Source organism: Ardenticatenales bacterium, assembly GCA_020634515.1.
Lineage (GTDB): Bacteria > Chloroflexota > Anaerolineae > Promineifilales > Promineifilaceae > JAGVTM01.
Genome location: JACKBL010000005.1, coordinates 115,343 through 230,685, shown reverse-complemented (window position 1 = coordinate 230,685; position 115,343 = coordinate 115,343). Strand labels below are relative to the sequence as shown.

Below are 115,343 nucleotides of genomic sequence, written 5' to 3'. Positions count from 1 at the left end.
GCCTCGTAGATGGCTCCCGCCTCAGCGAGTTCAAAGCCCGCTACGGCCCCACCATCGTCTGCGGCTTCTCCCACATCATGGGCATTCCCGTGGGCATCGTCGCCAACAATGGCCTCCTCTTCAGCGAATCCGCGCTCAAAGCCACCCACTTCATCCAACTTTGCGGGCAGCGCGGCACGCCGCTTCTCTTCCTGCAAAACATCGCCGGCTTCATGGTGGGCAAGCAGTATGAAAATGGGGGCATCGCCAAGGATGGCGCCAAGATGGTGATGGCCGTGAGCAATGTGAATGTGCCGCGCATTACGCTGCTGCACGGCGTCAGCCACGGCGCGGGCAACTACGGCATGAGTGGGCGCGCCTACGATCCCCGCTTCCTCTTTAGCTGGCCCAACAGCCGCATCAGCGTCATGAGCGGCGAGGCGGCGGCGGGCACGCTGTGGACGGTGGGGCAGCGCAGTGTCCTGCGCCAGTTGGAAAATCCCACCCCAGAGGCGATTGCCGCCGCCGAAGCCTCTTTTAAGCAGCCCGTGCTGACCCAATATGATCGGGAGAGCAGTCCCTATTTCGCCACGGCTCGCCTCTGGGACGATGGCATCCTCGACCCCGCGCAGACGCGGATGGCCCTGGCGCTGGCCTTTGCCACCACGGCCAATGCGCCGCTGCCCGATGATCGCTACGGCACATTCCGCATGTAGCCAGCCGTCAGACCACGAATCAGGCGGTCGGTCAGGCATTTTTTGACAACTGCCAACGCCTAAATTACAATCCCCACCTTATGATGTCGTCCTGTTTCCAGCAGTAAGTTTTTTCCTGTCATTTTGCCTAAAAAAGCATACTTATTCTGTATCCCGTTTCAAGAGTCTCGCTGCTCCGCTACCTTTTAGACGGACCTGCCGCGAGTCTATTTTGCGGTAAGTGCGCATAGATTCGAAAGGTGGGCGGGTTGAACTGATCAGAGAAGCAGGTGGGTATGAAGATGGCGAAATGCCGGCACACAGGAGGAAGCTATCCACGCACAAACCCTATCCCCCCTCTTCATTCGTGGCCGAACTGGTGGGCAATCTTGCCCCGCCAGAAATCAGGCAAACGCTGACGCTGTTACGTCGCATTTCACAGGCGTTTGCTTATTTTGTTTTCTTTTCCCGAAAACCTAGGAGAAAAAGAGTGAAACACATCAAAACCTTTACCATTTTTGTCCTTATCCTGGTAGCCGTGGCTCTGGTTGGGTGCGGCGGCGGCGACAGCGCCAAAGGCACCATCAAGATTGCCACGCAAAGCCCTCTCTCTGGCGGTCAATCCGTGTTAGGCGTGGACATTAAGAATGGCGCGGAACTGGCCATGGAACAACTGGGCGGTTCCCTGCGCGACATGGGCTACAGCCTGGAGCTGGTGGCCTTCGATGACCAGGCCAATCCGGACACCGGTGTCGCCAATGCCAAGAACATCGTTGCCGATCCGGAAATCCTCTGCGGCGTCGGCCACCTCAACTCCGGCGTCATGATCCCGTCGTCGGAAGATTACCACAACGCGGGCCTCGTCTTCGTCTCCCCGGCGAACACGAACCCGGTGGTCACCGACCGCGGCTACCTGGAAGTGGACCGCATCGTCGGTCGTGATGACGTGCAGGGCGTCGTGGCCGCCACCTACGCCAAGAACCTGGGCATCACCTCCGTCTACATTCTCCACGACAAAACCGCCTACGGCCAGGGCGTAGCCGAATTCTTCCGCCAACAAGCGGAAAAAGATGGCATCCAGGTGCTGGGCTTTGAAGGCTCGGAAGAAAAAGCCAACTTCGACCCCATCATCACCCCCATCCTCGCCGCCAACCCAGAACTCGTCTACTTCGGCGGCATCTATGATCAAGCCGGCGTCTTCTTCAAGCAGGCGCGTGACAAAGGCTTCCAGGGCATCTTCATGGGTCCCGACGGCATGGACAGCAGCACGCTGGCCGAATTGGCGGGCGATGCACTGATCACGGGCGGCGGTATGGTGTACTCCACCGTTGCCGGCCCCGCGAATGTCTATCCGGGTACGGCCAAGTTCATTGAGGACTTCGCGGCCAAATATGGCGCGCCCCCGCAGCCGTTCTCCGCGCAGGCGTATGACTCGATGGGTATCTGCCTCCAGGGTATTGAGAAAGCCATCAACGATAACGGTGGCGAATTGCCCACCCGCGAGCAGGTGGCTCTGGCCGTGCGCGCGACGAAGGATTATGCCGGCATCACCGGCAGCCTCTCCTTCAACGGCATCGGCGACCTGGAAAGCGCCAAGTACTTCGTCATCAAAGTACTCTCCTCCGACCCGACCAAATGGGGCGACAACGCCATCGAACAAACCCTGGACATTGCTCCCCCCAGCCCATAAGCGTATAACGTAACATAGAAGATTGGCCCAATCTGACCAGATTGGGCCAATCTCTCTACCACGTTGGCCTTACCCCCATCTCGTCGGAGTGAACGCCTATGGAGCGCATCATTCGCTCAAACAGCTTGCGCCAACTCATTCTGCCCCTGCTTCAACTCGGCGCATTTATCCTCAGCAGCGGCGTCGTCCTCTCCCTTTTCGTCATCTTGCTGGCCTGGATTCTGCAGCCTTTCCGCACGGAAACAGATCTGCTCGGCCAGACCCTCAGCATCCTCCCCTCCGTCCTCATCGACGCCGTCACCCTCGGTTTCGTCTACGCCAGCATCGCCCTCGGCTACACCATGGTTTACGGGGTGCTGGAGTTCATCAACTTTGCCCACAGTGAGATCTTCATGGTGGGCGCGTTCATGGGCACGGAACTCGTCATCCTGGTTGTTGGTCGCTTTAGTGCCGGCATCAACTCCGTCTTAGGCAGCTATGCACTCCTCTTTGTCGCCATCATATTCGGCAGCCTCATCGCCGGCCTGCTGGCCATGGGCATCGAACGAGTCGCCTACCGCCCGCTACGCGGCGCGCCCCGGCTGGTCCCCCTCATCTCCGCCATCGGCGTCTCCTTCTTGCTGCAAGACGTCGTGCGCCTGCTGGAGAGCTTCTACAGCGGGCAATTCTTCCGCATCTGGCCCACCTTTGGTGACTTTGACCGCATCCTGGTGCTGGGCAACCTCACCACCACCGGCGGCGACCTCATTGAGTTTGGCATTTCCATCAAATCCCTGATCGTGATCATTGTGGCCGTATTCATGCTCGTTGGCCTCAACTACCTGGTCAACGTCACCAAACTGGGCACGGCCATTCGCGCCACGGCGCAAGACCGCAACACGGCCAGCCTGATGGGCATCAACGTCAACTACGTCATCGGCATGACCTTCCTCATCGGCGGCGCGTTGGGCGGCGCGGCAGGCGTTCTCTTCGCCTTCAAATTCCTGCGTCTGGACCCCTTCGTCGGCTTCCTGCCTGGCCTAAAGGCCTTCACCGCCGCCGTCTTGGGTGGCATTGGCAACCTGACAGGCGCGCTGTTGGGGGGCATCATCCTGGGCATGTTGGAATCGTTCGCCGCCTCCTATCTCTCGTTTTTCACCCAGGGAGCATTTGGTGCGGAGTACAAAGACATTCTCGCCTTTGCGATTCTCATCATCATCCTTATCTTCCGCCCCTCGGGCTTGTTGGGCCAAACAGTGGGCCAGAAGGCGTAGCAAATTATGAATCTGGGACAACGACTGCAACAGCTCTTCAAATGGATGGACCAGGGACGGCGCAGCTATTTGATCATCAGCGGCCTGCTGCTGCTCAGCAGCGTTCTCGTCTATTTGAACCCCCGCTCATTGCCGGCATTCCTGCTGCTCCTCTCCGTACCTCTCCTCCTCTACTTCCTGCATACAACCGGCCGCTTCAAAGCCCTCATCGCCATCCTGCTCCTGTTGGGCATTATGCCCGTCGTCGGCATCCGCAACATCTTCTATCTGGAAGTCGCCTTCCAGATAGCCGTCTTCTCCGCGCTGGCCCTGGGGTTGAACATCGTCGTCGGCTTTGCCGGCCTGCTTGACCTCGGTTATATCGCCTTCTACGCCGTGGGCGCGTATGTCTGGGCCATCTTTGGCTCCAAACAACTCCTCATTTTGAACGCCGTCCCCGGAACCGCCCCCGCTTCCAACCAATTCCCCCTGGACCCGAACCTGTTCTGGCTCTTCCTCTTCCTCGCCGTCGGCCTCACCGCCCTCACCGGCGTGCTCTTGGGCACGCCCGTGCTGCGGCTGCGCGGCGACTACCTGGCCATCGTCACGTTGGGGTTCGGCGAAGTAATCCGCGTGCTGGCGAACAACCTGGACAAACCCATCAACCTCACCAACGGTCCGCAAGGCATCACGCCCATCCAGCGCCCGCCGCTGCCCCCCGATTTCATCACGGAGCCGCTGCGAAGTTTGTTACAGGCGCTCGTGGGGCACAACGTCAGCGACGCGCAGTTATACAACCTGTTCTTCTACTTGATGGCCCTGGCGGTGGTCGGCGTCGCTGTGACGCTGGCAACACGGCTGGACAACTCCCGCCTGGGGCGTGCCTGGGTGGCCATCCGCGAAGACGAAACCGCGGCCATTGCCATGGGCATCCCCCTCGTGCGCACAAAACTGATGGCCTTTGCGATTGGGGCCTCATTTTCTGGGGCGATGGGCGTGCTGTTCGCCGCGAACCGCACCTTTGTCAGCCCGGAGAGTTTTAGTCTGCTGGCCTCGATCAACATCCTGGTGATGATCATTCTGGGCGGCATCGGCAGCATTCCGGGCGTCATTTTGGGCGCGGCGCTGGTGACTATCCTGAATATCCAGGTGCTGCAAGAGCTTTCTCTGTTTTTCAGCCAACTGCGGCAGCAGGGAGGCATCTGGTCGCAGGTGTTGTCCACGCAGTTGGACCCGGCCAAGTATCAGCGACTGATTTTTGGCGTGATTCTGGTGGTAATGATGATCAAGCGTCCGGGTGGGATTTTGCCGGCACGACGCCGCCAACTCGAACTAGCCGAAAGCCAGGAAGAAACCCAGGCCACCGATTGACCACCCATCCTCCTGTTCGTCACGCCCGCCCACGCGGGCAGCCGCAAGGGAACCGTTTATGACCATATTGCTGGAAACCAGGCAAGTGACAAAACGATTTGGCGGATTAACTGCCGTCAACACCGTTGACTTCACCATTGAACAAGGCTCCATCAGCAGCCTGATCGGTCCCAATGGGGCCGGCAAGACCACCCTGTTCAACGTCATCACGGGCATCTACAAGCCGGAAGAAGGACAGGTCCTCTTCGACAATCACCAACTCGTAGGCTTGCGTTCCGACCAGATCGCCACCCTGGGTATCTCCCGCACCTTCCAGAACATCCGCCTCTTTAGCGAAATGACCGTGCGCGAGAACATCCTCGTCGGGATGCATCCCCGCCTGAAGCAATCGGCGCTGGGCGCCGCCCTGAAAACGCGCGGTTTCCTGGCGGAAGAAGAGGCCGCCGTGCAGCGCGCGCGGCAGTTGCAGGAATTTGTGGGACTCAGCGGCATGGGCGACCAGATCGCCCGCAATCTTCCCTATGGCGCGCAACGCCGCCTGGAAATCGCCCGCGCGTTGGGCAACAATCCCAAGCTCATTTTGCTGGACGAGCCAACAGCAGGCATGAACCCAAACGAAACGGAAGCCGCCATAACCCTCTTCCGGCGGCTGCGAGATGAACTTGGCATCACCGTGCTACTCATCGAGCACGACATGCGCGTGGTCATGGGCATTTCGGAGAAAGTAACCGTGCTGGACTACGGGCAGAAGATCGCCGAAGGCACACCCGCGCACGTACGCAGCAATCAACACGTTGTAGAAGCGTACCTGGGGCGCGGGGCCACAATGGTCAAGAGCCAGGGTGAGTAAAACTGATGAAACTGCTGGAATTGACGGATATTCACACGTATTACGGCCACATTCACGCCCTCAAAGGGATTTCTCTGCACGTCGAGAAAGGGGAAATCGTAACCCTGATTGGCGCCAATGGCGCGGGCAAAACCACGGCTTTGCGCACTATTTCCGGTATGTTGAAGCCCAAGCAGGGAGCGATCACGTTAAGCGGCGAGAGTTTGGTGGGGCAGCCGGCACACAAAATCGTGGAAAAAGGCATCGGTCATGTCCCCGAAGGGCGCGGCATCTTCCCCAAGTTGACGGTGCAGGAAAACCTCACCGTAGGCGCTTTCATCCATACAGACAAGACCTTCATCAATCAGCGGCTGGAATTCGTGTTTTCGCTCTTTCCGCGCCTGCGTGAACGCTTGCACCAGTACGGCGGCACGCTCTCCGGTGGAGAGCAGCAGATGTTGGCGATGGGGCGGGGACTGATGATGAATCCCAGCATCCTGCTGTTGGACGAACCCTCGATGGGGCTGGCTCCGGTGCTGGTGGAATCGATTTTCGACATCATCGAACGGCTGCATGAAGCGGGCACAACCATTTTGCTCGTGGAACAAAACGCCCTGATGGCTTTGCAAGTCGCCAACCGCGGCTACGTGCTGCAAAGCGGCCAGATCGTCCTCGAAGATACGGCTGAGAAATTACGGGCCAACGAGATGGTACGCAAGGTGTACCTGGGCGAGAACTAGGCGCACGAATAATCCACGACAACACCGCGCCGCGCACTTTTGCAGCCGCCTGCCAGGGCAAGACCTGAGCAAGCGGCTGTTTGTTTTGTGCGCTGTTTCGCCGGCAATTGGTCTACCATCGGGGCACTGCTATACTTCATGACATCATGGCGGCCGTCGTGTTAACACAGAGACAACCTCCCTGGCTGCCACGGTTTCGCTGGCACCCGCTCATTTCTTCCCAAGTTGCCGGCGCCCCCGCCGGGTAACATCGCACAGTTTGGAAAAAACGCCGTAACTCCTAACGCTCTCGGAAAATTGGTCCCATCTAGCTTAGCAGTTGCAAAACGCCAAAGGATAGATTTATGAAACGCCATTTGTGGTTCCCTCTTTTGTCAATCTTCTTTCTTGCACTGGCTTCCAGCCAGGCCGCGGCGGCCAGTGCCGATGCGCCCGCGGCTACCATTTCCGTCACCACGCTCTCCCCGGGTATCAGCGCGGATGGCGCTTGCTCGCTGATGGAGGCTATCGTTAACGCGAACAATGATGCCGGCACTTACGCCGATTGCGCCGCCGGCAGTGGCAGCGACGTGATCGAACTGCTGCCCGGAACCTACACCCTGGCCACGCCGCACAACAATACGGATGACGGCACGGGGCTGCCCGTCATCACCAGTGTCATGGTCATTAACGGCCATAACAGCGTGATTGAACGCAGCGCCGCGCCGGGGACGCCGCCGTTCCGCCTGGTCTACGTGAACACGGCGGGCAATCTGACGCTGAACGACTTGACGCTGCAAAATGGGTCGGCGAATACGGATGGAACGGGTGTCGGCGGGGGAGGGGTGTTTAATGCCGGCATTCTCACCCTCAACAACACCGCCCTCCTCAACAACAACAGCGGCACCAGCGGCGGCGGCCTCAGCAATTGGAGCAGCGCCACCACCGCCCTCAACGGCGGCAGCGTCAGCAGCAACACCACCACCAACGCCGGCGGCGGCATCTACAACCGCAGCGGCAGCGTCACCCTCACCGGCACCGCCGTCACCTACAACGTCAGCACCGTGGACGCCGACCCTGGCGCGGGCGGGGGCATCGCCAACCACGCCATCGAAGGCAACGCCACCCTGACGTTGACCAGCGCCGACGTCAGCCACAACACCATTGACGGCCTCGGCGGCGGCGGCATTGACAACACCGCCAACACAGGCCGCACCGCCACAGCGACGATTTCCGCCAGCACCATCACCTACAACACCGCCAACGGCCTCGACCACACCGAAGGATTGGGCGGCGGCATCCAAAACAGCTTCTTCCGCGGCACGTCCAACGCCCAGGCCAACCTGACGATTGACCGCAGCACTATCAGCCACAACAGCGCCGTGGACGGCGGCGGCATCAGCAGCGGCATTGACCTGCCCACCAATCTCATCGCCACCCTCAGCCTGACCAACAGCACCGTCAGCTATAACACCACGCACCCCCTCACCGGCTTCGTCCTCGGCGATGGCGGCGGCGTTTATCTGGTCAACGGCACGGCCACCATCGCCAACACGACCATCAGCCACAACGAGGCCAACGGCAGCGGCGGTCCCACCGATTTCAGCGGCTTTGGCGGCGGCGTGATGGCCGTGGGACTGAATGCGGCCAGTTCCCTCACCCTGATTAACACGACCATTGCCAACAATACGGCCAGCAGCAGCGGTGGCGGTCTGGCGAATCTGAAGTTTAACGTCAGCGCCAACGTGAATTCTCGTAACACATTGGTTGGCGATAACAGCTCTCCCGGTAATGCAAGCTGCTACAACTTCCAGGGCACGCTCACGTCGCAAGGCAATAACCTGGAGGACCACAACACCTGCCAGTTTACGCAGGGCAGTGATAAGGTAAATACGAATCCGCTGCTGGGGCAGTTGAAGGACAATGGCGGTCCCACGGAGACTCATGCGTTGTTGCCTGGGAGCGGGGCGATCAATGCCGGCAGCAACGCCGCCTGCGCCGTTCCTCCGATCAACAATCTGGACCAGCGCGGGGTGGCGCGCCCGCAAGGAGCCGCATGCGACATTGGTGCCTATGAAGCCACCTGGGCGCAGACGGTCCTCACCTTCAGCACGCAATACACGCTAAACAACGGGACCAGTGGCACGGGACGCTACGCGCTGCTCGCGGGCGGTGTCTATGTGGATGAAAACGGGGATACGGGGACGTGGAGTTTTCAGCAGTCGCCACCCGCCTTTAACTTCCAGGCGGATCCGGGAACGGCCTGCGACGTACACGCCTTTGGCCGCTTCGTCAGCGCCACGCAACTGCGCGGCTGGCGCATGTGCCAGGATGGCTCCGGGGTAGCGGGTTACTGGGTGGGGAACAAAGTTCCGTAGTAAGTTTCACCACCACCTTCCCGGAAGCTAAATCGAGCTTCCGGGAAGGTTTTATTCTGCAACAGCCTCCTGCACGCGCGCCCAAAACGCCGCGAAATCAGCTGCGTCAAACAGTGCCATCAGCAATTGCCGCAAGGCAGTGGAAGGTTCTATACGCACCAAAATCTCCTCAACGGCGCGATACTCGGATGCCGGCGGGTTGAACCGCTGAATAATGCCGCCTAAAATCGCCTCGCGCAGTGCCTCCTCACGACCCTCCTCACGACCCTCCTCACGACCCGCTTCCCGTCCTTCCTGCAAGCCCTTCTCCCACCCTATGCGCCGCATCTTGCGCAAATAGGGTGTATTCAACAATTCGTCATTCTGTTCCAGGAACTGTTCAACCATTTTCGATATCTCCTCGTTTGGCAACAAGCTCATCAATGCCGCCAATAGCCACTCCTTGTGCTGCGCCTCATCCATTCCTTGAATAGCTGCCACAGCTTGCGATAAAACTCGTTCTGGCTGAGGCATTCTCGTCTGTCCTATCAACGCAAGCAAAGCGGGACTGCCCAGTGCCAACAGATTCTCGGCATCCATCTCCCACAAGCGCAGGGTCTGGTATTGCCAGCGCAAGCTGATGTCCCCGTCCAGCCCCAAAACCTCATAGTGCCCCGTATCACCTCGGCCGGCCCCTTCGCCAACGTAGATGACGACCCCTTGCAGCCGTGGGGCTTGCGCATCTTGAGGAATACCAATGTCTCGACGAATGATGCGTGTCAGATAATCCAACATTCGCAGTGGCATCGGTTCCGATGAACGTGGCCCCTGGAGTTCAATGTGCAAATAAATGAGGTTTCCCAAGGTATCTACCACTTCGAACAATAGGTCACTGCGCGCTCCCTGCGCGGGGAACTCGACATTCAGCGGGCGCACAAAGCTAACGCCTCGACCGAGCAACCAGGCGGCAAATGCTTCTCGATATTCCGTGATCAGCAGCTTCAAGGGGTTGTCTGTTTCGCTCATGACCCCTAGTGTAGCATAAAGGGAGGGTGAATTGAAATCCGGTTTGTAGGTGGTTTTGCGCTGTATCCGGTTGCCGGCATTTTCCCCTTGTGATAACATTCACACAAACTTTCAGAATGTATTGAAAGTTATAAACCTTGTCGCGGCGTATCCTCACCGGGAACGTATGCTATAATTCCGCGCGGCGATGGATCAACAACGCGCCGTCACGATACGGCGCAACCAGACGACGGACATCATGGCCTACAAAGACCTTTCTCACTTCATCGACACCCTGGAAAAAGCGGGCGAACTGCGCCGGATTACGGTCCCCGTGAACCGCGACCTGGAGATTACGGAGATTACGGACCGGGTGAGTAAAATGCCGGCATCCGGCAACAAAGCCCTCCTCTTCGAAAACGTCGCCGGCTATGACATACCCGTGCTGATCAACGCCTTTGGCAGCGAAAAACGCATGTCCCTCGCCCTCGGCGTGGACAACCTGGAACAACTCAACCACAACCTCGCCACCCTCATTGACATGAAACTGCCGCAGGGATTGGGCGCAACCATCGGGCGGGCCACCGACCTCTTTGGCGCCCTGCGTGCCGTTGGCCTGAAGCCACACAAAGTACGCCAGGGCGCGTGCCAGGAAGTCGTGCACACCGACGACGCCTCGCTGCACAGCCTGCCCATCCTCCACTGCTGGCCCGACGACGGCGGGCGCTACATCACCTTGATGCAGGTGATCACGCGCGATCCGGTCACGAACCAGCGCAACGTGGGCATGTACCGCGTGCAGGTGTACGACGAAAAGACGGCGGCCATGCACTGGCAGCGGCACAAGAGCGGCGCGGAGCATGAACACCTGGCCCGCGAACTGAACAAACCGGCCATTCCCGCCGCCATCGTTCTCGGCGGCGACCCGGCACAGATGTGGTGCGCCAGCGCGCCGCTGCCGCCGGGGATTGATGAATATCTGCTGGCGGGCTGGCTGCGAGGCAAGCCGGTGCCGTTTGTGGATTGTGTATCGCAGCCGTTGGAAGTGCCGGCAAACGCGGAAATCGTCATCGAAGGTTACGTGGACCCCAACGACCAGCGGACGGAAGGCCCCTTCGGCGACCACACCGGCTTCTACACCCCCGCCGACACCTTCCCCACCTTCCACGTCACGGCCATCACCCACCGCCGCCAGCCCATTTATCCGACGACGATTGTGGGCAAGCCGCCGATGGAAGATTACTGGATGGGCAAGGCCACGGAGCGGCTCTTTTTGCCGCTGATGAAAATTTTTCAGGGGGAGATTGTGGACGTGAATATGCCGGCAGAAGGCGTCTTCCACAACCTCATCATCGTCAGCATCAAAAAACGGTACCCCGGCCACCCCTTCAAAGTCATCTACGGCCTTTGGGGGTTGGGCCTGATGATGCTCACCAAAGCCATCGTCATCGTAGACCACGACGTCGACGTCCACAACCTATCCGCAGTCGCCTGGCGCGTCCTCGGCAACGTCGATTGGCGGCGCGACACCGTCATCGTCGATGGTCCCGTGGACCAGTTGGACCATTCCGCCGTGCGCGACTCCTTTGGCGGCAAAATGGGCATCGACGCCACCACAAAAGGCCCCCAAGACGGCCACGAACGCGGCTGGCCGGCGGAAATCGACATGAGCGCGGAAATCAAGGCCCTGGTAGACCGCAAATGGGACAGCTACGGCATTTGAAAAGGCAAAAGGCAGGAAGATGAAGGCCAAAATCTTAGTCCGCCCACTGCGACAAGAAGACGCGGAAGCATTGTACCGCCTGATAACGCTGCCCGAAGTCGCCCGCAACTTGCTGCAACTGCCCAGCATGGAATACGCGGAGACACTGGCCCACATCGAGAACCACAAGCCGGAACAACACCGCCTCGTTGCGGAAATAGACGGCGAGGCCGTCGGGAACATCAGCCTCACCGTAGAAAGCAGTCCGCGTCGCCGCCACGCCGCCCGGCTCGGCCTGTACGTCGGTCCGGCGTACTGGAACCAGGGCGTAGGCAGCCACCTGATGGCCGCCGCTCTAGACCTCGCCGACAACTGGCTCAACTTAAAACGGGTGCAGTTGGAAGTGATGACGGACAACGACGCAGCCATTCACCTCTATCAGAAATTCGGCTTTGAGATTGAGGGCTGCCGCCGCTATGCCACCTATGGCGGCGGGCGCTGGGCGGATGAGTACGTGATGGCCCGCCTCAGCCCGGATTTCGCCGCGCAGCCGCCGCCCACCACGCCCCCACTCCTGTCTTCGACTACCCCATCAGCGCCGCCGCTGCCCATCACCATTCGCCCACCACGCCAGGAAGACCTGGAAGGATGGTACGAACTCTTGCGGCAACGCGCCATTTGCCGCGGCACTGCCAGGATCCCCAGCATAGAACTGCCGGCGGCGGCGGAGCGCCTCAACATGCGGCAGCCCGGTCTTTACCGCTTCGTTGCCCTGGATGGGCACAAACTGGTAGGGCAAATTCACTTGTGGCAGCCGCCCAATCCCCGCCTGTCCCACTGCGGCGAGCTAGGATTGTCGGTGCATGAAGATTATTGGAACCGGCGCATTGGCTCCCGTCTCATGGACCACATCCTTGACCTGGCCGACAACTGGCTCAATCTAAAACGGGTCGAACTGGACGTCTTCACCGACAATCCCGCGGCCATCCATCTCTACGAAAAGAAGGGCTTTGTCCACGAAGGAACCAGACGCTTCTTTTCTTTTGGTGATGGCCGCTGGGCGCACACCCACTTCATGGCCCGCATCCGCCCGCGCGAATGAGCGCGTAATTTTCGGCCAGCCGGCGCTGGCCACTGTTCATTATTTCTGGAGAACCACCATGACGCCAAACGGCATTCGTGACATTTACGAAAAGGTGATTGAGGGAGAGCGCGTCACCTACGAAGAAGGCATCCGCCTTTACGAAAGCAACGACTTGATCGCGCTGGGTGAGATGGCTTCCACCGTGCGCCAGCGCAAGCATGGGGATTATGTCTACTTCAACAAGAATCGACACATCAACCCCACCAACGTCTGCGCCTTCCACTGCAACTTTTGCTCCTTTGCCCGCACCAGCGACAACATGCCCGGCGCATACACCTTCATGCCGGACGAAGTTGTCGCCAAAATCAAGCCCACCGTGGACGAAGGCATCACCGAGTTCCACATCGTTGGCGGGCTGCATCCGCAGCTAGGCTTTCAGTATTACGTGGACCTGCTGCGCGCGCTCAAGCAGGCGTATCCGTGGGTGCATCTCAAAGCGTTCACCGCCGTGGAGATTGATTTCTTTTGCCAGTTGGAGCAAAAAGATGACCACGCCATCCTCAGTGAACTGGTTGCCGCCGGTCTGGACTCGATGCCTGGCGGCGGCGCGGAAATCTTCCATTGGGACGTGCGCCGCAAAATCTGCCCGGAAAAGGCCAACATGGAACGCTGGCTGGAGATTCATAGCGTGGCGCACGAGCTAGGGCTGATGACCAACGCGACCATGCTCTACGGGCACATCGAAACGTATGAGCATCGCGTGCATCACCTGGTGGCGCTGCGTGAACAGCAGGATAAGGACATTGCCGCCGGCACGCCGGGACGATTCCAGACCTTTATCCCCCTGGCGTTCCACCCCATGGAAAATGGCCTGGGGCGGCGGCTGAAGCGGCGTTGGACCAGCGGGATAGACGATATGAAGACGCTGGCCGTGAGCCGCATCATGCTCGATAATTTTCCGCACATCAAGGCATATTGGGTGATGTTGACGCCGGCTATGGCGCAGATCGGCCTGGATTTCGGCGCCAACGATATTGATGGCACTATCGTGGAAGAACACATCTACCATGACGCCGGCGCCCAAACGGAAGAGCATATGGGTCGGGGCGAGTTGATGCGCCTGATCCGGGCTGCGGGGCGTATTCCTGTGGAGCGGGATACGGTGTATAACGTGGTGAAGGTTCACGAGGGATTATGAATGTTGCCAATGGCGTCCGTTGCCAATGCCGGCATTTCCCAGATCGGTTCCTTCTCCAAAAATAGACCAATCTTGACTCTACTGAAAAAAGGCCAAAAACCGGGTTTTTACACATGAACCACTCTGGTAATTTTGGCCGGGCACTCGAAAAACCCGGTTTTTTCAGTGATGAAAACAGACACCGTTCAACACATAACGCCCCTGCTCATTTACGACGGCGACTGCGGATTTTGAGAGAAAAGCGCCCGTCTCGTGCAGACGTGGACGCGGGGCCGGGTAGCCGTTGCGCCGTGGCAGCGCATCCCCGAACGCATGGCCGAACTGGGGCTGACGGCGGCGGATGGCATGAGCAAAGTATGGTTCGTCAACCCGGCGGGCGCGCTTTGCGGCGGGGCAGCGGCCATCAACGCCGCCATGGGCTACGCCTGGTGGGCACGCCCGCTGACATGGCTCTACCGCCTGCCCGGCCCGCGGCAATTGGAAGATTGGGTTTATCAATGGATTGCGGACCATCGCATGATGATGCCGGGCAGTACGGCGGCGTGCGCCCTGCCGCCTCCACCCCCGGACTCTGAATAGACGCTGGATTATCACATGAGCTTCACAATTGGCTTAATCGATTACCTGAACACCCAGCCATTCCAGTACGATCTGGAAGCGCGGCTGGCCCCCAAGGGCGTGCGCTTCGTGCGCGGCGTCCCCACGGCGTTGAACCAGGCCTTGCTGGCCGGCGAGATCGATCTGGCCCCCATCTCCGCCTATTTCGCCGCCCAACACACCGACAAATTCGCCATCCTGCGCGGGCACAGCATCGCCTCCTTGGGCGCGGTGAAGACCGTCCTTCTGTTTAGTTGGAAGCCGGACATCTACGAACTGGCCGGAGAGACCATCGCCCTCACGGACCACTCCGCCACCAGCGTGGCCCTGCTGCGCGTCCTCTGCGCGCACCGCTACCAGATTGCGCCGGCGATGATCACGCGCCCGCAGCATCTGCCCTCGATGCTGCGCGAGGCGCAGGCGGCGCTGGTCATTGGCGATACGGCGCTGGTCGAAGGGTATTTGCATCGGGAACTGCCGCGCGACTTCAGCTTTGGCCGCCCCACGATTTTTGATCTGGGGGATGAATGGTTGAAGTTGACCGGCCTGCCGTTTGTCTTTGCGCTGTGGGCGGCGCGGCGGGAAGCCGTGGCCGCGCTGCACGAACGAGGAGTGCTGGCGGCGATCGAGGAAAGTAAACAAGCGGGACTGGCGCATCTGCCGCAAATTGCCGGCAATTACGCTCCCACCTTAGCCCTACCCACAGGCGTCTGCGTCCGCTACCTGCGCGACCTGCGCTACGACCTGACCGCGGATGATGTGCGCGGTCTGATGACGTTTTTGAGCCTGGCCCTGCCCGGATTCACGTCGGACCGACTGCGATTTCTGGACGAAACCGTCGTGGCCGACGAAATTTTTTAGTGTTGCAAGGAAAAGTCATGAAGAAACAACCAGAACTGTTCCCCCCGCATCGCTCATTTGCCAGCGACGACCAGGGGTATTACAAGGGAGACAGCCACGCCCTCGACAGCGCCGCCACGGTCGCCGAGATACTGGCAAAAGTGGAAAACGGCGAACGCATCAGCTACGATGAAGCGATGCGGCTGTATGTGGAAGCGGATTTGTTGCAGCTTGGCCGCGCCGCCAACGCCCGCCGCCAGCAACTTGTCCCCGGCGAGACGGTCTCGTACCTGATTGACCGCAACATCAACTACACCAACGTTTGTAACACCGACTGCTCTTTTTGCGCTTTCTATCGCCACGATCCCAATCACCCGGAGGCGTATGTCAATCCGCGCCACATTATCGGGCAAAAGATTGAGGAGACGTTGTACCTGGGCGGCACGCGCATTTTGATGCAGGGCGGACACAATGATCAGCTTCCCTGGTCGTTTTACGTGGACCTGGTGCGCTGGATTCACGAGACGTACCCGGATATGGAGATCAATGCGTTTTCGCCGAGCGAGATCGATCAGATGACGAAGGTGAGCGGGTTGAATCGGTTGGAGGTGCTGCGGGCACTGCAAGATGCCGGCATGTCCGGTCTCCCCGGCGGTGGTGGTGAAATCCTCGATGACGAAATCCGCAAGCGCGTCAGCCCCAAGAAACAGCGCACCAACGGCTGGCTCGACTGTATGCACTACGCCCACCAACTCGGCCTCACCACCACAGCCACCATGGTCATCGGCTTCCGCGAGGAACTGCGCCACCGCCTCAACCATTTGCAGCGCCTGCGCGACTTGCAGGACGCCAGCCTGCGCGACTTTGGCAACGGGTTCAACGCCTTCATCAGTTGGACGGTACAAATCGGCAACACGCCGCTGGAGCGCAGCCGTTTTGCCGGCGAGTATGGGGCCACGCCCCACGAGTACCTGCGGCACACGGCCATCGCCCGCATCTTTCTGGACAACATCCCCCACCATCAGGCTTCCTGGCCCACGCAGGGGGAGAAGGTGGCCGCGGTGGCGCTGCATTTTGGCTGCGACGATTTTGGCAGCACGATGATTGAGGAGAACGTGGTGAGCGCGGCGGGAGCGCGCACGGCGGTGAAGTGCAGCGTGGATGTGCCCGAAATTCATCGCCAGATTCGGGACGCGGGCTTTATGCCGGCACAACGCAACACCGGCTACCAGATCATCCGCCGCTACACCGCCAACGAAGCGGAGGATGCCGCCCAACTCCCGCCCGCCGAACTACAAGCCGCGCCTACCGGCAACCTGACCAACGCCCAAGCCCTGGCGCTTGATGTATTGAATTGAAGGTTGGTGGTTGGTAATTGGTAGCCAACCCAGTCAATTACCAACCATCAGCCGCCAACCGTCAACCACCAATTCTGGTGAAATTGGTCCAACCTGGCTTAGCCGTTGCCAATTATCAACTATCAACGCCCACCCCATGTCCCCACTCGTTAACTGTCACACACACCTCGAATTAGGCTGGATGTCCCACATTTGTCCCCCGCCAGACGGGGAGCCGTTCACGGATTGGATCGGCAAGCTGGTGCTGCTACGGCGGCAAGTCCGCGCTTCCGGGCGGGAGGAGGCATTGGTGCGACAGGCGGTGGCGAAGGGGATTGCGGACATGGAAAATGCCGGCATCACCCACATCGGCGACATCTCCCAAACCGGCCTGAGCATCGAACCCCTGCTCAACAGCCGCCTGGACGGCGTCGTCTACATCGAAATCATCGGCAACGACCGCGAATCCGCCCTGGCCACCTTCGAACGCGCCCGCGCCATCATCAACCAGTATCGCCCCCACCTCCGCCCCGGCCTGCGCATTGGCCTCACCCCCCACGCCCCCTACTCCACCCACCCCGACGCCTTCCGCGCCGCCACGGATTTCTGCCTTACAGAAAACGTGCCCATGTGCATCCACGCCGCCGAATCCCCCTACGAAAACGAAGCCCTGCTCCACGGGCGCGGCCCTTTCGTGGAAATGTCCCGCCACATCGGCGTGGAAGCCCCGCCGCCCCCAGGCAGCACCACCATCCACTACCTGAACCAGTTAGGCGTCCTCGCCGCCCGCCCCCTGCTCGTGCACATGATCCACGTCAGCGACGAGGAACTCGACCTCGTGGCCCAAACAGGCGCGAAAATCGCCCACTGCCCGCGCAGCAACCAACTGCTGCAATGCGGACGTATGCCCCTGGAAAAAATGTTGGCGCGCGGCATCCCCGTTGCCCTGGGCACGGACAGCCTCGGCTCGTCTCCCTCACTGGACATCCATGAGGAGGCCGCCGCCGCCACGCGCATACACAACGGCCGCGTAGCCGTAGAAACGATGTCCGCGCTGCTGACCAACGCGAACATCCTCGACTGAGCCATGCCGCCACGGGACCACCAGCCATGAACCTGCCGCCCCCGCCCGCCCCAGAACAGACACGCGACTGCCCCGCGCTCCTCTCCGACCGCTTCAAGACGCTGTACTACGACACCGCCTCACACGAAGTTGTGCTGCTGGATCGGCGCAAATACCCGTTCCAGGTCGTCTATGAACGGTACAACAGCGTGGAAGGCGTCGCCGTCGCCATTGAGGAGATGGTCGTGCAGGGCGGTCCGCCGCTGGCTTACGCGGCGGGGTTGGGCCTGGTGCTGGCAGCGCGCGAGGTAGATGAAACGGGCGACGCCGATTATCGTCCTCGACTAGAGGCGGCGGCGCAAAGGTTGCGACACACCCGCCCCACCGCCGACGATCTGCACCACCTCATTCCCCTGGCGCGGCAAACAGCCCTGGACGCGCCGCCCGGCAGCCGCGCCGCCGCCACGCTGGCAGCCGTCAACGGGGAAATCCAACGCGGTAACGATGTGTCGCGGCGCTGCGGCTGGTACGCGGCGCAGCTCCTAGGGGATGGCGACCGCGTCCTCACCCATTGCATCGCCGGCGCGGCGCTCTGTTGGATGTTGTGGTACGCGAAACTTGCCGGCAAACGCATCCATCTCTTCCCCAGCGAAACGCGCCCCTATTTCCAGGGAGCGCGGCTGACGGCGCAAAGCTGCGTAGAGATGGGGATTGACTGCACCCTGATCACGGATGGCATGTCCGCGCACCTGATGAGCCAGGGGCGGCTGGACAAATTTATCTGCGCCGCCGACCGCCTGACACTGGACGGACACATTACAAACAAGGTGGGTACGCTACAACACGCCATCGCCGCCCACTATTTCGGTCTGCCGTTTTACGTGTTGGGCTACGATGGCCCCGACCCGCACAGCCCCACGGCGGCGGACATCATCATTGAGGAACGGGACCCCCGGCGCATTTTTGAGGCGCGGGGGCGCGAGGGCGTGGTGCGCACGGCGGTGGAGGGCATCAACGGCGCTTATCCCGCCTTTGACATCACGCCCCCGCACCTGATCGCGGCGGTGGTCACGGATCGCGGCGTCTTTCCCCCCACGCTGCTGCGCTACTACTTTCAAGTCGAATAACTGAGAACACCGAAAAACCCGGGTTCCATGATAGGAGCAGAAACCAGAGTTTTAGCTGCGCGGGGCAAGCGCGCACGATCAACGACGAGCAGACGTAAGGGCGCATCCGTTAATAGAGGCTTCGCTCGGGAATTGACGGATGCGCTGGAAGGGTTCTTGCTTGTTGGATTATCCAAAGTTAATTTTGGGCAAACCCTAAGGGAACACAACTATGATTACCCCGGTCAAAACAAATGGCCGTCCGACGGCGACAGAAACCACATCGTCCCAGACGATTCCCGTGGCAGTTAGCCCGCAGGTGAGCGTAGGCGGGGAGGCCGTGGTCCTCATGGCCGGCCCGTGTTCGGTGGAAAGTTATGAGCAAACGTGGATGACGGCGCGGGCGGTGATGAATGCCGGCATTCCCATCCTCCGTGGTGGCGCCTTCAAACCCCGCACCTCCCCCTACAGCTTCCAGGGCCTGGGGCGCGAAGGCTTGCAAATCCTGCGCCGCGTCGCCGACGAATTCGGCCTCCTCGTCATCACCGAAGCCCTCGGCGTCGAACACGTAGACATCGTCAGCCAATACGCCGACATCATCCAGATCGGCAGCCGCAACATGCAGCACTACCCCCTGCTGTGGGCCGTGGGCGAAACAAACAAACCCATCCTGCTCAAACGCGGCTTTATGTCCACCGTCGCCGAATGGCTCATGGCCGCCGAACACGTCATCAGTCGCGGCAACGACCGCATCATCCTTTGCGAACGGGGCATCCGCACCTTCGAGACCGCCACCCGCAACACCCTGGACACCAACGCCATCGCCCTCGTCAAACAAACCACCCCGTTCCCCATCATCAGCGACCCCAGCCACGCCACCGGGCGCGCCGACCTCGTCATCCCCGCCGCGCGCGCGGCCATCGCCGCCGGCGCCGATGGCCTGTTGGTAGAATTTCATCCCCAACCCGCCGCCGCCCTTTCCGATGCGGAACAGGCATTGCCCCTGGAAGCGATGCCCGATCTGGTCCGTCAGGCAGGGCGCATGGCCGCCGCCCTGGGACGCACCATCTGGCAGCCGGGCGCGTGATGACCTCCTTCGTCCTTTCGCTGGGGTACGTCGGGCTTTTTCTCATCAGCTACCTGGCCGCCACCATCCTGCCCCTCGTCTCCGAAGTGGTGGTCGTCGCCATGCCGCCGCTGGGTTATGATGTGAAACTGGTCGTGCTGACGGCCACTGCCGGCAATTTCCTCGGCTCACTCACCAACTACTTCATCGGGCGCAAGGGCGCCGACTTCGTCCTCTACCGCGCCCTAAAAATCAAACCGAGCACACTGGCCCGCGCCCAGGACCTGTATCAGCGGTGGGGTCCCGTATCCGTCTTCTTCTCCTGGATTCCCGTGATTGGCGACCCGTTGACGATTGTTGCCGGCATTTTCCGCCTCCGCCTCTCCACCTTCACCTTCTGGGTCATCCTCGGCAAATTCCTACGCTACCTCATCCTCCTCGGCATCGCCAGTGAAATCGCCTCCCTCTTCCCCTGACCCCCCGCCCCCAACCCCCAACTTTCAACCGCCAACGCCCCCATCCTATTGCCTCCTGTCCATTTTCCGCTATCCTAGAAACTCATGAACCCATTCCACTATCTGTTCGACCAACTATTCCCCCTCATTCGCTTCGTCTACGAAAAAGTACGCGGCCACGACTGGTTTCATGAAATCACCCCCCAACTCTGGTTGGGCGGCGCGCCCCACTACCCACGTGACTACGACTTCCTGGTGCAAAACCACATCAACGCCGTCGTCAACATCCGCGCCGAGCGAGAAGACGACATCGCCTTCTACCGCGCCCACGACATCACCTACATCCAGCTCCCCGTGCTGGACATGACCGTCCCCCCCGCCGACATCCTCACCACCGGAGCCGCCTTCATCCACGACCAGGTCCAAAATGGGCGCACCGTTCTCGTCCACTGCGCCAAAGGGCGGGGCCGCTCCGCCACCCTCCTCGCCGCCTACCTCATGAAATACGCACACATGAGCTTCGACGAAGCCAACGACCTCATGAGCAGCAAACGCACCCTCACCAAACTGGAACCTCGCCACCGCCGCCAACTGGAAAACTGGCTCGCCGCCGCAAAGATGACCGCGTAACCCTATGTCTACAGTCACCCCATCGCGCCAACAATACCTGGATGTCAAACGGCAGCACACCGACGCCATCGTATTCTTCCGCCTGGGCGATTTCTACGAAACATTCGATGAAGACGCCAAAACCACAGCCCGGGAACTAGACCTCGTCCTCACCAGCCGCCCGGTGGGCAAAAACCAGCGTGTGCCCATGGCCGGCGTCCCCCATCACGCCGCCGAAGGGTACATCGCCCGCCTCATCGCCAAAGGATACAAAGTCGCCCTTTGCGAACAAATCGGCAGCGACACCGTCAACGGCCTCATGCCCCGCGAAGTCGTGCGCGTCTTCACCGCGGGAACCGTGATTGAGCCGGGCATGTTGGACGCCCGCCGCCCCAACTACCTGGCCGCCGTCATCTTTGATGGCGACCGCGCCGGCCTGGCCTACGCGGACATCAGCACCGGCGAATTCGCCACCACGCAGACGCCAGACCGCCGCCGGCTGCAAGAAGAACTGGCCCGCCTCTCCCCCGTTGAACTGCTGCTGCCGGACAACGAATTTAGCCTGCCGGACGCCGCCCCGGCCATCAGCCGTATGCCCCACTGGCGCTTCGAGGAAGGCAACGCGCGCCAGACCCTGCTGCGCCATTTCAACGTGCGCACATTGGATGGCTTTGGCTGCGAGGGCAAATCGCTGGCCGTGCGCGCCGCCGGCGCCATTCTCCACTATTTGCAGGAAACGCAGCGGGGCGCAATCAACCAGATTCAACGATTGGCGACCTACAGCCTGGATGGTTACATGGCGTTGGACAGCGCCACCCGGCGCAACCTGGAGCTGACGGAATCATTGGCCGGCGAAAAGAAAACCGCGCTCCTGGGCGTGTTGGACCAGACTGTGACGGCCATGGGAGCGCGGCTGCTGCGCGAACGTCTCACGCGCCCGCTGCTGGACGTGGTCGCCCTGAATACGCGCCTGGACCAGGTGGAGAGCCTGTTTCAGGATGGGCTGCTGCGGGCGGAAACGCGCCTGGCCTTGAAGCGCATTCCGGATCTGGAGCGGCTCACGAACCGCGTCGTCGGTGGGCGGGCCACGCCGCGCGACCTGGAGAACATCGGCGTGGCGCTGGACGCCATCCCCGATCTGCGCGAACGGCTGGCGAATGCGCCCGCGTTGTTGCCGTTGGTGGAAGCGCTGGACCCCTGCGCGGAGACGGTGGACCTGATTGATCAGGCTATTGCCGCCGAAGCGCCCACGAATCTGAACAAGCCGGGCGTGATCCGGCCCGGCTTCGCGGCGGAACTGGACAGCGTGATGCGCTCCTCGGCGCACGCGCGCGAGTGGGTGGCGGAACTGGAGCCGCGGGAGCGGGAGCGCACGGGCATTACCTCGTTGAAGGTGGGTTTCAATAAGGTTTTTGGCTACTACATCGAAGTGACAAAAGCGAATACGCGGCTTGTGCCGGATGATTACATCCGCAAGCAGACGTTGACGAACGCGGAACGGTACATTACGCCGGAGTTGAAGGAGTATGAAACGCTCATCCTGAATGCGGAGGAGCGGATTCTGGATATTGAGCGGCGCGTGTTTATGGAGGTGTGCCAGGAGGTGGGGCGGGCGGCGCGGCGGCTGCTGACGACGGCGCGGGCGGTGGCGCGTATTGACGTGGCGGCGGCGCTGGCGGAGGTGGCGGCAAATCAAGATTATGCGCGACCGGAGTTGGTGGCGGATGGGGCGTTGAGAATCGTGGGCGGGCGGCATCCGGTGATTGAGCAACAGCCGATGTTGACGCGCTTTGTGCCTAATGACACCTTTTTTGATGAGCGGGAGCGGGTGCAGATCATCACGGGGCCGAATATGTCGGGCAAGAGTACGTATTTGCGCCAGGTGGCTTTGGTTGTTCTGTTGGCGCAGATCGGGTCGTTTGTGCCGGCATCTTCCGCGCACATTGGCCTCACCGACCGCATCTTCACCCGCATTGGCGCCCACGACGAACTGCACGCGGGCCGCTCCACCTTCATGGTGGAAATGGTGGAAACCGCGCAAATCCTCAACCACGCCACCCATCGCTCCCTCCTCATTTTGGACGAGATCGGGCGGGGAACCAGCACCTACGATGGCCTGAGCATCGCCTGGGCCATCGTCGAATACCTGCACAACCACCCCCGCCTCAAGCCACGCACCCTTTTTGCCACCCATTACCACGAACTCACCGGCCTCTCCGACATCCTGCCGACGGTTGCCAATTACAACGTGGCCGTCGCCGAAGAGGGGGACGACGTGGTTTTTCTGCATCATATCGTTCCCGGCAGCGCCGACCGCAGCTATGGGATTCATGTGGCGCAATTGGCGGGGCTGCCCCGGGATGTGATCAACCGGGCGAATGAGATTCTGAGAGAACTGGAGGCACACGCGCCAAATGCCGGCATTGATCCCAGCCACCTCCGCCCCGCCCAACAAATCGCCCTTTTCCCCGAAGCCAGCCCCATGCTGCAAGAACTGACGCAACTGGACATCACCACGATGACGCCGCTGGAGGCGATTAACAAGTTGTATGAGTGGAAGAGAAAGTATGCAAATAGTTAACAGTCAACGGAAAACTGTTAATCGTTCCCATGTTTCTACGACGTTCACTCCAAATCACCCTCATCGGTCTGGCCCTGTTGGCCGTCCTCTCCGGCGTCCGCATCTTCACGCGCATAGCGGACGCGCAGGGGGGCGTTGATTTCCATTCGTACTGGTTCTTCGGCCATTTCGTGCGCCAGGGGGAGAATCCGTACAGCGCGTTTGCCCGTTACGCGGAGCCAGAGTTGCCCATCACCTATCTGGATGGTTCCGTAACCACGACGCCGCCCGTGGCGCGGGCGGGTCTGGCGCGCACGCCGGCAAATACGGCCCCGCTGCTGCTGTTGCTGTCGCTGTTCTCCTGGTTTTCCTGGTCGGTGGCGCAGGGGATTTGGCTGGCGATCAATGTGGGGCTGATGTTGTGGACGCCGTGGCTGGCGCTGCGGCTGCTGCCGGCATTTCCCTCCCGGCTGCTCAGTTGGTGGGTGGCGCTGGCGTTTTACGGTTTTGCCGGCACGCGCGTGGCCGTCTGGTCCGGGCAAACCACCCTCATCGTCTTCGTCCTCATGCTGCTGGCGCACAAGAACGTGGCGCGTCATCCCTGGCTGGCCGGCCTCAGCCTGGGATTCGCCCTCTCCAAATACGCCCTGACCCTCCCCCTCGTCCTCCTCTGGCTTTACCGCCGCCGCTGGCTCCCCCTGCTGCTGGCCCTGCTCACGCAAGTAGCCGGGCTGCTCATCGTCGCCAGTCTGGACCACGGCGGCCTCTGGCAGACGCTGCGCATCTATTGGCAGTTATTCCTGCGCCACACCAACCAGCCGGGCATTCACCTGGGTGGTCTGTGGCCGGAATCCGTTGTGTGGCAGATTATTGCCGGCATAATGATCATCCTGGTCGTCCTGGCGGCATTCTGGCGCTGGCGGCAGCGGTCCACGCCCATCACCCCGTACACGGAACTATTGCTGCTCACACTATTCTCCCTGGGAACCGTGCTGGCGACCTATCACCGCATCTACGACATCGTGCCCGTCGTTCTGTTCCTGGCGGCGGCGGCCTATGCCCTGGCGCACTTGCCGGACAAACAACGGCAAATGACGCTGGCGCTAACCACGGCGGGTGTTGTGGGGCTTCTCTGCTTGCCGGGGGAGGTGATGGAGCGGATTCTGCCGGCACCGCTGGCGGCAACGTACCTGGCGGCGGCGGATGGGTTGGTGACGTTGGGGCTGTTGCTGGCGTTGGGGGGGACGATCTGGCTACGCCAGGCGCATCCGTCAATTTCAAACTTATAAGCGGATCCGCTCTGAACTATCGTCGGCGGTCTTATCCGGCGCAACTTGCCATAACGTATCGTGCAATCGCTGCCAGGCGCTGCGGATGTGAAACGGCTGATACCGGTCTTTTTTTCGCGTATTCCAGTCATGCACGGCAGATACCGCAATCTCCACATCTTGCGCCGCCTCTTCATTTGCCTGCATTAATAATGTATCGCGGGGGCAATATGCTCCCGGTTTCCGTGATAAACATGTGACCCGGTCGTACTTCTCCCGCCTGACACGCGCGCGCATAGGCGGCAAAATTGTCGGGATAAGCTTGTTTGAATTGCAGTGCAATCCCTTTTCCCATGACGCCGACGCAATTGACCGTGTTGACCAGCGCCTCTACCCTGGCTTCCAGCAGGTTGCCGCTCGTATACTCAATCATCATCGCACTTGCTACCCTTTACAGTCATTCAAACACTGTCACCAGATGTGGGGAACCTTTCTACCCTGACTGCCTTCTTTCACCGCCCATTGTAGCCGTCCAAAAACAACTTCACGTTTTCATCAGATGGCTACTGACAAGCTGTCCGCACAAATTCGCTAACTTACTGGAGTTTGGCGAATTCCACATAGGGTGATCGGAGTCGAGGCTTTAGCCGGGTCAACCCCATTGGTGATCGGAGTCGAGGCTTTAGCCGGGTCAACCCCATTGGTGATCGGAGTCGAGGCTTTAGCCGGGTCAACCTTGGTGATCGGAGTCGAGGCTTTAGCCGGGTCAACCCCCATTGGTGATCGGAGTCGAGGCTTTAGCCGGGTCAACCCCCATTGGTGATCGGAGTCGAGGCTTTAGCCGGGTCAACCCCCATTGGTGATCGGAGTCGAGGCTTTAGCCGGGTCAACCCCCATTGGTGATCGGAGTCGAGGCTTTAGCCATTGGTGATCGGAGTCGAGGCTTTAGCCGGGTCAACCCCCATTGGTGATCGGAGTCGAGGCTTTAGCCGGGTCAACCCCCATATGCGGACCGGCTGAAGCCTCCACGCCAAAAACGCCAGAGTCCAGTAACTTAATTAAAGTACCATGCGCGAGGCGCATCACAAATGGATGAAAACAATCAAGATTGCGCGGATGTTTGTTTTATCCACGTATTTTCACAGGGGACGTTAGGAACCCACCCTCCCACATGTTTTCGAAGGTGATTTCTTCGCCGGAAATGCCGGCACTCACTAAAATACCACACCATCAAAATCAACATAATCCCCCGAAGCCCGACAGGAGAATCATGGAAGGTCTCGTCTCACTTCTGGATAAACAACACGAAGCCCGCGTCCGCGCCATCTGGCGGGTACTCAAAGAGCAGTTTGGCGTCACCGCCTTGCTGCAACTGGTCCCCATCCCGCATATCTCCTATTACGTCGCCGAACACATTGACGTCAACCAAATGCAAGCCCCCCTGCACGTGATCGCGCAACAAGCCTCCCCCTTTGCCGCGCGCGCTACGGGGCTGGGCCTGTTCACACACCCGCATCTGGTGCTGTACATTCCCGTGGTACGATCCGTCGCGCTCATGGCGCTGCATGGGGTGCTGCGCCCCAGCTTCGCCGCCGCCGCCATCAACCCTGTCCGCTACTACGAAGCCGACCGCTGGCTACCCCACATTACGTTGGCGCAAGGGGACCTGGACCATGAAAAGCTGGCTCCGGCGCTACGCTGGTTCCTACAGAAGCCAATCGATTGGGAGATTACGGTGGATAACGTGGCTCTCATGGGCGGTGAGCCAGGAGACATGCAACAGGTTCACCGCTTTCCTTTTCAACCCCCTATCAGTACGTGAGGAACGCCATTCCCTTGAGGAACGGCGTTCCTGGCATGAACTGCAATGAGAAGTGCCCGGTTCTGGCAGCTTGTCGGAAAAAGAAACTCGATTCTGGCGAAATACACATAGGGTGATTGGAGTCGAGGCTTTAGCCGGGTCAACTTGGGCCGGCTGAAGCCTCCACTCCAAAAACGCCAGGGTCCAGAAAGAAAGAGGGGACGCAGATCTTGCGGATTTTGCCACCGAAAGAGCCTGAATCCGCGTTTTCCCGTGCTAATCCGCGTCCTACAGAATAGCGGACGGACTTCTCGGCCAGCCTGTTAGCGATTGCGCCCGTATTGCTCGTGGCTGGAAACCCAGTCCGACGAGGAAATAGCCGCCGCCAGGGAAAGCTCGCCCGCCAGCACCGCGCCGGCAACGATCTCCGCCAGCTTGTTTACCTTCCCCTTGCCATAGCAACCCAGTAGTTCCAGGCATTCCCGCTGCGTCGCCAGGCTCGTGCCGCCGCCGTAGGTTGCGACAATCAGCGAGGGAATAGTGATGGAAATGTACAGGTCGCGCTCAGGGGTCAGTTCGGTATAAAGCACGCCCGCGGACGATTCGGACACATTGGCGACATCCTGCCCCGTGGCGATGAACATGGCGGTGATGGCGTTGGCCGAGTGCAGGCCGTTGTTGTTGGCCCCGGAGAGAATGGCCCCGATGTTGGCGACGCCATAATGGTAGGCCAGCCCTTCCGGCTCCACACGCATGTTCTGAATGAGAACGTCCCGCTTGACCACGGCTTCGGCGGTGACGCGCTTGCCGCGCGTGCGCATGATGTTGATCTGCGAGGCTTTCTTATCCGTGGCGAAGTTGGATTCCAGGTAGAAGTGCTTTACGCCAGGATAATTGTCCAGCACCCAACTACAGGCGGCGAAGGTGGCCCGCCCCACCATGTTTTGCCCGGCGGCATCGCCCGTGTAGTAGTTGAAGCGCAAATAAACGAACTTGTTCGCCAGGTAGGTGTCAATGTATTGGAGTTTGGCGACGCTAGACGTGGATTCCGCTTCGCGGCGGATGGTCTGGAGGTTTTCCTGGACCCACCGGGCGAACTCGCGTCCCTGGCGGGCATCTTCAAAGACAAAAACGGGCGCGCGCTGCATGGCGTCGCCGACGACGGTGCATCTGACGCCGCCGCTGAGGTTGAGGAGCTTGATGCCGCGATTGTAGGAGGCGACGAGTGTGCCTTCCGTAGTGGCCAGAGGAATGAGAAACTCCCCTTTAGCGTTTTCGCCGTCAATGTGCAGTGGTCCGGCGAATCCCAACGGAACCTGAGCCACGCCCGTGAGGTTTTCGATGTTGCCTTTGGTGGCTTGCGGGTCGAAGGTGAACTGCGCGACATGATTCAATCGGGCGCCGGTGAATTGCTGTACGAATTCCTGCCGCTTTTTGATGATGTCGGCGCCGTAGTCATCGGCGCGGTCGCGCGGAATGCGCAGCAGGTGTTCGTCATCGGCGGAGATGGCGTCCTCGACTTCCAGTTTGAGTTTGCCGAAGGGCGTGGTTTTGAAGCGTATCTCCAGTTTGTGTTTGCCGTTGGGCAGGTGATCGACGTTCGCCAGGATGTCCAGGGTTTCGCGCAAGGGGAAGCTGACGGGATTGCGGGCGGAGACGTCGGCGGGGTTGATGGTTTGATCGTGGTTGAGTCTGATGGCGATTGCCGGCATTGGCACTTCCACCCCATCAATCAAAACCTGGCCCACCTCGGTCAAATAAGCGTCGCTGAGACGGTTCTTAATCGAAAATTGCACGCCGCCTTCAACATTCTTGAGGCTGCCAAACGTGTAAAGCTGTTTCAGCAAGAGACTGGGAATCAAAGCCATGTGACATACTCCTGGGGTAGTGGATAGTGGTTAGGACTGACGATGAAATAAAGTACGGAATGGCATCGTCAGTTTGCAGGAACGGTAAGGAAACAACTTCGCTGTCTTATTTGATTTCCGTTCCTTAGTTGACAGTTGAGCGCTGGTCGTCGATAGTTAATTCGGCACAAACCCATCCCCTATTAACCATGCAACCATTCACCCATTGTGACTATACAGGTCATCTGCCCAGATTGGACCAATTTGCTCTGGTTGAATCTTATTGATGTCTACAAAATTGGTCCAATCTCTCGGAGACGTGAATAGTTACCACCCATTAATCATTATCTTCCTCTTCTTGCCCTAGCAGGCGGCGTTTGACCTGCTGCGCCTGGTTTTGCAGCGAATAGTTCACAAGGAACCACATCCCTTTCCAGGTGTCGATGTCCAGCAAGTCTTTGGGCGTCGCCCCCTCAAACATTTGCTGCAAATCGGCAAACGTAGCCGCGCCGGGCAGGCGCATGAGTTGCTGCCGCACCGATTCGCGCAAGGGTTCCGTCTGGTTTTGCACGGAGTAGTTGAGCAGGAACCACATTCCCTTCCACGTATCCAGGTCCAACAGGTCGCGGGGAGATGCGCCTTCGAAGCTCTGTTGCAGTTCGCGCACGATTTGCAGCCGCGCTTCGGGGGTAAAGCGGTGTAGATTTTCTTTGAGCAAGGCGAGCATGCCCTGAGGGGTGAAGGGGGGCGGGGTGTACCCTTCAACCAGGGCCTGCACTTCTGCCGCGACCTGGTTCAGTTCCTGCACCAGTTGACGGAAGGCTTCCTGTTCAGGGGTAGCGGGTTTGGGGTCGGCTGCCGCATCCAGGGTCTGGTGGATGTGGCAATAGCTGGAATGGGGACGGGCGTTGTTTTTGCATTGCGTGCCGGCACGAGTAATACCCTGGCACTGCTGTGATTCATCACTCATAGTCTCTCCTTCATACCTTGTAGGGCAAGTTTCTAACTCACCCTTGTCAAAAATGGGACGCAGATAAAACGACAATCCGCGCAACCCTGATGATTTTTATCCATCGCTACGCGGGTTGAGTATGGGTCTGGGCAAAAGCGGGAATGACGGCCCCGCGAATCAGGTCGGCGGCTTTTTCGGCAATCATGATGGTGGGGGCGTTGGTGTTGCCGTTGATGATCGTGGGCATAATGCCGGCATCCGCCACGCGCAAACGACGCACCCCACACACCCGAAGTTGGTCATCAACCACCGCCAGCGGATCATTCCCCATCTTGCACGTCCCCACAGGATGGTAAAGCGTTTGCATGGCGGTACGCACAAAAGCCCGCAGCCGTGCATCATCTTGCACCGCCGCGCCCGGCGTGATCTCCGCGCCGCGAAAAGGTGCAAACGGCGCGGTCCGCACGACGCGGCGCGCCAGCTTGATGCCATCTAGCAAAGTCCGCCAGTCCGCGTCGGTAGCGCAGTAGTTCGGCTGCAGCAGCGGCGCTTGCAGCGGATCGGCGCTACGCAAAGCCAGGTAGCCGCGACTTTGCGGACGCACCAGCGTCACGCCAATGGTGAAGCCGTGGCCGGCGGGGACAACAAAGCCATTGTCGATGAAATAAACGGGCGCGAAGTGAAACTGCAAATCAGGCCGCTCCTCACCGGCGCGGGTGGGGATAAAGGCACCCGCTTCGGCAACGTTGGAGGTGAGCTGCCCCTTACGCAGGAGAAAATAACGGGCCAGGTTGCCCGCGCTCTCCGCCGTGGAGAGGGACACGGGCTGCGTGCAGGCATAGGTAACGGCCAGGGCGGGGTGGTCCTGCAAGTTTTGCCCCACGCCGGGGAGATCGACCCGCACGGGAATGCCCAGGGCGCGCAGTTGGTCGGCGGGACCGATGCCGGAAAGTAGGAGAAGTTGGGGCGAGTTGATGGCGCCGCCGCAGAGGATGACTTCGGCGCTGGCGCGGGCTTCCTGTTTGCTGCCCTGATGCAGATATTCGACACCAACGGCGGCGTCTCCCTCGAAAAGGATGCGGGTCGCGTGGGCCTGGGTGAGGATGGTGAGGTTGGGGCGGTGGCGGATGGGCTGGAGGTAGGCGTCGGCGGCACTGTGGCGCGCGCCCCGTTTTTGCGTGACCTGGTAGTAGCCGACGCCTTCCTGGTGCGCGCCGTTGAAGTCGTTGTTGGCGGGGAGGCCGGATTCAATGCCGGCATAAACAAACGCCTGCGACAACGGATTCGGATCGCGCAAATCGGCCACATTCAATGGGCCGCCTGTTCCATGATACGCCGACGCTCCCCGCTCCTGATGCTGCGCCCGCTTGAAATAAGGCAGCACCTCCGCATAGCGCCACCCCCGATTCCCCGCCGCCGCCCAATCGTCGTAATCCTGCCGATGCCCGCGAATGTAAATCATCGCGTTCATGGAACTGCTGCCGCCCAACATCTTGCCCCGCGGCCAATACAGTTGCCGCCGATCCAGATGCGGTTGCGGCTCCGTCACATAATTCCAATCCAATTCCGTCTTGAATAACTTGGAAAAGGCCACCGGCACGCGCACTTCCGTCCTCTTGTCGGACTGCCCCGCCTCCAGCAGCAGCACCGTCCGCTCCTGATTGGCGGAAAGACGATTCGCCAGCACGCAGCCAGCCGAACCAGCCCCAACGATGATGTAGTCGTACATGCTTTTTACTCGTGATGGCGCAACAAACAGTCACGCGCTCAGGCAAACGTCAACAACTCTGGCGGCTACAATGATACCATTGTCTGACTGAGAGGCGAGTAGGGGCTAAGGGCGAGTGGCGGAGGCGGGTGCGACGCGTGGCCATCTGCGTCGCACCGGGGTTAGCGGCGTCTGTTGCTTCTGCTGCGCTTCGGACGCGGCGGCGGCCGATTTTCTTCGGCGGCCGGGGGCGTGGCCGCGGTGTGTACGGCGCTGTGGTAATAATCGTCCAGGAGCATCGCCATTAACTGCTGCATTTGCTCGTCTTGGGCTAATGCCGGCATCAACGGCACAAAACGCTGCATTCGTTCAGTCTGCAACTTATCCCGTTCCCGCAGCCGCGCTTCCAACAAAGCCGTCGCGCGCTGCGCCACGATCTGCTGCACATCCTCGTCCGTGGGCAAGGGGCGCTCCTGCAAATCAATCTGGTACGTCTTCGCAATTTGCCGCAGCTTCAGCTTCTCCACCACATCCACCAGCGTGATCGCCTCCCCACTGGCCCCGGCGCGCCCCGTGCGCCCCGCACGGTGGATATAACTCTCCGGGTCCTCCGGCGGCTCATACTGGATAACGTGAGACAAATCAGGGATGTCGATACCGCGCGCAGCCACATCCGTGGCCACCAGGAAGCGTAGCGTTCCCTGGCGCACGCGCTGCATCACCTGCTCTCGCTCGTGCTGGCTCAAGTCGGCGCTCAATTCGCCCGCATTGTAGCCAAATCGTTGCAATACAACGGCCACATAATGCACTTTCGCTTTAGTATTGCAAAAAATGATGGCCGATGTGGGATTTTCCGCCTCGATCAGGCGCACCAGGGAGCGATCCTTGTCCATCCCCGGCACGGTGTAAAAAACGTGTTCCGTTTCCGCGACATGGACCTGGTCCTGGCTGAGGCTGAGCATGAGCGGGTCGCGCAGGAACTCCTTAGACAGCCGGACGACGAATGGGGGAAACGTGGCGGAAAACATGTGGCTTTCCACGCGGTGGGCCGGCATGTGCCGCCTGATCTGCTTCATGTCCGGGTAAAAGCCCATGGACAACATGCGGTCCGCCTCGTCGAAAATGAGGAGGCGCAGCGACTCCAGAGAGAGGGAGCCGCGCAGCAGATGGTCCAACACGCGCCCCGCCGTGCCCACGACGAGGTGCGCGCCGGCGCGCAGGGCGTCAAGTTGCGGACCATAACGCACGCCGCCATAGACGGCGGCAATGCGGATACCACGGTCGGCCAGGAGCGTTTGCGCGTCGCGCGTGACTTGCAAAGCCAGTTCGCGGGTGGGCACGAGGATGAGTACCTGGCAGGCGTTCTGCAAGGGATTGATTTTTTCCAGCAGGGGCAGCACGAACGCGCCCGTTTTCCCGCTACCCGTGCGCGACTGCACCATGAGGTCTTGCCCGGCCATGATGTAGGGAATAGCGCGGGATTGTACGGGCATCAGTTCTTGCCAGCCCGCGTGGTGGATGGCGGCCAGCCAATGGCCAGGCAGGTCGCCGATTTTCACTTCTGGCAGAGAGAGGGCCGCTTGTTCAGCAGCGGCCAATGGCTCTACCGTTTCTGAGGTCGTTGTCATTAAATTCTCCATGCGGACAGCAGATGTTCAGAGCTTCCTGGAAGCTCGTTTTCCGGTAAGAAAGCCTTTCGTGATAGCTTCCGGGAAGGGGGGGTGAATAGTCGCTATTCTCGCTCGTAGGCCGCGCGCCGCCGCTCTTGCTTGATCTGGCCGCGGCGGCGCTTGGCGCGGAGGCGGCGTTCACGGGCGGCGGCGGTGGGCTTGGTTTTGCGTCGCTCTTTGGGTGGACGGCTGGCGGCGCGGATGAGGGCGATCAGGCGTTGGATGGCGTCGGCGCGGTTTTGCTCCTGGGTACGAAAGCGGCGGGCTTCGATGATCAGGATGCCGTCGTTGGTGAGGCGGCTGCCGGCATTTTCCAGGAGACGCGCGCGCACGGATGCCGGCAGCGATGGCGAATTCACCACATCAAAACGAAGCTGCACCGCCGTCGCCACCTTATTCACATTTTGCCCACCAGGCCCGGAAGCACGCACAAAATCCAGTTGGATTTCTCCGTCTTCCAGGCTGATGGTTTCCGTCACAACTATCATGAGAACTCCAGAAATCAGGCGCGCTCAATTGTCACGGATTGCTTATGCACGCGATAGCTGCCCGCCTTATCCAAAATCTGCGCCACGAACTCCTGGGGCACATCCACCAACGTATGCTGCTCCTTGATGGAGATTTTGCCAATAGCGCGTCCCGGAATATTGGCATGATACGCGATCATCCCTACCACATCGTTGGGACGCAGGCCATGCGCTTTGCCCCGGCCCAACGTGAGGCGCACCATGCCCGCTTCGTGCGAAACGCGCCCTTCCTGGCGAACCTTCGCGCCACGGCGTGGCCCGCTTTCGCGGCGATTGGTGACCTGGGTCAGATGCACCTCGCTGACCGGCGGGATGGGGCGCTGCTTTTCTTCCGCGCGCGCCACTTTCAAGGCGGCGGCGGCGATTTCTAGCGGATCGTACCCCTCGGCGCTCAATTCGGTGACGATTTCTCGCTCACGACGACAGCGGTCGCGCTGCAACCAAACACGCATCTGCCGCAGCAGTTGGGACTCACGATGTGCCTGAATTTCGGCCACGGTAGGCAGGGTAGTGAGGGTCATCTTTTGGCGTGTGTAGGATTCGATACGCTGCAGGCGGCGGCGTTCGTTTGGGGTGACGAGGGAGATGGCTGTGCCGGTTTTGCCGGCACGCCCCGTGCGCCCAATCCGGTGTACAAACAGCTCCGGGTCCAGCGGTAAATCATAATTGAACACATGAGAAACATCGTCGATGTCCAACCCACGCGCCGCCACGTCCGTAGCAACCAACACCGTCAACTGGTCCTGGCGGAAACGGTTCAGCACCTGCTCCCGCGCATCCTGGCTCAAGTCCCCGTTCAACGCTTCCGCGGAAAAGCCCCGGGAGACCAGCTCGTTTGCCAGCGTACCCGTGCCGGCACGTGTGCGCACAAAAACAATAGCCCGCGTGATCGTTTCCATTTCAAACAGGCGTGAGAGGGCGGCCAGCTTGTCATCCTCATTCACCAGGTAATAGCGCTGCTCTATGGCGGCCACGGTGCGCTGCTGTCGCTCAATGGTCACAGAGTGGGGATTTCGCATGTAACGATCGGCGAGGCGGCGGATTTCTGCCGGCATTGTCGCCGAAAACAGCGCCGTTTGCCGTAAGTCGGGCGTCTCATTCAGGATCGTCTCAATATCCTCAATGAAACCCATACTCAACATCTCATCCGCTTCGTCCAGCACCACCGTGCGCACCTGGCGCAAGTCCACCTCGTGTTGACGCATCAGGTCCAGCAACCGTCCCGGCGTACTCACCACCACATCCACGCCGCTACGCAAACGGCGCACCTGCCGACCATATGGCTGACCACCATACACGGCCAGCACGCGCACATTTCGTCCACGGCCATAGGCAAACATAGCATTGGCCACCTGCATCGCCAGTTCCCGCGTGGGAGCCAGCACCAGGCTTTGCACTTGCCCTAACCCGGCCGTTAGATTATGCAGAATCGGGAGCGCGAAGGCGGCGGTCTTGCCCGTGCCCGTCTGTGCCTGACCGATTACGTCCTGGCCGGCCAGCATGATGGGAATGACACCCGCCTGGATAGGGGTAGGGGATTCGTAGCCACGATCGGCTACCGCCTGCACCAGTTCCGGGTGCAGGCCAAAAGATGAAAATTCAGTTGTCACGGAAATACTCCTACGAATGGTGATGAATCAGCGGTCTGATCTGACCCTCGCGGGTCAGACCCCTCAAGTCTGCCAACAGGCGACCCATCCCAAAAGTAAGAGCCTCTCTGTTGCAAAAAAGTGCCCGACCAGAAATGGTCGGGCAACCACCTGACTTATTCAAAGCAAAATTGCGGGGTAGCTGCTAACCCGCTTGTGGGTTGAGCTTGTCGAAGCCCATATTGCCTGCGACAGGCTCAGGCAACGGACTAAAAGCTCAGGCAACGGGTAAGTAGTACATTGTGGGCCTAAATCCAGGCCACTAACATAGTATAGCACGCTTGCAACGGCTAAGCCAGATTGGACCAATTCTCTCTGGTGAAAATGGCCATGGCGCGCGTGAAATCGGTCCAATCTCCAAAAAGCGTGAGTAGTTACGCACGCTTTACCATACAGGTAAACCGGTCAACCCGCGCCGCTGGCCCCGCCGCCAGCGGCCCCTGCCGCTGCCGCGCCCCCCGCCGCGCCCGCGGCACTGCCGCCAGAAGCGGAACTGGCAGCAGCCATGGCAACGAAGGCGGCCATGCCATCATTCGGCACGGTGGTGAGGGCGTGGAACCAGGGGGGTAGTTTGGTCCACCCTTTTTTCTGGAAGTAGCGCGCCCAACTGGCGAGGATGCCAAAACTGGCGGCATAGGGTAAATAGTGATCGAAGATGTCGCCGCGAGTGGGGCCGGCCTTGTCGCGAACGACGCGCTTGAGGTAGTCGCCGAAGCCGCGCCACTGGGCGGCCAGCGCCAGACCCTGTCGGCTAAGCGGATAGATTGTGCCGACAATGATCAGCGCCACGAAACCCACGATGACGACGCTGCCGGCAAAAAGCAAAGGCCACAGACCGTAGTTGTCATAAAGCAGCAGAATGGCGGGGACGACCAGAACCAGACCAACCAGGATGAGGATAAATCCCGTCGCCAGCCAGCGCCGCCGCGCCTGCTGCCGCGACGCCTCCAGAAAGCCGGCGGCCTCCACCTCCCCATAAAGCGTGTCGCTGAATACCTCCCAACGCCGTGAGGAAACGCGCTGGCTCAAGTCAGACAACATCACGCTACGCTGTAGCCCTTTTCTGTCCATGAAGATCAGGGCCAACAACTGCTGCTCGTGCGGCAGCAGGTCGGTGGGTTCTTGTACCAGATTGATCACGAAATCGCGCGAACGGTACCATTTCCGTTGTGATTCCTCTTCGATTGTCAGCACGCCGCGCCGCGCCAGTTGGAAGATGGCGGCCAGGGCCGCATCCCAGGTCGGTTTCGCGCCCAAGTTGACGATGACGTTGACCAGGGCGGGTGGCAACGGCGAAGGGGGTTCGTAGAGCAGAGCGTCGGCGCGCGGCGTGGGTTGGCGATGATTGGCGCTGAGGGTGACGATGGCGGCAATGCCCACGAAAAGGAGGGTCAGGGATGCGGCGATCCAGTAGGGGGCGGTGGCTTGCCGTGCGGCTCGCTGCCCCTGCCAGGCGGGTGGGTTGCTGACCAGGCTGCCGCCGGGGAAGCGCAGGTCAATGACCAGGGGGGTGTTGGGGGCCAGGTTCTGTTGTGTGAAGGTGACGAGGCCGGGGGTGGCGTTGATGCCGGCATTTCCCATCATCAACCCTGGCTGTCCAATCAACGCGGCGCGCGACGGATAGTGGACGTGCACCGTGCTGGAGCCAATGCCATACTCATAACTATCCGGCAGCGGCTGCCAGATCACCGCGTCCTGCTCCCCCTCTTGCCGCACCAAACCCAGCATGGTGTACGTGAGGACAAACGTGCGGCTGGTATCACTCGTTGGCTCAAAATGCCACGTCACCCGTACCGGATTCCGCCCGCTGATTTCCACCTGACCTGGCTGGTCCCCCAGCGGCAACGGTCGCCCGTCCAGCGTGGCGGCCAGCCCCGTAATGCCATCCGTGTGGTCCGTGGGGAGTTCGCGGAAGACATAGGTGAAAGGATCGCCGTGGAAGTTAAACACGACCGTTTCCGTCACCAGCAGCGAGCCGTCCGACTGGACAACCGCGTCCACATCAAAACGGCTGGCGTCATACCATTTAGATGACTGCGCCGCGCCCAACGTGAAAAACACGCCTATGACAGTGACGACCAGCAGCCATTTGCGAGACATGAGGACCTCCTTTGGGAATAGTGGTCAGTGATTGGTGGTCAGTGGTTGGTGGTTGGTCGTGCCAGCCCATTCGCTTTCTCTTGGATGCTGATTGGGCAAGGCACACCCACAATTTCTATACGCTACCACCGGGGGCGGGTTGCGTTGGCGGCAGCAAAAAGGCCCGATGTTGTCATCGGGCCTCTTTTGGGGCTTGCGAAAAACCCGGTTTTTTCAAAAAACCGGGTTTTTAGGTCGTTTACTTCAGCATATTGCGCAGGACCGTGTGCAAAATGCCGCCGTTGCGGTAGTAGTCCACTTCCACGGGCGTATCAATGCGGCAGGTCGTCTGGAAAGTCACCACGGAGCCGTCCGCCTTTTCCGCGCGTACGGTCACGTCTTGCAGCGGTTGCAGGTCATCATTGAGATCGACGGTGGCGAAAACTTCCGAGCCATCCAACCCCAACGACTGCGGCGATTCTCCGGGCTTGAACTGCAAGGGCAGCACGCCCATGCCCACCAGATTACTGCGGTGGATGCGCTCATAGCTCTGGGCGATGACCATACGCGCGCCCAGGAGGAGCGTCCCTTTGGCGGCCCAGTCGCGGGAGCTGCCCATACCATAATCATTCCCCGCCAGCACCGCCAGCGGTGTCCCATCCGCCTGATACTTGACGGCGGCTTCGTAGATGCTCATTTGCTCGCCGGTGGGCAGGTAGGTGGTCCAGCCGCCTTCCGTGCCGGGAGCCATCTGGTTACGCAGGCGGATGTTGGCGAATGTGCCGCGCGTCATCACACGGTCATTGCCCCGGCGGGAGCCGTAGGAGTTGAACATGGCCGGTTCCACCTGATGATTTAGCAGGTATTCGCCGGCGGGACTGGTGCGGGAGATGGCTCCGGCGGGAGAGATGTGGTCCGTCGTCACGGAATCGCCCACCTTGACCAGCACACGCGCGCCCTCGATGTTGGCTATCGGGCGCGGATCAGGGCTGAGGCCGATGAAAAACGGTGGTTCCTGGATGTAGGTCGAGTTTGGGTCCCAGTTGTAGATGTCCCCGCCCGCCGTGGGGATGGTGTTCCAGGTTGCGTTGCCAGTGTAGATGTTGCCATACTCTTTGTTAAACATTTCGGCGGTGAGTGAGTGCGCCAGCGCCTCTTGAATTTCGGCGTTGCTGGGCCAGATGTCGCGCAGGTAGACGGGCGCGCCATCTTTGCCCACGCCGATGGGATCGTTGGTCAAATCAATGTCCACCGTGCCGGCAAGTGCGTAGGCGACCACCAGCGGCGGAGAGGCCAGATAGTTGGCGCGCACCTGGGCATGGATGCGGCCCGCGAAGTTACGGTTGCCGCTGAGAACGGCGGCAGCCACGATGTCGCCATCGCGCACGGCGGCGGAAACTTCCTCCGGCAGCGGGCCGGAGTTGCCGATGCAGGTGGTGCAGCCGTAGCCGACGATGTTGAACCCCAGGTCTTCCAGGTAGGGGATGAGGCCGGCCGCTTGCAGGTAGTCGTTGACGACTTTGGAGCCGGGCGCGAGGCTGGTTTTCACGTATGGTTTGACTTCCAGCCCTTTTTCCACGGCTTTGCGCGCCAAAATGCCGGCACCCAACATCACGCTGGGGTTAGACGTATTCGTGCAGCTTGTGATCGCGGCAATGACCACGGCCCCATGCCCGATTTTCGTCACATGCCCGTTGCGTACCACGCCGGTGCGGTCCATGTCCGCCTCGCCCAGCGCGTACCCACGCTCCTTCACAGGCGCGCGCAGCGCCTGCTGAAACGTCTGCTGCATATCCGCGAGGCGGATGCGGTCCTGCGGGCGCACGGGACCGGCCAGGCTGGGTTCAACCGTGCCCATGTCCAGGGTCAGCGTGTCGGTGTATTCCGCTTCGGGCGCGTCCCCTGTGTAGAAAAGCCCCTGCGCTTTGGTGTAGGCGGCCACGCGAGCGATCAACTCCTCCGAACGTCCGGTGCGGCGGAGATAGTTGAGTGCCTCTTCGTCCACGGGAAAGAAGCCCATGGTCGCGCCATATTCGGGGGCCATGTTGGCGATGGTGGCGCGGTCCGGCAGGCTCATGTTGCGGATGCCGGGACCATAAAACTCCACGAATTTGCCGACAACGCCTTTCTGGCGCAGCATTTGCGTCACCACCAGCACCAGGTCGGTGGCCGTGGCGCCTTCGGGCAGGCGGCCCGTGAGTTTGAAGCCGATCACCTCAGGCGTGAGCATGTAGATGGGCTGGCCCAGCATGGCGGCTTCCGCTTCGATGCCGCCCACGCCCCAACCGAGGACGCCGAGGCCGTTGACCATGGTCGTGTGCGAGTCGGTCCCGACGAGACTGTCGGGGTACAGCACCTCTTCGTCACCATCCGGGCTGGACATGACGACTTGCGCCAGGTATTCCAGGTTGACTTGATGCACGATGCCGCTGGCGGGGGGTACGACTTCGAAGTTGGCGAAGGCGTTTTGGCCCCATTTGAGGAATTCGTACCGCTCCCGGTTGCGCTCAAACTCTTTTTCGGCGTTGATGAAGAGGGCGGCGGCAGAGCCGAAGGTGTCCACTTGTACGGAGTGGTCAATGACCAGGTCTACGGGAACCTGGGGATTGATTTTCGCGGGATCGCCGCCCATGCGGGACATGGCGGAGCGGAGCGCGGCCAGGTCTACGACGGCGGGGACGCCGGTGAAGTCTTGCAGGATGACGCGGCCGGGTTTGAAGGGGATTTCATGCTGACCAACGGCTTTGGGGTTCCATTGGGCCAGTTGGCGCACATGGTCGGGGGTGACGATGTAGTCGTCGCAGTGGCGCAGGAGGGCTTCGAGCAGGACTTTGATGGCGTAGGGAAGGCGGTCAATGTGGCCGATGCCTTCTTCGCTCAATTTTGACAGGCGATAGTACACCTGGTTGTCGCTGCCGGGGAAGGGGGTGCGGGCATGAAAAATGTCAGTGTAGCTCATGGTATACCTCTGTTTGATTAATTTTCACGCGGTGGTGCGTGGTTGGTTTCGTTGTAACGAATGCCGGCATTCGCATTATAGCGCATTTTCAAAAGGTGTGTCAGGCGCGGCGGCTGAAGGGGACACGCTTTGCTAAAAATTGGGTACAATGGAGCGGTATTTTGTGACGCTGCCGGCATTTTGCCCCTCATCCACCACACGGTCAAAAACATGGACATCTCCCTCATCGGCTTTCTCGTCATGGTCATCGTCCTCTTTATCGTCGTAGGACGGTTTACCCGCGTCATCCAGCAGATGGCGCGGAACCCGGAACTACGCATCTTGCTGGTAGTTGTCCTGGCGACGCTGGCCTCGGGGATGTTTTTCTACCGCCGTTTTGAAGGGTGGTCACTGCTGGATTCGTTGTACTTCAGCGTGATTACGCTGACGACGGTGGGGTATGGAGATTTTGCGCCGCAGACAAATGCCGGCAAAATCTTCACCATCTTCTACATCATCGTCGGCCTCGGCATCCTCGCCGCCTTTATCACCACCGTCGCCAACATCGCCATCGAACAAGACAAAGCCCGCGCCGCCCGCCGCAACCAATCCGCCGACAAGACACAAGACCCGCCAACCACCGACTGACAATCGCCAACTCGGAGAATCTCATGCCCCAAACCATCCCCTTTTCCAACGTGGACGCCGCCTGGCTGCAAATGGAAGACCCCACCAACCTGATGATGATCACCGGCATCCTCCTGCTGGATCGCCCCGTGGACTTCGCCCGCCTGCGCCAGACCCTCGAATACCGCCTCCTCCCCCTCAGCCGCTTTCAGATGCGCGTCGCCAAAAGCCGCATCCCCTTTCAGTTACCCAAATGGGAGCGCGATCCCCACTTTAGCCTGGACTACCACCTCCAGCGCATTGCCCTACCCGCGCCCGGCAACCAGGCCACCTTGCAAGAGCTAATCGGTAACTTCATGAGCACCGGCCTCGACTTCTCCCGCCCCCTCTGGCAATTCCACCTGGTAGAAAACGTGGGCAATGGCTGCGCCCTCCTCGGTCGCATTCACCACACGATTGGCGATGGCACGGCCCTGGTAGCCGTCATGCTCTCCATGATGGACTTCCACCCAGACATGCCCTTGAAGCCCCCGCCGGACAAAGCGAAAGAGGAAAAACCGTGGAATCCCCTGGCCACCTTGTTGAATCCCACCCTGTCGGCCTGGAAAAACTCACAAAAAATGGTCAATTCTGTGTGGAGCGAAAGCGTGGAAGCGATGCTCAACCCCGATCACGCTCTGGAACTAACCGGCAAAGCAGTCAAAGGGGCGGCCACCCTGGGCAGACTGCTGCTCATGCCCCCCGATCCGCCCACGATGTTCAAAGGGGACCTGGGCGTGCAAAAACGCGCCGCCTGGTCCGCCACCGTTCCTCTCCGGGATGTAAAGGCCATTGGCAAAGTCATGGACGCCAAAGTCAACGACGTCCTGCTTACGGCCATGACGGGCGGACTACGCCGCTACATGATTCGGCGCGGCGACCCTGTCGACAGCGTTACTTTCCGCGCCGCCGTCCCCGTCAATTTGCGCCCAATGGAGCGGGCGCTGGAATTGGGAAATGAGTTTGCCCTGGTCTTCCTCCCCCTACCCGTGGGCATTGAAGACCCGCACGACCGCCTGCTGACGCTAAAAAAGCGCATGGACGCGATCAAGGATTCACCGGAAGCGGTGATCACGTTTGGCATTCTCAACCTGTTGGGCATGTCGCCGCAGCAAATTGCGGACCAGATTGTGGCTTTATTTGGGTCCAAAGCCACCGCCGTGATGACCAATGTGCCCGGTCCGCGTATGACGCTCTATCTGGCGGGAGCCGCCGTGGACAACATGATGTTCTGGGTTCCGCAATCGGGGCGGTTGGGATTGGGGGTGAGCATCATGAGCTACGATGGCAAGGTAACGTTGGGCGTCGCCACGGATGCGGGGTTGATCCCCGACCCGGACGCCATTATCACCGGTTTTCATGAGGAATTCGCGGCGCTGATGGAGATGGTGCAGCAGGCAGAAGCGGCCCCGGCGGCCCCGGTCGATGACAATCTGGCGCAAACGATGGCGGCTCTAAGCGAATTGGAGGAGCGGCTGGCTCAGCAGGAAGCAGCCGTACGGATGGAGATAGCGCCCATTACGCGCTGTCAGGGCATGACCAAAGCCGGGCAGCCCTGCCGCAATCGCCCCCTGACCGGTTCCGACTACTGCCGCCTGCACCAACCAAAGAATGCGGCGATAACAGACGGCGAAGCATAACAGGAATGGCGTTCCGTAGCCGAAGCCCTTCCTACGGCTGCAATTTGGGATTGTTCCGATGGCGGTCGTGGTCGCGCCGGGTTTTCTTTTCCAGGTTGCGCGCGAAGGCGGTGGTCAGGTCCACCCCGGTCTGATTCGCCAGGCAAATAAGGACGAAGAGGATGTCGGCCATTTCGTCCCCCAGGTCGCGGTTTTTGTCTGACTCCTTGAAGCTCTGTTCGCCAAAGGTGCGGGCAAAGAGGCGGGCCAGTTCGCCCACTTCTTCCATGAGGATAGCCAGATTGGTCATTTCCGCATAATAGCGGACGCCGATGGAGCGAATCCAGTCGTCGGTGATTTCCTGGCATTCACGCAGGGTCAGGTCAGGCATGGGCATGGTTCCGATAAGGGCGATTTACAAAGGACGAATCACGAAGGACGAAGGATGGGAGGGGCGATTCCGACCACTATTCACTATCCACTGACCACTATTTTCGTGAGAAACGCGCGCTACACAATGGTCAGCTCTCTTGCCAGCGTTTGTTTCGGATCATATCCGCGAAGAAGCCAATTTCCTCTTCGTCTTCTTCCAGCAAATCGTTGACCGTTTCCGCGGTCAGGCGCAGCATATCATCGTCGTAGGGTTGCAGCCCCATTTTTTGCATTTCCTGCCGCAACTGCCCGACGTTGATGGCAAGGGTGCGTACATTTCTGCGCTTCCGTTTGAGAACCTGAATGGCGATTTCTCCCAGGCGGATTGCCAGTTCCTGGAGCTGCTGATCATTCATCAGGCCGCGCGCCTGGGGGGCAAGGCTGGCATTATCATAAATCTCGTTTGACAGGACGTAGTGGAAAACTTTCTCGCGCGTGCGGTTTTCCATTCTTTTCCAGAAGCGGGTGGTAGGGATAGTGTACTCTTCCTCGTCGTCTTCCTCCCAATCCTCGTAGTCGGGCAGGTCCACGAAGGAGTTGGTATGCGGCCCGCCGAAAAAACGGACGACACTGAAGATAACGGCGAATGTAGCCAGCATGGTGAGCAAGGATGCCTCGAAGAGGGTGAGGGGCAAAAAGCGGCTCCAAATCCAGCCCCAGCCAAGCGACCAGCCAAATAAGATCGCCATGGCAAGGATGCCGGCAATGAGAACGACAAAGAAGCTGGCTATGGGGCCGGGAAGGTTGTTGGGATTTGAGGGCGTTTTCATAAACGATCCTTGTAGAGGGTTGTATCGCGGTAGGGGCAAATGCCGGCACGGATTATACCAACAAAACATGTAAAGCAGGTAACGACGCAGTCTATGCGCACATGTGCCCACAAACCTTCCCGGAAGCTCAATGTCCGGCCAAAAATGTTGCAAAATGCAACGCCCCTTACATTCTAACAGCTTCCGGGAAGATGAGGGTGCGTCGTAAACAAAGCAGAAAATCGTCAGGGTCTGGCGGGGGGGGATGGGGGACGGCGCAGATCGAAGGTGTCCGTGGTGCGTGTGTAGCTGTTGCCGGCAAGCCGACCAATCGGACGCAGCCGTTCCCGCGAAATGTAGCCATTCACGTAGAGGTCATCGCGGACGTGGATGCACTGCACCGTGCCGAAAATGGCCGCCCCGCCCCCCGGCTGATCGCTAACAACGACAATCCGTTGCAGTGTACACTCAAAGGAAACGGGCGCTTCGGCCACGCGCGGCACGGGGATGGTTTCACTGGCGGCAGGCGTGACGCCCGCCCAGGCGAATTCCGATTCGCCCGGCGGCAAAATCGCCGCCGATAGATTCATAGCCGCGGCGGTTTCCTCGTTCGTCAGGTTGATCACAAATGCCGGCACTTCCTCGATATTGCGCCAGGTATCCTTCTTGCGCCCGTCGGGATGCAAGCCAGGGCAAAACATCAGCGTCATCGGGTCCGGGCAGACCGCCGTAAAATAGGAAAAGGGAGCCAGATTAAGCCGCCCTGACGCATCCATGCTGCTCACCCAGGCAATAGGGCGGGGCAAAATCGTGCCAATCAGGAGTTTGTAGCGGTCGTGGCTGACGAGGTGGGCAGGATTGAGGATCACGTTCTGGGGAAAGAAGGCGCGACACGCGTTGGATGCGCGTCGCGCCAGGGAAGGGAAGGATATTCTCAGGCAGCAGCCTGGTGCATATACGGTAGCCAACTATAAACGTATTGCTCGTCTTCATAGCCACGCGCGTAGGTGGTCATGCGCAGGGGGTGAAACGTGTCAATCATGACGGCCAGCTCTTCCGTGCGTTCCTTGCCAATGGAGCCTTCATACGTGCCCGGATGCGGCCCGTGCGGAATGCCGTTGGGATGGACCGTGAAGGAGGCACGGTCAATACCCTTGCGGGACATGAAGTTGCCTTCGACGTAGTAGAGTACCTCGTCGGAATCGACGTTGGAGTGGTTGTAGGGGGCCGGAATGGCCTCCGGGTGGTAATCAAAGAGGCGGGGCACGAAGGAGCAGATGACGAAATTGGGACCGTCGAACGTCTGGTGGACGGGTGGTGGCTGGTGGACGCGCCCCGTGATCGGTTCGAAATCCTCAATGTTAAAGGCGAAGGGCCACAGATGTCCATCCCACCCGACCACGTCCAGCGGGTGGTGATCGTAAATGTAGCGGGTGATGCGGTCGCGCGCCTTCACATGCACGGCGAATTCGCCTCGCTCGTCGTAGGTGACGAGTTCATCCGGGGGGCGAATGTCCCGCTCGCAAAAGGGGGCGTGTTCCAGGAATTGGCCGTAGTTGTTGATGTATCGTTTCGGTGGTTCGATGTGGCCGAAAGCCTCGGCGACGAGGAATCGCTGCGCCACGTCTTCATCAGGAAGGATGCGCCATGTCACGCCCGTGGGCATGACCAGGTAGTCACCCGGACGGTAGCGCAGGCGGCCAAACTGACTTTCCAGTACGCCTGTGCCGTCGTGGACGAAAATCATCGTGTCACCATGGGCGAAGCGATACCAGTAGTCCATGGGTTCGGTGGGCCGGGCAATGGAGACAACCACATCGTTGTTGCCCATGAGGGGAACTTGCCCGGTGATGGCGTCGCCGCCGGGGGGGATGGGGGCGGTGCGGAAGTGGCGGTGGCGCAGGGGGCCGCCATCTTCGTAGGGGATCTCGATCTTGGTTTCCAATTCAACCTGGCGCACGGCGGTGGGGGGGTAGATGTGGTAGAGGATGGATTGAATGCCGGCAAATCCGTGAATCCCCATCACCTCCTCATGATACAAAGCGCCGTTCGGCTGCCGAAACTGCGTGTGTCGCTTATGCGTCACCTGGCCCAATTTGTAATAGTAAGTCATCTCATGTCTCCGTTCGCGGTTGCGACGCACTTTGGCGGCGCGTTACCCTATTATCCGTTCTTACAGATTGCCCCGCAGCGCCTGTTCCCGCTCCAGCGATTCAAACAGCGCCTTGAAATTGCCCTTGCCAAAGCCCCGCGAACCATGTCGCTCAATAATCTCGAAAAACAGCGTGGGGCGGTCCTGCACCGGCTTGCTGAAGATTTGCAGCAGATACCCCTCTTCATCCCGATCCACCAGGATACCCAGGTCCGCCAACTCATCCACCGGCTCGTCAATTTTGCCAACACGCGCTTCCAGGTCCGCATAATACGTCGTGGGCACGCGCAAAAACTCAACGCCATTGTCGCGCAACTGCTTCACCGTCGCTAAAATGTCGCCTGTGGAGCAGGCAATATGCTGCACGCCGGGACCATAATAGTAGTCGAGGTATTCCTGAATTTGCGATTTCTTTTTTCCTTCCGCCGGTTCGTTAATGGGAAACTTTACCTTACCCGTGCCGTCCTGCATCACTTTGGACATCAGGGCGGAGTATTCCGTGGAAATGTCCTGGTCGTCGAAGTGGATAAGCTGGCTAAAACCCATCGTCATGGCGAAAAATTCCACCCAGCGGTTCATGGCCCCCAGTTCCACATTGCCCACCATGTGGTCAATAACCGCCAGCCCCAACCCCTTGTGCCGCTGGCGTGGCGTGGTTCCGTTGCCGAAACCGTTGCGCGCCACGTAGCCGGGCGCAAAGGGGCCGTTGTATGCCGACCGGTCCACGAACTTGATCAAGGTGTCGCCATAGGTGCGGATGGCGGCGTAGGAAAAGATGCCGTGTTCATCCTCGACGCGGGTAGGGGGAATGGCTCCCGTCGCGCCCCGCTTCGTGGTCTCGCGGTAGGCGCTGGCGGCGTCGGGAACCTCTATGGCGATGACGGCGACGCCATCCCCATGCAGGTGGCAGTGGCGAGCAATGGGGCTGTCCGGGCTAAATGAGGTGGTCAGCACCAGGCGGATTTTGCCCTGCTCCATGACATAGGAGGCGTTGTCGCGGTTGCCTGTTTCCAGGCCGCTATAGGCGGTGTTGGCGAAACCAAAGCCGGTGCGGTAATAATGCGCCGATTGCTTGGCATTGCCGACGTAAAGCTCAACGTGGTCGATACTTTTTATAGGCAGGAAGTCTTCGGACATGGGGTTCTCCTTTAAGGGATGAAGGATGAGGTATGAGGTATGAAGATTGTTCAGGCAAGGATTCGGGCCAGGCGGCGGATACCGTCTTCGATCTGGTCTGGCGGGCAGTTGGAGAAGCTGAGGCGGAGGCAGTGGCCGGCATCGATGCCGGGGGCGGCGAAGGCGTGGCCGGGGATGTAGGCGACTTTTTCTTCGGTGACGGCGGTGTCCAACAGGCGAACGCAGTCGATGTCGCGCGGAAATTCTACCCAGATGAACATGCCGGCATTGGGCCGGGTCCAACGCGCCTCACCAGGGAAATACGCCTCCAGCGCCGCCAGCATCACATCCCGTCGCTCCTGGTATGCCTGCCGTAAATGGGCCACATGTGCCGGCAACCACCCCTCATCCAGATAACGCGACACCGCCCGTTGCGTCAGCGCCGATGTCTCCAGGTCGCCCGCCTCCTTTACCACCGTCAACTTCGGCGTCAACGCCGGCGGGGCCACCATCCACCCCAACCGCAGCGCCGGTGCCATGATCTTGGAAAACGAACCGACATAAAACACCCAATCCGGCTCCAGCGCCCGCAGCGGCGGCAGCACGCGCCGTTCGCCCCCCGGCTGGCCGTAAATGAGGAAGCCATAGGCATCATCTTCCACGATGGGAACCCGGTAGCGGCGCGCCAGGTCTACCAGTTGATGCCGCTTTTCCAGGCTCAGGCTCACGCCCAGCGGATTATGCGCCTCCGGGATGACGTAGATAAACGCAGGGCGCGCGCCTCGCGCCAGCAACGCGGCCACGGCGTCCACATCCATGCCCGTGCGCAGGTCGGTGGGCACGGTGAGGAGGTGTGGCTGCATGGGGGCCACCACCTGCTGAATGCCGGTGTAGACAATCTCTTCCAGCAACACCTGCCCGCCGCGATTGAGCAGCATTTGCGCCAGCACGTTCAGGCCTTGCTGCGCGCCGGTGGTGATGAAGATATCCTCGCTGTCGCAGGCAACGCCGCGCTGCGCCATAAGGGCGGCAATATGCGCTTTCAGGGGGGGATAGGGAGGGCCGTATTGCAGGGCGCGGGGGTCGTGGGTAAGGACGTGGGCGAGGGCCTGGGCATATTCGGCGTTGGGGAAAAGGTCGGATGCCGGCAATCCCCCCGCAAACGAAAGCACACCCGGCCGAGACACCACCGCAATCATCTGCCGCAGCACCGAACGCTTCATCGTCCGCGCCCAATCCGCCAGCGGCAAATCCGCCGTCTGAGCAGCAGCCGTCCTCGTCATGTCAATCATCATTCGCTTCTCGCTCCTCGGCGCACAGCGGCAGCATCGTCGTCGCCTTAATCTCGCTCAACACCACGCTGGTGCGAATCTTGTCCATGCTGGGCACGGGCGTCAGCGTCTCCATCAAAAACTGCTCCAGGTGCGCCGTATTACGTACCACCACTTTCAGCAAGTAATCATACTCTCCCGTCAGATGGTGGCACTCCAACACCTCCGGCATCCGCCGTACTTCTTCCTTAAAGCGCGCAGTCGCATCCAGTTCATGGCGGCGCAGCGTCACCTGCACAAAGCAGAGCATGTCAAACCCTACCGCCTCCCGGTTCACCAGCGTGGCATACTGCTGAATCACGCCCGCCTCTTCCAACTTGCGCAATCGCTTCTGTAGTCCCGGCGGCGACAACCCCAGGCGGCGCGCCAACTCCGCATTGCTGGTGCGCGCATCCGCCTGCAAATCGCGCAGCAAGGCGCGGTCGATCTCATCCATTTCCACGGCCATATAAACGAGATTCCTCACGGCAGTTTAGAATACAAACGAAATTATAGTCTCAAAGAGCAGAAAATCAACCATTTCGGGCAAAATGGTTTGGTTTCTAATTGATAGCAAAAAGGGAGGGCATTCCATTGAAATGCGGATAGCGCAGGTTCAGCAACCCATCGTCACTATCACGAACAGCCCCAGTCCCCCCTCAATTTGTGTCATTCGGGCAGTTCGCGTCAAAACAAATCCGCGTCCTCCCACTCAACCACGAGCAGCCCACAAAATGGCGCGAATAGGCGCGGCATTGAGGAAGGTCTGTCGCAGTTCCTTGTCTTCCAGAGGGTAGGCGATTTGTTCAATGACTTCGGCGGCAATGCGATAATGAACACGGGTCAGGTCTGGATTGCCGGCAATCTCCGCCATCGCCGCGTGCAACTGCCACAAGAGAAAACGACGCGCTGTCTCGTGCGCAATAAAAATAGCCCGCTGCCACAACTGCTCCGCCGCCGGCGTATCTCCCCGCGCCTGTTTGCACAACCCCAGCGCGTGCAAGCCATCCGCCAGATAGCCACGCATTTTGTTCGTCTCCGCCAGCCCAATCAACTGTTGCGCGCGCGCCTCCGCCTGCGCCAGTTCCCCGTTTTGTTGCTCCGCCAGCGCCAGCGAATACAACGTCTGCAGCCGCTCATCCTGCTGCCCCACTGTCTCACTCATCTCCAGCGCCCGATGGAGATACCCCAACCCCTCCGGCAGCCGCCCCAGGTACATCAAATCCACCCCCAAATTGCGGCACAGATCCGGGATGCCGCTGCGCAACCCCGCCCGCTCCGCCAACGCCAGCCCCTCCTGGTGACATTGCAGCGCCTGCTCCATGTCATACAACTCCTGGTAAGACTGGCCCAAATTCCCCAAAATGATGGCCGTCTCTCGCGGTCCTGTCCGGCGTGCCAGTGCCAGGCTGCGCCGGAAAGCGGATACCGCCTTATCCAACATCCCCAATCGTGCATACGTGATCCCCAGTTGATTCCCCACCCGCGCCTGCTCCATTTCGTCGCCCAACTGCGAAAAGAGCGCCAACGACCGCCCCAGGTTCGTCAACGCCTCCTCCAGCCGCCCCAAGACCACGAACGCGCCACCGATGCCGCTCAAAGCCGTCGCCCGCCCGGCGGTGTCATTTAGCGCCTCCGCCAGTTGTAGCGCTTCGTTGTGCGCCGCCAGCCCCTTCAACGGCTGCCCCATCTGCACGTGCTGCCGCCCAATCAGCACCAGCGCGTCCACGGCCCGTTGGCTGGAACCTGCCTCCAGATAGTACTGCTGGAAGCTGGACATGGCCGCGTCCTGCCGCCCCAAAATGTGCAGCACCAAACCCTGCTGCCGCAGCGCCCGCAGGCGCGTGGGCTGCTCCGCCGCCGTCGTTGATTCCGCCAGGACGCGACGGTAGCCCGCCAGCGCCTCTTGATACGCCTGCCGGCTCTGCGCCTGCTCGGCTTGCTGTAACAGTTGTTTTAATTCTTCAGTGTTCATAGAGAAGAAGGGTTGCCAGACGCGCCTATATTTTTGAGGAGAGCGTTACGTTAATTATGCTATCGTGGGAAAGTCCGGTAGGCAAGAATTCGGTCAACTCATGCCTGTGACCGGCAACTCGGGAATCAGAAGCACCTCGCTTGTTCAATTCCACTGCTCTTTGATACTTGGATATCTTCCCGGAAGCTCAATTTCAAACTTCCGGGAAGGTGGTCGTGAATAGCTGCAAAGAATGCCGTTTTGCGCGCAAAGTTCTCACGGCAGGCTATAATATAATAACCTAAGTTGCCACTATAATGAACTACGGTGAGAAAGTGTCATTTCGAGCCGTCTTCGGCAAGGAAACCCGCGCAATTGACAAGTTGAGCAGGACTCCTCGTTACACTCGGAATGCCAACGGGGTAGGTAGCAACTTGGGTTAATGATATTCTAGTTTGCCTCGCTCGCCAGTTTTGTTGTCTCAATAAAGTGGGGCGAAGTTGGTTGAGCCTGTCGAAACCAACGGCCTTCGACAAGCTCAGGCCGCGGTTCCCCCGAAATATTGAGAAGTTACTTGTAAAGTCAATCAGGAGGGTTTTCCATGTCAGCCATACTTCCTGCAATACCTGGGGATTCGCGGCCACGCACACCCAGGCGAAATTTGCTTCGTCTGGAACAAGAAGTTGATGCCCGCGGCGCTGCTTACGTTATCCTGGCGCTGGATATGAGTGCCTTTGTCCCGCCGGAAAGCCACCCCATCTTGCTCAATCTGCGAGGACGCAAAGAATTCCACGATTTTTTACGCCAATTGGAACTCAATGATCCCCGCTTTGTGCGCAGTTCCGCCTACATCGAAACCGAACAACGAGGATATGAGTTAGGTGTATTTAATCGCATACTGGCCGAAGAGAATTTTCCTCCTACATATCAGTTGAATAAGAAAGCCGTCAGCTTTCCGCCCGAACTGCTGAATAATGTGCAGTTCAAAGATCGCTTTCTACGCAATATCTGGAACAAATGGGATGCCTGGTTTCGACTTTCAGGTAATGGCATTGTCACAATTATCTTGAAACGAGATATTGCCAGACCCCGCACGTTAATATCCCTTTCGCGTGATGTAATGGGACTGCAAGGCTATTTCGATATGGAGAGCGCTCGCACCAAACGCCAGGAGCTTCTTTCCGACGCTGACGATCCCGCCAATCAGGAACGTATTGAGTCAATTGATCAATTTGTAAGTTGGGTGCGCGATCACGCCGTAGTGGAGATGGAGCGAGAGTTCCCTGCTGTTGCATGGCAGATGGCGGTCGAAGTTGTGGGACAATTCGTTGAGGCTTGTCGGGGCAAGCTGTGCAACACCAATGCCATCTTTCCATTTGAACTTCCGCTGAGCCGTGTACCAGATCGTTCTGGTGTGGGCAGTATTCGGGAGCAATATATGATCTTCAGTTTTAACGAGATGGGTCACTACAAATGGGATGAGAAAAAACGCGATATACTCACACCGTCCGCCATTCTTACAAATACACATTACGGACGGACCATTGCCGGCCTTCTCGAAGGTATCATTTTACAGGGTAAGAAGGATTACTTTTACCCGCCGCATAATACCCAATCGGTGCAGCAGATTGTTAAACGAAACGTGGTTTCCTGGGACAATGAGATGTGCATTATTACCGACCAAAGCACCATTATCTATCCCTATATGCCACGAACCGGACAACAAGTGGTTTTCTCCGCCCACCATATGGATTATGCATATTATTGGGAGTGTGTGCTGCGCGCATTGGAGTTTGGCGTGGAAATCAGATTACTGGCGCAGTTGGCGCAGCACATGACGTCCGCCTGTCTTGGCAAGGCGCTGCCTGTCTTGCGGGACAATGGTGTGTATCCTGATGCGCAACAACTCTTGGAGTTCGATACGGAGGCGGCAAACGTAACTCGACTGCTCTCTCATTTGCGGACTATCACGTCTCCCTGGGCTATTGCCCAGGCGAACTACGCGGTAAACAAGCTTGCGCATTTCATGGAGCAAACTGGCGTTCCTTCGATCTTGTCCAGCGCGGAGGCAAACCTGGCCGACCTCAGTAACCTGATTGAGCGCAGCAACGAAGGGCGTCTGCAATTAGAATCGCAAAAACTTAACGAACTTGCTTTATGGCTATCGGTCATATTTGGAGGTCTTACCTTCAGTCTGGCAGTTCTTACCTTACCTTCCTTTATTGCTGACCTCTCGACATCCAATCGCTGGTACTATGGGTTTCTGGATCCATTGGGAGAGATATTAGTGTTATTCCTGGTCATTCTCGGGATTGTCATGATGATTGTAGCAGGAGTGAAATTATTGCAGCGTTGAGTCTAGACAGATTCGAGAGATATTGCATCGCATAGAGTCCGCACTGTGCGTGGACAGGCGAGAAAGATGCGCCGTGCGTTTTTTTGTAGTCTTGATGTGGTGCGCCGGTCATCTGGTCCAATTGACCGGACGAGATAGCCCCCTGTCATACAACTCCGGCTGCCGCGGACGATAAAAATCTCGAAGAGTGACTGTACAGGTCATCTGCCCAGATTGGACCAATTTGCTCTGGTTAAATCCTGTTGATGTCTACAAAATTGGTCCAATCTCTCGGAGACGTGAATAGTTACCTCTCACGTACGGTTTTCGTCGGTTCAGGCCAGGTGGGCTTTGATGGCTTCGGCGACGGCGTAGGGGACGCCGGGAACGGAGGCGAGTTCTTCCACGGTGGCCTGGCGAATATCCTCCAGCGAGCCAAACTGCTCTAGCAGCAGTTTGCGCCGCTGTGGCCCCACGCCAGGGATGCTGTCCAGGATGGAAGCCACTCCTGCCTTTCCCCGCCGCTTGCGATGCCCCTCGTTGGCGAAACGGTGCGCTTCGTCTCGCACTCGCTGCACCAGGTAGAGCGCCTGCGAGCGGCGGGAAAGATAAACGCCTGTAGGCTGGCCGGGCAGGAAAAGTTCCTCTTCCTGCTTCGCCAGCCCGGCTACGGGTACTGCGTCTTGCAGCCCAAACGCTTGCAAGACTTCTACGGCCATGGCTAACTGCCCTTTTCCGCCGTCCACTATCAGCAAATCCGGCAGGATGGCCCAGGCGGTTTCCTGGCGCGGTTGTCCAATTTGGGCGGGGTCGTGTAGTTCGCCCGTGCCGGCATCCATGTAACGTTGAAAGCGGCGCGTCAGCACCTCCTTCATCGCCCCGTAATCATCATTGCCCACCGTCTGCACATTAAAACGGCGATAGTCGCTCTTGCGCGGTGCGCCCTGCACAAACACCACCATGGAGCCAACGGGAAACCGTCCCTGCGTGTGGCTGATGTCATAACATTCGATGCGCGCGGGGGGCGTGGGCAGATTGAGCGCCTCTTGCAGTTCACTGATAGCCTGCACATGTTTGGAGCGATCCGCCGCCCACTGTTGCCGCAGAGTCCCCAACGTATCCACCGCATTCTTCGCGGCCATTTGCACCAGTTCCCGCTTTTTGCCTCGCTGGGGCACCTGAATAGAGACTTTCGTGCCCCGCTTCTGGCGCAGCCACTGCTCAATTATGCGCGCCTCATCCACTTCGTTGGGCAGCAGCACCTCTTTGGGTACGTGCGCCGCCTCATCGTAGAATTGCGTGAGAAAGTCGTGCAGGATATCCCCATCCGCTTCGTCGTCCGTGCCTTCGAGCAAGAAGTATTCGCGCCCGATGAGCTTGCCGTGGCGAATGAAAAATATCTGCACGCAGGCGTCCCCCTGTTCGCGGGCAAAGGCGATCACGTCCTGGTCCGTGTTGGCGGCGGCGATGACTTTTTGTTTGGCGACCACCTGCTGAATCGCTTTTAGCTGATCCCGATAGAGCGCGGCCTTCTCGAAGTCCAGCGATTCGGCGGCGCGCGTCATTTTCCGTTCCACTTCCTTGGTGATGTGGTCGGAGCGGCCATTGAGGAAGTCCATTAACTGCTGGATCATGTGACGGTATTCCGCCTGGCTGGCCGCGCCAATGCAGGGGCCGCCGCACAACTTGATGTCGAAATAGAGGCAGGCGCGTTCATCCTGGCCGGTGATGGCGCGGTCGCAGGTGAGGTAGGGGAAGATGCGGCGCAGCATTTCTAGCGTCTGCTGCACGGCCCACACGGAGGTGTAGGGACCAAAGTAGCGCGCGCCATCGCGCAACATGCGCCGCGTGACGGTCACTTTGGGGTAGGGGTCTTGCCAGTGGACTTTGATGTAGGGATACCGCTTGTCGTCTTTGAGGATGGCGTTGTAACGGGGGCGGTGTTTTTTGATCAGCGTCATCTCCAGCAGCAGCGCTTCCAGTTCGCTGTCCGTGGTGATGATTTCGATGTCCGCTATCTCCTGACGCAGGCGTTGGGTCTTGGGGTTGTCAACGCTGTTTTGGAAGTAGGAGCGCACGCGCTGGCGCAGGTTGACGGATTTGCCCACGTAGATGATCTTGCCGTTTCGATCCTTGTGCAGGTAGACGCCGGCTACGGTGGGCAGGTTGTCGAGGATTTGTTGGATGTGTTCCGAGGGCGTGAAACTCATGGAGGGGATTATAGCGTGTTTCTATGGGTCGGTCGCTTTTTTCGAGAAGGGCGTCAATTGTGTTATTGTATGCCGGCATTCTTCCCGCCAAAATGATTCCGTCCCACCGCCTTCGCGCAAAGGAAAATCAGATGAATGAGCATCCCCCTTCTTCGCAACCAAACGTTTTAGGCGACACCAGTTTGCGCCTGGGCATTGCTTCCACGGCGCTGGTTTTTGCGACGGGCCTATGCGCCCTGTTAGGCGCGCGGCAAGGATGGCTGCAACTGCTGGCCGTGCCCCTGTTCGTTTGCGGCGCGACCAGTGCTTTTCTGGGGCTGCTAGGCTTTGGCCTGGGCGCGGCGGGGCTTTTCAACAAGGAGCGCGCCCGCGCCACGGCTGCCGTCGGTCTGGCTCTGGGCATGCTTGGCGTTTGCCTTTTCTTGTTGGTGTTGCGCGTCGTGGGCGGTTGACGCCGTGGCAAAACGCCCGCCGCTTCGCCGAACGTGTTGATGTCAAAGTTGGTTTGAGACTTATGTTGTCTATTTTCAGGATAGGGCCGTGAGTTGCTCGTCGATTGCCGGCATTGTCCGCACCACCCCCGCCGCATAAACCTCCGCCATCCGCTCCAGATTTAGGAGTTGCGTGATGGCGGATTGGGCGATTTGTGCCGGCAAAAGCGCATGAAAACGCCCCAATTGCAGATGGTTCACCAGGCGCGCGCTCACGTCCCGCGCCGCCTGCCGCGCCGCCGTCGCCGACCACGGCGGAAGCTGCGTCAGCGGTCGCCGCAGGAATAAGGCATACTCATTGACGTGTTCCGCCGACAAGCCCGCCTGCAGCAGGATGTCCGCCAGCAGCATCCCCCACACCGTACCCCAAAAGTGAAACAGCCAGGTCCCTTCCGCCGCCGCCAGCGTGACGAGAGTGCCGCGCGGAATGCCCAGCAGCGCGGCGACCGTCTGCGTAATGTTGAAGGGGACGGCGGCGTAAGATTTTTGGAAGCGCAGGATGTCGTCCGGTTGGCTGTGCGCGGGCGCGGGGGCGAGACCGAAGCGGCGACCCTCGTTCCAGACGACCTGCATCGCTTTGCCGCCGAGGAGGAGGACGCTGCCTTTTTCGTAGCTGCGTTCCGTCTGACCGATGGTTTTCCCGGAGAAGGCGTCAATGGCAAATGCCGGCATCACATCCGTCCCAATATTCCCATAAATCTCATGTCGGTCGATCAACTCCTGCAACTTCTCCCCAGGCCGCCACTCCCCCATGCGCCCCGTCTGCAAATAGCCCGCCCACGTCAACTGCGAGATAATTTCCCCCACCGCCTTGCTACTCACCTCCTTCGGCGCGATGCGGCGCACATCCGCCAGGCGCACGCTCCCCGTCGGGCTTTGCTTCAGCAGGCTAAAAACCTGCTGTGCCAGCACCGATGGACGGAAACCATAAGGCGTCACATCCGATGGCGGACGATCATCCACAAAATGCTGCCACGGACCGCCCGCCACCCGCCATTCGCCGCCCGCCAGTGTCAATAATGCCTCGAAACGCGCCCACTCGCCCGGCGAACGTGGCATACACAGCACTTGCGTCTCCGCCGCCCGCCGCCCGCCGCGCCCTATCCGCTGCAAGAAAGAGGTCAAATCCGGCGGCGCGCCCAACAGAACCACATCGTCTACGCTGCCAATGTCAATCCCCAACTCCAGCGTGCTGGTGGCCACGCACACCGCCACCGCCGCCGCCGCGAACCGGTCTTCGACTTCCTGCCTCATGCCGGCATCCAGGTTGCCATAATGAACAAAAACCTCGGCATGGTGTGGCAAATGCCGGCGTAAATAGGCCGCCGTCTCCTCCACCTCGTCTCGCGAGTTGCAAAATAGCAGGGATTTGAAGTTGGCCCGCCGACCCAACGCCTGCGCCAGTTCGTCCAGCCCATACAAAGGGCGAATTTCCGCCCGGATGGCGCGCCCGCCGGGGACGTTGATGATGACGCCCGATTGCAAATAACGGCCGGCGATGCCCTGGGGATCGGCAACGGTGGCGGAAAGGGCGATGCGTTGTAGTGGCGGCGCGTCTGGTTGGGCGTAGGCGCGAATGCGCTCAATGCGTGGCAGCAGGCAGCGCGTGTGGTCGCCGCGTGGGGTGTTGTCCAGCAGGTGAATTTCGTCGAGGACGATGGCTTGCAGGGTGATGAAGGCGCGTGGGTCGCGGGTGAGGAGGGCGTCGGTGGATTCGGGGGTGGTGAGGAGGATGCCGGCATTTTTGGCATCCACCGGACCTGTATCTCCCGTTTTCATGGTGAGGGAAATGCCGGCATCCGTCAGCGCCGGTCGCAGCCGTTCATACAAATCCCGCACCAACGCCCGCGTGGGGCAGATGTAGAGAATAGTCAGGCCAGGCTCGTGCAGCCGCGGCCAATACCGCTCCAACAGCGGCGCAATCACCGCCTCCGTCTTCCCCGACGCCGTCGCCGCCACCACCAACGCATCCCGCCCCCCCAGAATCGGCGGGATCGCCTGCTGCTGCACAGGCGTAAACTGCCCAAAGCGGGCAAAAAACAACGGCCATGCACGCGGGATTCGCTTCTTTACCTCCCGCGCCTCCAAAATATCAGCGCACACAAATCACACATTGAGCCTTTTGTTCGGATCACGCTTTGAATGATCAAGAGTACCCGCAAGATCTGCCTCCCCTAAATGATTGCGACCATTGCGATCGAAGACTTCAAAATGTGCTGCATTCCCCACATGTAAGTTATCGACATACCAAATGTATCCCGTACTTTTTTCTCGGTAAAGTATACGCCCCCCCTGACGGGGCAACTGTGTCCTATCAAAACGGTTGCTGTTTCTTAGAATTGTTTGAAAATCTAAAGGAGGTGTATTCGAGAGAACACTATATTCTCGCCGACTTATCCGAAACGTTTCTTCAAGCCACCTTTCTAGAGCCTCTTTATGATCGACACAATCAATGTTGGTAAGAGAGTCTCCATTTTTATCAATTGTGAGCGAGGTTTCACTAGCAAACCTCGATTCTGGAAGATTTATCAAAAGCCCATGTTGAGTCATTCCACAGAGAATACGTTCTCCTAACTCAGCTATGCTCGTGTCCGTAACAAGCTCTTGCATGCATAGGAATATATCTTCTGAAGAATGCACTCTTTCTTGGGTCCAGTCACGTACATTTAACTTGTTATTGAGAACGTTCCTTACGCTTATTCGCAGATCTTTCCTTTTAACACCGTTCAAACTCGCGATAAACGTTTTATTTCTTGTTGCTTGGTAAACATGCAACAGATCACTGCGTTGGTAAAATTGATGTTCTACTGTGCGAAGTCGATCAACAACCTGGAAGAAAATCCTCAACGCTATCTCAAAGTCATCTTGTGTTGCAAACTGTCTGTGTAAAGAACACTCATTTATGAAAACTTCCATATCTTATCCGAACAAACGAGAAAAATCTTTATCCAATTGATCAAAGAAATCATTTGGCCAATTCTCAATACTGCCATCATTACCAACAGGAATTTGTGTTACTGAAGGTGTTTCATGACCAGCAAAAAACAGTACATTCGTCATTTGAGATGTAAGAAACTTATCCAAAACTGATAATCTGACAGCATTCAAAATATGATCACTGTGCGTTTCAACAAAAACCTGAACACCTGTCCCACTTAAGCGAGTCAAAAATTGAATAATCTGCGATTGTGCAAAGGGATGTAAATGTGCCTCTGGGTTTTCCACTATAAGCATTTCTCCAGGTCGTGCTATTAGACCTGATACTATAATAGGTAATGCGTAGCTATAACCAAAACCCACGTTTGCTGGTTTGTACCCTTTTGTAGGTAATTCGTCGGCACGCAATGTAAGCAAAACCAGATTTGCTTCAGTTGGTATCAGACTAATCCTGGCTCCATCAAATATTTGACTTAGCCAAGCCTGGGTTTGGTCAAGTAATGTGGGAGTTGCACCTTTATCATGACAAATATCCTCATGTACTCGATTGTCTCTCATTTGGTATAGTAAGTAGGGAGCATATTCTCCCCGTCGTCCTACGTTTGGGAAATCGGCAAAACTTTGTTTAGGGTAGAAATCACGCGGACCAATACGATCAGCAGAAACATAGTGAATCCTGGCAAAATTGATTTGGTTATCCAAAGGGGTTAAAGAGGTTGATTGGGAATTGGTTCCTGTATGAATATTGCGAGGAATAAGGTCTTGCCACAGGAGTGGGTTATTGTGGGGTTGAAGAACATGTTCTCCAGCTTGCAGTCCTGTTTCAATGTAAATTCTGGGATCATCTGAGACTTCTGAAATTATCACCTTATGTATTTGCATACTCATTTCATCAGCTTCATTTTCATATAAATGATAGTGAAGCTGGACACCATCAAAACAAAACTTGATTTCTACAGCATTTCTCTGTGAGATATTGCTGTTACGAACATCGTTGAAGTTCCCCAGATCCACGCAACTACCATTAAAAATCAACCTGTCAATGGCTCGATTGTGTTCTATCGATTGGCGCATCAATAGCAAAGCCTGCAATGAAGTAGACTTACCACGCCCATTTATACCTGTAAGCAAGTTAAAATTGCTAAACGGAATCAATGTTTCCTTTTCGAAACATTTGAAATTTTGCAAGCTGATTTCCTTTAACATCAAACTGTCCCCAGTATTTTTTGCGTCAAATTGAACCTGCGAATAACTCGCCTTGTATCACCTGTCGAAATTCGAACGGCATCCACATAGTCAGGATTAGAAAGCAAAGCATCGAAATTTCGTTGTATCTTCTCTTTATTGGATTGTAAGAATGACTTAGATTTTTCAGCAAAGAAGCAGGCAACGGATTCCAAAATGGCAATATTTATTCTTCCTCTCGTAGTATCAGTTGGTAAACGGAAGTTCTTAAACCCAAAAAAATCATATGTAAGAGACATGGCCTCTTCAAATTCCTCTCGCAAATGATTTAGTTCCCCATCAGTCATTTTGTTCATTCGTTCCATAGCTGCACCTAAAAAGGCGTCCATATCATTGTTGTAATCGTTCTTATAGTCAAGAATCCGAAAAGCAAGGAATCGCAAAACAGCTTCGCGATCTTTCATTCTTGTAGAGGCAATACCATTGTCAATAGCTTTTCGGAACGTTTCATGCTCCGCGAGTTCCTTGAGAAGTCTAGTTGCGGGGCCAATATAGAAGCAGTTCCTGATTTCCTGGCGAGTCAATTGAGTACCACCAGTATTAATTCTATGGAAAATATCATAAACCATTTGCAAAGGCACTGATGGTTTTATTACATATATGAGAAGTTTTCTGTCCTCTATTTTAGTTTGATACTCAGCGTTTAGTTTGTTAAAAGTACAATTATTCAGGTCTTTCAGAACACGCAGTTCACTTAGAGCAAATTCATTATTCACGAATTCCTGTAGTGTCGAAGTCCGTTGCAAGCCATCAACAATAATATATTGGCCGCTCACGGATTGATTAACATATAAAGGAGGCAATGGGATGTTTAGTAGAACCGATTCAATAAACAACGACTTCTGCTTTGGTTTCCACACTAATTTGCGTTGAAATTCAGGATCAATAATTAAAAGCTCTCGTTTCAACTTCCTTAACCACTCAAAAACCGAATGTGGATCTTCCCGTATGTCTACTTCCTTTGGCATGTCATAAGGATAAATAGAACCGCTTTCAAAGGTTTCAGCCTCTTGTGTGTCTTCGTCATCTACAATTCGGGTTGAGGCTTGAATATAACCTGGAATAGAGCCTATTCCACTTGGTATATTGACTCTTTTACCAATTTGAAGAGCAGGGTTATGAGTATATTCTTCTTCTGTTTGGAATAGAATATAACCATTAGCATCAAAATATGCTCCTGGGAATTTCTGGAGTGGGTTATAGAAAGTGCCTAGTTCATGGTAAAGAGCGTGTTGCGCTTGGACTTCCCATTCTTGATTTAATAATTGCCCTGTAATCCGTTCCGTCTTGCCATCACTAAATTCAATTTCACCATTCGACATTACATTACTCATGATCTCGTACCTGATACGCGGTTGGATATTGTTATTGTATCTGAGTGTGCAGCTCCTCCAGCAGCGTGGCGACGTCGTAATCGGGGTAGAGGTACAGGAGGTCGAACAGTTCCACGGCCAGGCGCACCACGCTGCGCATGGAGAGGCGACCATGACGCAGACCCTGCGCCAGGTGTTCGGCGGCCCCGCGCCGCACCTGTCCCTGCCGCTCCCCAGGCTCGTAGCCGTATGCCTGCGCATGGTAGGTGAGGATGCGCTGCAAAAACTGCCCCATTTCCTGCGGCTCCGCGCCCGGCTCCAGATTAAAGATAGCCTCCTCCGGCAGCCAATCGGTCAGAGCCAGGCGATTGTCGCTGCGCGTGACGGTGAAGAGGAAAAAGAGCGACTGCCCCTCGTCGTAGGCCATGGGATAATTGCGCCAGCGATGTTGCGGGAACTCATCGGCGCTAATGCGAGCCTGCTGCTGGCGCAGGGCGGCGTAGATGATGGCGCGAAAGAATAAATCGGCTTTGGGTCGCTGGTAAGGGCGCAGCAGCGAATAACTCTCTGCCTCGTCCACGAGCAGGCAGACGCCGCTGTAGCCGGCAAGTCGCGCAAGGACGCTGACGCCCGTGAACAAGTAGGCGATCTGGCGCGCGTTGTGGCCGACCTTGTAGATGCTGGGGAATTTCACGCCGCGCGGCAGCCCTTTGTTCATCGTCTTGACGCGCCGCCCGCCCATGAGCCAGTACATCCACGCCTTGCGCTGGCGGGAAGACGTGGTGTTGGCAATCGCTTGCAGCCCAATGACCAGCGGATCAAGCCCGGCAGGAGATATTTCCGCCAGTTGCGTCACTACGCGCCCGGGATTGGTCGTTTTCGTGAGCAAGGGCGACAATCCGCGCTCGTCGGTGTCGGGATAGCGAATGTGCTGCATCGCTTCGCGGTAAATGTCGAAGGCGCGATGCGGCGGCAATTCCAGCAGGTCCAGGCTGACCGTGGCCACGAGGAAGTCCCGCGCCAACGCCTCCTGCGCGGTCAGTTCCACCAGGTGGCTTTTGCCGAAGCCATATTCGCCAATGACGGCGCGCACGGCTCCCCCTTGCTGGTGCGCCTGGTTCAGGCCGTGAATAACGCTGTCGCGTTCTTTTCTCAAGTCTACGGTGAGTTCGGCGACGTGTTGGGCGGGGGCGATGCCCATGCGCAGCGATTCGATGAGTTGGCGCGCCTGTAGGCGGTCGGGGGGCATGGGGTCTGGAGGCTGAAATAGCATTCCCAGGTCTGGTGTTTTCGCCTCGGCGGGGGAACCGTCAGATTCAAACTCATGACGGGGACGGCGAAAGCGAAAGCCACTTTCAAAACGCACCAGCCACTCCGTGCCGTTGCGGTATTCGGCCACGATCTGGCCCGATCCAAATTGAGGGTGTTCAACACGGTCGCCAATCATATAGTTCCGAACCAAAAGAAACCCGGTTTTTCTAAAAAACCGGGTTTCCGGGATGATTAGTAGGGGGGCGTCTCGCCGCCGGAGAGTTCCTCGGCCTGGCCGCGCAGCAGCGCCTGGGCTTCCGCTTCGGTGATGGTATGCTCCTGGCCGAAGTGTTGGCGGGAGAGTTCCACGACGAAGGATTTGACGAACAGGCGGCGATGACTGATGTCCAGAAAGACATCGCGGGAGACGTTCGCCAGGATAACGGCATTGGCGCGCTGGATCGTATGGTCGAGGGTGACGGCGTAGGCGGTTTCAAAAATGGGGACCAGCTTTTCGCCAATGGTCTGCATCAGGTCATCTTCACTGAGGTCGAGATGGTCCAGGCTGATGAGGGGGCTGAAGTGGTTGGCGCGGCTGAAGCGTCCTGGAGCGCGCACGCGCTGCTGCAAAGCGGGATATTTGGGGATGATGTCGTTGATGAACTGCGGCGGCACGGCGTAGACGAACATGGCTCCGGGCAAGTCGTCGCGGGTGCGGTCAATGACTTCGCGCAGGGTGTCCGTCGCCAGCTTTTCCGCCTTGCCGCCGACGCTGGCCATGCGGTCTACTTCGTCAAAGAGGAGGATGAGGCCGCTGAAGGAGAGGGCACGGATGATCTGGCAGAGGGAGCGCAACATGCGGAAGGCGTTGGGGCGGTTGATTTTGCCGGTGACGCCGACTTCGCGCAGCACTTTAGTGTCCGCGGGGGTGGTAGTTTCGCCCATGAGCCAGCGGCTGAGTGAGTCCAGGCGTTCTTCGTTGTCCCGAATGAGGCTGTCGAAGTAGCCGAGGACGGCGGCCTGATAGGCGGGGCTGTCTATGGACGTGGCTTCGAGGGTGTCCACCAGGCCGCGATAGAGGGGATTTTGCAGGGTTTCCAGGCTGAGGTTGCCGTCGATGACGCGCAGAAGCGTGCCTTCGAGGAAACGGGTGAGTCCTGTTTCGTCGCTGCTGATTTCGTCGGATTCGTGCCAGATGATGTTTTGGACGACGGCTTCGTAAACCTTTTTCTGGTCGTTGTAGGGGGTTTCGATGGGGCTAAGGTCTACTTTGACGACGGCGAAGTTGCGCGCCCAGGCGATGTCGCGCAGGCAGTAGAGGAAGTGGGATTTGCCGCTGCCGTAGTCGCCGACGACCATTTTGTAGGCGGCTCCGCCATCTTGCAGGTAGGAGGAGAGGTAGAATTCGTCCAGGGCGTCGAGGATGGATTGATTGCCGGCATTAAAATGCTGAATTCCCCGTGGCGGCGGCGTCCCATAACTGCCCAACGTTTCCACGATGTGGCGTGCAAGCGGCTGCGTAAGAGAAGTTTCATTCATGGAATTATCGTAACACCTACATGCTCTCAAAAATGATGTCGCTGTAATACTCGCCATCGAAGCCCACAGCGGGCAGCCACATGCTGCGGCTGGCCTGTTCCGCCTGGCTCTTGGTGGCCACGCCTAGCCGAATTTCCCACGTCTTGTCATCGACCGTCAGACTGGTGAGGCCAGACTGGCGCAGCAAGACCAGATCGCGCACAAATAGCTCGCGCTCGTAATCTTTGAACGTGCTGCGGGAGGGTGCGTTCCAGAAGCGGGCATTTTGCCGCCCCATGGTGAATTCGGCGTACAGCTCAATGATGTTGATGCGACCGCCGACAGGAGCGCGGGAGCGTTTGTTGGCGCGCGTTTGCCACGCTTTGAATAGCTCCTGGAGAAAGGCCTCGGCGTCCAGGTCGCGCTCGTTAATGCGCTTCATCTGGCGGTCGTAATGCTGCATGATGCCCTTGAGGGAGAGGGGGATCATGCCGGTGAGGGGTTCTCGACCGTAGAACCACTGCCCTTTGCGGGCGGCGATGTCGATTTTGAAGGTGAAGGGGCCGATGCCCAGAAGGGGGGGGCGGCCATCGACGGTTTCACCACGGGCGAGGAAGGCTTCGCGCAGGTCGCGGGCGAAGTCGTAGGCAAGGTTGTCGAGCGCCGTCTGCGTGGCGGCGGCGAAGGTGGCGACGGCGGTGTCCAGGGTGGGGTTGGAGATGCCGGCAGCCGCTGCCTCCAACTTCATCAACGCTTTGTGCATGGGAATGGCGTCCGCCTTTTCGTCATTGGCCAGGCGTGTCGCCGTTTTCAGGGCACTGATAATGCCGCGCAGTGTCTTAAACTGGGGGTCAAGTTCGCTTTGAGCCGCCTGCAAGGCTTGTTGTAATTGTTCCATTGTTTCCTCGTAGTCAGTGAAATGATGGATATATTTTATGAGCGAAGGCGGGCAATTGCAAGCCTCCTTGTGAGCGGAGAGGGCGGAAATCGAAGGCGGAGGCTTGCACCAGCGTTGGCCTCCGCGTCCGCCGTCCGGGTGTGGTGGTGCATGTGGGGAATGCCGGCATATGTTCCACCACCACGCCGGCAATTCCCAATTCGCCACCAGGAGGATATTCGTCATCGTCGCTCAACTTTGCTAAACTAAACGGAAGGCATACTAGGGTTCGCGTAAAATTAACCGTGGACTATTCGATAAGGACTGACGATGAAATAAAGTGCGGAATGGCCTCGTCAGTTTGCCGGAACGGTAAGGAAACAACTTCGTTGTCTTATTGAATCCCCGTTCCCAAGTAAGAACCCTTTCCGCGCATCCGCCATTTCTCGGCAAAGGCCTTGTAAACGGATGCGCTCTTATGCTGCCAAATCCACCTGTAACCAACACTTCCCAACGGGGTTCCTAGAGTAGGCAGACCGTCAGCACGCTGCCCGGCTGCACCATGCCCGTGCCTGGCGGCTCTGCTCAAGAGCGGAAACACAACAAAACGACCTACCGCTCCGCAAACTAACGAGGCCACTTCGCGCTTGCCCATCGTCAGTCTGCGACTCATCGGCAACCTCGCTGCTGCTCCCATTGTCAGGGCTGTAACAAAATGGCATCCGCAGCGTTAAAAGGAGATTTTCATGGATAAAGCGATTCAACTTGAGTGGTATCGCCAGATGGTCCTCATTCGTCGGTTTGAGCAGAAATGCGCCGAACTGTACCAACTGGGCAAAATTGGCGGTTTCCTGCACTTGTACATAGGCCAGGAAGCGGTGGCGGTCGGTTCGATTGCCGCGCGCCAGGATAACGATCACGTCATGACGGCGTACCGCGACCACGGGCACGCGCTGGCGGTCGGTTCCCCCACCAACCGGGTGATGGCGGAACTGCTGGGTAAGGCCACCGGCGTGAGCAAGGGCAAAGGCGGCTCCATGCACCTGGCGGATGTGCCCCGTCGTTATTGGGGCGGCTACGCTGTGGTCGGCGGCCATGTGCCTTTGGCGGTGGGGATCGCGCTGGCGGAGCAGTACAAGGGAACGGACGCGGCGGTGCTGGTGTACATGGGGGATGGTTCGACGAATATCGGTTATTTCCACGAATCGCTGAATCTGGCGGGGGTATGGGATTTGCCGGTTGTGTTCATTGTAGAGAACAATCAGTATGGCATGGGCACGGCGGTGGCGCGGGCCTCGGCGGCTCCGGATATGGTGACACGGGGGGCTGCTTATGGAATGCCGGCAGAACAAGTCAACGGCATGAACGTGTACGATGTGTATCAAGCCACGGCCAAAGCCCTCGCCAGCGTCCGCGGCGGCAACGGCCCCTACTTTTTGGAGATGACCACCTACCGCTTCGAGGGGCACAGCATGGGCGACCCACTACGGTATCGGACCAAAGACGAAGTAGAAAAGTGGCGCGAGGATGACCCCATTGGCGTCCTGGAGCGCCACATGCTCGCAGAAAAAGTCGCCGACCGCGCGGAACTGGAAGCCATTGACAAAGCCGTCGATGAGGAAATCGAAGAGAGCGTTCGTTTTTCCGAGGAATCACCATTCCCCGCACCGGAAGACCTCTTCACCGACATCTACGTAGACGCCTGACACAACAGACATAATAAGGAAGCGTACAATGGCTCGCATAACAATGAGACAGGCAATTACCGACGCCCTGCGTGAAGAAATGCAGCGGGACGACACCGTTTTCATCATGGGCGAAGAAGTGGGGGTTTGGGGCGGCACATACGCGGTCACACGCGGTTTCTACGACGAATTTGGGGCGCGGCGCGTGCGCGACACACCCATTTCGGAAATGGTCATTGGCGGCGCGGCAGCCGGCGCGGCCATGAACGGGCTGCGCCCCGTCGCCGAATTCATGACCATCAACTTCGCCTTCGTGGCCTTTGACGCCATCATCAATCACGCGGCCAAAGTGCACTACATGTTTGGCGGACAGATCAAATGCCCCGTCGTTTTTCGCGCTCCCGGCGGCGGCGGGCGTCAGCTTGGGGCCACGCACAGCCACACGCCCGACGTGATCTTCGCGCACTTTCCGGGCTTGAAAGTGGTCTCTCCGGCCACGGCCTACGATGCCAAAGGGCTGCTGAAAGCGTCCATCCGCAGCGATGATCCCGTCCTCTTCATTGAACACCACACCCTCTACCAGATTCGAGACGAAGTGCCCGATGGGGACTACGTTGTGCCCATTGGCGTCTCCGACGTGAAGCGGGAAGGCTCCGACGTGACCATTGTGGCTTACTCGCAGGGTTTGCAAGTGGCGCTGGAGGCGGCCAACAAACTGGCGCAAGAAGGAATCGAAGCGGAAGTGGTTGATTTGCGCACGCTGCGCCCGTTGGACATGGGGCCGGTGCTGAAATCCTTCCAGAAAACGTTCAAAGCGGTTGTGGTTGAAGAAGGGTACCGCTCCTATGGCATCGGCGCGGAAATCGCCGCGCGTATTCAGGAAGAAGGGTTTGACTACCTGGACGCGCCGGTGAAGCGCGTGGCGCAGTTGGAAGTGCCGCTGCCGTATTCGCGGGAACTGGAACAATCGGCCTTGATCAATGCCGACCGCGTGGTGGCCGCGGTGAAGGAGATTTTGTAATGGCGGAATTTATTGTCATGCCCAAGTTGGGCTTCGATATGCGCGAGGGTGTGCTGGTCGGGTGGTTGAAGGAAGTCGGTGACGCCGTCAATAAAGGGGACGTGGTCGCAGAGATTGAGTCCGACAAGGCCACATTGGAGCTGGAAGCGCAGGTGTCGGGCGTGCTGCTGCAAACGTTGGCGGCGGCGGGCGATGTTGTGCCCGTAGGGGCGAATCTGGCCGTGGTGGGCGCGGCGGGCGAGGATGTTTCCGGCCTGGTCGGCGCGCCGCCAGAGGCGCGGAAAACGCCCGCCGCGGCGGAAACGCCGGCGCCAGAAGCGGCTCCGGCGGCGGCGGTGGCGTCTGCTGCGCCGGTGAGCGCGGAATTCCCCGGCGGCGTGAAGGCCAGCCCGGTGGCGCGGCGCATTGCGCGGGAACATCAGGTGGATTTGCAGCAAGTCGGCGGTAGCGGTCCTGATGGTCGCATCCGTAAGCGGGATGTGGAGTCGTTTTTGCAGGCGGCAGCCGTCGCACCCCCCCCCACCACGCCTATCCCCACCGGCCCCGAAACAGAGGAAATCCCGCTGACACGCCTGCGCCAGGCCATTGCTCGCCGCATGGCGGAAAGCAAAACAAGCGTGCCCCATTTCTACGTGACTTCGGAAGTGGACATGCAAGCCGCGCTGGACTTGCGCGCCCAGATCAACGCCCTGCTGCCGGAAGATGGCAAGGTGACGGTTAATGACATGATTGTGAAGGCGGCGGCGCTGGCGCTGCGTGATTTCCCCAACTTGAATGCCAGCTTCAACGGGACGACGCTGGTACGCCATCAGCGGATCAACGTGGGCAGCGCGGTTGCCGTCGAAGGCGGGCTGTTGACGGTGGTGCAGCAGAATACGGACGTGACGCCGCTGGCACGGGTGGCGGCGGATAATAAGGGGATGATTGCGCGGGCACGTGCCGGCAAAATCTCTCCCGACGACGTCACAGGTGGCACATTCACTATCAGCAACCTGGGCGGCTTTGACGTGGACCACTTCGTGGCCATCATCAATCCGCCCGAAGCGGCCATCCTGGCAGTGGGCACGGCGCGGCAGGTTCCTGTGGTGGTTGATGGGCAGTTGACGGTAGGGCTACGCATGAAGGTGACGCTCTCCGCCGACCACCGGGTAACGGATGGCGTGGAGGCGGCGCGCTATTTGCAGCGTTTTAAGGGCCTGATGGAAACGCCGCTCCAGCTTTTGTTGTAGTTTTGCCGGCACACGATGTCGGGAGGATGGCCCGTATTTGCCGGCAAATACGGGCTTTTTTCTTTTCGCCCACGGATTTCTCATTTGAACGTGCCGGCATTTGCCAGAATCCAGGGCATTAAGGTACATTACGGATGTACCTCATCAGGCGTGCGTGTGGGAGGGAGGGATGAGGACCCACTTGACCACCCAACGGGGAAAGTCACATTACTGGAGATGGAAATAATGAGCAAAGCACTATCTAAACTATGGCCTATCCTGATGCTCCTCGGCTTCTTGAGCATCGGCATCATCAGCCTGGCAAACCGCCCCGCCACCCCCGCGTCGGCGGTGGACTTGCTCCCCGGCGCTTATCTGCCCTACGCGAGCAAAACAGGCTGCGTCGATCCCGGCTTCTTCGACACTTTCGACGACCCCGCCAGCGGCTGGCCCATCGTCGATGACAACTGGGTCAAAACCCAATATCTGACCGCCAACGGCAACGGCCTCTACCGCATTGCGCCCAAGGAAATCGACACCAACGCCCCCTACTACGTCTTCTTCGCGCCCACCAACAGCCGCACCGATTACGTGGTGGAAACCGACATCCGTTGGACGGGCGATCCTGGCGTCTCCGTCGGCGGCATCGTCTTTAGCACCAAACCGGATCAGTCAGAAGGGTATCTATTTGGCATCTACGCCAATCCTGACCCCGACTATGCCGACTATTATCAAAAATATGGCGTGCTGAAATACAACATCCAGAGCAGCGAGTTAACGTTCCTCGTCCTGCCCACCACCTCAACCGCCATCATTCCCGGCAATGAGTTCAATCACCTGAAGGTGACGTTGGAAGGGGACGTATTCACCCTGGAAATCAATGGCGTCGAACTCGATACCGTTTACGATCCAAACCTGAACAGCCCATCCATCGTGGGTGTCGCCATGACGCCGCCCGATGTCTTCGTGCCCAACCAGGCGGAACTGCGCGTCGACAACTTCCACGTCACCAGTTGCATTGACAATTAGTGGCTGTCCGCAATTAATTTAGCGGAAATGTGCGGACAGCTTGTCAGTAACCGTCCGATGAAAACGTGAAGTTGTTTTCGGACGGTTACTTAGGCGCGGAAGGCAACAGCAGAAAAAAAAGAGCGTGTCATCCTGACCCTGAAGAAGGATGACACGCTCTTGGTTGCTCTGAGCGGATCTGATTACCGATTGCCTTGTTCGTTATCGCCGGCTCAATCGCCGAAAGAAATGCCCAGGTCGCGGGCGGTGAGCATGGTGTCGCTGTCCAGCGGCACCTGCTTCATGCGCCGCGTACACTCCTCCAACGGCACGTACTTCACCGTGGGCGGGTCCAACGCCACCATCACGCCCCGCTGCCCTTCGGCAATGGCGCGCACCGCCGCCGCGCCGAAACGCAGCGACAGCAGGCGGTCGTAAGAGATGGGCGTGCCGCCGCGCAGCAAATGACCGAGGACGACGCTGCGCGTCTCTTTGCCCGTCAACGCCTCAATTTCCCTGGCTAATTTCTCCCCCAACCCGCCCAATCGCTCTTCCTGCCCCACGCCCTTGCCGATGGTGGAATAGGTTCCGCCACGGGGCATCGCGCCTTCCGCTACCACGACAATAGAAAAGGCGCGCCCCATTTCTTCCCGTTCCTGAACTTTCCGCACAACTTTGTGGATGTCGTACGGGATTTCGGGAATGAGAATGATGTCGGCGGAGCCGGCGACGCCGGCAAAAAGGGCGATCCAGCCGGCGTGCCGCCCCATCACTTCCACGACCATCACGCGCCGGTGCGCGGCGGCCGTGGAATGTAAACGATCCAGCGCTTCCGTGGCAAAGCTGACGGCGGTCTGGAAGCCGAACGTGACCACGGTTCCGTCCAGGTCGTTGTCAATGGTCTTGGGCACGCCGACGATGTTCAGCCCCTTTTGCGTCAGATCATAGGCAATCTTCATGGAACCATCACCGCCGACGGAGATGAGGGCGTCCAGTTCGTGCTGGGCGCAGGCGGCAACGATTTCGTCGGACCGATCCGTTTCCACGTAGCTGCCATCCGCTTGCCGCACGGGATAGTGGAACGGGTTGCCCTTATTCGTCGTTCCCAGGATGGTTCCGCCCAGGTGCGTGATGCCGCGCACCCGGTCTCGATCCAGGGTGACGAGGCCGCCATCGTCGGGATAGTTTTCGGGCATGAGCAGGCCGTTGTAGCCGTCACGAATGCCCAGGCATTCCCAGCCCCGCTGCAAGGCGGCCAGGGTGGCCGCGCGAATAACCGCATTTAGTCCGGGCGCGTCCCCGCCGCCCGTGCAAATGGCGATACGCTTCTTTTCCATCATCCGTTACCCCCTCATGAACGTATTTACCTTCCCGGAAGCTCGACAGTTTCCGGGAAGGTGACGGCCACACCTGATCTGCTTAGTAACCGCCTGAAAATAGCTTCACATTTTTTCGGACGGTTACTGACAAGCTGTCCGCCCATTTCCGCTCATTTAATTGCGGACAGCCACTCAGGCTTTTTCGGAATTTGCATGATCCTATTCCTTACCGAAAAAGCCTCGTGACTATACAGGTCATCTGCCCAGATTGGACCAATTTGCTCTGGTTGAATCTTATTGATGTCTACAAAATTGGTCCAATCTCTCGGAGACGTGAATAGTTACAAAGCCTCAAGCCAATCCAGAAGATCGCGCCTGTTCCGGATCGATGTTTTTCTGGATTGGCCTCACTCCGCCTCCGGCGTCTCCTGCAGGTCTGTGTGCGTGAGCGTGTCCGTGTGGGCGGTCTCCGCTGCCGGCATCACTGCACCGTGTTCCTCGTGCGCGAACTGAGCAGCGATAGCTTCCGGATGGTGGCTGCGAACGTGATAAGGCACATCAATGACCACCACATTCTCCGAACCACGCAGACGCGCGCGCAAGATATTGGCCGTCTGGTTGTGCAGCAACTGCGCCCAGAAGGAGTCAGGCACGAACTCAGGCACGACAACCGTGATCAGAGCCTCCGGGAACTCCTCATTCGTGACCTCATTGATATAGTCTACCAGCGGCGTGAGAATATCCCGATATTCGTAATCAATCGTTATCAGTTCCAGTCCCGTCGTGATCGAGGGGAAGCGCTCCCAGCGCCGACAAAGGCGATCTTTCATGGACACGCTGGTGGTAATGCAGACGGCGCGCACATTTTTGGAGATCTGACGCGCGTAGCGCAGCGCACGCAGCGTACCCCGATGAACGTCGCCCAATGGCACGATCACCACGTCGGCGATGGCGTGCATATCTTCCATTGAGAGGTCTTTGGTACTCAGATCGTGGGCAACCGTGACGTAATGCCCTTTGATGATGCGGAAGAGCCAGACAAACAGGGGAATGAGCAAAGCCACGACCCAGGAGCCTTCCACGAATTTGGTGATAACGAGAATAACAAAAACGACGCCGGTGACAATGGCGCCAACAGCGTTCATGATGCGTTTCCAACGCGCGCCGCTTTCGTAGTGGATGGTGGTGACTTTGGTGCGGATGTGTTCGCCGGGTTTGAGGTGGCCGATGCGGCCCATGAGGCGGAACATGCCGGCCTGCGAGAGGGAGAAGCTGAGCATGACGCCGAGAGCATAGAGGGGGAGCATGGCGATTTCGTCGGCGCGGAAGATGATGACAATGATGGAAGCGACGATTGCCAGGATGACGATGCCGGCATTATACACCAACCGATCCCCCCGATTCTGCATCCAGCGTGGCAAATAACCATCCTTCGCCAAAAACGAACTGAGACGCGGGAAATCCTGATACCCCGTATTCGCCGCCAACACCAGAATCATCATCGTAAAGAACTGCACCCAGTAGTACAAAATTTGTCCCGCGGGCAAGCCCGTCCACACCGTGCGCGCCAACTGCGAGAGAATGCTCTCCCCTTCCTCCAGATGCGGCACAAGGGCCAGGTGCGTCGCCAGGAAGGTGATACCTACGAACAGGGACATGGCGATCACGCCCATGGCGACCATCGTCTTGACGGCGTTGATTGGCTCCGGCGGCTTAAACGCCTGCACCCCGTTGCTGATCGCCTCAATCCCCGTCAGGGCGGTACAGCCCGCGGCAAACGAGCGCAGCAGCACCCAGATGAAAACAAGCTGGCTGGTGGATTGGACAACGGTGATCGCGGTGTCGTGGGTGGGCGGGGTCATGGCCGCCAGGCCAAAGAGGCCGGTGAGTCGGAGCAGTCCCACGCCTACGGTAAGCAGGACGCCGCCGACGAAGGCGTAGGTGGGCAGGGCGAAGATGGTGCCGCTCTCGCGCACGCCGCGCAGGTTGACCCAGGTGAGGAGGAGGATGGCGATGAGGGCCATGGGCACGGCGTGGTCATGTAGTCCGGGAACGGCGGAGGTGATAGCGCGAATGCCGGCAGAAACCGACACCGCCACCGTCAAAATATAGTCAATCAGCAGCGCCGAAGCGGCAAACAACGCCGTATTCGTCCCCAGGTTGTCTTTGGCAACCGTGTAGGCGCCGCCGCCATCCGGGTAATGCAAAATCGTCTGGATATAACTGAAAACGACAAGCAGCACCAGGAACATAACGCCTAATGCCAGTGGCAAGGTGAAACGCAGCGCGCCTGCGCCCAACCCCACCGCCAGAGCCGTCATAATTGCTTCCGTGGCATACGCATTACTGCTGATGGGGTCGGAGGCAAAGATCGCCAACGCGCGCACTTTATCTAGTCGCTCATGGACTTCGGCGCGCGTAGGAAAAGGTTCGCCGATTAAAGCACGTTTCAGCTTACCTAAAGAGAATGCCATCTTAAAAGAACTCCTTCGAGAATATCGTGTAGGACAGATTGATAGTTGAAAGTTAGTGACTATACAGGTCATCTGCCCAGATTGGACCAATTTGCTCTGGTTGAATCTTATTGATGTCTACAAAATTGGTCCAATCTCTCGGAGACGTGAATAGTTACGAAAGTTAATGATTGGCGGTTGTCGGAAGCGTCGCCACCATACTTCCGGTAACAGTAACTACTAACGCTCTCTGGAGATGGAGATTGGTCCAATCTGGCTTAGCAGTTACCTTCCCGAAGGAACGGAATTAAATAAGACAACGAAGTTGTTTCCTTACCGTTCCTTCAAACTGACGATGCAATTCCGTACTTTATTTCATCGCCAGTCCTGATAAGAAAAAGGGCGCGAAAAAACGCGGATAAGACCATCATCCGCCAGAAAGGAAAGACCGCGCCGGAGCGGATATGCTGCACGAATTGTCGCTTTACCACCAAACAAACGTCGCGCCGCCTCAAACAGGCGGCACGCCGACGAGTCGCAATAGAGGTTGCGGGACGATTTGGTTTGCACAAGTACGTGGGGCGGATTGTGGCTTCTTCGACCTGAAGTGTTGCAATTGGCCGGCGATCAAAGAAGGGCGAGGCGACTGGCGGCCTCAAAAGCGTCCTCAATAGCGACAACATGCTGTCGCCAATGGTACTTTGTTGCCTTGTTAACGGATTTGATTTTACAGACCTTGCGCTATCCTAGCAAGTCAGTGACGGTCTGGCGCGGGCGAATGAGGTGGAAAGTGCCGGCATCTACCAACACCTCCGCCGCCCGCAAACGTCCATTATAATTGGAACTCATGGCAAAACCATACGCCCCCGCTTGCTGCACGGCCAGCAAATCGCCGGCAGCCACGGGCGGCAGCGCGTAGTCGTGGGCGAAAGCGTCGCCCGTCTCGCACACGGGACCGACAATGTCCACCGGATGGGATTCCCCCGCGCGGCGGCGGATGGGCCAGATGGGATGACGCGCCGCGTAGAGGGTGGGACGGATGAAGTCGTTCATGCCGGCATCCACCACCACAAACCGCCGTCCGCCTTCCTCTTTGACATACTCGACTCGCGTCAGCAAAATGCCGGCATCCCCCACCACCGACCGCCCCGGCTCCAACACCAACTCATACCCGGCGGCCACAACCGGCGCGCCCACCGCCGCCACCCAATCGGCAGGACGCGGCGCCATCCGGGCCCCCTCATCCACCCCCAATCCGCCGCCCACGTCCAGGTAGCGCAAACGGCAGCCCGCCGCCGCCAGCCCCTCCGCTTCGCGCAGCAAAACGGCAACCGCCTGGCGAAACGGCTCCAGTTCCCGAATCTGGGAACCAATGTGGACGGCCAGCCCCACGGGGGCCAACCAGGGGTCAGCCTGCGCTTGCCACAGCAGACGACGCGCCGTGTCCGCGCTCACGCCAAATTTGTGCCACCGCCCTCCGGTGCTGATGGCCGGGTGCGTGTCGCCGGTGACGTCGGGGTTAAGGCGCACGGCAATGGGAGCCACGATCTGGCGTGCAGCGGCAATGCCGGCAATACGGGCCAGTTCGGGAACGGATTCGATGTGCAGGGCGCGAATGCCGGCATCCAGTGCCTGCTCAATGTCCGCGTGAGATTTGCCGACGCCGGAGAAAAGAATGTGGGTGGGAGAAATGCCGGCATGTCGCGCCAAAAACAACTCCCCCCCACTCGTCACATCCGCCCCCATCCCCTGCTCCCCCAACAACCGCAGCAGCGCCGGATTCCCATTCGCCTTCACCGCGAAGCACACCAGGTAGCCCTGCCCACCGCGCCCCGCGACCAACCGCGCCGCATCCACGAACGCCGCCGCCCGCCCCGTCAACACCGCCCGACTGTACACATACACCGGCGTCCCCACCGCCGCCGCCACCCGCGCCAGCGGCACATCTTCCCCCATCAACTCATCGTTGACATAACGAAAGGCCTTCTCATCCATCCGCATCGCACCTCAACCGTCAATTTCGCTTGCTGCCACGGACAATGGTAATCAGAATCGCGCCATCGGCAAATAATCACGGATGCGCCCTTTGCATCTGCGCCGCTTTGCGTTAAAACTCAGGCATGAATCCAACACCAAACCTGCCCGGACGGATTATGGCTCTCGACCTGGGCGAAAAACGCATCGGCGTCGCCCTCAGCGACGAAACCCGCACCCTGGCTCGCTCCTATACCGTGCTGCCGCGCAAATCGCGGCGCGAGGACTTCGCCCGCCTCGGCCACATCGCCGCCGCCGAAAAAGTCACCCTGCTCCTGGTTGGCTTGCCCGTTGGCCTGACACTGGCGGCGCAAGCCACAGAAGCGGAATCGCCCAAAGTCGCCTGGATGCGCGACTACGCCACCGCCCTCAGCGCCGCCTTAGGCCTACCCGTCGCCTTTTGCGACGAGAGCTACTCCACCGTGGACGCCGCCGCCAGCCTGCACGCCCGCGGCAAACGTGCGCGTCAGCAGCGCGAGTGGATTGACGCCGTGGCCGCCGCCATTTTCCTCCAGGCGTATCTCGACGCCCAGGCCCAAACACGCCCACAATGACCACCAATCACTCACCTACGCCCCAACACCGCGACCCATACGCCCCGCCCCCAGGCGGCCACGTCATCCACCGCCTGGCGCGCCTGCTCCTGTTTTTTGTGGGGCTGGCCGCCTGCCTCACCGCCAGCCTCGTCTTCTACGCCAGTTGGCGGCAAAGCCAGTACACGGGACAGGTGCGCGTTTCCCCCGGCAACAGCCAGCTCAATCCCGCCGAATACTTCTACCTGCAAACCTACCTCGGCCTGCACGCGGCGGAACTGGCGCAACCCGCCGGCGCGCGTCCGGCAGCAGGGGATTTCACCATTGCCCCCGGCGAAACCGCCAACGTCATCGCCGCCAATCTCGTAGCCCAGGGTTTTCTCACCAATGCCGACCTTTTCGTCAATTACGTGCGTTATTATGGCCTGGATGCCGGCCTGGAGGCAGGCCAGTACACCATCGCCCCCGGCGCAACCGTGCCCGAACTGGCGAACGCGCTGTCTGATTCCGTCGGTCAGGAAGTGACCGTGCGCTTCCTGGAGGGGTGGCGCAGCGAGGAGATGGCGAACTATCTGGCGCAAACGACGCCCGCCCGGGTGGACGCGGCCCAGTTTCAAGCCATCGTGCGGCGATTGGTCCCCTATGACCTCGCGCGCTATGATTTTCTGGACCCAACGGCGGGTTCGCTGGAAGGGTTCCTTTTCCCGGACACCTACCGTCTGCCCCTGGACGCGGACGCCGCTTACCTGGTGGACCTGATGCTGCAAAACTTTGGCCGCCGCGTCACGCCGGAGATGCGGCAGGCGTATCTGAGCAACGGTCTGTCGCCGCGGCAGGCCGTGACGCTGGCCGCCATTGTGGAGCGGGAAGCGGTAGTGGACGCGGAGCGCCCGCTGGTCGCCAGCGTTTTCTTCAATCGCCTGGCGCAGGGCATGAAACTGGACGCCGATCCCACGGTGCAGTACGCCGTGGGGCAAGCTGCTGACGGTTCATGGTGGAAATCGCCGCTGGGCGTCGCCGATCTGGCGCTGGATTCGCCCTACAACACCTATCTGTACACGGGGCTGCCGCCCGGCCCCATCGCCAACCCGGGTCTGGCCTCGCTGCAAGCCGTGGCGCAGCCGGCGCAAACGAATTATCTGTTTTTTGTCGCCGATTGTGATGCCAACGCAGCGGGTCTGCATCTGTTTAGCGCAACCTATGAGGAGCATCTGGCCAATGTGGCGACCTGTCGGTAGGCGCTGGGGCGCGTGGCTGGCGGCATTGGGTTTGTCGCTGCTGCTATTGGCCGGCTGCGGCGGCGTCGCGCCGGTGGTGAAGATTGGCCTGGTGGCTCCGTTTGAGGGCGCGCACCGCGCCGTGGGGTACGATGCGATTTACGCGGCGCGCCTGGCGGTCAGGGAGATCAATGCGGCGGGCGGCGTGGGCGGCTACCGCGTGGCGTTGGTGGCGCTGGATGATTCCGGGGATGTGAAACGGGCGCGGCAGGCGGCGGCTTCGCTGACGTTGGACCCCATGGTGGTGGCGGTGGTGGGGCATTGGCTAACGGAGACGACGGCGGTGGCCGCGCCGATTTATGCGGCGGCGGGTTTGCCGCTGCTGGCGGCGGGGCGCGCGCCGCTGGGGGAGACGCCGCCCGCGCAGTTGCCGCCGGCATTCCGCGCCGCGTATGCGGCGGTGACGCCATTTGATGAGACGACGGGGGTTTATGCCGGCACAACCTACGACGCCTTCCAACTCCTCTTCACGGCCCTGGACCACGCCGCCGCCGCCGGCCCCGTGGATCGCGCCGCCGTCACCGCCGCCCTTGTCAACCTGCAAATTGCCGGCATAACCGGTCCCATCTACCAGCCTCCACCCTGACGCGCCCATCTGCCCATGACCCCACAGAACCCCGCATACGCCCAACTGGTACGACAACTCTTCGCCCAGGCCGCCTTCGTCAATGACTTGGGCATTCAGTTGACCGACGTTGGCCCCGGCTGGTGTACGTCGGAACTGGTCGTCGCCCGCCGCCATTGGCAGCAGGATGATCTCATCCACGCCGGCGTGATCGCCACAATGGCCGACCATACAGCGGGCGCCGCCGCCGGCTCGCTCATCCGCGCCCACGAATACGTCCTCACCGTGGAGTTCAAAATCAACCTCCTCCGCGCCGCCCAGGGCGAACGCCTCACCTGCCGCGCCCAGGTATTAAAACCGGGCCGCACCATCACCGTGGCCGAGTCGGAAGTTTTCGTTCACGGACAAGGCGACGTAAAATTAGTCGCCAAAGCCACTGTAACGTTGATGACATTGAGCAAGACAAAGGATGAGGGATGAGGGATGAAAGATGAAGGCGCCTTGGGGTGTCTGCGCGAATGCAATCACAGATAATGCGGGCTTTTGTTCATCCGCGTCCTTGTGTTTTCGCAGGTGCTCCCTTTACGCAGATAGCCCAAATTGATTTTGTGAGCGGTTTGGCCGTGGCTCTACTGACCACCGCTTACTCACCACTGACCACTTTTTCGCAGGAGACGTCATGCGCCGCGGCGCACCACCATAAATGAGAACATCTTCCCGGAAGCTGTTATCCAGGGCCATCATCCGTGATGAAGCTTCCGGGAAGGTTATTTTCGCAGGAGACGTCATGCGCCGCGGCGCACCACCATAAATGAGAACATCTTCCCGGAAGCTGTTATCCAGGGCCATCATCCGTGATGAAGCTTCCGGGAAGGTTATTTTCGCAGGAGACGTCATCTTCATCTTCCCGGAAGCTGTTATCCAGGGCCATCATCCGTGATGAAGCTTCCGGGAAGGTTATTTCGCAGGAGACGTCATGCGCCGCGGCACACCACCATAAATGAGAACATCTTCCCGGAAGCTGTTATCCAGGGCCATCATCCGTGATGAAGCTTCCGGGAAGGTTATTTTCGCAGGAGACGTCATGCGCCGCGGCGCACCACCATAAATGAGAACATCTTCCCGGAAGCTGTTATCCAGGGCCATCATCCGTGATGAAGCTTCCGGGAAGGTTATTTTCGCAGGAGACGTCATGCGCCGCGGCGCACCACCATAAATGAGAACATCTTCCCGGAAGCTGTTATCCAGGGCCATCATCCGTGATGAAGCTTCCGGGAAGGTTATTTTCGCAGGAGACGTCATGCGCCGCGGCGCACCACCATAAATGAGAACATCTTCCCGGAAGCTGTTATCCAGGGCCATCATCCGTGATGAAGCTTCCGGGAAGGTTATTTTCGCAGGAGGCAATCAATGATTCGACGCATTCTAGGCTTTATCATGCTGTTTATTGGCCTTTCAGGATTGGTGTTGAGCATCGGCGGGGCGCTGGTGACACGGCGCATGGTGGATAACGTGGGGCAGGGGCTGGACCAGAGTTTACGCCTGGTGTCGGAGAGCCTGGACACGGTGCTGGATACGCTGGCGCTGACGAAAACGACGGTGGGGCAGGTGAATGGGAGCATGACGACGGTGGAGACGACGGCAACGGACCTGGCGCAGACAATCAACCAGACGCGCCCGCTGCTGGATCAGGTGAGCCAGATTGCCAGCTCCGATGTGCCGGATGGTATTGATGCCGTACAAGCCGCGCTCCCGAATGTGGCGGAAGTTGCCGGCACAATCGACACCACCCTGCGCGTTCTCAACAACTTCCGTATTGACCAAAGCATCCTCGGCTTTCCCATCAAATATGACCTGGGCATCAACTACAACCCTGTCACCCCATTCGACCAATCCATCACCGCCGTCGGCGGCAGCCTGGACGGCATTCCCGAACGCCTGCGCACGCTCAAAATCTACCTCAACGTCACCGACGACAACCTGGCTACCATCAGCCAGGATGTTTTGAACATCGCCGCCGACCTGGAAACGATCAATGGCAGCGTCGCCGACGTGCAACCGCTGCTGGACGAATACACGCGCCTCGTCACGGAAGTGAACGACAACATCCGCCAGACGCGGGCCAACCTGACGGATCAGTTAGCCCAGTTCAAAATCGTGCTGGTGATTGTTTTCGTCTGGATCGGCCTCACCCAGGCCGCGCCCGTTTACCTCGGGTGGGAACTGCTGCGCGGGCGCGAGTTGAGCGACACGCGCTGACGCCCCCCCACCATCGACTGACAGGCACCGACCGGCAATGACGCGCTCACGCGCCCCCCGATCATTAAGATTTGTTGATCATTTGCCGTTGATGCGGCACGCCGCCACGAAAGGGGATAGGGAATCGGTAGAATAGGGGTGTTTGTGGCACACGGAAGCGGGGCGCGCCGTCTGGCTGCCTCTCGACAAGCTCGGGAGCCACGCGCGTAGAAGCCACAATAGACGAAAATGTTGTCACAAATGGCGCGGATTTTTGTTTGATGCGCGTTCATCCCTATGGGTTCGTGCAAAATTGACTTCGGCCTATCCGACAAGCAAGAACCCTGCCAGCGCATCCATTATTTCCAATCTTAAATATGGATGCGCCCTAGCCTATTTTTGCAGGGGACGAGTTAGAAACTCGCCCTACATAGCTTTCCACAGGAAGGTCCCATGAGCCAGTTCCCTGATCCTGAATCCATGTACGCCATCGTGGAAACGCCACCCCCGCCAGGACGCCGGGTGGCGCGGGCGCCGCGGTTTTTGTGGCGCGAGGTGCTGTTGACGTTGATGCCGGCATTTATCGGCGCAATCCTCTTCGTCCACTTCATCGCCCAATCCAGCGTCGTCTACGGCTCCAGCATGGAACCCGGCCTGCACACCGGGCAGCGCCTGCTCGTGGAAAAAGTCACGCCCCACCTGCACCTGCCCGCGCGCGGCGAAATCGTCATTATCCACGTAGATGGCTACGACGTCCCCCTGATCAAGCGCGTCATCGGCCTGCCCGGCGACACCATCAAGGTGCGCGCCAACCAACTTTTCGTCAACGGGGAACAGGTGCAAGAACCGTACCTGGCTCAATCGTGGCAACAAAGCTTCGGCCCGCTGCAAGTGCCACCCGACCACATCTTCGTCCTCGGCGACAATCGCGGCGTTTCCAACGATTCCCGCTATTTTGGCCCCATTCCCATCAGGGACATCATGGGCCACGCCTGGGTTTCCTACTGGCCACTGCCCGACCTCGGTCCGGTAAAATAAGAGGAGCTGTGAATGGGGCGATGGTTTGGACATGTCGCCGCCTTGCTGCTGGCGCTGATCTGGTTGGCGGGCTGCGCGGATGGGAATGAGGGGGGCGTGGCTTTAATGCCGGCATCCGCCACCCCACGCCCCACGCCCACCCTCGCCGTCCTCGCCCGCCTCACGGCGCCCCCCACGCCCGCCATCACCCCCTCACTCACCCCCATTCCCCCCACCCCCACCCCCACAACAACCCCCAGCCCCACACCCAGCCCAACCGCCACGCCCCAGCCCGCCGCCTGGCTGGCCCAGGCAGAACGCGCCCTCGCCCACCAGGACTACGCCACAGCCATCGACGCCTTCCAGGCCAGCCTGGCCGCCGCCGCCGACCTCTCGCCAGATGAACAGGCGCGGGCGCACATGGGACTGACGCAGGCATACCTGGGCGTGGAACTGTGGGCGGAGGCCCGCGACGCCGTGCAGCCGCTGCTGCCCGCGACGGACGAGCCCCCGCCCCTGCTACCACAAGCCACGGGCGACCACCCACAAGCGGCACAATTCCTGCTGGCCCTGGCTGCCGCCGCCCAGGGCGACTGCCCCACGGCCACCGCCGCCTACGAAGCCTACCTGCGCGCCAACCCGGACATGGCCGCCTACGTGCAGCCACACATCGCCGCCTGCGACTTGCTCCTGGACGACCGCGACGCGGCCATTGCCGCCTACGAGGCCGCCGCCGTCGCGCCCGCGCACCGCCTCACCATCATTGACCTGCGCGAAACGCTGGCCGGCTACTACCTGCAAGATGGCGACTTCGCGGCGGCGATGGCGCAGTATGACGCCATCGCCGACCTGGCCGTGACGGACTACACATTGGGGCAGGTGACGTTCCTGGCAGGCAGCGCCGCGCTGCAAGCGGGGGACACGGAAGGGGCGTATGCGCGTTTTCGCCTGGCGGTGAACAACTATCCGCGCAGCTACGACAGTTACCAGGCGCTGGTGGCGCTGGTGCAGGCGGAGGAACCGGTGGATGCATTTCAGCGGGGGTTGGTGGACTACTACGCGGGGGTGTATGTGCCGGCAATTGATGCCTTCACCACCGCCCTCGCCGACCCCGATCCCCGCCCCGACATCCCCCTCTATCTCGCCTGGTGCTACGCCCAACTGGGCGACCTGGACGCCGCGCTGGCGCAAATGGACGCCTACGCCCTTCTCGAACCCGCCGCCGCCCGCATTGAAACCGCCCGCCTCTACGCCCGCGCCGGGCTTGCGGACCAGGCCATCGCCGCCTACGAGTCCTACGTCGCCGATTTCCCCGACGGCCCCGATGCCGCCCAGGCCGCCTGGTCCGCCGCGGCCCTCAGCGAGCAGCAAGGGGACTTGGCCGGCGCCTCCGCCCGCTACCGCCAGATGGCCGCCGCCTACGACTGGCACGAGGACGCGCCGGAAGCAATGTTCCGCGCCGGCTGGCTGGCCTGGGAAGCCAGAGACGAAGAAGCCGCATTCTCCGCCTGGAGCGCGGCGGTGGCCCAATATCCCGCCGCCGACTATGGCGCGGCCGCCCTGCTCTGGCTGCTACAACGGCTGCCCGCCGACGCGCCCGTGCTGCCAGATTTGCGCGCCCAGGCCGCCGCCTGGCCGGGCGTTGGCTACTACACCCTACGCCTGCGGCAAGTCGTGGCCGGCGCACCCCCATTTTCCCCGGCAACGACACTGACGCTGACCGCCGACGGCACACTGGCAAGCGAGAGCGAAGAGGCGCTGACCACGGCGGCGGCCTGGCTGGCGGATTGGTGGGGCGCAACGGGCAATTTGCAAGAACTATCGCCGGCGCTGGCCGAGGATGACCGGCTGCGGCGGGGCGCGAAGCTGTGGCAGCTTGGTCTGTACGCGGAAGCGTCGCGGGAACTAGACCAGGTACGTCAGGACTATGTGCAAGACGCGCTGGCAAGCTACCGGTTGGCGGTCTGGTTTCGGGACCGCGGCATCTATCGCCTCTCCATCCTGGCTGCCGCCGCCGTGCAGTATCTCTCCGACCAGGCCATCTTCGCCCTGCCGCCACACCTGGCCCGCCTGCTCTACCCCACCTACTATGCGGACCTGATTTTGCCGTTGGCGCGGGAGTATGACTTCGATCCGCTGCTGCAACTGGCCCTGGTGCGCCAGGAAAGCCTGTTTGAGAGTTTTGCGACTTCCTCCGCCGTAGCTCAGGGGCTGAGCCAGGTCATCCCGGATACGGGCGTGTACATCGCGCAGCGGTTGCAGTGGCCGGATTATGAGAATGAGGATTTGTATAAGCCGTATGTGGGGCTGCGTTTTGGCGCGTTTTATCTGGCGGAGCAACTGCGCGCTTTTGATGGGCACGTTTATGCGGCGCTGGCGGCGTATAACGCGGGTCCGGGCAACGCGGCGCGTTGGGAGGCGCAGGCGCCGCAAGACCCGGACCTGTTTGTGGAGGCGATTACGTTCGCGGAAACGCGCTTATATGTGGAGCGGATTTTTGTGGGTTATCAGATTTATCACGCGCTTTATAGCCAGCCATCACGCTGACTTTACGCGCGGCCCGGTGTCGGCGTATAATGAGGGGGAGAAGATTCCAGGAAATGCCGGCATCCCACGGCCATCCCACCGCCGTGGCTCATCCCCACTATCAATTGACATCGCAAACCCTGGCGGCGGCAGAGCGGCGGGTTGGTTCATTGTCGGAAAATGCCGGCACGCGCCATCACCCTGCCCGCGCGGCTGGGTGACACCAACAAGCGAGTACGATGAGCGAAAAAATCCTGATTGTCGAAGACGATAGCGTTCTGCGCGAAACGTTGACCTACAACCTGACGCGCCAGGGATACGACGTGATCACCGCCGCCGATGGACGCAGCGCCATCACCCTGGCGGAGCAGCAGCACCCCGAACTGATTCTGCTTGACGTGATGCTGCCCGGATTGGACGGCATGGAAGTCTGCCGCCGCCTGCGCCAGCAAATGAGCACGCCTATTCTTATGCTCACCGCGCGCACCGATGAGGTAGACAAAATCGTGGGCCTGGAAATGGGCGCGGACGATTACATCACCAAGCCTTTTAGTATGCGCGAACTGCTGGCCCGCGTGAAAGCGCAACTGCGCCGGGTGCGCCTGATGCGCGAGGAAATCGCCGCGGAAACGGAGGAAGAAACCAGGGAGCATGACAAGGAGAGCGGGCGGCTGGTCTTTCGCAACCTGGTCATCGACCAGGCGCGGCGCGAGGTGCTGCTAGACGGCGCACCCGCGCGCTTGAAGCCGAAGGAGTACGAACTGCTCCTTTTTCTGGCGCGGCATCGGGGCATTGCCCTCTCCCGCGACCTGATCCTGGAGCGAGTTTGGGGGTGGACGTATGACGGCAGCAGCCGCACCGTGGATGTCCATGTGCGCTGGTTGCGCGAGAAGATTGAGCCGGATCCCGGCAACGCGCAGCGTATTGTCACCGTGCGTGGCATTGGCTATCGCTTCGAGGGTTGAGACAAAAGGACGGTTCGCCGGTGTTCACGAGTTTCCGCTGGCGCATTGCGCTGCCGTATGTCGTCTTGATCTGGCTGCTGCTGTTTGGGTTGGCGTATGGGCTGGCGCGGCCCCTGTGCGGCGCGACGGGAAACTGTCGCACGATCTGGTTGTGGGGCGCGGGACTGGCGGCGATCGGGCTGTCGATTGTGCTGGGGCGGCAGGTGGCGGCGGTTATTGTGCGCCCCATTTCGCAGTTGACGCTGGCGGCGCGGCGTATCGCCACCGGGGATGATAGCGCACGCCTGCTGCCGGCACGCGCCGATGAAATTGGACAGTTGACGACGGCGTTCAATGCGGCAATTGACAATCTGCGCCGCTTGAATGCGTCGCTGGCGCAGGAGCAGCATCATCTGGCGACGGTGCTGCGGACGATGGGCGGCGGGGTGATTATCGCGGATGGGGATGGGCGTGTGCAGCGCATCAATCCCGCCGCTCTGGCGCTGCTGGAGGTGATGCGGAAGGATGTGGCGGGGGCGTCGCTGGCGGAGGTGATGCGTCACCATCGTTTGATTGAGGCGTGGCAAGAATGCCGGCACACCGGACAAGAACAAACCATCGCATTGGAAGTGTACACCCACAACCAGACCACATTTTGGCAGGTGATCATCACCCCCCTGGCGGAAACGACCAGTCAAGGCTACATGGTTCTGATCCAGGACCTCACCGAAATCCATCGGCTACAAAGTGTGCGCCGCGATTTCGTCAGCAACATTTCGCACGAACTGCGCACGCCCCTGGCCTCCCTCAAGGCATTGATCGAAACCGTACACGACAGCGCCCTGGACGATCCGCCCGCGGCACGCCGTTTTCTCCAGCGCGCCGTCACGGAAGTGGACACGATGACGCAGATGGTGGAAGAACTCCTGGAACTCGCGCGCATTGAGTCCGGCAAAGTGCCCTTGCGTCTGCAAGCCACCTCCCTGGAAAACATCGTACAGCCCGTGGTGGAACGGCTGTATTCCCAGGCCGAACGCGCCGAGGTAGAGGTAGTCCTGAATTTGCCGGATGATCTCCCCCGCGTTCTGGTGGACGCAGAGCGGATTCAGCGCGTTTTGACCAACCTGCTGCACAACGCCGTGAAGTTCACGTTGCCGGGAGGTCAAATTCATATCAGCGTTTATGTTTCTGACAGTGAGCGTCCCCAGCATCAGAAACCCACGCTCGACAGGTCGCCGATGGTAGTTGTCGCGGTGCGGGACAGCGGCGTGGGCATTCCGCCGACGGACCTACCGCGTATTTTTGAGCGATTCTACAAGACGGACCGCGCCCGCAGCCGCGGCGGCACGGGATTAGGGTTGGCAATTGCCCGCCACCTGGTGCAGGCGCATGGGGGGGAAATCTGGGTGAAGAGCAAAGAGGGGAAAGGGAGTACGTTTTCCTTTTCCCTGCCTACTGCCTCTTGACGGCACGCAGCCATTGCAAGATCGGGTCATGGACGAGGTTGTCCGAATTGGAAAATCGGACTACGGAATTCGCTGGCGAACGATACCTTCCACGGATTGTTAACCTGCTGTTAATGGTTTCTTTGCCAGACGTTAACGCCGTTTTGAACTGTTCTTAAATCCATTCTGCTACATTTCCGTGGGGCTAGATGCTCCGCCTTGGTCTCTTCTCGTCCGACCTTCCTCCACTTCGAGGAAGGTCGGCTTGTCTTCAGCGCCTGAGCGCCGGGGGATGCCGCCCGTCTCCGTTAATCAATCCTTTACGAAGCCTTAGCTAATTGTTAAAGACAATTTGAAAGGGCGTTAAATACAGGATGGTATTCTGGTGTGCAGGCATGGTGACACGATGCCTATGCGCCGACGTTCTCCGGCTGGCAAACGGCCTGGAGGAGAATTCAGACTGTTTAGGCGATTATTTTATGGCTACCGTGTCGTGGCATGATACCACGGGCAACGGTTAGTTAAAACTGACGTAACTATTCACGTCTCCGAGAGATTGGACCAATTTTGTAGACATCAATAAGATTCAACCAGAGCAAATTGGTCCAATCTGGGCAGATGACCTGTATAGTCACAAACTGACAACTGTTTGAGGAGATTGATAAAACATGCAACGTAAGTTCTTCCTTTTTGGTATTGTGGCGGTTCTGGCGCTGATGCTGGCTGCCTGTGGGGGCAACACGACGAGTGAACCGCAGGCGGCGCCGACGGAGGCGCCCGCCGAGCCAACGACTGTGCCCCCAACGGCTGAGCCGGCCATGGATGAAGGGATGCTGCCGGCAGTTGATCCGCTGGAAGTGACGGGCGACATCGTAACGGCGGGGAGTTCTACCGTCTTCCCCCTGTCCGAGCGTATGGCCGAGCGTTTCCAGGATGAAGGATATGCCGGCAATATCACCATCGACAGCATCGGCAGCGGCGCGGGTTTTGAGCGTTTCTGCGTCGCCGGTGAGACCGACATCTCCAACGCCAGCCGCGCCATCAAGGACAGCGAAGTTGAATCCTGCCGCGCCATTGGCCGTGAGCCTATCGAATTCCGCGTGGGCACGGACGCCCTGGCGGTGGTTGTAAGCAAAGAGAATGATTTCATCACCGAGGCCACGATGGAACAGTTGGCCTTGATTTTCTCTACGGCGGAAACGTGGGCGGACGTAGATCCTAGTTGGCCCGCCGAACCGATTCAGCGCTTCATTCCGGGCACGGACAGCGGTACGTTTGACTACTTCGTGGAAGAAGTGTTTGATCAAGACGAAACCCCCATCCTGGCCGCCAGCAACCTGCAACTGAGCGAAGACGACAACGTGCTGGTGCAGGGTGTGGAGGGCAGCCCCTACGCCATCGGCTTCTTTGGCTATGCCTACTACCAGGAAAACAAGGATAAGCTGACGATCCTCTCCATTGATGGCGTTGAGGCGACTTTCGACAACGTGGAAACCAGCGCCTATCCGCTGGCGCGCCCGTTGTTCATCTACAGCACTGCTGATATTATGAAAGAGAAGCCGCAAGTGGCCGCTTTTGTTGACTTCTACCTCACGCACGTGAATGAAGAGATCGAGAATGTGGGCTACTTCCCCGCCAGTGAAGATGCGCTGAACAAGTCCATGCAGAACTGGCTGGACGCGAACAAGTAAAAGGCAAAACCCTTAGAGTCTGAGAGACCCTAAGGGTTTCAAAGGGTCTCACATGCAAAACCCTTAGGGTCTGAGAGACCCTAAGGGTTTCAATTTTGAAGGAGGCGTGAATGGCCGATATGACGACATCCATGATGAAATCAGCCACCAGCGCAACAGGCCTGACCCGCAAACGTCGTATTGGCGAGACCATCATCCAGGCCTCGCTCTTTTTATGCGGGGCCATTTCCATCCTGACTACCGTGGGTATTGTTTATGAGTTGGGTAAGGAGGCCATGCTGTTCTTTAGCAGCCCGGACGTGTCCTTGCTCGAATTCTTCAGTTCGACCCACTGGCAGCCGGCCATTGGCGAATTTGGTATCTGGCCGCTGGTGTTAGGCACGGTCATCACCAGCGTCCTGGCGATGCTCGTAGCCCTGCCATTGGGGTTGGGCAGCGCCATCTACCTGAGCGAGTATGCTTCGGAGCGGGCGCGCAACATCCTGAAACCGACGTTGGAGATTCTTGCCGGCATTCCCACCGTCGTCTATGGGTATTTTGCTCTCACCTTCATGACGCCGCTACTGCGCCGCATTTTTGGCGAGGGCGTGGTGCAAATTTTCAATTCCGCTTCTGCCGGCATCGTCGTCGGCATCCTCATCATCCCCCTGGTCGCCTCCCTCAGCGAAGACGCCCTACACGCCGTCCCCCGCTCCCTGCGCGAAGCCGCCTACGGCCTGGGGGCCACTCGCCTGGAAACCTCCCTCAAAGTCGTCGTTCCCGCCGCCCTCTCCGGCATCGCCGCCGCCTTCGTCGTTGCCATCTCCCGCGCCATTGGCGAAACCATGGTCGTCGCCATCGCCGCCGGAGCCGGCCCCAAAAACTTCACCCTGGGCAAAGATGGCCTCTTCAGCTTCGTCTTCAATCCCTTCCTGGCCGCGGAAACAATGACGGGCCACATCGTACGCATCAGCGGCGGCGACCTCAGCTACGACTCCATTGACTACAACAGCATCTTCGCCATTGGCCTGCTCCTGTTTGTGCTGACGCTGGGACTGAACATTGTTAGCCGTCGCATTGTGGCCCGTTTCCGCGAGGTGTACGAATGAGCGACTATCCTGAGGGAACACGGCTGACCGCCCTGGTCAAACGTCGCCACCAGGTGGGGACTATCTGGCGCTTTCTCTTTCTCGGCGCAACCATCGTGGGCATTATCACGCTGGTCACGCTGATTTTTAACATCATCAACGACTCCTTTGGCCTGGTAGCCGTGCAAAACCAGATCACGCCAGACAGCCTGGTGCTGGCGATAAAAGAAGACAACATCCTCCACGCGGCGCACACAGTTGCCAGCGAGGATGATAATGAACTGGTTGCCGGCATTCAATCAGACCCCAACGCCATCGGATTCTTCGGTTACGCCTACTACCGGCAAAACCAAAACACCCTGCGCGTGTTGTCCATTGATGGCGTCACCCCCAGCGCGGACAGCGCCGAAAGCGGCGCATACCCCCTGGCGCGCCCCCTTTACCTCTACACCAGCGAAGAAGCCCTGCGCACCAATCCCCAGGTGGCTGCCTTCATCAACTATGTCCTCACCCACGTCAACGAGGAAATCGACGACGTGGGCTACTTCCCCGCCAGCAACACCGCCTTGCAAGAAGCGCGGGCGGCGTGGCTGCAAGCCAGTGGCCTCGCCGGAGAGGCGCTGCCGCCGGTGGATGCAGCCGCGGTGGAAGGGGATCTGGTTATTGCCGGCAGTTCCACCATCTACCCCCTGGCCCAACGACTGCTGAACCGCTTCCACGCCGACGGCTACCAGGGACAGGCCACCCTGGACAGCATTGGCAGCACCGCCGGCTTACGCCGCCTCTGCGTGGAAGGCAGCGCCGACATCGCCAACGCCAGCCGCCCCATCAATCAGGCCGAATTTGAAGCCTGCCGCGACAACAACCGCACCCCGCTGCAAATCCGCATCGGCACGGACGCCCTCGCTGTCGTCGTCAGCACGCAAAACACCTTTGCCAACGATGTGGATTCGGCGCAACTGCGCCACATCTTCACCGACGCCGCCACCTGGTCGGACGCTGCCCCCGCCTGGCCCACCACGCCCATTGACCGCTACGTGCCCGGCGCGGACAGCGGCACGCTGGACTTCTTCGCGGAAACGCTCTTCCTGGACGAACTGGCGGACCTATCCGCGGACGAACTGGTGGGCATCCTCGCCGCCAACATCTCCAACGGCCTGGGGCGGCGCTTGGAGCGGGACCAGCGATTCTTCGCCGACCGTCTGGTTTTTGAAAAAGAAGATGTCTTCGCCGAAGTATGCCGCCGCGCCGAACCCGCCGCGGCGTGCAACCTGCCCCCGCGCACGCAGCAGAACATCTACAGCCTCGTTCTGGAGCGCGTCGTGCAGCCGCAGGTGCAACAGACGTGGAGCCTCTCCGACTCCATTTTGCGCCGCTCGCAGGTGCTGGCACAGGCGCAGCGCAACTACCCCAACGCGGAACTCACGTTTCGCTCCTGGCTCACGCCCCAATTTCTCACCAATCCGCAATCCAGCGAAGCGGAATTCGCCGGCGTACGCACGGCCGTCCTCGGTTCCCTCTGGACCATCCTCATCACTATCCTCTTCTCCTTCCCCATTGGCGTGGGTGCGGCGGTCTATCTGGAAGAGTACGCGCGGGACACGTTCATCAATCGCCTGATCAAGACCAACATCAACAATCTCGCCGGCGTGCCCTCCATCATTTACGGCATGTTGGGTCTGGCCATCTTTGTGCGTGTGTTGGAGCCAATCAGCAGCGGTGCCGCCTTTGGCCTCGTCGGCGACACCACCACCGCCAATGGGCGCACCATTCTCTCCGCCGGCCTCACCCTGGGGCTGCTCATCCTACCCATCATCATCATCAGCGCCCAGGAAGCCATCCGCGCCGTTCCTAATTCGCTGCGCCAGGCCAGTCTGGGGCTGGGGGCCACCAAGTGGCAAACCGTCTGGCACCACGTGCTGCCCAATGCCTTCTCCGGCATCCTCACCGGTACGATTCTGGCGATGTCGCGCGCCATTGGCGAGACGGCCCCGCTGGTTGTCGTGGGCGCGTCCACCTTCATCACCGTGGACCCCAGCGGTCCGTTTTCTAAATTCACTACCCTGCCCATTCAGATCTACCAGTGGACCTCGCGTCCCCAGGATGAATTCCGCAACATTGCCGCCGCGGCCATCATCGTGCTGCTGGTGATGTTGATTGCCCTGAATGCCTCAGCCATTTTTTTGCGCAATCGTTATTCTCGGAGGACAAGATGACGCCTACCCCACGCGCTAATGGTCAATATGCCATAGAAGCACGCCAGATGAACATTTATTACGGCAGTTTTCACGCCGTCAAAGAGATCGATCTGCGTTTCCACAGCCGGGCGATTACGGCCCTCATCGGACCTTCCGGCTGCGGCAAGAGTACGGTGCTGCGCGCGTTCAATCGCATGAACGACCTGGTTCCGATTGCGCGCACGGAAGGGGAGGTGCTGTTCCAGGGGAGTAACATTTACGCCGCCGACGTCGATCCCGTGGAGGTGCGGCGGCGGATTGGCATGGTCTTCCAGAAACCGAATCCATTCCCCAAGACGATCTACGAGAATGTGGCTTGGGGCGCGCGCATCAACGGCTTCCGCGGCGACATGCATGAATTGGTGGAGCAGTCGCTGCGGCAGGCGGCGCTGTGGGACGAGGTGAAGGATAAGCTGAATCAGAGCGGGCTGTCGCTCTCCGGCGGACAGCAGCAGCGGCTCTGCATTGCCCGCGCCATTGCCGTGAAGCCGGAGATTATTCTCATGGATGAGCCGGCTTCGGCGCTGGACCCCATTGCCACACTACGGATTGAGGAGTTGATCCAGGAGTTGAAGCAAAATTACACGATTATTATTGTCACGCACAACATGCAGCAGGCGGCGCGGGCGTCTGATTACACGGCGTTTTTTACGGTAGACTCGAATCGCACGGGGTATCTGGTGGAGTATGGTCCCACGAATGATATTTTTACGAATCCACGCAATGAGTTGACGGAACAGTATATTACGGGGCGGTTCGGTTAGGACTGACGATGAAATAAAGTACGGAATTGCATCGTCGGTTTGATGGAACGGTAAGGAAACAACTTCGTTGTCTTATTTAATCTCCGTTCCTTAGTGTGGGGACATGGAGGCTTGATGAAACGCAAACGAGTTTTGTTTTTGTGTACGGGGAATTCTTGTCGTAGTCAGATGGCGGAGGCGATGGTGAATGGGTTGATGGGGGATGTGTGGGAGGCGGAAAGTGCCGGCATTTCTCCCACCCACATCGTCCACCCCCTAGCTCTACACGTCCTCGCCGAAATCAACATCGAGACCGGTCGCCTCTACTCAAAATCCGTCGAGCCGTTCCGGCGCACACCCTTTGACTTCGTCATCACCGTCTGCGACGACGCCCACGAAAACTGTCCCCTCTGGCCAGGTCAGGGGCGCATTCTTCACCTCGGTTTCCCCGATCCCGCAACCGCCACGGGGAGCGAGGAAGAGAAACTGGCCGTCTTTCGCCACGTCCGTGACGACATCCGCGCCCGCGTGCTTTCGCTTCTGGATCAACTGGCCATTGCCACCCCCGAATAATTTCTGACCGGCGTCTGGCGAAATCCACATATGGTGGCCGGAGTCGAGGCTTTAGCCGGGTCAAACCGTCATAGGTGGGGCGGCTGAAACCCCACTCCCCAAACACCAATGTCCAGTTTCTGACATACACGTCCATGAGGAAAATACCCCATGATAACCAGGCAAAATTTTGATCGAGACCTGCAACACGTCCAGGATGATGTCCTCAGTCTGGGCAGCATGGTTGAGGGCGCCCTCATTGATGCCGTACAGGTGTTGCGCCGCCGCGACATGGCCGGCTCCCGCCGCCTCGTGGAATGGGACCGGCGCGTCAACGAGAAGCGTTTCGCCATTGAAAGCAATGTTCTCTCATTGATTGCGCGGCAGCAACCCGTGGCCCGCGACATGCGCACGCTGGCCGCCGTGCTAGAAATCGTCACCGAACTGGAACGGATCGGGGATTACGCCAAGGGGATTGCCCGCATCAACACCGCCCTGGACCACGACTTTCCCCATGAGGCGTACATGGGCACACTCACCGACATGGCGCAGGTCGCCAGCCGCATGGTGCATCAATCGTTGGAAGCGTTTGCCTGGCGCGACGTGGCCCTGGCGCGGCAAATTCCTGAGCAAGATGATCTTGTTGATGAGGGATACAAAGAGATTTATCGCGCCCTGATTGCGGCCATCATGAAAAACCCAGGCATCACGGACAACGCCAACAGCATCCTCTGGGCGGCGCACAACCTGGAGCGGTCCGCCGACCGCGCCGTGAATATCTGCGAACGGGTGGTTTTTACCGTAACAGGGGAAATGGTCGAACTCAGCGGCGCGTAAGTGACCGTCCCTATTTGAGTCAGGCCATGTCGTCGGCAGCGGGGAGACCCCCCATACTCACTGCCGCCTGCACGCCACGCACAATGGCCGCCGCGAACACCTCCGCGGCTACCGCGCCCACGACGTTGACGTGGGTCTCCACTTCGCCCGTCGCCAGCGTAAAAATCGTATCGCCATCAAACATAAGGTGCGCCGGACGCACGGCGCGGGCGAGGCCATCTTGCGCCATTTGCGCCACTTTCGTCGCTTCTATCTTCGTCAGGCGGGCGTTTGTGGCCACCACGCCGATGACGGTGCTATCCAGCGGCGGCGTGGGCGGGCGCGGATAGCCGCGATTGGCCCAGTCGGCGAGCAGTTGCATGGAGTCGGCAAAAGGGCTGCCGGGATGTGGCTCCTTTCGCCGCGCCCCGGCGATAATGCGTCCGTTCTCCGGGTCCACGACGTCGCCAAAGGGGTTGACGGCCACGAGCGCGCCCACAATCAGGTCGGTGCTGCCGACGCGCCGGGCGGCTGTGCCGATGCCTCCTTTGGTGGCCTGTTTGAGGCCGTGAATCTTGCCGACTGTGGCTCCGATACCCGCGCCGACGCTGCCTTGTGCCGGCATCTCCGCCCCCGCCCGCACACACGCTTCATACGCCATAGCCGCATCCGGCCACGCCTTGCCCTGCCCCAGCGCCAGGTCAAACAGCGCCGCCGCCGCCACAATCGGAACCCGCGCCGCGCCCACGCCGTACCCGATCCCCTTCTCATCCAGGTAGCGCATCACGCCGCTGGACGCCCCCAGGCCAAACGCCGAACCGCCCGTCAGTAGCACCGCATGCACGCCCCCCACCACGTGCCACGGCTCCAGACCATCCGCCTGCCGCGTACTCGTCGCCCCACCGCGGCGGTCGATGCCCCCCACTGCCCCCGTCTCGCACAGCACCACCGTGCAACCCGTCAGCGCCGCCTCATCCTGCGCATGCCCCACGCGAATCCCCGCCACCGCCGTAATCCCATCAATCATTTCCTTCATGCGCTACCTTGCCATACACTTGATACCAGAAGCAATCTCTTGGTCCCCCAGGGACACAGCCGGGCAATCACCCAGCCTGCCGCACCTGAGCCAGCAATGTTAGCGGCTTCTTACCCGTCGTCATTGCATTCCCATCCTGTCTCTTTCATGCTATCAGCAAGTTAAACGATCCCATTCCGTACCGAAAACGCCTCAAGCCAATCCCCAAAATCACGCCTCTTCTGGATCATTAGTTTTCTGGATTGGCCTTATTCAACAAAACACGCTGCATAATACCAAAATTCGGCATGGTTCAAAACCAAGAATTAACATAACCTTCTCTCGCAAATACAACCTGTCTGAAAGGCGCATCACACCTGCAAGTGGCGTATTGGTTCATTGGTTCGAAATATACGGATTATTGTCCACGCATGGGCATCAAATCGCAAATCGCGTTCAAGGAGTCCCGATTTCGGCTGCCGGCAGGTAACCATCCCAAAACCACTTCCCCCTTCGGCATGGCAGCTTCAGCCGATAACGTGGCCGGCTAAGGCTGCCACTCCGGGAACTTATCCATGGACGGTTACCAGGTCCAGGAATGTGTGCATCAAGGGGGTGCGCTGCCGCGCTTTGCTGCGAACTGCTCTCGTTTGCCCGGCATCTGCCAGGCGCAGTAGCCAGGCGCAGAAACAATCACATCCGATGTCAGGCCCCTGCCCGTTTCAGGACCTGGTTGCCAGGATAGTACAATGTACCTATTGATACGGCGTAGCGTTAAAAGAATCTTGTCGAATAGTTTCTGAATGATTAGAATTGTCGGATTCAATCCCAAAGTAGTTTTCTGCATTGGTCGGTCAAGTGCCATTCGCTCAACAGCATTTTCTGCCACGAATCGGGAGATTCTCTTGACTTGCGGCCGAAAAACGATTTTTGTTTGCCGGCATCCGGAAACTTTAACGTTATCCATTTCATCTGCTGCCTCCCAGACGTCATTACAGGCCGAAGGCGATACCTCCTGCAGGTTAGATTCTAAATTAAGGGGAAAATATGTCCGATACAAAAAGAACTAGTTACGATTCCAGCAGTTTATCCAGATTGCAAGCACAAGCGGGAGCGGAGATGCGGGAATGCGTGGTTGGCGCATTAATCGCTAACCAAAAAGGAGCCATCTTCGCTCAGAAACGCGCCGACGATCGGAAGGCGTTTCCTGGCTGCTGGGACATTGCCGGCGGACACGTTGAAGCAGGCGAGACGCTTTATGATGCGCTGGCGCGAGAAATCCAAGAGGAAACAGGGTGGGAACTTGTGCAGCTTGCTGATATTGTAAAAGTTTTCGACTGGGAACTGGTAAAAGACGGCAAGGTGGTGAAAAAGCGAGAGTTTGACTTCCTGGTAGACGTAAGCGGAGATATGAACGCGCCTGAAATTGAAGTAGAGAAATTCACAGAATTTCGTTGGGTGGGGTTGGCCGATATAGAAATCCTAAAAGAAAACAGGGCGGAGGGGGATACCGTTATATACGATCTGGTGAAACAGGCATTAGAAATGATACACCAGAAGTAGCCTCCAAGGTCCAGCGGCGCGGCTCATCTGTATGCGTGTGATTATGGCCGAACACACCCGGAAGTGTGCGCGCCTGTACATTTTGCTATTGCCGCATCAGCGTACATCCTCTACGGCGGGGAAATACCCAAACGGAAAAAGGTGAAGAAATATCGATGAAGAAACGGGTTGGGCTAATTGGTTTGGGAAGTCAGGCAACCTCAGATTACATACCAGGGCTGGCATTTGCCACGGATGCTGAGTTAGTAGCCGTTTGCGATATCAACGAACAGCAGGTAGCGGATTGGTCCAGGAAATTGGGCGTCACCGGATATGGCGATTATCGCCGGTTGCTTGAACGTGAATCGTTGGATTTTGTTATTGCAGTCGCCCCTCATGATGTCTACAAAGGCATCATCGAATGTGCGGCAGGCGCCGGCGTTCACGTTCTCAAGGAAAAGCCCTTCGCCAGGAATCTCCAGGAAGCTGTCTACTTCAAGGAGTTGTGTGACACCGGCAACATTAACTTGATGACGACACTCCAAAGAAGGTTCAATCCGATTTATGAACTGTTTTCCCGATTGGTCCTCGAAATCGGCGAGCTGGAATTTGTAGAAGCAAAATACGCCATGTTCTTAGACAACCCTCTGCTGGGGTGGCGAGGAGACAAATGTCGTTCGGGCGGCGGAACGCTCATTGATATGGGGTATCACATGGTTGACGTTCTGATATGGTATTTTGGCTTGCCAAACCGTATCCTGGCTGATTTCAAGGCATCTTCTGCGCCCGAAATCACGTCCACCGTTCTTTTTGGTTACGAACAGGGTCTCCAGGGTGTTTTGATCTTGTCTCGAAATTACCCCCCAAAGACTGAGTACGTTAAGGTCGTCGGTTCAAAAGGAATTGTCGAATTGGGCAGGAATTATATCAAGCGCATGCGCAACAGTGGGGAGACCATTGAAACAGTGACCCGTGAGCTTTCGTGGTCTATGACGGCTGCGAAACAGATCGATTACTTCTGTAAAGTGCTTGACGGGAAACGTGATAATTTTGGGTCTCCTGCGAACCACTTGCAGCATGCGCGGTTCATTGATGCCTGCTATCTGTCCCAAAAATCAAAACATTATGTAGACCCAAACCAATTGGAGGAATTATGTCTACCCGGTTAGCCATCAATGGTGGAGAGAAAACCGTTAACATAAATCGGAGCCATTTTGTATGGCCTCCCATCTCAGAAAAGACAAGAGCGGTCGTTGAAAGGCAGTTGGGTGCCGGCATTTCTATCTACAATAAAAGCGGCATTATTGCTGAACTGGAAGACCAATTTGCTGACTACCATAACCGCAAACACGCACTTCTGACGAGTTCCGGCACGGCAGCGCTGCATTCAGTCTTCGTCGGGGCAAACTTCTCGCCGGGAGACGAGGTCCTATGTCCGGCGTATACCTTCTACGCCACAATAACGCCCATTTTCTTTACCGGCGCGATCCCCGTCCTGGTTGATTGCCGCGAAGATGGGAACCTTGACCCCGATGCCATTGAGGCCAAAATCACAGAGCGCACAAAGGCCATTGTAGTAACCCATATGTGGGGATTACCCTGCGAAATGGACGCCATATCGGCGATTGCAGCACGGCACAATCTGCAACTCTTCGAGGATGTCTCGCACGCGCACGGCGCTACCTACAACGACCAACTGGTAGGAACATTTGGCGACGCGTCCGCTTTTAGCCTGCAAGGGCAGAAAACAGTAACCGGCGGAGAAGGCGGCATTCTACTGACCGATAACGACGAGATATTCTACCGGGCGTTGCTGCTGGGACATTATAACAAGAGGTGTAAAACGGAAATCCCCAGCGCGCATCCTCTTGCTCGATATGCCACCACCGGCATGGGCTTGAAATTACGCATACATCCTGTTGCCGCCGCCATTGCCAAACAGCAGTTTGCCGGGTTACCGCAGATTCTGGCGGGCCGGCAAAAAATGGCTCAGAAGATGGTTACGGCGCTGGCGGACCTACCCGGCATCCGAGTCCCCGTGACACCCAATCAGGCCACACACACGTGGTACGCATTCGTCATGCAATATCAAGCAGAAGAATTGGGTGGGCTACCAATTGAGAGATTTTACGATGCGTTGCAGGCGGAGGGGTGCAAGGAACTTGATCGTCCTGGTTCCACCTGTCCTCTCAATTATCACCCACTGTTCCAGGATCCGGGGCAACTGTTCCCCGGTTATAACGGGCAGCTTAATTATCGCGCGGGAGATTTTCCGGTGGCCGAGAACTTTCATAGTCGTTGCCTGAAATTACCCGTATGGCACGACCCAAAAGATGAGGAAATCGTTGATCTCTATATCCAGGCATTCAGGAAGGTCGTCGCAAACCATCACGCATTATTGTAGAAGCGGTTGTCCGCTCCTCATCGCGCCATGCAACCATGCGCTGCGCCGTCCTCCCGATGACCGGCTAAGAACTTCCGGACAACTATTCAGCTTCCGGAGGCGCGACGCGCGCACAGACGCCATTTGCTTTGCCAAGTAACCATCCATAAATAAGTTCCCGGAGTGGAGGCTTCGGCCGGCAACATTGCCGGCTGAAGCCTCCATTCCAAAAGGAAAAGTAATCTGGGGATGATTACATAACATCGTAGAAAAGCGCGTCGCACCAGAAAAGTCACACTTCAGGAATATTATGTTGCTGATTGCAAAACGTATCGTCTCTGTATCTGCCTATCGGTGGATATTTATCCTCCTATTTTTTAGCGCCATTGCCTCCTCTGTAGTCGTTCCCGTTCTGGCTCTTTTTGCGACAGACATTTTGGGCGCGTCCAAGCTCGACGTGACTTCCTATTTCGCTCTGAATGCTTTGGCCGGCGTCTTTGTCGTCCTGCTGGTTGGCAAGCTTTCTGACTCCCTCTCATCCCGCCGCGTGTTGATTTTCGGGGGGTTTATCTGGTTGGGATTGGGATACGCCTTATTGGCTTCAACAAACGTCTTTATGCAAATGCGCCTCATAGGCATCTTATTCTTCTCTGCTCTAGAGATAGGCAATTCGCAATTATTCGCGCTGGCCAAGGACGTGGCGGATGAATCAGTAGATCATCAAACAGTGTCGTCCACCACAAGCGTCTTGCGTATGGCGTACTCGATGGGATGGGTAGCCGGACCCGCTGTGGGGGGATTCCTGCTTTTGCATCTCGATGCCAGAGATATTTTCCGGGTTTCCACCACCCTCTACTTTTTGTGTGCGGCGATGAGCATTCTGCTTTTACCCAGCATCCGCTCAACGCTAAATCAGAACACTGCTTTGCAAAATGTACGCCAATTGTTTCGCCGCGAACAGACACCACTGCTTATATTCAGCATTGCGGTCATATTCTTGCTAAGTGGGGATGTCTTGCGCGTCGCCTTCTTACCCATTTTTCTGGAAGAGAATCTGCAAGCTACGCCCAATGTACTGGGAGCCGCATTTTCCATTTCTCCACTACTCCAGGTCCTGTTTATGCCCCTGGCAGGGGTGCTGGCAGACCGATTTGGCTCTGGGAAAGTCGTTCTTTCCGGCGCTGTGGCCGGCTTTGTTTACTATCTGTGCCTGGCTTATGCAACAGCCATCTGGCATGTCTATTTGCTGCAAGGTTTGTACGCCTTTGTGGTGGCCAGTGTCATCGGCGTAGGCATTGGTCACGCGCAAATATTGGGTCACGGCGAGGCGGGATTGGCGACGTCATCTTATTTCAGCGCCAAGTTGGTGGCGGTTGTTCTGGGAAGCGTGTTGAGTGGTGTTGTTGCCGAACGGTATGGTGTGAGAAGTTCGTTCCTTGTTCCAGCCATTTTGTGCGCGAGCGGATTCTTGATTGTAACGCGCGTGGTAACGGCAAAACCACGTGGTTATCAGGAGATCCATTCGGGGAGCCAATGATAGGATGTTCTGTCGGGCTGATACGATGACATGGGTGGCGTAGATGCGCGGCAGTTTCTTTTTGGGGAAGTGAGATAATCCTATGCGATCAGAAGAGTATGCCGGCAGAGAGCCGGTCGACCAGGCGCCGGCAAACAGTATTGATTCACACACACCATTCACAAGGACACGCTGGCGCGAAAGGCGGCTTGCGCTAGACGGCTCGACATTGCGCATTGGCGTAACCGGTGCCCAGGGCGTAGGAAAAACAACATTTACCAGGGCATTGGCGTCCGAACTCGGCCTACCGATCATTGATGAAATGGCCAGGACTGTCCAGGAATTGGGATTTCCCCTCGGTCTGGAGACCACACTGTTATCGCAGGTAGCGATGTGGTTTTCGCAGTTTGACCTGGAATTCAGCCAGATGGCTTATGTGGCGGATCGTACACTCTTTGACGTGTTAACACATAGCGAACTTTACGCAGAACGCAGTCACAACGAACAAGACAGGTTGCTGGTAAACGCCATTGGGAACGCAACGGCCTGCATTATACGCAACCATTACCATCTCATTTTCTATTTACCTATAGAATTTCCCCTCTATGACGACGGTATACGAGATTCATCTCAAGCATTCCAAAAAGCATTGGATGCAAAAACGGATGAGTTGTTGAAGCTGCTTGACATCCCTTTTGTTCGAATCAGCGGGAGTTTTGATCAAAGACTCGAAATTGCCCGGCAGGTCATTTCAGAACGATTCCCGAATCTGGTGTGAGGTTAGAATGGGCCGGGCATCCTGTGGTTTCCGTACGGTGAAAAATGAGCAGTAAAAAATACGACGTCATTGTGGTCGGCGCGCGTTGCGCGGGAGCGTCGATTGCCCTTTTGTTGGCACGCGCAGGAGTAAGGGTATTACTGGTCGATCGCGCCAGACTACCCAACGATATCCTATCAACACATACGGTTCAATTGTCCGGTCTTGCCTGTCTGGAAAAATGGGGGTTATTGTCCAGGCTCTTGCCCAGGGGATGCCAGCCATATAGACACATTTCAATGGATTTTGGGGATTTTTCATTTACGGGTGCGCCTCCGGCTGCCGGCGACGTCGCGGATACGATTTGTTGTAGACGAACAGTCCTGGATGCGGTTCTGTTGGAAGCCGCCATCGAAGCGGGGGTAGAATGGCGAGGTGGGTTTCCGGTGCAAGAACTCATTACCGATAACGGCAAAGTTGCCGGCATCCTCAACCGGGGCCACTCAAAATCACCTGTGGTTGAGAAGGCGTCCCTGGTTATCGGCGCCGATGGTATGCGGTCAACGGTAGCCAGACTGGTTAACGCGGACGCATATTCCACAGTGCCCAGCCTGACTTTCTCTTTCTACTCCTACTGGGACAATATCGATATTGAGCACGCGCACCTCTACGTGCGCGACGGCTGCGCCATGGCGATGATTCCGACCAATGATCGGGCCACTATTGTGGTGGTGCAACAACGCCTGGATCAATTTGGGGCATTTCGCAAAAACATCGCGCATAGCTTCTTGCAGGCGTGGGAAGCAATACCCGGCGCAGTGGAAAGATTATCAGCCGGCACGCGCCTGGAACCATTCAAGGGAACACCGTATCAACCAAACTTCTTCCGCAAACCGTGGGGAGACGGGTGGGCGCTGGTAGGTGATGCCGGCAGCCATAAGGACTCCGTTACAGCGCAAGGCATCGGCAACACTTTTTACGATGCCGAGTTTCTGGCCGACGCGTTGATAACCGGATTGTCTGGTGAAAGCTGTATGGACACTGCGCTGGCGGCATATCACCAAAAGCGTGATGCGTATCTGTTGCCGATTTACAGGCGGACGCTGGAGGTTGCGAAGTTGGAACTGCCCACCGGTCGTATGAAACGCATATTTGAAGCAATGGCCAACAACCCACAGCAGCGGAACCATTTTCTGGGTATTGATGCCGGCACCGTTCACCCCGACCATTTCTTTTCTGATGAGAATATTCGCCTGATTCTAGCGGAAGTGGAACAAAAACCAGCCTGAGGATCTATCGGGTTTCTCCCCTTTTTCTACAGCACAACCACCGCGGGGGGCGGGAAAGGCCAGCGTACGGTCGCCACCAGGATGGTGTCCAATAACGCCCATTAAATATACCAGGTCTTAACGGGCATGATGTTTGTCACTATCTCCTTGCCCACAACCTGCGTTGAGAGCAGAAGCGTATCGGTCAACAGGATGTGGCCGCGGCAATCGGACGTTTGCGTGGCTAACGCTCTCGATTTTTTACCGCGAACGCGCCGTACCACGTAAAGGTGTCGGCGGGTTGAAATCGATAAACAGACAAACGCCACACCATTGTGAAGCGACATATACAACCGATGACGCCATCTGGAAGGCGCAACCTGCGGAGACCTACTGCCGTATTGTTAGATATAGGCGAGCCAGATCACCTTCACATCAATCAAACGCCCGCATCCGTCGGGCGATCGGAGGAATAGCATGGAACCCCTGGTTGGTGTCGGACTACTTCTGCTGGTTGTGATTGCGATTGTGGTTTTTATGTCCATTCGTGATCAGAGGAACAAAAAGCGCATCGAAACAGAGATCCGGCAGGTCGGCGGCGAGCCGGTTGCGATCTCATTCCAGTTCGTTGGCTATGATCGGGATAACCAGCACTACAACGTGAAGTTCACGGACGCACTTGGGCGCAAACATGAAACACGATGTAAAGTGAACGTGTGGCAAGGCAGCCTCTTCTGGCAGCGAACCCCGGCGGAGATCCTGAACGACCTGCCGGTTAAAGACGAACGTTGGAGCCGGCTCAGAGATGAACCTGGAAGCGCGAAAGAGCAACTCATAGACGATCTGGTCGCGGAAAACGAAAGGCTGCGTGAACAGGTCCTGCGCGCCAGATCATTGGACGGCGATTCCTGACGCCGCAAAGGGTAAAAAGATAGAGTCTGCCCCCCTATGGTCAATGACTGGATTCCTTCCTTTGAAGCAGTAGTAGGCCCGGAACTGGCGCTGAAAGTCAGCCAACAGGCGCCGGTGCTGTTCGACAAAGGGTATCAGCTTCTAAATGCCGCCCCTCATGCGCCCAACAAAGGCAATGGTCACGGGTGAGGAAGCGGATTTACGGGGCGTCGTCAGTCGCTAACGGATCATTGGATGGCTCACAATACCTGGTTGTGTTTATCGTCTGGCTCATCTATGACGGCGTTCTGGCTCTAATCCACTTGCATGCCGAGCAGCAGGAAGACCAAGGCAAGAACGAAAAAGATATGAACGGCAAAAGCCTGCCCGGCAATAAAGGATCGGTTGCCAGGTTCCTGCGCGACTTCCGGGTACAGCGCATAGCCATGTGCATCAGCAAGGCCACAGGATTACCAGACGGCTGAGAAATCGTTTATACCAGCCCTCAACATCAAATCTGCCACGCGGCAGCGTTTTGGCGCATGGCAACACCCAGACCACCGGCGAGGGTAGCTTCTTACTGGTTCTCGCGGGGCAACCTTGCACCTTTGATTGTTAGCCAAAGCAAGAAAACGATCTCCCCAATGGTCATAACCTGAAATATCACTGAGAGGGCCGCAAATTCCGGTACAAGTAGTTTCAGAAAGGAATCGAGCGTATAGCCAATTCCGGCTATGATCACCGTCCAACCCACAATTTTGGGAAAATATCCTGACCTAATAATCAATATTCCAAGCGGGAAAAGCCACAAGCCCCAGAATATCGAGGCGATAGCAACTCCCTGTGCATTCAGATCAACAAATAACTGCATTTGACCTGGATCGCTGGTCGTCAACAGCGCCGCCACGTTCATCAGTTCATTGAGCATGGCGATGGGAACGCTGACCAGAGCCAGGATTACCATCAACAGCGCCTGGATTCTGTCCACTTCCTCGAACAGCCTGAACAGAAAGAGAGGAATGACGATAAAGAGAAGTTGCGTGATCAGGTTACTGACAATGCCGGCACGAAAGAGCAATTCGTTCGACACAAGATTGTTGGCAGTAGCCACAGCGTCATCCGATACAACGAGCTGGGAATTTACATACAACAATCCAAACATACCCACAACTGCCCAAACCGGATACAGTATCCTCAACAGGACGACTGTTCTATGTGGGATAATTCCTTCATTGTCGTGTTCTCCTTATTTTGCTGTAAACAACACACCCTTTTGCGCGAGCGTCATGATTGCGTCGAACGTGCTGCTGAATACGCAGCCCATCCCATTGTAGCGATCTCTAGCAGTCAAGACACCGTGAGTGTTTAGTAACCATCGCCAGAATTGGCGCCAATCATGAATTATCTGGCCAGGTTTCTCTCTTGACAGTTTCTTGACACAGATTTACCGCATCCATGGATCACCGACCCAGAATTGGGCTCAGGCAAATTACTGTTTATTCGATTTGCATGGCAAGCAGGAAGAAGACGAAGCCAAGAACAAGAAAGGCATGAACGGTAAAAGACTGATCGGCAATAAACGATTGGTTGCCAAGTTTCTAAACGATTTCCGGGTACAGGGCAAAGCCAGGCGCCCCAACCAATCCACAGGATTGCCAGGCAGCCGAGAAAAAGCTTATGCCATCTCCTAAAATCAAATCTGCCGCTCGTCGGCGTCGTGGCCCTTGACTTGAACGCTTGCGCGCCCAAATCCAGACAAACGCCGAGAATAGAGCATTGAATAGGAATCCCGTGATCGCAAAGAGCAGGAAAGGTAAGTCCAGGTCAGTCACAAGGCGAATAGCATGAAAGGTGAAGAACACCAGCATGATCACCAGACGACGGCTACCATACGCGCAAAAGGTATATGGGGTTCGCAACTGGCACGCACGAATTGAAACGTCAAACAGAAAACTCCGCTACATTTGGGGCGAGCAGACAGACAAATTGAAACAAGGTTTATGTTAACTTATGGAGATAAGGTGGACATGGAGACGCGCGAGAGATTGCGGCATCGTCAAGTCGCCCTTCAGGTTACCCAGGGCGTTTGGACATTGAGAAAATAATCGGGTAATCGCGCCCCCATTGCCAGGAAAAGGGTAATGGGGTTCACTTTACGTTACGTGTCAGTTTGTAGCGAATGCCCACAGTTTCTAGTATATTTTCGGCCCACTGCGCCAAAACAGGTTGGTTGAGTCGCCTGGCGACTTTGATCAATCTTTGAGCCGGGGTTATTCCCCATGGATCTATCCTTAAAGCGCTTTGATAGGCATAGCAAGCTTCTTCTAAATTCCCTAAGGCCTCCTCACAGTAGCCGATCATAAACCAGGCAAAAGGTGTATAGGGTGTTCCTAGAAAAACAGCTTGGCGATAAGCCTTTAGCGCCTGGATGGGGTCGTCTCGGGTCAATAACACGTCACCCATCTGAATGTGCACTTTCGGATCAAAGGGATCGTGTTCAACCAATGCTCTAGCCCGCTCGTATGCAAGATCAAGGTTTCTTAGCCAGAGGGCTTCCTTTCGGCGTGTTTCTAGCAGTGGGTGAATATTCTCGTCACGTACGATCTTTTGTATTTCACTGTTTGCGGAAACAGCATACGCATAATGTTCAGCCTGATCTAGGTATTCGGCTGTTGCCTGCCGGTCGCCAGAGTTGAAGGGTTCGAAGGCTACTGCGCGCCAATACATACTAGCATAGACGCTGTCACGCCAATCTGTTCCTGGCTCTAAACACCAATACTCATTCTCGGCGATTTTCACCCAATACCTGATGTCCTCGATATCAGACCGCTTTCTGCCAAAAAAGACGATCAGCGCTGTTGCTGCTAACAGACGAACGTGATGATCCCCAGGCGCACTAAGGGCAATTTCTCTTAAGATGTCTACATAAATTTGCTTGCCAGGAGTTAATTTGTGGACAGCGATACACCGTTTGGCAGCCATACGTGCGCTATATGTGTCCTGACTAATCCGGTCATTAATGTCGGGAGGTATAAGGTCTATGATAAGATGATAGAATCCTAGACGTGCAAGCAACGTGACCAGTCGAATCTGCTGCTCGGGACACAAATCTGGATATGCCTCTATGCATTCAACAAGATACTGCCAACGGTCTGTCCGTAGCTGGTCAGGTAGTTCTCTTGGATGTTGTACTGTGAATTGATCTAGGTCGTTTTCCCTTATTATTGTTTGGCGGAGAACGCAGGAAGGATGAGATTGTAGTGGTAAAACCGTCATTTCGATGTCAGTTAGCTGCCTGTAAGCAGCATCTATACCACGCGAATGTATGGGGCCTTGTTCATAAGGGGTCAAGTTCAAATAAGGTCGTAGTAACCAGGCACTAAAAGGCCAGTTTGTTTGCTCATGTGGCATGCGATGAAACGTATCAGGCTCTAACGTCTTCCTGCTATGACGACTCAGTGTATAGTACTGGACCTTCATAATCTCTTACCTCATTGGAAAGACCATCCTGGCTTAGCATTTGCCGGGGCACGACCGATTTTACCTGTAATAAGCCTGTTTTGGCCAGTGCGGTCAGAAAAATACCCGCCTCGCGCCTGTCTTTTGTCGTTGGCACATACCCGGATTGGGCAACTGCCTCTATCCCAGCCGCCAAGTCGCGTTGACCATCCAGAACCTGCAATAAGCGAGCACGAAAGCTGTGTAAAGGGTATTCAACCTGAAGCACACGGTTGCGCGTATGGATCAAGGTAAAGGATGGTACCAATCTTCCCTGATAACGCATCCAATTCGTCGCAAACCTTATTTCTGGTGCTAACTGAACCACCTGATTTGTCATAATCGGTACAAGCCCGTTAGCCTGTGGTGTAAATTCTGATATACGTCTTGCAATAGACTCAGGTAGTGAGAGGTTGCCAACACGGACAGCGTTTGCAAAAAATGAAATACCTTCTGGGCCTAACTCCCTGACAATGAGGCGTGCTCTTTCTTCGGTTATTTGCTCCTGATTACGTCGCCGCCAGAAAGGTGTATCATCTGGATGTAGGCTGTATAAGAGATTGATTGTCGTGTTGATGCGCCCATAGTACTTGCGCGTTTTCCACTCATACCAGGTGCATGCCTCTTCTTCCGACACCTGGCTTGTTAGAACCGAGGCAAGAGCGGCCGATGCCAGACTAGCTGTATAAAGTGCACTATGAACACCCGTAGAGAATAGTGGATCGACAAAAAAGGCTGTGTCTCCTACAAGTACATAGCCATTACCCCAAAGAGGGGCAGATACTATGTGATTGGTGTAATTCAATATAGTAACATCTCTCTCTAGTAGCGCCGGTTCCAACATCTTTCTTACCAGTGTGCCGGTAGCAATCTGTTCTTCCAACACCTCTTGTGGATTGGAGGTTAGAATTTCGGCATCACTGACAAAACCAACGCTTGTAATGTCTTCTGAAAGGGGAATAAACCAAAGCCATCCGTCTTGTACGGCCTCACTTAGAATATGATTTCTATACGGTGGGGCCGGGCGCAAAGCTCTTCTGTAATAGGCACTAAGTGCAACACGCTTGGGACCATCTTGCTCAAGAGGTAATCCTAGTTGGCGTGGGATAAACTTCGCCAATCCACTGGCATCGACGACAAAACGACAATGAAGTTCGTGCGTCTTTCCGTGTTTAGTGCACACCTTTACACCACAAACACGCCCATCATCGTAAAGCAATTGCCTAACCCAGTGTGATTGTAGTACCGTGACACCCTGATCCCTAGCCTGATCTAATAACAACTGATCAAAATGGGAGCGAACTACCTGGTATGCATAACCAGGGTAAGACATTTTCAATTCTTGTATATTTTTGGTTTCACCCCAAATAAACAGTGCGCCTTGTTTATTCAAGAAACCGGCTGCCTGGAGCTTTGGCTCAACCCCCAACTCCTTTAACAAGGGAATCGAGATTGCAAGCAATGATTCACCAATATGATGGCGGGGAAATCGTTTTCCTTCCAGAAGCAATACTCGCCGGCCCTGCTGAGCCAACCAAGTGGCTGTACTGGAGCCAGCAGGGCCACCACCAATTACGATAACTTCATAATTACCTGCGATTGCCTTTTGCATTTTTATCTTCCGGGGAGATGTTTACACAAAAACTGAATAGCTTCGGCTGTCCAATCCAAGACATTGTCTTTACGTCTGAAAGCATGACTTTCGCCAGATAAGAGCAGCAATTGATGTTGCTCTCCAGGTAATCTGTTCATGTTTCCCACGGCTACCTGTGCAGGGATTTGAAAATCGTATTCACCATGTACCATCAGCAAGGGGCAAGGCGCATGTATTACCGTCTTGTCGTCGGTCTGTGCTACTCCATCTCGAAAAGCATAGTTATAAAACTCCCGCACCTGTGGATCCTTACTCCATAGCAAGTCCTCAGGCCTCAAGTAACCGCTCGTGAGTATGGCGGCTGCTACTTGTTGCGGGAAGCATAGCGTTGCTCTGTAGGCAATGAAGGCGCCATAACTATGTCCCATAATTGCCACTCTACCGGGTACAATCATGCCCCAACAGGTGAGTTGTTCTATGCAATCTCCGATATCGTGCATTTCTGATTCTCCGAAGGAACCAGGCGAAACTGTTGGTAAAGGCCATGCCGTAAAGGCGCTCCCACGGGTGTTTACGAGTACCACACGAAAACCCGCTAAAACAAGGGCTGCCACAAACGGGCTCCAACCGATGCGCCAGGAAGTGGACGGTCCTCCGTGTAACATTAGAACTGTCCCCGAGCTGGCGTCGCCGTTTGTCGGCTCATACATCAAGCAAGGAATATCGAAGTTTCCAGTACGTGCAGGTATCACAAGGACTCTTGGGTCTGATACACCAGAAACCTTTTTTGACCCGATGACAGGAAGTACCTCTCCATTCGATCCTTGCCAGCACCAAAGGGATGTCGGATAGTTTCCTGAATAGGCCGTGAAGTAGCATCTATCGTTGTGCCACTGTACATTGTTCGCCATTATTCCTTCTGGTAAAGGAAGATAAGTCAACTGTTGGTTCTCTAGATCGTGTATTGCGATCCTGGTCATTGGCCATTCATCTACAGTTACAACAAGACGCTGACCATCAGGATGCCAGACGGGTAGACCTTGTAAGCTCGGCAGCTTTAACACAACCATCTTGCCATTAGACAGATCGAGCAAGACTGCTTCTAACTTCCGTGTGCGGCGCACCAGTGCAAGCACACGTTCACCACACGGACTCCAACAAGCAGACAAAGGCTCTGCACTCTTATTGCCCCTTAAAAGCAACTCCGCTGTTTCTTTTAGAGGGTCGAGCAACATAAGTTGTCTTCCCTGAGCACTACCTATGACGAACAAGATAGCCCCATCCGCACGGATGGCTGGGTGGGGATCAACCCAGTGTTCCCCTCCTGGGAGCATCGCGATTTGCTCAGGGTCTTCTTCGCCAACATGTACCCGCACCAGACTTGCGCTTTTTGCTATATCAGTATCTACGGTCAGTATGTGGTTCTCATCTTCCCAGAGTAGGCTACGAATTCGACTTTCCGGCAAAGGGGAGACCGGGAGGTCGACTACTTTCTCATCACCAAAATCATAGACATGGACTCTATAAAAGTTGTTATATTCAGGCGCCTGAGCTACGAAAGCAATTCGCGACCCACAGGCAACAGGAGAAATCTGATAAGTGGAAACTGACGGGCAGATGGGTTTCAATTGGCCATTTGGCTCAAGACTATGCAACCAGTAAGAACCTCTGTCCCCCCAAACAGAGACGACAATGGTATCATCTATTGCTATCGTGTAATCATGAATTGAGATAGCATCAAAAACTGAAATCCATTGATCCCTTAACATTTCATTTCACTTCACGCACAGCCCGATGAGAGGCAATGTAAACACCGGCAGCGAAGAGCAAAATCGACATAATCAGGAAACTGGAAGAAGTGCTCTGCCATCTTGCTATTGCACCGAAGACGATAGGACCAAGGGGAATTAACCACGTGGTAAGTGAAATAAGACCGGCGAAAACACGCCCTCGCATGTCAGGGGATACTTCAGTCTGGATATAGGTGTTCATACTTACCTGAGCTGCCCCGGCAGGTATCCCCAAAATCGCAAAAGCAATCAAGGAAAGCCACCGGCTTGATGCAAGAAGGAACATTAGCAAGGCAAGACTATGAATAAAAAAATTGACGGTGAATACTTTGCCTCGCTCACCTTTTAGAGGGGTTCGAGCGATTAGAACAATCCCTAGTACTCGACCTAAGGACCAACTAGCCAGCAATGCCGCAAATAACTGGCCGCTATTGACAAGATTCTCCTCCAGAAAACCGGGTAATAAGAAGGGAATGGAATATTCGACGCTCTCTACAAGCGGAAAAACAAGAAACTGTGGGCGAAGGACTGGGTGTTTAAGAAAGAAGCCCATACCTTCTCTGGCATTGGCCAGCACATTGGTACCTGACTTCGTGGAGACCCTAGCCTCGCTCTCAACAATCTTCTCCCTCTGGGTGGGCGACAGCACGCGCATCGTAAACAAAATCATCGCCCCCGAAAAAGCAAATGTCAGAGCATCGAACCCCAAGAGCCAAGATGAGTGAAAAGCGGTGAACACGCCTGCCAGACCAGGCCCGACAACATTCATCGTGTGATTTAGCCCCGTGATCCAGGAATTCATATCGATTAGTCGATCATGGTCACCATCCGCTAAATCAGGCAATAGCGCCATCAAAGCAGGAGAAAAAAGAATACTAAAAACTGTTAGCATGCTGGCACTTGCATAAACCAAGAACCGATTAGGGGCAGGCGCTAGCAAAAGAAAGAGGATGCCTGATACGATGATCATGCGGACGAAATCCGATACGATCATTACTCTGAACCGATTAAAACGATCAACGATGACGCCGGCAAACAGGGCAAATACAGCCATAGGGAGGGACATTGCCAGGCCCAGATTAGCGCCTGCCAGGACACCGCCGAAACGTTGCGTAACGTACCAGGTAAGACCTACTCTGTAAACATGATCGCCTAACAGGGAAACAAGTTGTCCAAAAAACAAAAAAGCAAAAGCAGGGACAGCCAGAACGCCTAATCGTTGGATCCTTGTGGGGCGGGATTCTATCTCTTTTACAGTACTCATACTTTCTTTGATTAATTGAAATAGCGGACAGGGCTCTGCAACCAGGCAAGTGATATCAGGTCAGTTGATTACGGTGGGCAAAGGCCAAAAGATACTGCATCTGCTGTTTGATGACAGATTGCTCTTGAGAAAAGATACGCTTTCAGCAGCAAGTGTAATGGTACTAGCTAGGCAGCGTTGGGATACTCGACTTGATATAAGACGCCGAATTCCTCCAGAAGTTCCTCCTCCCCAGCATCCAGCTCAAAGCTCATCTCGATCGTCGTTTGCTCCTCTGTAGCAGCTTTCATTTCTTTTTCTGATTTTTTTGGTTCCATTCTGATACCTCCATATCAATATCGTAGAAATTCCTATCTTTCTAAGCTACTGAAAGCGCATCTTTTCTCAAGAGCCAATTTGGGGAGAAAAGCCAGGTTGGTCAGTTATGTCAGTTGACCCTTAGTACAGACAGGGCATGCTGGGTGGATAGATAATGGAATTAGAGAAGCGCTCATATCACGACCATTGATTGTCCATATTGCATTGATAGTTACAGGTTGTGAGTAATCAGCTAAATATCGGAAGACTTCCATACTCAGGACACTTGCCACCATGCCTGCCCATGGACTAATGGACCCCGTAATCCTGCGAGGGAGTTTTCGTAAAACAGCCATTGCTTCAGGAAACATCGGATCACGCTCCAATATTTGTGCCCATCGGCACATAATACAACTACTTTCTCCCGGGATATAAAAGGGGCCAACCTGCCCGCTTCCAGCCTGAATAACTGGAACTTTCGCCCTTTGGCAAGCCTCGGTTATCCATTGTTTAACAAGCCATATCGGTTGATCTGCCAGTCCAATTACTAGATCGAGATCTTCTATATAAGGGAGAAGGCTTTCCGAACTCGACAAAAAAAGTTGATGGCCTTCCACTCTCACGCGCGGAGCAAATCGCCTAGCTGCACGACTGATAACGTCCACTTTTGGCTTCCCAACGTCTTCTTCACAAAAGAGAATAGAGCGATTAAGGTTCGATAATTCAACGACATCAGCATCAATAACCCGCAAATGTTCAATCCCACAGCAAAGTAGATTATAGATAACCCAACTAGCCAATCCTCCCAGTCCCACTATTCCCACACGCGCCTTCCGAAGTTGTTCGAGAAAATCAAAACGGTTCTGTGTATCAGTTTCAAATTCAGAAAAGAAATGGGTGAGACGCTCAAAACGATTTAGGAACTCCAGCGGCAAATTGTGGGGCAAATTAACTTGCTCAATAAACCCCTCTCTGATCAGGTGCTCCAAAATTCTTTCAATTTGAAGCCAGCCAGTATCATTGTGTACCTTCACAAATTCCCGATGTATCTGCTCGCGGGTACCACCAGCGGCAATCAAGTTTAAGAACGTAATGACAAGATCGTTGGAGGGCCTAATTTTCGCCCGCCGCTCACCCAAATGTAATTGTAATGTACCGTTCAGTGGGAGGAATTGTGTCCTTGCACGAAGCCGGTAAACAGGTTGAGTGCCGTCAGGTACCGTTCTCGATTCATGTACGTCGTTCATAGTGCTATAACGTTCAAATGATTCAATTCGTTCACGATATCTTCTAAGATTTGTCTGCCAATTCTAGTAACTCAACGTTCGCTCAAAATTTATGCCAAAAGTCAATTTGCGCGATTGCGGTTGATGATGGTGATTCCAAAACAATGCAAACTACGATAATGCCGTAAACGCTTGACTCATCGAGGCTTTTCACCGTACTTTACCAATCACATACAGATAATAGACCCTCTCCTCCCCTGGATTAGGCGGATTGCAGGGCCGCCAAACCCGTGTAGGCCGTCAACGGAATGCCCAAGAGTCCCAAAATGCGTTCTTGCACACCGGTCAACGGGGTTAATTGGTAAAGAACCTGCGCTCCTAACCGGAAGACGGTTAAGTTGATGTCCTCAAAGGCTTGCAGCATGCGCTCCATCGTGGGCGTGGCGGTGCCTCGTTTGGGATTACCCGGAAAAATGCCGGTCAATTCCTCTTTGACCTCCGCCAACGCCTCTTTAGCCACGTAATCACCCAGAGCCAATACCCGGGCTGCCAGGGTCAGCAGGTGGAAAAGTCCTTCGGCATGGTCATCACGCTGCACATAGACCGGGGTAATGGAGAGCAACTTGCCTTGCAGACGACGAAAGATGTTCTCCGCGACGTACTGGCTGCGATAGGCTTGCACCGCCTGGGTCAATGACAACTCGACAGCGGGCGCGTTGGTGGCATAAATCCGCCACCCCATCTTGAACATGGCCGCGGCAATCGCCACCAGGTCACGCTGTACGGTCAATTGGTAGCGCACCGTCTTTTCCACCCGCGCTGGCTTGTCTTTATAGGCGCGTATCGGACGCTCCGCGACCTCACGTTTAGTCGTGCAGACGAATAAGCCGGACACTTTGTACTGTTTTTGGATGCGCTTGATGGCCGCTAACAGCGTTTTCTCGTCTTCTATCTGCTTTTTGCCGCGTTGCCGTGGCGGTGTCAGGGCGCGTAAAGCGGCTTCGGCTTTATCCAACCGTTTCTGTAATGCGTCTCGTTCACTCTGCATGTAGCTGAAGGAACGCACCACCAGCAAACGCTCTTGCCAGGTGACGTGGCGCTTATTGACGATGGCGCTGCGCGACCGGCTGACTTCAAAACCCCGCGCCACCGCATCAGCCGCATTGGGCGCTGTGCCATTGGTCGGCAGCGCCCCATCCAAAAAGATAAGCGGTATCTGGGCTTCCCGCTCTTGCTGTCCGACCAGCAGTTCGTCGAGCAGCTTGGGTTCATCTTTGAGATAGGCCAGGGGTGTCAAATAGTGGTCGTTGTTGTTGGCGACGGTGGCGCGTGTCAGGAGCGCGCTCATCTTGCTATCTCCCACGACCAGCAGCGCCCGACCCGGAAAAGTCTGCTTGATGCGCTGGTAAATGGGAATGTAGAGTGGGTCATCAGCCCGGTTGCCTGGGACGATATCCACCGCCAGCGGTAAACCCAAGGGGTCGAGGCTGCCGATCATCATTTTGTACAGGGTCTCGAACAAACCATTCTTGGCTTTGCCAACCTGGAACAGCCACGACCCGTTGGGGTCGTGGTTGACAATGCCAACGGTGCCATCTAGCCGCGCACACCACCGTTCGGGCAGTTTCTTGGCCAGGTCATAGACCCGCACCAGGCGATTGCCCAGGCGACTTTCGACCTCAGCCCAGTCGCTTTGCGGCTGTAGATACCGCAGACAAAGGGCTAACCGGTCATCGGTGAAATCTAACGGCGTAACCAGTTGCCCAGTTAGGTGTCCCAGTGTCAACAAGTGTTTGGCAACCCACTCCTGAACGCAATCCATCCGGTGGGTGTGCTTGACCAGGATATGTATCAGCCAGATGGTAATGACCCAACCGGGCGTCAACCCCTGCCAGTTGCCATGGGGGACGATGATGCTATCCACAATGGCTTGAATGCCCATTTTTTGTAGCGAATTGTAAATGAGCGGGATGTCATCTACTCGCTCTGTCTGTATGTCGAACCTGTTAATGTCTACCATAGGATATGGGTATACCAAATTTGGTTTTATCCGCAAAATTTGAGCGAACGTTGAGTAGTAAGCTTCACTTGGTTGAATAAAATATCAAGAGATTCCTCAAACTGAGAAGTCATGCGTTGTGCACGCTGGCGGCAAATGATATCACCCGTGTAGGCAAAAGCTCTTAACATAAATATCGAAAGTCGTCCAAAAACAAAAGAACCATGATAGATACCATTAACTGGACGAGGATCTGCACGGAAAGGAGACTTAAAAAGTTCATCTGGGGCATGATGGTGTAGCTTGTCAACCATTTGTATGCTGTTAAGGCGAACATGACTAGCTTCATGGACCATACGCTCGGCCGTGTGAAGAAGTTCACCGGGTTTATAACTTAAAAAGATAGCTCCAGAGAAATGGATATGTGAAAAACCAAGTAGACGTTCCGTGTGGAAAGGAACAATAAGTCGAATGTTATCTTTGATTTCAGCCAACATCTCGGGCCATGCAGACCCAACTAATTCAATGGCTTCCTTGTGAAGTTTCACCAGTTCATCAGGTATTGGAATGACGGGTTGAAGATCCCGTTTGGGATAAGGATCAATGGCGTCTTCTGCATTGATCGTGTCCAGAAAATGTTGTAGCCAAGGGTGTGATGCATCAATCTCAATCCTGGTACCGGCTAAAACCGGACGCTGTCGGACAGAGGATGATGTATCTGGGGAAGGCGCTTCACACAAGTCAGATATGTTCACTGTTGTGATGTTGTCATAGCATCTGATTTCTATCACATCCGCCTTGCGTTCAAATGCGACCAGCACTCCTCGATGGTCTTTGCCCAGCTCAATATGTCTTGGATGGCCTGGAAAGCGAATTTCACCCTCAGCAGTTACTGGAACATGAAGCGTACCCTCCAGCCATTTCCCTTGCTCTATGGCAGGAATAATGAAGAACGGCGTGGCTTTGGCCAGCCAACGCTTAACGGGTTCGGTCTCGCCTTGCCTTAACAGCCTTTTTAGCTGCAACCACCAGTTACGGAAAAGAGGATGAGAAGCCAAATCCTGTTGTGTTTGGCTGTCAAAAGCCTCGTAGAAACTAAAGCACTGGATGATATTCTGGTATAGGCTTGATGAGGAATCCAGTTGTCTGGTTAACTGAGAAAAGATTTTCCTGATTGCCAGATCATTCTTGGTAAATAACGCATGACGCACGGGATCAAGTCTCGTATTGGTAGGTAGCCCCGGAATAAACATGACACCTGTCCTATTATTGCTTTAATATTCTGGTCTCTTCTTCAATACCATCCAGCAAGGATTGCCCCAGGGGAGTATAGATTGCGGCATCTCTTAAAACCTCAAGCGCTTCCACGATCTTTACGACGACCTCTTCCAGTCGTTCCCGCCATGGGAAGTCTGGCTCGACACTTCCTACTCGACGCAAGAAGTGGGCTATCCGAGCAAAGACAAACGCTCCATGCAGTACACCCCTAATTGGCCGTTTATCACGGCGAAACGGTGAGTAGAAGACCCCTCCCGGCATTTCTTGAAAGATTGGGTCAAGGAAACGCATGATTACGGAAAGGCGCAAATGGCTGTGCTCATGAACTATGAGTTCGGCTGTGTACATAATATTTGTGAAGGGCTGCTCCACCTCTGACACTAATATAGCTCCCATAAACACATCGTCAGAAAAACTGGTATAACATTGGCTGCGAAAGGGCACTATGAGTCTCGTGTAGAATTGCATTTCCGACACAATTTCGGGCCATACGTTCTGCAACAGTTGGTACGCTCTAATAAAGCTTTCTTTTACTACC

Annotated in this window: 100 protein-coding genes (2 of these 100 running past the window's edge); 55 read left to right on the top strand and 45 right to left on the bottom strand. The window is 57.5% G+C overall.

Annotation, left to right across the window (positions count from 1 at the left end; all coding sequences use genetic code 11):
• From H6650_15035 to H6650_15005, 7 genes are all read left to right on the top strand, one after another.
• On the top strand, nt 1–695 hold the final stretch of the coding sequence (locus tag H6650_15035; protein ID MCB8953319.1) for a methylcrotonoyl-CoA carboxylase. It extends 925 nt beyond the left edge of the window; 695 of the gene's 1,620 nt are visible here — the last part of the coding sequence; its start codon lies beyond the left edge, outside the window; its stop codon occupies nt 693–695.
• Nucleotides 696–984: 289 nt separating this feature from the next.
• The gene (locus H6650_15030; GenBank protein ID MCB8953318.1) at nt 985–2,364 is read left to right on the top strand and encodes a branched-chain amino acid ABC transporter substrate-binding protein; all 1,380 of its coding nucleotides are present in this window, start codon (nt 985–987) and stop codon (nt 2,362–2,364) included.
• Nucleotides 2,365–2,612: 248 nt separating this feature from the next.
• Nucleotides 2,613–3,617: a branched-chain amino acid ABC transporter permease gene (locus H6650_15025; protein ID MCB8953317.1), complete on the top strand. Its 1,005-nt coding sequence runs from the start codon at nt 2,613–2,615 to the stop codon at nt 3,615–3,617.
• A gap of 45 nt (nt 3,618–3,662) precedes the next feature.
• The gene (locus tag H6650_15020; GenBank protein ID MCB8953316.1) at nt 3,663–4,967 is read left to right on the top strand and encodes a branched-chain amino acid ABC transporter permease; all 1,305 of its coding nucleotides are present in this window, start codon (nt 3,663–3,665) and stop codon (nt 4,965–4,967) included.
• Nucleotides 4,968–5,025: 58 nt separating this feature from the next.
• A complete protein-coding gene (locus H6650_15015) occupies nt 5,026–5,817 on the top strand; it encodes an ABC transporter ATP-binding protein (GenBank protein ID MCB8953315.1) in 792 nt (263 codons plus the stop codon).
• 5 nt (nt 5,818–5,822) lie between these two features.
• Nucleotides 5,823–6,536: an ABC transporter ATP-binding protein gene (locus H6650_15010; GenBank protein MCB8953314.1), complete on the top strand. Its 714-nt coding sequence runs from the start codon at nt 5,823–5,825 to the stop codon at nt 6,534–6,536.
• 344 nt (nt 6,537–6,880) lie between these two features.
• A complete protein-coding gene (locus H6650_15005) occupies nt 6,881–8,893 on the top strand; it encodes a hypothetical protein (GenBank protein MCB8953313.1) in 2,013 nt (670 codons plus the stop codon).
• Nucleotides 8,894–8,944: 51 nt separating this feature from the next.
• Here the strand turns inward: H6650_15005 and H6650_15000 are convergent, their stop codons facing one another.
• The gene (locus tag H6650_15000) at nt 8,945–9,898 is read right to left on the bottom strand and encodes a hypothetical protein (protein MCB8953312.1); all 954 of its coding nucleotides are present in this window, start codon (nt 9,896–9,898) and stop codon (nt 8,945–8,947) included.
• A gap of 238 nt (nt 9,899–10,136) precedes the next feature.
• On the opposite strand from H6650_15000, the gene H6650_14995 reads away from it, so the two are divergent.
• The 13 genes from H6650_14995 (at nt 10,137) to H6650_14935 (ending at nt 24,783) form a co-directional block, all read left to right on the top strand.
• Nucleotides 10,137–11,600, top strand: a complete 1,464-nt coding sequence (locus H6650_14995; GenBank protein ID MCB8953311.1) for a menaquinone biosynthesis decarboxylase — start codon at nt 10,137–10,139, stop codon at nt 11,598–11,600.
• Between the two features lie 19 nt (nt 11,601–11,619).
• Nucleotides 11,620–12,681, top strand: coding sequence for a GNAT family N-acetyltransferase (locus H6650_14990; GenBank protein MCB8953310.1), 1,062 nt, complete (start codon nt 11,620–11,622; stop codon nt 12,679–12,681).
• Nucleotides 12,682–12,739: 58 nt separating this feature from the next.
• Nucleotides 12,740–13,861: an aminofutalosine synthase MqnE gene (mqnE, locus tag H6650_14985; GenBank protein ID MCB8953309.1), complete on the top strand. Its 1,122-nt coding sequence runs from the start codon at nt 12,740–12,742 to the stop codon at nt 13,859–13,861.
• A gap of 252 nt (nt 13,862–14,113) precedes the next feature.
• Nucleotides 14,114–14,440, top strand: a complete 327-nt coding sequence (locus tag H6650_14980) for a DUF393 domain-containing protein (protein MCB8953308.1) — start codon at nt 14,114–14,116, stop codon at nt 14,438–14,440.
• A gap of 15 nt (nt 14,441–14,455) precedes the next feature.
• On the top strand, nt 14,456–15,319 hold the full coding sequence (locus H6650_14975; GenBank protein MCB8953307.1) for a menaquinone biosynthesis protein: 864 nt from the start codon (nt 14,456–14,458) through the stop codon (nt 15,317–15,319).
• A 17-nt stretch (nt 15,320–15,336) separates the two neighbouring features.
• Nucleotides 15,337–16,656 (top strand): dehypoxanthine futalosine cyclase, encoded by a 1,320-nt coding sequence (gene mqnC, locus H6650_14970; GenBank protein ID MCB8953306.1) that lies wholly within the window; start codon nt 15,337–15,339, stop codon nt 16,654–16,656.
• Between the two features lie 181 nt (nt 16,657–16,837).
• Nucleotides 16,838–17,719: an amidohydrolase family protein gene (locus tag H6650_14965; protein ID MCB8953305.1), complete on the top strand. Its 882-nt coding sequence runs from the start codon at nt 16,838–16,840 to the stop codon at nt 17,717–17,719.
• A gap of 26 nt (nt 17,720–17,745) precedes the next feature.
• Nucleotides 17,746–18,825, top strand: a complete 1,080-nt coding sequence (locus H6650_14960) for a s-methyl-5-thioribose-1-phosphate isomerase (GenBank protein ID MCB8953304.1) — start codon at nt 17,746–17,748, stop codon at nt 18,823–18,825.
• A gap of 211 nt (nt 18,826–19,036) precedes the next feature.
• Nucleotides 19,037–19,891, top strand: coding sequence for a 3-deoxy-7-phosphoheptulonate synthase (gene aroF / locus H6650_14955; GenBank protein MCB8953303.1), 855 nt, complete (start codon nt 19,037–19,039; stop codon nt 19,889–19,891).
• Nucleotides 19,891–20,346: a DedA family protein gene (locus H6650_14950; protein MCB8953302.1), complete on the top strand. Its 456-nt coding sequence runs from the start codon at nt 19,891–19,893 to the stop codon at nt 20,344–20,346. Before aroF ends, H6650_14950 begins: the two co-directional genes overlap by 1 nt.
• 84 nt (nt 20,347–20,430) lie before the next feature.
• Nucleotides 20,431–20,955, top strand: a complete 525-nt coding sequence (locus tag H6650_14945) for a dual specificity protein phosphatase family protein (protein MCB8953301.1) — start codon at nt 20,431–20,433, stop codon at nt 20,953–20,955.
• Between the two features lie 4 nt (nt 20,956–20,959).
• The gene (gene mutS / locus H6650_14940) at nt 20,960–23,515 is read left to right on the top strand and encodes a DNA mismatch repair protein MutS (GenBank protein ID MCB8953300.1); all 2,556 of its coding nucleotides are present in this window, start codon (nt 20,960–20,962) and stop codon (nt 23,513–23,515) included.
• 29 nt (nt 23,516–23,544) lie between these two features.
• Nucleotides 23,545–24,783, top strand: a complete 1,239-nt coding sequence (locus tag H6650_14935) for a DUF2029 domain-containing protein (protein ID MCB8953299.1) — start codon at nt 23,545–23,547, stop codon at nt 24,781–24,783.
• Here the strand turns inward: H6650_14935 and H6650_14930 are convergent.
• Together H6650_14930 and H6650_14925 are read right to left on the bottom strand one after the other, a co-directional pair.
• Nucleotides 24,778–24,969, bottom strand: a complete 192-nt coding sequence (locus H6650_14930; GenBank protein ID MCB8953298.1) for a hypothetical protein — start codon at nt 24,967–24,969, stop codon at nt 24,778–24,780. The genes H6650_14935 and H6650_14930 overlap by 6 nt on opposite strands.
• Nucleotides 24,956–25,195 carry a macro domain-containing protein gene (locus tag H6650_14925; GenBank protein MCB8953297.1) on the bottom strand — a complete coding sequence of 80 codons (240 nt, stop codon included), beginning with the start codon at nt 25,193–25,195 and terminating at the stop codon, nt 24,956–24,958. Before H6650_14925 ends, H6650_14930 begins: the two co-directional genes overlap by 14 nt.
• An 837-nt stretch (nt 25,196–26,032) precedes the next feature.
• Between H6650_14925 and H6650_14920 the strand changes: the two genes are divergently transcribed.
• Nucleotides 26,033–26,584 (top strand): 2'-5' RNA ligase family protein, encoded by a 552-nt coding sequence (locus H6650_14920; protein ID MCB8953296.1) that lies wholly within the window; start codon nt 26,033–26,035, stop codon nt 26,582–26,584.
• A gap of 302 nt (nt 26,585–26,886) precedes the next feature.
• Here the strand turns inward: H6650_14920 and H6650_14915 are convergent, their stop codons facing one another.
• The 8 genes from H6650_14915 to acnA all read right to left on the bottom strand — a co-directional run bounded on the left by H6650_14915 (nt 26,887) and on the right by acnA (nt 39,954).
• The gene (locus H6650_14915; protein ID MCB8953295.1) at nt 26,887–28,431 is read right to left on the bottom strand and encodes a hydroxymethylglutaryl-CoA reductase; all 1,545 of its coding nucleotides are present in this window, start codon (nt 28,429–28,431) and stop codon (nt 26,887–26,889) included.
• 316 nt (nt 28,432–28,747) lie between these two features.
• Complete coding sequence (locus H6650_14910; protein MCB8953294.1) at nt 28,748–29,380, bottom strand: hypothetical protein; 633 nt, start codon at nt 29,378–29,380, stop codon at nt 28,748–28,750.
• 106 nt (nt 29,381–29,486) lie between these two features.
• A complete protein-coding gene (locus tag H6650_14905) occupies nt 29,487–31,091 on the bottom strand; it encodes a choline dehydrogenase (GenBank protein MCB8953293.1) in 1,605 nt (534 codons plus the stop codon).
• A 161-nt stretch (nt 31,092–31,252) separates the two neighbouring features.
• Entirely contained in the window at nt 31,253–32,710 is a 1,458-nt protein-coding gene (locus tag H6650_14900; protein ID MCB8953292.1) for a DEAD/DEAH box helicase, read from the bottom strand.
• Nucleotides 32,711–32,802: 92 nt separating this feature from the next.
• Nucleotides 32,803–33,228, bottom strand: a complete 426-nt coding sequence (arfB, locus tag H6650_14895; protein MCB8953291.1) for an aminoacyl-tRNA hydrolase — start codon at nt 33,226–33,228, stop codon at nt 32,803–32,805.
• A gap of 14 nt (nt 33,229–33,242) precedes the next feature.
• Nucleotides 33,243–34,877: a DEAD/DEAH box helicase gene (locus tag H6650_14890; protein MCB8953290.1), complete on the bottom strand. Its 1,635-nt coding sequence runs from the start codon at nt 34,875–34,877 to the stop codon at nt 33,243–33,245.
• 444 nt (nt 34,878–35,321) lie between these two features.
• Nucleotides 35,322–37,016, bottom strand: a complete 1,695-nt coding sequence (locus tag H6650_14885; GenBank protein ID MCB8953289.1) for a DUF2207 domain-containing protein — start codon at nt 37,014–37,016, stop codon at nt 35,322–35,324.
• Nucleotides 37,017–37,254: 238 nt separating this feature from the next.
• Nucleotides 37,255–39,954: an aconitate hydratase AcnA gene (acnA, locus tag H6650_14880; GenBank protein ID MCB8953288.1), complete on the bottom strand. Its 2,700-nt coding sequence runs from the start codon at nt 39,952–39,954 to the stop codon at nt 37,255–37,257.
• 294 nt (nt 39,955–40,248) lie between these two features.
• On the opposite strand from acnA, the gene H6650_14875 reads away from it, so the two are divergent.
• Together H6650_14875 and H6650_14870 are read left to right on the top strand one after the other, a co-directional pair.
• Complete coding sequence (locus H6650_14875) at nt 40,249–40,581, top strand: two pore domain potassium channel family protein (protein MCB8953287.1); 333 nt, start codon at nt 40,249–40,251, stop codon at nt 40,579–40,581.
• A 23-nt stretch (nt 40,582–40,604) separates the two neighbouring features.
• A complete protein-coding gene (locus H6650_14870) occupies nt 40,605–42,239 on the top strand; it encodes a wax ester/triacylglycerol synthase family O-acyltransferase (protein ID MCB8953286.1) in 1,635 nt (544 codons plus the stop codon).
• Nucleotides 42,240–42,270: 31 nt separating this feature from the next.
• Here H6650_14870 and H6650_14865 read toward each other — a convergent pair whose 3' ends face one another.
• The 8 genes from H6650_14865 to H6650_14830 form a co-directional block, all read right to left on the bottom strand.
• The gene (locus H6650_14865) at nt 42,271–42,609 is read right to left on the bottom strand and encodes a nucleotide pyrophosphohydrolase (protein MCB8953285.1); all 339 of its coding nucleotides are present in this window, start codon (nt 42,607–42,609) and stop codon (nt 42,271–42,273) included.
• Nucleotides 42,610–42,739: 130 nt separating this feature from the next.
• Nucleotides 42,740–43,420, bottom strand: a complete 681-nt coding sequence (locus H6650_14860; protein MCB8953284.1) for a hypothetical protein — start codon at nt 43,418–43,420, stop codon at nt 42,740–42,742.
• Between the two features lie 224 nt (nt 43,421–43,644).
• Complete coding sequence (locus H6650_14855) at nt 43,645–44,268, bottom strand: flavin reductase family protein (protein MCB8953283.1); 624 nt, start codon at nt 44,266–44,268, stop codon at nt 43,645–43,647.
• Between the two features lie 65 nt (nt 44,269–44,333).
• Nucleotides 44,334–45,512: a homogentisate 1,2-dioxygenase gene (locus tag H6650_14850; protein MCB8953282.1), complete on the bottom strand. Its 1,179-nt coding sequence runs from the start codon at nt 45,510–45,512 to the stop codon at nt 44,334–44,336.
• A 60-nt stretch (nt 45,513–45,572) separates the two neighbouring features.
• Nucleotides 45,573–46,688, bottom strand: a complete 1,116-nt coding sequence (hppD, locus tag H6650_14845; protein MCB8953281.1) for a 4-hydroxyphenylpyruvate dioxygenase — start codon at nt 46,686–46,688, stop codon at nt 45,573–45,575.
• Between the two features lie 50 nt (nt 46,689–46,738).
• Nucleotides 46,739–47,950, bottom strand: coding sequence for a PLP-dependent aminotransferase family protein (locus H6650_14840; GenBank protein MCB8953280.1), 1,212 nt, complete (start codon nt 47,948–47,950; stop codon nt 46,739–46,741).
• 1 nt (nt 47,951) lies between these two features.
• Nucleotides 47,952–48,446, bottom strand: coding sequence for an Lrp/AsnC family transcriptional regulator (locus H6650_14835; GenBank protein MCB8953279.1), 495 nt, complete (start codon nt 48,444–48,446; stop codon nt 47,952–47,954).
• A gap of 243 nt (nt 48,447–48,689) precedes the next feature.
• Nucleotides 48,690–49,952, bottom strand: coding sequence for a tetratricopeptide repeat protein (locus H6650_14830; protein MCB8953278.1), 1,263 nt, complete (start codon nt 49,950–49,952; stop codon nt 48,690–48,692).
• A 580-nt stretch (nt 49,953–50,532) separates the two neighbouring features.
• Between H6650_14830 and H6650_14825 the strand changes: the two genes are divergently transcribed.
• Nucleotides 50,533–52,287, top strand: a complete 1,755-nt coding sequence (locus tag H6650_14825; GenBank protein ID MCB8953277.1) for a hypothetical protein — start codon at nt 50,533–50,535, stop codon at nt 52,285–52,287.
• Nucleotides 52,288–52,601: 314 nt separating this feature from the next.
• Here H6650_14825 and uvrC read toward each other — a convergent pair whose 3' ends face one another.
• Entirely contained in the window at nt 52,602–54,476 is a 1,875-nt protein-coding gene (gene uvrC / locus H6650_14820; GenBank protein ID MCB8953276.1) for an excinuclease ABC subunit UvrC, read from the bottom strand.
• 131 nt (nt 54,477–54,607) lie between these two features.
• On the opposite strand from uvrC, the gene H6650_14815 reads away from it, so the two are divergent.
• On the top strand, nt 54,608–54,928 hold the full coding sequence (locus H6650_14815) for a hypothetical protein (protein ID MCB8953275.1): 321 nt from the start codon (nt 54,608–54,610) through the stop codon (nt 54,926–54,928).
• A gap of 75 nt (nt 54,929–55,003) precedes the next feature.
• On the opposite strand, the gene H6650_14810 is transcribed toward H6650_14815, so the two are convergent.
• From H6650_14810 to H6650_14775, 8 genes are read right to left on the bottom strand one after another with little or no spacing between them, the layout of a single operon-like run.
• Nucleotides 55,004–57,070: a DEAD/DEAH box helicase gene (locus H6650_14810; GenBank protein ID MCB8953274.1), complete on the bottom strand. Its 2,067-nt coding sequence runs from the start codon at nt 57,068–57,070 to the stop codon at nt 55,004–55,006.
• A 3-nt stretch (nt 57,071–57,073) separates the two neighbouring features.
• Nucleotides 57,074–57,883, bottom strand: a complete 810-nt coding sequence (locus H6650_14805; GenBank protein ID MCB8953273.1) for a hypothetical protein — start codon at nt 57,881–57,883, stop codon at nt 57,074–57,076.
• Nucleotides 57,884–57,886: 3 nt separating this feature from the next.
• Complete coding sequence (locus tag H6650_14800; protein MCB8953272.1) at nt 57,887–59,110, bottom strand: DUF3696 domain-containing protein; 1,224 nt, start codon at nt 59,108–59,110, stop codon at nt 57,887–57,889.
• Nucleotides 59,110–60,471 carry a DUF262 domain-containing protein gene (locus tag H6650_14795; GenBank protein ID MCB8953271.1) on the bottom strand — a complete coding sequence of 454 codons (1,362 nt, stop codon included), beginning with the start codon at nt 60,469–60,471 and terminating at the stop codon, nt 59,110–59,112. Before H6650_14795 ends, H6650_14800 begins: the two co-directional genes overlap by 1 nt.
• A 43-nt stretch (nt 60,472–60,514) precedes the next feature.
• Nucleotides 60,515–61,909 carry a DUF2791 family P-loop domain-containing protein gene (locus H6650_14790; GenBank protein MCB8953270.1) on the bottom strand — a complete coding sequence of 465 codons (1,395 nt, stop codon included), beginning with the start codon at nt 61,907–61,909 and terminating at the stop codon, nt 60,515–60,517.
• Between the two features lie 56 nt (nt 61,910–61,965).
• Nucleotides 61,966–63,252 (bottom strand): DUF2791 family P-loop domain-containing protein, encoded by a 1,287-nt coding sequence (locus H6650_14785; protein MCB8953269.1) that lies wholly within the window; start codon nt 63,250–63,252, stop codon nt 61,966–61,968.
• Nucleotides 63,253–63,268: 16 nt separating this feature from the next.
• Nucleotides 63,269–64,129, bottom strand: coding sequence for a hypothetical protein (locus H6650_14780; GenBank protein MCB8953268.1), 861 nt, complete (start codon nt 64,127–64,129; stop codon nt 63,269–63,271).
• 13 nt (nt 64,130–64,142) lie between these two features.
• Nucleotides 64,143–64,364 (bottom strand): hypothetical protein, encoded by a 222-nt coding sequence (locus H6650_14775; GenBank protein ID MCB8953267.1) that lies wholly within the window; start codon nt 64,362–64,364, stop codon nt 64,143–64,145.
• Between the two features lie 490 nt (nt 64,365–64,854).
• Here H6650_14775 and pdhA point away from each other — a divergent pair, with 490 nt between their 5' ends.
• From pdhA to H6650_14755, 4 genes are all read left to right on the top strand, one after another.
• Entirely contained in the window at nt 64,855–65,814 is a 960-nt protein-coding gene (gene pdhA, locus H6650_14770) for a pyruvate dehydrogenase (acetyl-transferring) E1 component subunit alpha (protein MCB8953266.1), read from the top strand.
• A gap of 28 nt (nt 65,815–65,842) precedes the next feature.
• Nucleotides 65,843–66,814, top strand: a complete 972-nt coding sequence (locus tag H6650_14765) for an alpha-ketoacid dehydrogenase subunit beta (protein MCB8953265.1) — start codon at nt 65,843–65,845, stop codon at nt 66,812–66,814.
• A complete protein-coding gene (locus H6650_14760; protein ID MCB8953264.1) occupies nt 66,814–68,043 on the top strand; it encodes a 2-oxo acid dehydrogenase subunit E2 in 1,230 nt (409 codons plus the stop codon). Before H6650_14765 ends, H6650_14760 begins: the two co-directional genes overlap by 1 nt.
• 225 nt (nt 68,044–68,268) lie before the next feature.
• Nucleotides 68,269–69,051, top strand: coding sequence for a hypothetical protein (locus H6650_14755; GenBank protein ID MCB8953263.1), 783 nt, complete (start codon nt 68,269–68,271; stop codon nt 69,049–69,051).
• A gap of 212 nt (nt 69,052–69,263) precedes the next feature.
• On the opposite strand, the gene H6650_14750 is transcribed toward H6650_14755, so the two are convergent.
• The 3 genes from H6650_14750 to lysA form a co-directional block, all read right to left on the bottom strand.
• A complete protein-coding gene (locus H6650_14750; protein MCB8953262.1) occupies nt 69,264–70,370 on the bottom strand; it encodes an ATP-dependent 6-phosphofructokinase in 1,107 nt (368 codons plus the stop codon).
• Between the two features lie 386 nt (nt 70,371–70,756).
• Complete coding sequence (locus H6650_14745) at nt 70,757–72,823, bottom strand: APC family permease (GenBank protein MCB8953261.1); 2,067 nt, start codon at nt 72,821–72,823, stop codon at nt 70,757–70,759.
• Nucleotides 72,824–73,543: 720 nt separating this feature from the next.
• Nucleotides 73,544–74,758 (bottom strand): diaminopimelate decarboxylase, encoded by a 1,215-nt coding sequence (gene lysA / locus H6650_14740; protein ID MCB8953260.1) that lies wholly within the window; start codon nt 74,756–74,758, stop codon nt 73,544–73,546.
• A 164-nt stretch (nt 74,759–74,922) separates the two neighbouring features.
• Here lysA and ruvX point away from each other — a divergent pair, with 164 nt between their 5' ends.
• The 4 genes from ruvX to H6650_14720 are packed head-to-tail and all read left to right on the top strand — an operon-like array spanning nt 74,923 to nt 77,691.
• Complete coding sequence (ruvX, locus tag H6650_14735; protein MCB8953259.1) at nt 74,923–75,390, top strand: Holliday junction resolvase RuvX; 468 nt, start codon at nt 74,923–74,925, stop codon at nt 75,388–75,390.
• Nucleotides 75,387–76,607: an endolytic transglycosylase MltG gene (gene mltG / locus H6650_14730; GenBank protein MCB8953258.1), complete on the top strand. Its 1,221-nt coding sequence runs from the start codon at nt 75,387–75,389 to the stop codon at nt 76,605–76,607. The genes ruvX and mltG overlap by 4 nt, the downstream gene beginning before the upstream one ends.
• Nucleotides 76,588–77,232, top strand: a complete 645-nt coding sequence (locus tag H6650_14725; protein MCB8953257.1) for an ABC transporter substrate-binding protein — start codon at nt 76,588–76,590, stop codon at nt 77,230–77,232. The genes mltG and H6650_14725 overlap by 20 nt, the downstream gene beginning before the upstream one ends.
• Before the next feature lie 15 nt (nt 77,233–77,247).
• Nucleotides 77,248–77,691 (top strand): PaaI family thioesterase, encoded by a 444-nt coding sequence (locus tag H6650_14720; GenBank protein MCB8953256.1) that lies wholly within the window; start codon nt 77,248–77,250, stop codon nt 77,689–77,691.
• 102 nt (nt 77,692–77,793) lie between these two features.
• Here the strand turns inward: H6650_14720 and H6650_14715 are convergent, their stop codons facing one another.
• Nucleotides 77,794–78,108, bottom strand: a complete 315-nt coding sequence (locus H6650_14715; GenBank protein MCB8953255.1) for a hypothetical protein — start codon at nt 78,106–78,108, stop codon at nt 77,794–77,796.
• A gap of 60 nt (nt 78,109–78,168) precedes the next feature.
• Complete coding sequence (locus H6650_14710) at nt 78,169–78,576, bottom strand: hypothetical protein (GenBank protein ID MCB8953254.1); 408 nt, start codon at nt 78,574–78,576, stop codon at nt 78,169–78,171.
• Between the two features lie 45 nt (nt 78,577–78,621).
• Here H6650_14710 and H6650_14705 point away from each other — a divergent pair, with 45 nt between their 5' ends.
• From H6650_14705 to phoU, 12 genes are all read left to right on the top strand, one after another.
• Nucleotides 78,622–79,470 (top strand): hypothetical protein, encoded by an 849-nt coding sequence (locus tag H6650_14705; protein ID MCB8953253.1) that lies wholly within the window; start codon nt 78,622–78,624, stop codon nt 79,468–79,470.
• Nucleotides 79,471–79,902: 432 nt separating this feature from the next.
• On the top strand, nt 79,903–80,487 hold the full coding sequence (gene lepB, locus H6650_14700; GenBank protein ID MCB8953252.1) for a signal peptidase I: 585 nt from the start codon (nt 79,903–79,905) through the stop codon (nt 80,485–80,487).
• A 12-nt stretch (nt 80,488–80,499) separates the two neighbouring features.
• The gene (locus H6650_14695; protein ID MCB8953251.1) at nt 80,500–83,013 is read left to right on the top strand and encodes a transglycosylase SLT domain-containing protein; all 2,514 of its coding nucleotides are present in this window, start codon (nt 80,500–80,502) and stop codon (nt 83,011–83,013) included.
• A 53-nt stretch (nt 83,014–83,066) separates the two neighbouring features.
• Entirely contained in the window at nt 83,067–83,213 is a 147-nt protein-coding gene (locus H6650_14690) for a hypothetical protein (protein MCB8953250.1), read from the top strand.
• An 18-nt stretch (nt 83,214–83,231) separates the two neighbouring features.
• Entirely contained in the window at nt 83,232–83,957 is a 726-nt protein-coding gene (locus H6650_14685) for a response regulator transcription factor (protein MCB8953249.1), read from the top strand.
• Between the two features lie 20 nt (nt 83,958–83,977).
• On the top strand, nt 83,978–85,402 hold the full coding sequence (locus tag H6650_14680) for a HAMP domain-containing protein (protein MCB8953248.1): 1,425 nt from the start codon (nt 83,978–83,980) through the stop codon (nt 85,400–85,402).
• 647 nt (nt 85,403–86,049) lie between these two features.
• The gene (locus H6650_14675) at nt 86,050–87,072 is read left to right on the top strand and encodes a PstS family phosphate ABC transporter substrate-binding protein (protein MCB8953247.1); all 1,023 of its coding nucleotides are present in this window, start codon (nt 86,050–86,052) and stop codon (nt 87,070–87,072) included.
• A gap of 110 nt (nt 87,073–87,182) precedes the next feature.
• Entirely contained in the window at nt 87,183–88,160 is a 978-nt protein-coding gene (gene pstC, locus H6650_14670) for a phosphate ABC transporter permease subunit PstC (GenBank protein MCB8953246.1), read from the top strand.
• Nucleotides 88,157–90,355 (top strand): phosphate ABC transporter permease PstA, encoded by a 2,199-nt coding sequence (gene pstA / locus H6650_14665; protein MCB8953245.1) that lies wholly within the window; start codon nt 88,157–88,159, stop codon nt 90,353–90,355. Before pstC ends, pstA begins: the two co-directional genes overlap by 4 nt.
• Nucleotides 90,352–91,140: a phosphate ABC transporter ATP-binding protein gene (gene pstB / locus H6650_14660; GenBank protein ID MCB8953244.1), complete on the top strand. Its 789-nt coding sequence runs from the start codon at nt 90,352–90,354 to the stop codon at nt 91,138–91,140. Before pstA ends, pstB begins: the two co-directional genes overlap by 4 nt.
• A 114-nt stretch (nt 91,141–91,254) precedes the next feature.
• Nucleotides 91,255–91,692, top strand: a complete 438-nt coding sequence (locus tag H6650_14655) for an arsenate reductase ArsC (protein ID MCB8953243.1) — start codon at nt 91,255–91,257, stop codon at nt 91,690–91,692.
• Nucleotides 91,693–91,842: 150 nt separating this feature from the next.
• Nucleotides 91,843–92,508: a phosphate signaling complex protein PhoU gene (gene phoU / locus H6650_14650; GenBank protein ID MCB8953242.1), complete on the top strand. Its 666-nt coding sequence runs from the start codon at nt 91,843–91,845 to the stop codon at nt 92,506–92,508.
• A 19-nt stretch (nt 92,509–92,527) separates the two neighbouring features.
• Here the strand turns inward: phoU and H6650_14645 are convergent, their stop codons facing one another.
• Nucleotides 92,528–93,523 (bottom strand): P1 family peptidase, encoded by a 996-nt coding sequence (locus H6650_14645; GenBank protein MCB8953241.1) that lies wholly within the window; start codon nt 93,521–93,523, stop codon nt 92,528–92,530.
• A gap of 586 nt (nt 93,524–94,109) precedes the next feature.
• The gene (locus H6650_14640) at nt 94,110–94,469 is read right to left on the bottom strand and encodes a hypothetical protein (protein ID MCB8953240.1); all 360 of its coding nucleotides are present in this window, start codon (nt 94,467–94,469) and stop codon (nt 94,110–94,112) included.
• 80 nt (nt 94,470–94,549) lie between these two features.
• On the opposite strand from H6650_14640, the gene H6650_14635 reads away from it, so the two are divergent.
• From H6650_14635 to H6650_14595, 9 genes are all read left to right on the top strand, one after another.
• The gene (locus H6650_14635) at nt 94,550–95,065 is read left to right on the top strand and encodes an NUDIX domain-containing protein (protein MCB8953239.1); all 516 of its coding nucleotides are present in this window, start codon (nt 94,550–94,552) and stop codon (nt 95,063–95,065) included.
• A 155-nt stretch (nt 95,066–95,220) separates the two neighbouring features.
• A complete protein-coding gene (locus H6650_14630; protein ID MCB8953238.1) occupies nt 95,221–96,213 on the top strand; it encodes a Gfo/Idh/MocA family oxidoreductase in 993 nt (330 codons plus the stop codon).
• Nucleotides 96,198–97,448 (top strand): DegT/DnrJ/EryC1/StrS family aminotransferase, encoded by a 1,251-nt coding sequence (locus H6650_14625; protein MCB8953237.1) that lies wholly within the window; start codon nt 96,198–96,200, stop codon nt 97,446–97,448. Before H6650_14630 ends, H6650_14625 begins: the two co-directional genes overlap by 16 nt.
• A 289-nt stretch (nt 97,449–97,737) precedes the next feature.
• Nucleotides 97,738–98,964 (top strand): MFS transporter, encoded by a 1,227-nt coding sequence (locus tag H6650_14620; protein MCB8953236.1) that lies wholly within the window; start codon nt 97,738–97,740, stop codon nt 98,962–98,964.
• Between the two features lie 82 nt (nt 98,965–99,046).
• Nucleotides 99,047–99,721, top strand: coding sequence for an AAA family ATPase (locus H6650_14615; protein MCB8953235.1), 675 nt, complete (start codon nt 99,047–99,049; stop codon nt 99,719–99,721).
• A gap of 44 nt (nt 99,722–99,765) precedes the next feature.
• Nucleotides 99,766–100,989 carry an FAD-dependent monooxygenase gene (locus H6650_14610; protein MCB8953234.1) on the top strand — a complete coding sequence of 408 codons (1,224 nt, stop codon included), beginning with the start codon at nt 99,766–99,768 and terminating at the stop codon, nt 100,987–100,989.
• A gap of 456 nt (nt 100,990–101,445) precedes the next feature.
• Nucleotides 101,446–101,880 (top strand): hypothetical protein, encoded by a 435-nt coding sequence (locus H6650_14605; protein ID MCB8953233.1) that lies wholly within the window; start codon nt 101,446–101,448, stop codon nt 101,878–101,880.
• Between the two features lie 36 nt (nt 101,881–101,916).
• The gene (locus H6650_14600) at nt 101,917–102,069 is read left to right on the top strand and encodes a hypothetical protein (protein MCB8953232.1); all 153 of its coding nucleotides are present in this window, start codon (nt 101,917–101,919) and stop codon (nt 102,067–102,069) included.
• 65 nt (nt 102,070–102,134) lie between these two features.
• Nucleotides 102,135–102,344 (top strand): hypothetical protein, encoded by a 210-nt coding sequence (locus tag H6650_14595; protein MCB8953231.1) that lies wholly within the window; start codon nt 102,135–102,137, stop codon nt 102,342–102,344.
• 92 nt (nt 102,345–102,436) lie between these two features.
• Here H6650_14595 and H6650_14590 read toward each other — a convergent pair whose 3' ends face one another.
• On the bottom strand, nt 102,437–103,021 hold the full coding sequence (locus H6650_14590) for a DUF4386 domain-containing protein (GenBank protein ID MCB8953230.1): 585 nt from the start codon (nt 103,019–103,021) through the stop codon (nt 102,437–102,439).
• Nucleotides 103,022–103,292: 271 nt separating this feature from the next.
• Here H6650_14590 and H6650_14585 point away from each other — a divergent pair, with 271 nt between their 5' ends.
• Complete coding sequence (locus H6650_14585) at nt 103,293–103,550, top strand: hypothetical protein (protein MCB8953229.1); 258 nt, start codon at nt 103,293–103,295, stop codon at nt 103,548–103,550.
• A gap of 457 nt (nt 103,551–104,007) precedes the next feature.
• On the opposite strand, the gene H6650_14580 is transcribed toward H6650_14585, so the two are convergent.
• The 9 genes from H6650_14580 to H6650_14540 form a co-directional block, all read right to left on the bottom strand.
• On the bottom strand, nt 104,008–104,841 hold the full coding sequence (locus H6650_14580; GenBank protein ID MCB8953228.1) for a tetratricopeptide repeat protein: 834 nt from the start codon (nt 104,839–104,841) through the stop codon (nt 104,008–104,010).
• Nucleotides 104,842–105,304: 463 nt separating this feature from the next.
• Entirely contained in the window at nt 105,305–106,969 is a 1,665-nt protein-coding gene (locus H6650_14575) for a tryptophan 7-halogenase (protein ID MCB8953227.1), read from the bottom strand.
• A 2-nt stretch (nt 106,970–106,971) separates the two neighbouring features.
• Nucleotides 106,972–108,720: an alpha/beta fold hydrolase gene (locus H6650_14570; protein ID MCB8953226.1), complete on the bottom strand. Its 1,749-nt coding sequence runs from the start codon at nt 108,718–108,720 to the stop codon at nt 106,972–106,974.
• A 1-nt stretch (nt 108,721) separates the two neighbouring features.
• Complete coding sequence (locus tag H6650_14565; GenBank protein MCB8953225.1) at nt 108,722–110,005, bottom strand: MFS transporter; 1,284 nt, start codon at nt 110,003–110,005, stop codon at nt 108,722–108,724.
• 167 nt (nt 110,006–110,172) lie between these two features.
• Nucleotides 110,173–110,322 carry a hypothetical protein gene (locus tag H6650_14560; protein MCB8953224.1) on the bottom strand — a complete coding sequence of 50 codons (150 nt, stop codon included), beginning with the start codon at nt 110,320–110,322 and terminating at the stop codon, nt 110,173–110,175.
• Nucleotides 110,323–110,427: 105 nt separating this feature from the next.
• Nucleotides 110,428–111,549, bottom strand: coding sequence for a ThiF family adenylyltransferase (locus H6650_14555; protein MCB8953223.1), 1,122 nt, complete (start codon nt 111,547–111,549; stop codon nt 110,428–110,430).
• Between the two features lie 241 nt (nt 111,550–111,790).
• Nucleotides 111,791–113,548 (bottom strand): transposase, encoded by a 1,758-nt coding sequence (locus tag H6650_14550; protein MCB8953222.1) that lies wholly within the window; start codon nt 113,546–113,548, stop codon nt 111,791–111,793.
• A gap of 26 nt (nt 113,549–113,574) precedes the next feature.
• A complete protein-coding gene (locus H6650_14545; GenBank protein MCB8953221.1) occupies nt 113,575–114,780 on the bottom strand; it encodes a hypothetical protein in 1,206 nt (401 codons plus the stop codon).
• Nucleotides 114,781–114,793: 13 nt separating this feature from the next.
• Nucleotides 114,794–115,343 carry the 3' end of a hypothetical protein gene (locus H6650_14540; GenBank protein MCB8953220.1) on the bottom strand. It continues 716 nt past the right edge of the window, so 550 of the gene's 1,266 nt are visible here — the last part of the coding sequence; its start codon lies beyond the right edge, outside the window; it ends in the stop codon at nt 114,794–114,796.

Bases quoted from the DNA above. Each gene is read 5' to 3' on its own strand.
- H6650_15030 (MCB8953318.1), top strand. From the start codon at position 985: ATGCCGGCACACAGGAGGAAGCTATCCACGCACAAACCCTATCCCCCC.
- H6650_15020 (MCB8953316.1), top strand. From the start codon at position 3,663: ATGGACCAGGGACGGCGCAGCTATTTGATCATCAGCGGCCTGCTGCTG.
- H6650_15015 (MCB8953315.1), top strand. From the start codon at position 5,026: ATGACCATATTGCTGGAAACCAGGCAAGTGACAAAACGATTTGGCGGA.
- H6650_15010 (MCB8953314.1), top strand. From the start codon at position 5,823: ATGAAACTGCTGGAATTGACGGATATTCACACGTATTACGGCCACATT.
- H6650_15005 (MCB8953313.1), top strand. From the start codon at position 6,881: ATGAAACGCCATTTGTGGTTCCCTCTTTTGTCAATCTTCTTTCTTGCA.
- H6650_15000 (MCB8953312.1), bottom strand. From the start codon at position 9,898: ATGAGCGAAACAGACAACCCCTTGAAGCTGCTGATCACGGAATATCGA.
- H6650_14995 (MCB8953311.1), top strand. From the start codon at position 10,137: ATGGCCTACAAAGACCTTTCTCACTTCATCGACACCCTGGAAAAAGCG.
- H6650_14990 (MCB8953310.1), top strand. From the start codon at position 11,620: ATGAAGGCCAAAATCTTAGTCCGCCCACTGCGACAAGAAGACGCGGAA.
- mqnE (MCB8953309.1), top strand. From the start codon at position 12,740: ATGACGCCAAACGGCATTCGTGACATTTACGAAAAGGTGATTGAGGGA.
- H6650_14975 (MCB8953307.1), top strand. From the start codon at position 14,456: ATGAGCTTCACAATTGGCTTAATCGATTACCTGAACACCCAGCCATTC.
- mqnC (MCB8953306.1), top strand. From the start codon at position 15,337: ATGAAGAAACAACCAGAACTGTTCCCCCCGCATCGCTCATTTGCCAGC.
- H6650_14965 (MCB8953305.1), top strand. From the start codon at position 16,838: ATGTCCCACATTTGTCCCCCGCCAGACGGGGAGCCGTTCACGGATTGG.
- H6650_14960 (MCB8953304.1), top strand. From the start codon at position 17,746: ATGAACCTGCCGCCCCCGCCCGCCCCAGAACAGACACGCGACTGCCCC.
- aroF (MCB8953303.1), top strand. From the start codon at position 19,037: ATGATTACCCCGGTCAAAACAAATGGCCGTCCGACGGCGACAGAAACC.
- H6650_14950 (MCB8953302.1), top strand. From the start codon at position 19,891: ATGACCTCCTTCGTCCTTTCGCTGGGGTACGTCGGGCTTTTTCTCATC.
- H6650_14945 (MCB8953301.1), top strand. From the start codon at position 20,431: ATGAACCCATTCCACTATCTGTTCGACCAACTATTCCCCCTCATTCGC.
- mutS (MCB8953300.1), top strand. From the start codon at position 20,960: ATGTCTACAGTCACCCCATCGCGCCAACAATACCTGGATGTCAAACGG.
- H6650_14935 (MCB8953299.1), top strand. From the start codon at position 23,545: ATGTTTCTACGACGTTCACTCCAAATCACCCTCATCGGTCTGGCCCTG.
- H6650_14930 (MCB8953298.1), bottom strand. From the start codon at position 24,969: ATGCAGGCAAATGAAGAGGCGGCGCAAGATGTGGAGATTGCGGTATCT.
- H6650_14925 (MCB8953297.1), bottom strand. From the start codon at position 25,195: ATGATTGAGTATACGAGCGGCAACCTGCTGGAAGCCAGGGTAGAGGCG.
- H6650_14920 (MCB8953296.1), top strand. From the start codon at position 26,033: ATGGAAGGTCTCGTCTCACTTCTGGATAAACAACACGAAGCCCGCGTC.
- H6650_14915 (MCB8953295.1), bottom strand. From the start codon at position 28,431: ATGGCTTTGATTCCCAGTCTCTTGCTGAAACAGCTTTACACGTTTGGC.
- H6650_14910 (MCB8953294.1), bottom strand. From the start codon at position 29,380: ATGAGTGATGAATCACAGCAGTGCCAGGGTATTACTCGTGCCGGCACG.
- H6650_14905 (MCB8953293.1), bottom strand. From the start codon at position 31,091: ATGTACGACTACATCATCGTTGGGGCTGGTTCGGCTGGCTGCGTGCTG.
- H6650_14900 (MCB8953292.1), bottom strand. From the start codon at position 32,710: ATGGAGAATTTAATGACAACGACCTCAGAAACGGTAGAGCCATTGGCC.
- arfB (MCB8953291.1), bottom strand. From the start codon at position 33,228: ATGATAGTTGTGACGGAAACCATCAGCCTGGAAGACGGAGAAATCCAA.
- H6650_14885 (MCB8953289.1), bottom strand. From the start codon at position 37,016: ATGTCTCGCAAATGGCTGCTGGTCGTCACTGTCATAGGCGTGTTTTTC.
- acnA (MCB8953288.1), bottom strand. From the start codon at position 39,954: ATGAGCTACACTGACATTTTTCATGCCCGCACCCCCTTCCCCGGCAGC.
- H6650_14875 (MCB8953287.1), top strand. From the start codon at position 40,249: ATGGCGCGGAACCCGGAACTACGCATCTTGCTGGTAGTTGTCCTGGCG.
- H6650_14870 (MCB8953286.1), top strand. From the start codon at position 40,605: ATGCCCCAAACCATCCCCTTTTCCAACGTGGACGCCGCCTGGCTGCAA.
- H6650_14865 (MCB8953285.1), bottom strand. From the start codon at position 42,609: ATGCCTGACCTGACCCTGCGTGAATGCCAGGAAATCACCGACGACTGG.
- H6650_14860 (MCB8953284.1), bottom strand. From the start codon at position 43,420: ATGAAAACGCCCTCAAATCCCAACAACCTTCCCGGCCCCATAGCCAGC.
- H6650_14850 (MCB8953282.1), bottom strand. From the start codon at position 45,512: ATGACTTACTATTACAAATTGGGCCAGGTGACGCATAAGCGACACACG.
- hppD (MCB8953281.1), bottom strand. From the start codon at position 46,688: ATGTCCGAAGACTTCCTGCCTATAAAAAGTATCGACCACGTTGAGCTT.
- H6650_14840 (MCB8953280.1), bottom strand. From the start codon at position 47,950: ATGACGAGGACGGCTGCTGCTCAGACGGCGGATTTGCCGCTGGCGGAT.
- H6650_14835 (MCB8953279.1), bottom strand. From the start codon at position 48,446: ATGGCCGTGGAAATGGATGAGATCGACCGCGCCTTGCTGCGCGATTTG.
- H6650_14830 (MCB8953278.1), bottom strand. From the start codon at position 49,952: ATGAACACTGAAGAATTAAAACAACTGTTACAGCAAGCCGAGCAGGCG.
- H6650_14825 (MCB8953277.1), top strand. From the start codon at position 50,533: ATGTCAGCCATACTTCCTGCAATACCTGGGGATTCGCGGCCACGCACA.
- uvrC (MCB8953276.1), bottom strand. From the start codon at position 54,476: ATGAGTTTCACGCCCTCGGAACACATCCAACAAATCCTCGACAACCTG.
- H6650_14815 (MCB8953275.1), top strand. From the start codon at position 54,608: ATGAATGAGCATCCCCCTTCTTCGCAACCAAACGTTTTAGGCGACACC.
- H6650_14805 (MCB8953273.1), bottom strand. From the start codon at position 57,883: ATGGAAGTTTTCATAAATGAGTGTTCTTTACACAGACAGTTTGCAACA.
- H6650_14800 (MCB8953272.1), bottom strand. From the start codon at position 59,110: ATGTTAAAGGAAATCAGCTTGCAAAATTTCAAATGTTTCGAAAAGGAA.
- H6650_14795 (MCB8953271.1), bottom strand. From the start codon at position 60,471: ATGTCGAATGGTGAAATTGAATTTAGTGATGGCAAGACGGAACGGATT.
- H6650_14790 (MCB8953270.1), bottom strand. From the start codon at position 61,909: ATGATTGGCGACCGTGTTGAACACCCTCAATTTGGATCGGGCCAGATC.
- H6650_14785 (MCB8953269.1), bottom strand. From the start codon at position 63,252: ATGAATGAAACTTCTCTTACGCAGCCGCTTGCACGCCACATCGTGGAA.
- H6650_14780 (MCB8953268.1), bottom strand. From the start codon at position 64,129: ATGGAACAATTACAACAAGCCTTGCAGGCGGCTCAAAGCGAACTTGAC.
- pdhA (MCB8953266.1), top strand. From the start codon at position 64,855: ATGGATAAAGCGATTCAACTTGAGTGGTATCGCCAGATGGTCCTCATT.
- H6650_14765 (MCB8953265.1), top strand. From the start codon at position 65,843: ATGGCTCGCATAACAATGAGACAGGCAATTACCGACGCCCTGCGTGAA.
- H6650_14760 (MCB8953264.1), top strand. From the start codon at position 66,814: ATGGCGGAATTTATTGTCATGCCCAAGTTGGGCTTCGATATGCGCGAG.
- H6650_14755 (MCB8953263.1), top strand. From the start codon at position 68,269: ATGAGCAAAGCACTATCTAAACTATGGCCTATCCTGATGCTCCTCGGC.
- H6650_14750 (MCB8953262.1), bottom strand. From the start codon at position 70,370: ATGATGGAAAAGAAGCGTATCGCCATTTGCACGGGCGGCGGGGACGCG.
- H6650_14745 (MCB8953261.1), bottom strand. From the start codon at position 72,823: ATGGCATTCTCTTTAGGTAAGCTGAAACGTGCTTTAATCGGCGAACCT.
- lysA (MCB8953260.1), bottom strand. From the start codon at position 74,758: ATGGGGGAAGATGTGCCGCTGGCGCGGGTGGCGGCGGCGGTGGGGACG.
- ruvX (MCB8953259.1), top strand. From the start codon at position 74,923: ATGAATCCAACACCAAACCTGCCCGGACGGATTATGGCTCTCGACCTG.
- mltG (MCB8953258.1), top strand. From the start codon at position 75,387: ATGACCACCAATCACTCACCTACGCCCCAACACCGCGACCCATACGCC.
- H6650_14725 (MCB8953257.1), top strand. From the start codon at position 76,588: ATGTGGCGACCTGTCGGTAGGCGCTGGGGCGCGTGGCTGGCGGCATTG.
- H6650_14720 (MCB8953256.1), top strand. From the start codon at position 77,248: ATGACCCCACAGAACCCCGCATACGCCCAACTGGTACGACAACTCTTC.
- H6650_14715 (MCB8953255.1), bottom strand. From the start codon at position 78,108: ATGACGTCTCCTGCGAAAATAACCTTCCCGGAAGCTTCATCACGGATG.
- H6650_14710 (MCB8953254.1), bottom strand. From the start codon at position 78,576: ATGATGGCCCTGGATAACAGCTTCCGGGAAGATGTTCTCATTTATGGT.
- H6650_14705 (MCB8953253.1), top strand. From the start codon at position 78,622: ATGATTCGACGCATTCTAGGCTTTATCATGCTGTTTATTGGCCTTTCA.
- lepB (MCB8953252.1), top strand. From the start codon at position 79,903: ATGAGCCAGTTCCCTGATCCTGAATCCATGTACGCCATCGTGGAAACG.
- H6650_14695 (MCB8953251.1), top strand. From the start codon at position 80,500: ATGGGGCGATGGTTTGGACATGTCGCCGCCTTGCTGCTGGCGCTGATC.
- H6650_14690 (MCB8953250.1), top strand. From the start codon at position 83,067: ATGCCGGCATCCCACGGCCATCCCACCGCCGTGGCTCATCCCCACTAT.
- H6650_14685 (MCB8953249.1), top strand. From the start codon at position 83,232: ATGAGCGAAAAAATCCTGATTGTCGAAGACGATAGCGTTCTGCGCGAA.
- H6650_14675 (MCB8953247.1), top strand. From the start codon at position 86,050: ATGCAACGTAAGTTCTTCCTTTTTGGTATTGTGGCGGTTCTGGCGCTG.
- pstC (MCB8953246.1), top strand. From the start codon at position 87,183: ATGGCCGATATGACGACATCCATGATGAAATCAGCCACCAGCGCAACA.
- pstA (MCB8953245.1), top strand. From the start codon at position 88,157: ATGAGCGACTATCCTGAGGGAACACGGCTGACCGCCCTGGTCAAACGT.
- pstB (MCB8953244.1), top strand. From the start codon at position 90,352: ATGACGCCTACCCCACGCGCTAATGGTCAATATGCCATAGAAGCACGC.
- H6650_14655 (MCB8953243.1), top strand. From the start codon at position 91,255: ATGAAACGCAAACGAGTTTTGTTTTTGTGTACGGGGAATTCTTGTCGT.
- phoU (MCB8953242.1), top strand. From the start codon at position 91,843: ATGATAACCAGGCAAAATTTTGATCGAGACCTGCAACACGTCCAGGAT.
- H6650_14645 (MCB8953241.1), bottom strand. From the start codon at position 93,523: ATGAAGGAAATGATTGATGGGATTACGGCGGTGGCGGGGATTCGCGTG.
- H6650_14640 (MCB8953240.1), bottom strand. From the start codon at position 94,469: ATGGATAACGTTAAAGTTTCCGGATGCCGGCAAACAAAAATCGTTTTT.
- H6650_14635 (MCB8953239.1), top strand. From the start codon at position 94,550: ATGTCCGATACAAAAAGAACTAGTTACGATTCCAGCAGTTTATCCAGA.
- H6650_14630 (MCB8953238.1), top strand. From the start codon at position 95,221: ATGAAGAAACGGGTTGGGCTAATTGGTTTGGGAAGTCAGGCAACCTCA.
- H6650_14625 (MCB8953237.1), top strand. From the start codon at position 96,198: ATGTCTACCCGGTTAGCCATCAATGGTGGAGAGAAAACCGTTAACATA.
- H6650_14620 (MCB8953236.1), top strand. From the start codon at position 97,738: ATGTTGCTGATTGCAAAACGTATCGTCTCTGTATCTGCCTATCGGTGG.
- H6650_14615 (MCB8953235.1), top strand. From the start codon at position 99,047: ATGCGATCAGAAGAGTATGCCGGCAGAGAGCCGGTCGACCAGGCGCCG.
- H6650_14610 (MCB8953234.1), top strand. From the start codon at position 99,766: ATGAGCAGTAAAAAATACGACGTCATTGTGGTCGGCGCGCGTTGCGCG.
- H6650_14605 (MCB8953233.1), top strand. From the start codon at position 101,446: ATGGAACCCCTGGTTGGTGTCGGACTACTTCTGCTGGTTGTGATTGCG.
- H6650_14600 (MCB8953232.1), top strand. From the start codon at position 101,917: ATGGTCAATGACTGGATTCCTTCCTTTGAAGCAGTAGTAGGCCCGGAA.
- H6650_14590 (MCB8953230.1), bottom strand. From the start codon at position 103,021: ATGTTTGGATTGTTGTATGTAAATTCCCAGCTCGTTGTATCGGATGAC.
- H6650_14580 (MCB8953228.1), bottom strand. From the start codon at position 104,841: ATGGCTGCCAAACGGTGTATCGCTGTCCACAAATTAACTCCTGGCAAG.
- H6650_14575 (MCB8953227.1), bottom strand. From the start codon at position 106,969: ATGCAAAAGGCAATCGCAGGTAATTATGAAGTTATCGTAATTGGTGGT.
- H6650_14570 (MCB8953226.1), bottom strand. From the start codon at position 108,720: ATGTTAAGGGATCAATGGATTTCAGTTTTTGATGCTATCTCAATTCAT.
- H6650_14565 (MCB8953225.1), bottom strand. From the start codon at position 110,005: ATGAGTACTGTAAAAGAGATAGAATCCCGCCCCACAAGGATCCAACGA.
- H6650_14560 (MCB8953224.1), bottom strand. From the start codon at position 110,322: ATGGAACCAAAAAAATCAGAAAAAGAAATGAAAGCTGCTACAGAGGAG.
- H6650_14555 (MCB8953223.1), bottom strand. From the start codon at position 111,549: ATGAACGACGTACATGAATCGAGAACGGTACCTGACGGCACTCAACCT.
- H6650_14550 (MCB8953222.1), bottom strand. From the start codon at position 113,548: ATGGTAGACATTAACAGGTTCGACATACAGACAGAGCGAGTAGATGAC.
- H6650_14545 (MCB8953221.1), bottom strand. From the start codon at position 114,780: ATGTTTATTCCGGGGCTACCTACCAATACGAGACTTGATCCCGTGCGT.